108 protein-coding genes and 4 pseudogenes (2 of these 112 cut by a window edge) are annotated in these 113,299 nt (G+C 69.6%); 66 read left to right on the top strand and 46 right to left on the bottom strand.

Going from position 1 to position 113,299, the window contains the following annotated elements; all coding sequences use genetic code 11:
• From ADY59_RS01105 to ADY59_RS52275, 3 genes and pseudogenes are all read left to right on the top strand, one after another.
• Positions 1-1,203: the 3' portion of an FAD-dependent monooxygenase gene (locus tag ADY59_RS01105; protein WP_049556506.1), read on the top strand. It extends 81 nt beyond the left edge of the window; 1,203 of the gene's 1,284 nt are visible here — the last part of the coding sequence; its start codon lies off the left edge, out of view; the stop codon is at positions 1,201-1,203.
• A 126-nt stretch (positions 1,204-1,329) separates the two neighbouring features.
• The gene (locus tag ADY59_RS49505) at positions 1,330-1,488 is read left to right on the top strand and encodes a hypothetical protein (RefSeq protein ID WP_156325229.1); all 159 of its coding nucleotides are present in this window, start codon (positions 1,330-1,332) and stop codon (positions 1,486-1,488) included.
• Between the two features lie 31 nt (positions 1,489-1,519).
• A pseudogene (locus ADY59_RS52275) lies at positions 1,520-1,720 on the top strand (transposase); the annotation flags it as partial.
• A gap of 252 nt (positions 1,721-1,972) precedes the next feature.
• Here ADY59_RS52275 and ADY59_RS01095 read toward each other — a convergent pair.
• On the bottom strand, positions 1,973-4,741 hold the full coding sequence (locus ADY59_RS01095) for an ATP-binding protein (RefSeq protein WP_049556502.1): 2,769 nt from the start codon (positions 4,739-4,741) through the stop codon (positions 1,973-1,975).
• A gap of 181 nt (positions 4,742-4,922) precedes the next feature.
• Between ADY59_RS01095 and ADY59_RS01090 the strand changes: the two genes are divergently transcribed.
• Positions 4,923-5,546: a glyoxalase gene (locus ADY59_RS01090; protein WP_049556499.1), complete on the top strand. Its 624-nt coding sequence runs from the start codon at positions 4,923-4,925 to the stop codon at positions 5,544-5,546.
• A 38-nt stretch (positions 5,547-5,584) separates the two neighbouring features.
• Positions 5,585-6,091: a pyridoxamine 5'-phosphate oxidase family protein gene (locus ADY59_RS01085; protein WP_049556497.1), complete on the top strand. Its 507-nt coding sequence runs from the start codon at positions 5,585-5,587 to the stop codon at positions 6,089-6,091.
• Positions 6,092-6,615: 524 nt separating this feature from the next.
• Here the strand turns inward: ADY59_RS01085 and ADY59_RS01080 are convergent.
• Complete coding sequence (locus tag ADY59_RS01080) at positions 6,616-7,017, bottom strand: hypothetical protein (protein ID WP_049556495.1); 402 nt, start codon at positions 7,015-7,017, stop codon at positions 6,616-6,618.
• Between the two features lie 718 nt (positions 7,018-7,735).
• On the opposite strand from ADY59_RS01080, the gene ADY59_RS01075 reads away from it, so the two are divergent.
• The 12 genes from ADY59_RS01075 to ADY59_RS01020 all read left to right on the top strand — a co-directional run bounded on the left by ADY59_RS01075 (position 7,736) and on the right by ADY59_RS01020 (position 18,296).
• Positions 7,736-10,708, top strand: a complete 2,973-nt coding sequence (locus ADY59_RS01075) for a helix-turn-helix transcriptional regulator (protein ID WP_049556493.1) — start codon at positions 7,736-7,738, stop codon at positions 10,706-10,708.
• Between the two features lie 89 nt (positions 10,709-10,797).
• Positions 10,798-11,679 carry a CPBP family intramembrane glutamic endopeptidase gene (locus ADY59_RS01070; protein ID WP_156325228.1) on the top strand — a complete coding sequence of 294 codons (882 nt, stop codon included), beginning with the start codon at positions 10,798-10,800 and terminating at the stop codon, positions 11,677-11,679.
• A 615-nt stretch (positions 11,680-12,294) separates the two neighbouring features.
• A complete protein-coding gene (locus ADY59_RS01065) occupies positions 12,295-13,002 on the top strand; it encodes an AfsR/SARP family transcriptional regulator (protein ID WP_049556489.1) in 708 nt (235 codons plus the stop codon).
• A gap of 151 nt (positions 13,003-13,153) precedes the next feature.
• Positions 13,154-13,846, top strand: coding sequence for a hypothetical protein (locus ADY59_RS01060; RefSeq protein WP_156325227.1), 693 nt, complete (start codon positions 13,154-13,156; stop codon positions 13,844-13,846).
• 46 nt (positions 13,847-13,892) lie between these two features.
• Positions 13,893-14,444 carry a hypothetical protein gene (locus tag ADY59_RS01055; protein WP_049556486.1) on the top strand — a complete coding sequence of 184 codons (552 nt, stop codon included), beginning with the start codon at positions 13,893-13,895 and terminating at the stop codon, positions 14,442-14,444.
• A gap of 9 nt (positions 14,445-14,453) precedes the next feature.
• Positions 14,454-14,975 carry a hypothetical protein gene (locus tag ADY59_RS01050; protein ID WP_049556485.1) on the top strand — a complete coding sequence of 174 codons (522 nt, stop codon included), beginning with the start codon at positions 14,454-14,456 and terminating at the stop codon, positions 14,973-14,975.
• Positions 14,972-15,499 (top strand): hypothetical protein, encoded by a 528-nt coding sequence (locus ADY59_RS01045; RefSeq protein ID WP_049556484.1) that lies wholly within the window; start codon positions 14,972-14,974, stop codon positions 15,497-15,499. The genes ADY59_RS01050 and ADY59_RS01045 overlap by 4 nt, the downstream gene beginning before the upstream one ends.
• Positions 15,496-15,675: a hypothetical protein gene (locus ADY59_RS01040; protein WP_049556483.1), complete on the top strand. Its 180-nt coding sequence runs from the start codon at positions 15,496-15,498 to the stop codon at positions 15,673-15,675. The genes ADY59_RS01045 and ADY59_RS01040 overlap by 4 nt, the downstream gene beginning before the upstream one ends.
• A gap of 72 nt (positions 15,676-15,747) precedes the next feature.
• Positions 15,748-16,233: a hypothetical protein gene (locus tag ADY59_RS47375; RefSeq protein ID WP_053174343.1), complete on the top strand. Its 486-nt coding sequence runs from the start codon at positions 15,748-15,750 to the stop codon at positions 16,231-16,233.
• Positions 16,234-16,348: 115 nt separating this feature from the next.
• Positions 16,349-16,843 carry a SigE family RNA polymerase sigma factor gene (locus ADY59_RS01030; protein WP_049556482.1) on the top strand — a complete coding sequence of 165 codons (495 nt, stop codon included), beginning with the start codon at positions 16,349-16,351 and terminating at the stop codon, positions 16,841-16,843.
• Entirely contained in the window at positions 16,840-18,105 is a 1,266-nt protein-coding gene (locus tag ADY59_RS01025) for a hypothetical protein (RefSeq protein ID WP_156325226.1), read from the top strand. Before ADY59_RS01030 ends, ADY59_RS01025 begins: the two co-directional genes overlap by 4 nt.
• Positions 18,102-18,296: a hypothetical protein gene (locus ADY59_RS01020; RefSeq protein WP_049556480.1), complete on the top strand. Its 195-nt coding sequence runs from the start codon at positions 18,102-18,104 to the stop codon at positions 18,294-18,296. The genes ADY59_RS01025 and ADY59_RS01020 overlap by 4 nt, the downstream gene beginning before the upstream one ends.
• 239 nt (positions 18,297-18,535) lie before the next feature.
• Here ADY59_RS01020 and ADY59_RS01015 read toward each other — a convergent pair whose 3' ends face one another.
• Positions 18,536-19,063, bottom strand: a complete 528-nt coding sequence (locus ADY59_RS01015; protein ID WP_049556479.1) for a GNAT family N-acetyltransferase — start codon at positions 19,061-19,063, stop codon at positions 18,536-18,538.
• Positions 19,064-20,739: 1,676 nt separating this feature from the next.
• Here ADY59_RS01015 and ADY59_RS01010 point away from each other — a divergent pair.
• Entirely contained in the window at positions 20,740-24,486 is a 3,747-nt protein-coding gene (locus ADY59_RS01010; protein ID WP_156325225.1) for an FG-GAP repeat domain-containing protein, read from the top strand.
• Positions 24,487-24,754: 268 nt separating this feature from the next.
• A complete protein-coding gene (locus ADY59_RS01005) occupies positions 24,755-26,020 on the top strand; it encodes a cellulase family glycosylhydrolase (RefSeq protein WP_049556474.1) in 1,266 nt (421 codons plus the stop codon).
• Between the two features lie 385 nt (positions 26,021-26,405).
• Here ADY59_RS01005 and ADY59_RS01000 read toward each other — a convergent pair whose 3' ends face one another.
• Positions 26,406-27,020, bottom strand: coding sequence for a TetR/AcrR family transcriptional regulator C-terminal domain-containing protein (locus ADY59_RS01000; RefSeq protein ID WP_231618478.1), 615 nt, complete (start codon positions 27,018-27,020; stop codon positions 26,406-26,408).
• 248 nt (positions 27,021-27,268) lie between these two features.
• Between ADY59_RS01000 and ADY59_RS53850 the strand changes: the two are divergent.
• The 3 genes and pseudogenes from ADY59_RS53850 to ADY59_RS00985 form a co-directional block, all read left to right on the top strand.
• Positions 27,269-27,556 (top strand): annotated as a pseudogene (locus tag ADY59_RS53850) (alcohol dehydrogenase catalytic domain-containing protein); the annotation flags it as partial.
• A 334-nt stretch (positions 27,557-27,890) separates the two neighbouring features.
• Positions 27,891-28,367, top strand: a complete 477-nt coding sequence (locus tag ADY59_RS00990) for a DUF6326 family protein (RefSeq protein ID WP_049556464.1) — start codon at positions 27,891-27,893, stop codon at positions 28,365-28,367.
• 304 nt (positions 28,368-28,671) lie between these two features.
• On the top strand, positions 28,672-28,992 hold the full coding sequence (locus ADY59_RS00985; RefSeq protein WP_197093371.1) for a VOC family protein: 321 nt from the start codon (positions 28,672-28,674) through the stop codon (positions 28,990-28,992).
• On the opposite strand, the gene ADY59_RS00980 is transcribed toward ADY59_RS00985, so the two are convergent.
• Positions 28,975-29,838: an IS3 family transposase gene (locus ADY59_RS00980; protein ID WP_231618489.1), complete on the bottom strand. Its 864-nt coding sequence runs from the start codon at positions 29,836-29,838 to the stop codon at positions 28,975-28,977. The two genes, ADY59_RS00985 and ADY59_RS00980, sit on opposite strands and share 18 nt — an antisense overlap.
• 8 nt (positions 29,839-29,846) lie before the next feature.
• On the bottom strand, positions 29,847-30,140 hold the full coding sequence (locus tag ADY59_RS49495) for a transposase (RefSeq protein WP_049556460.1): 294 nt from the start codon (positions 30,138-30,140) through the stop codon (positions 29,847-29,849).
• A 168-nt stretch (positions 30,141-30,308) separates the two neighbouring features.
• On the opposite strand from ADY59_RS49495, the gene ADY59_RS53845 reads away from it, so the two are divergent.
• Positions 30,309-30,650: a TfuA-like protein gene (locus tag ADY59_RS53845; RefSeq protein WP_197093370.1), complete on the top strand. Its 342-nt coding sequence runs from the start codon at positions 30,309-30,311 to the stop codon at positions 30,648-30,650.
• Here ADY59_RS53845 and ADY59_RS00965 read toward each other — a convergent pair.
• Positions 30,615-31,091 (bottom strand): hypothetical protein, encoded by a 477-nt coding sequence (locus ADY59_RS00965; protein WP_156325221.1) that lies wholly within the window; start codon positions 31,089-31,091, stop codon positions 30,615-30,617. The two genes, ADY59_RS53845 and ADY59_RS00965, sit on opposite strands and share 36 nt — an antisense overlap.
• Positions 31,092-31,095: 4 nt before the next feature.
• Positions 31,096-31,596: a MarR family winged helix-turn-helix transcriptional regulator gene (locus tag ADY59_RS00960; protein ID WP_197093369.1), complete on the bottom strand. Its 501-nt coding sequence runs from the start codon at positions 31,594-31,596 to the stop codon at positions 31,096-31,098.
• A gap of 73 nt (positions 31,597-31,669) precedes the next feature.
• Here ADY59_RS00960 and ADY59_RS00955 point away from each other — a divergent pair, with 73 nt between their 5' ends.
• Positions 31,670-32,506, top strand: coding sequence for an alpha/beta fold hydrolase (locus ADY59_RS00955; protein ID WP_063780513.1), 837 nt, complete (start codon positions 31,670-31,672; stop codon positions 32,504-32,506).
• Positions 32,507-32,911: 405 nt separating this feature from the next.
• Here ADY59_RS00955 and ADY59_RS00950 read toward each other — a convergent pair whose 3' ends face one another.
• Positions 32,912-33,805: a TIGR03564 family F420-dependent LLM class oxidoreductase gene (locus ADY59_RS00950; protein WP_049556452.1), complete on the bottom strand. Its 894-nt coding sequence runs from the start codon at positions 33,803-33,805 to the stop codon at positions 32,912-32,914.
• Positions 33,806-34,127: 322 nt separating this feature from the next.
• On the bottom strand, positions 34,128-35,684 hold the full coding sequence (locus ADY59_RS00945) for an alpha/beta hydrolase (RefSeq protein WP_049556450.1): 1,557 nt from the start codon (positions 35,682-35,684) through the stop codon (positions 34,128-34,130).
• Between the two features lie 166 nt (positions 35,685-35,850).
• On the opposite strand from ADY59_RS00945, the gene ADY59_RS00940 reads away from it, so the two are divergent.
• From ADY59_RS00940 to ADY59_RS00930, 3 genes are all read left to right on the top strand, one after another.
• Positions 35,851-37,026 (top strand): sensor histidine kinase, encoded by a 1,176-nt coding sequence (locus tag ADY59_RS00940; RefSeq protein ID WP_049556447.1) that lies wholly within the window; start codon positions 35,851-35,853, stop codon positions 37,024-37,026.
• A complete protein-coding gene (locus tag ADY59_RS00935; RefSeq protein WP_049556445.1) occupies positions 37,023-37,694 on the top strand; it encodes a response regulator in 672 nt (223 codons plus the stop codon). Before ADY59_RS00940 ends, ADY59_RS00935 begins: the two co-directional genes overlap by 4 nt.
• Before the next feature lie 152 nt (positions 37,695-37,846).
• A complete protein-coding gene (locus ADY59_RS00930) occupies positions 37,847-38,032 on the top strand; it encodes a hypothetical protein (protein WP_197093368.1) in 186 nt (61 codons plus the stop codon).
• Positions 38,033-38,331: 299 nt separating this feature from the next.
• On the opposite strand, the gene ADY59_RS00925 is transcribed toward ADY59_RS00930, so the two are convergent.
• Positions 38,332-39,327, bottom strand: coding sequence for a helix-turn-helix transcriptional regulator (locus ADY59_RS00925; RefSeq protein ID WP_049556441.1), 996 nt, complete (start codon positions 39,325-39,327; stop codon positions 38,332-38,334).
• A gap of 131 nt (positions 39,328-39,458) precedes the next feature.
• Here ADY59_RS00925 and ADY59_RS00920 point away from each other — a divergent pair, with 131 nt between their 5' ends.
• From ADY59_RS00920 to ADY59_RS00900, 5 genes are all read left to right on the top strand, one after another.
• Entirely contained in the window at positions 39,459-39,908 is a 450-nt protein-coding gene (locus ADY59_RS00920; protein WP_049556439.1) for a carboxymuconolactone decarboxylase family protein, read from the top strand.
• 127 nt (positions 39,909-40,035) lie between these two features.
• Positions 40,036-40,683: a YdeI/OmpD-associated family protein gene (locus ADY59_RS00915; RefSeq protein WP_231618477.1), complete on the top strand. Its 648-nt coding sequence runs from the start codon at positions 40,036-40,038 to the stop codon at positions 40,681-40,683.
• Positions 40,684-41,053: 370 nt separating this feature from the next.
• Positions 41,054-41,650, top strand: a complete 597-nt coding sequence (locus tag ADY59_RS00910; RefSeq protein ID WP_049556437.1) for a hypothetical protein — start codon at positions 41,054-41,056, stop codon at positions 41,648-41,650.
• A 384-nt stretch (positions 41,651-42,034) separates the two neighbouring features.
• Positions 42,035-42,655, top strand: a complete 621-nt coding sequence (locus tag ADY59_RS00905) for a PadR family transcriptional regulator (protein WP_049556435.1) — start codon at positions 42,035-42,037, stop codon at positions 42,653-42,655.
• A 3-nt stretch (positions 42,656-42,658) separates the two neighbouring features.
• Positions 42,659-43,486: an alpha/beta hydrolase gene (locus ADY59_RS00900; protein ID WP_049556433.1), complete on the top strand. Its 828-nt coding sequence runs from the start codon at positions 42,659-42,661 to the stop codon at positions 43,484-43,486.
• Positions 43,487-43,654: 168 nt separating this feature from the next.
• Here ADY59_RS00900 and ADY59_RS00895 read toward each other — a convergent pair whose 3' ends face one another.
• A complete protein-coding gene (locus tag ADY59_RS00895; protein WP_049556431.1) occupies positions 43,655-44,800 on the bottom strand; it encodes an acyltransferase family protein in 1,146 nt (381 codons plus the stop codon).
• Positions 44,801-44,880: 80 nt separating this feature from the next.
• Between ADY59_RS00895 and ADY59_RS00890 the strand changes: the two genes are divergently transcribed.
• Together ADY59_RS00890 and ADY59_RS00885 are read left to right on the top strand one after the other, a co-directional pair.
• The gene (locus ADY59_RS00890; protein WP_049556655.1) at positions 44,881-45,540 is read left to right on the top strand and encodes a TetR/AcrR family transcriptional regulator; all 660 of its coding nucleotides are present in this window, start codon (positions 44,881-44,883) and stop codon (positions 45,538-45,540) included.
• Between the two features lie 190 nt (positions 45,541-45,730).
• Positions 45,731-47,011 carry an MFS transporter gene (locus ADY59_RS00885; protein ID WP_156325219.1) on the top strand — a complete coding sequence of 427 codons (1,281 nt, stop codon included), beginning with the start codon at positions 45,731-45,733 and terminating at the stop codon, positions 47,009-47,011.
• 385 nt (positions 47,012-47,396) lie between these two features.
• Here the strand turns inward: ADY59_RS00885 and ADY59_RS00880 are convergent, their stop codons facing one another.
• From ADY59_RS00880 to ADY59_RS00865, 4 genes are all read right to left on the bottom strand, one after another.
• Positions 47,397-48,125 (bottom strand): SDR family oxidoreductase, encoded by a 729-nt coding sequence (locus ADY59_RS00880; protein ID WP_049556428.1) that lies wholly within the window; start codon positions 48,123-48,125, stop codon positions 47,397-47,399.
• Between the two features lie 490 nt (positions 48,126-48,615).
• Positions 48,616-48,789 carry a hypothetical protein gene (locus ADY59_RS00875; RefSeq protein WP_156325218.1) on the bottom strand — a complete coding sequence of 58 codons (174 nt, stop codon included), beginning with the start codon at positions 48,787-48,789 and terminating at the stop codon, positions 48,616-48,618.
• Positions 48,790-49,022: 233 nt separating this feature from the next.
• On the bottom strand, positions 49,023-49,196 hold the full coding sequence (locus tag ADY59_RS49490; RefSeq protein ID WP_156325217.1) for a hypothetical protein: 174 nt from the start codon (positions 49,194-49,196) through the stop codon (positions 49,023-49,025).
• A 294-nt stretch (positions 49,197-49,490) separates the two neighbouring features.
• Complete coding sequence (locus ADY59_RS00865) at positions 49,491-50,399, bottom strand: sigma-70 family RNA polymerase sigma factor (protein WP_049556426.1); 909 nt, start codon at positions 50,397-50,399, stop codon at positions 49,491-49,493.
• A gap of 331 nt (positions 50,400-50,730) precedes the next feature.
• On the opposite strand from ADY59_RS00865, the gene ADY59_RS00860 reads away from it, so the two are divergent.
• Positions 50,731-51,162 (top strand): DoxX family protein, encoded by a 432-nt coding sequence (locus ADY59_RS00860; protein ID WP_049556423.1) that lies wholly within the window; start codon positions 50,731-50,733, stop codon positions 51,160-51,162.
• Between the two features lie 117 nt (positions 51,163-51,279).
• Here ADY59_RS00860 and ADY59_RS00855 read toward each other — a convergent pair whose 3' ends face one another.
• The 4 genes and pseudogenes from ADY59_RS00855 to ADY59_RS00850 all read right to left on the bottom strand — a co-directional run bounded on the left by ADY59_RS00855 (position 51,280) and on the right by ADY59_RS00850 (position 55,535).
• Positions 51,280-52,836, bottom strand: coding sequence for a sulfatase-like hydrolase/transferase (locus ADY59_RS00855; protein ID WP_231618476.1), 1,557 nt, complete (start codon positions 52,834-52,836; stop codon positions 51,280-51,282).
• 28 nt (positions 52,837-52,864) lie between these two features.
• Positions 52,865-53,287, bottom strand: a pseudogene (locus ADY59_RS53660) (sulfatase-like hydrolase/transferase); the annotation flags it as partial.
• A pseudogene (locus ADY59_RS53840) lies at positions 53,245-53,541 on the bottom strand (sulfatase-like hydrolase/transferase); the annotation flags it as partial. The pseudogenes ADY59_RS53840 and ADY59_RS53660, both read right to left, overlap by 43 nt.
• A 248-nt stretch (positions 53,542-53,789) precedes the next feature.
• The gene (locus ADY59_RS00850) at positions 53,790-55,535 is read right to left on the bottom strand and encodes a SulP family inorganic anion transporter (protein WP_049556421.1); all 1,746 of its coding nucleotides are present in this window, start codon (positions 55,533-55,535) and stop codon (positions 53,790-53,792) included.
• Between the two features lie 78 nt (positions 55,536-55,613).
• Between ADY59_RS00850 and ADY59_RS00845 the strand changes: the two genes are divergently transcribed.
• From ADY59_RS00845 to ADY59_RS00835, 3 genes are all read left to right on the top strand, one after another.
• Positions 55,614-56,273, top strand: a complete 660-nt coding sequence (locus ADY59_RS00845) for a GAP family protein (protein ID WP_049556419.1) — start codon at positions 55,614-55,616, stop codon at positions 56,271-56,273.
• Positions 56,270-57,889: a SulP family inorganic anion transporter gene (locus ADY59_RS00840; protein ID WP_049556418.1), complete on the top strand. Its 1,620-nt coding sequence runs from the start codon at positions 56,270-56,272 to the stop codon at positions 57,887-57,889. Before ADY59_RS00845 ends, ADY59_RS00840 begins: the two co-directional genes overlap by 4 nt.
• Before the next feature lie 124 nt (positions 57,890-58,013).
• Positions 58,014-59,198: a DUF2254 family protein gene (locus ADY59_RS00835; RefSeq protein ID WP_049556416.1), complete on the top strand. Its 1,185-nt coding sequence runs from the start codon at positions 58,014-58,016 to the stop codon at positions 59,196-59,198.
• A gap of 238 nt (positions 59,199-59,436) precedes the next feature.
• Here the strand turns inward: ADY59_RS00835 and ADY59_RS49485 are convergent, their stop codons facing one another.
• The 3 genes from ADY59_RS49485 to ADY59_RS00820 form a co-directional block, all read right to left on the bottom strand.
• Positions 59,437-60,237 carry a hypothetical protein gene (locus ADY59_RS49485; RefSeq protein WP_156325216.1) on the bottom strand — a complete coding sequence of 267 codons (801 nt, stop codon included), beginning with the start codon at positions 60,235-60,237 and terminating at the stop codon, positions 59,437-59,439.
• A gap of 215 nt (positions 60,238-60,452) precedes the next feature.
• On the bottom strand, positions 60,453-61,433 hold the full coding sequence (locus ADY59_RS00825) for an alpha/beta fold hydrolase (protein ID WP_049556412.1): 981 nt from the start codon (positions 61,431-61,433) through the stop codon (positions 60,453-60,455).
• Positions 61,430-62,353: a zinc-binding dehydrogenase gene (locus ADY59_RS00820; RefSeq protein ID WP_049556651.1), complete on the bottom strand. Its 924-nt coding sequence runs from the start codon at positions 62,351-62,353 to the stop codon at positions 61,430-61,432. Before ADY59_RS00820 ends, ADY59_RS00825 begins: the two co-directional genes overlap by 4 nt.
• A gap of 89 nt (positions 62,354-62,442) precedes the next feature.
• Between ADY59_RS00820 and ADY59_RS00815 the strand changes: the two genes are divergently transcribed.
• On the top strand, positions 62,443-63,390 hold the full coding sequence (locus tag ADY59_RS00815; RefSeq protein ID WP_049556649.1) for a LysR family transcriptional regulator: 948 nt from the start codon (positions 62,443-62,445) through the stop codon (positions 63,388-63,390).
• A gap of 261 nt (positions 63,391-63,651) precedes the next feature.
• Positions 63,652-64,887, top strand: a complete 1,236-nt coding sequence (locus ADY59_RS00810; protein ID WP_156325215.1) for a cytochrome P450 — start codon at positions 63,652-63,654, stop codon at positions 64,885-64,887.
• A 154-nt stretch (positions 64,888-65,041) separates the two neighbouring features.
• On the opposite strand, the gene ADY59_RS00805 is transcribed toward ADY59_RS00810, so the two are convergent.
• Entirely contained in the window at positions 65,042-66,187 is a 1,146-nt protein-coding gene (locus tag ADY59_RS00805) for an RCC1 domain-containing protein (protein WP_082309745.1), read from the bottom strand.
• A gap of 230 nt (positions 66,188-66,417) precedes the next feature.
• On the opposite strand from ADY59_RS00805, the gene ADY59_RS50960 reads away from it, so the two are divergent.
• The gene (locus ADY59_RS50960; RefSeq protein WP_197093366.1) at positions 66,418-66,561 is read left to right on the top strand and encodes a hypothetical protein; all 144 of its coding nucleotides are present in this window, start codon (positions 66,418-66,420) and stop codon (positions 66,559-66,561) included.
• A 1-nt stretch (position 66,562) separates the two neighbouring features.
• On the opposite strand, the gene ADY59_RS00800 is transcribed toward ADY59_RS50960, so the two are convergent.
• The 5 genes from ADY59_RS00800 to ADY59_RS53180 all read right to left on the bottom strand — a co-directional run bounded on the left by ADY59_RS00800 (position 66,563) and on the right by ADY59_RS53180 (position 70,535).
• Positions 66,563-67,951 (bottom strand): MFS transporter, encoded by a 1,389-nt coding sequence (locus tag ADY59_RS00800; protein ID WP_197093365.1) that lies wholly within the window; start codon positions 67,949-67,951, stop codon positions 66,563-66,565.
• A gap of 49 nt (positions 67,952-68,000) precedes the next feature.
• Positions 68,001-68,459: a MarR family winged helix-turn-helix transcriptional regulator gene (locus tag ADY59_RS00795; RefSeq protein WP_231618474.1), complete on the bottom strand. Its 459-nt coding sequence runs from the start codon at positions 68,457-68,459 to the stop codon at positions 68,001-68,003.
• Between the two features lie 202 nt (positions 68,460-68,661).
• Positions 68,662-69,627, bottom strand: coding sequence for a phage baseplate protein (locus ADY59_RS00790; protein ID WP_063780512.1), 966 nt, complete (start codon positions 69,625-69,627; stop codon positions 68,662-68,664).
• Positions 69,628-69,771: 144 nt separating this feature from the next.
• Positions 69,772-70,401: a LysE family translocator gene (locus ADY59_RS00785; protein ID WP_049556403.1), complete on the bottom strand. Its 630-nt coding sequence runs from the start codon at positions 70,399-70,401 to the stop codon at positions 69,772-69,774.
• A 5-nt stretch (positions 70,402-70,406) separates the two neighbouring features.
• Complete coding sequence (locus tag ADY59_RS53180) at positions 70,407-70,535, bottom strand: hypothetical protein (protein WP_269433535.1); 129 nt, start codon at positions 70,533-70,535, stop codon at positions 70,407-70,409.
• A gap of 70 nt (positions 70,536-70,605) precedes the next feature.
• Between ADY59_RS53180 and ADY59_RS00780 the strand changes: the two genes are divergently transcribed.
• A complete protein-coding gene (locus tag ADY59_RS00780) occupies positions 70,606-70,995 on the top strand; it encodes a RidA family protein (protein ID WP_049556402.1) in 390 nt (129 codons plus the stop codon).
• Between the two features lie 357 nt (positions 70,996-71,352).
• Here ADY59_RS00780 and ADY59_RS00775 read toward each other — a convergent pair whose 3' ends face one another.
• The 4 genes from ADY59_RS00775 to ADY59_RS00760 all read right to left on the bottom strand — a co-directional run bounded on the left by ADY59_RS00775 (position 71,353) and on the right by ADY59_RS00760 (position 76,201).
• The gene (locus ADY59_RS00775; RefSeq protein ID WP_049556400.1) at positions 71,353-71,982 is read right to left on the bottom strand and encodes a response regulator; all 630 of its coding nucleotides are present in this window, start codon (positions 71,980-71,982) and stop codon (positions 71,353-71,355) included.
• On the bottom strand, positions 71,979-73,205 hold the full coding sequence (locus ADY59_RS00770) for a sensor histidine kinase (protein ID WP_049556399.1): 1,227 nt from the start codon (positions 73,203-73,205) through the stop codon (positions 71,979-71,981). Before ADY59_RS00770 ends, ADY59_RS00775 begins: the two co-directional genes overlap by 4 nt.
• 13 nt (positions 73,206-73,218) lie before the next feature.
• Positions 73,219-74,382, bottom strand: a complete 1,164-nt coding sequence (locus ADY59_RS00765) for a DUF418 domain-containing protein (protein WP_049556396.1) — start codon at positions 74,380-74,382, stop codon at positions 73,219-73,221.
• Between the two features lie 328 nt (positions 74,383-74,710).
• The gene (locus ADY59_RS00760) at positions 74,711-76,201 is read right to left on the bottom strand and encodes an alpha/beta fold hydrolase (protein WP_197093364.1); all 1,491 of its coding nucleotides are present in this window, start codon (positions 76,199-76,201) and stop codon (positions 74,711-74,713) included.
• A gap of 765 nt (positions 76,202-76,966) precedes the next feature.
• Between ADY59_RS00760 and ADY59_RS00755 the strand changes: the two genes are divergently transcribed.
• Together ADY59_RS00755 and ADY59_RS00750 are read left to right on the top strand one after the other, a co-directional pair.
• Positions 76,967-77,491, top strand: coding sequence for an RNA polymerase sigma factor (locus ADY59_RS00755; protein WP_231618473.1), 525 nt, complete (start codon positions 76,967-76,969; stop codon positions 77,489-77,491).
• A complete protein-coding gene (locus ADY59_RS00750) occupies positions 77,488-78,528 on the top strand; it encodes a CU044_5270 family protein (protein WP_049556392.1) in 1,041 nt (346 codons plus the stop codon). The genes ADY59_RS00755 and ADY59_RS00750 overlap by 4 nt, the downstream gene beginning before the upstream one ends.
• Positions 78,529-78,960: 432 nt before the next feature.
• Here the strand turns inward: ADY59_RS00750 and ADY59_RS00745 are convergent, their stop codons facing one another.
• The 4 genes from ADY59_RS00745 to ADY59_RS00725 form a co-directional block, all read right to left on the bottom strand.
• Positions 78,961-79,452 carry an SRPBCC family protein gene (locus tag ADY59_RS00745; RefSeq protein ID WP_049556390.1) on the bottom strand — a complete coding sequence of 164 codons (492 nt, stop codon included), beginning with the start codon at positions 79,450-79,452 and terminating at the stop codon, positions 78,961-78,963.
• 76 nt (positions 79,453-79,528) lie between these two features.
• Complete coding sequence (locus tag ADY59_RS00740) at positions 79,529-80,173, bottom strand: SRPBCC domain-containing protein (protein WP_049556388.1); 645 nt, start codon at positions 80,171-80,173, stop codon at positions 79,529-79,531.
• A gap of 670 nt (positions 80,174-80,843) precedes the next feature.
• Positions 80,844-81,425: a TetR/AcrR family transcriptional regulator gene (locus ADY59_RS00730; protein ID WP_049556386.1), complete on the bottom strand. Its 582-nt coding sequence runs from the start codon at positions 81,423-81,425 to the stop codon at positions 80,844-80,846.
• A 42-nt stretch (positions 81,426-81,467) separates the two neighbouring features.
• Entirely contained in the window at positions 81,468-82,991 is a 1,524-nt protein-coding gene (locus tag ADY59_RS00725; RefSeq protein ID WP_049556385.1) for an MFS transporter, read from the bottom strand.
• Positions 82,992-83,785: 794 nt separating this feature from the next.
• On the opposite strand from ADY59_RS00725, the gene ADY59_RS00720 reads away from it, so the two are divergent.
• Complete coding sequence (locus ADY59_RS00720; protein WP_053174338.1) at positions 83,786-84,988, top strand: thioester reductase domain-containing protein; 1,203 nt, start codon at positions 83,786-83,788, stop codon at positions 84,986-84,988.
• Positions 84,989-85,331: 343 nt separating this feature from the next.
• Here ADY59_RS00720 and ADY59_RS48185 read toward each other — a convergent pair whose 3' ends face one another.
• Positions 85,332-85,487 (bottom strand): hypothetical protein, encoded by a 156-nt coding sequence (locus ADY59_RS48185; RefSeq protein ID WP_197093362.1) that lies wholly within the window; start codon positions 85,485-85,487, stop codon positions 85,332-85,334.
• 188 nt (positions 85,488-85,675) lie between these two features.
• Here ADY59_RS48185 and ADY59_RS00715 point away from each other — a divergent pair, with 188 nt between their 5' ends.
• Positions 85,676-86,557 (top strand): CPBP family intramembrane glutamic endopeptidase, encoded by an 882-nt coding sequence (locus ADY59_RS00715; RefSeq protein WP_231618472.1) that lies wholly within the window; start codon positions 85,676-85,678, stop codon positions 86,555-86,557.
• On the opposite strand, the gene ADY59_RS00710 is transcribed toward ADY59_RS00715, so the two are convergent.
• The 5 genes from ADY59_RS00710 to ADY59_RS00690 form a co-directional block, all read right to left on the bottom strand.
• Positions 86,548-87,237, bottom strand: coding sequence for a response regulator (locus tag ADY59_RS00710; RefSeq protein WP_049556384.1), 690 nt, complete (start codon positions 87,235-87,237; stop codon positions 86,548-86,550). The genes ADY59_RS00715 and ADY59_RS00710 overlap by 10 nt on opposite strands.
• Positions 87,234-88,418, bottom strand: coding sequence for a sensor histidine kinase (locus ADY59_RS00705; protein ID WP_053174335.1), 1,185 nt, complete (start codon positions 88,416-88,418; stop codon positions 87,234-87,236). The genes ADY59_RS00710 and ADY59_RS00705 overlap by 4 nt, the downstream gene beginning before the upstream one ends.
• A 126-nt stretch (positions 88,419-88,544) precedes the next feature.
• Positions 88,545-89,750, bottom strand: coding sequence for an MFS transporter (locus ADY59_RS00700; RefSeq protein ID WP_049556381.1), 1,206 nt, complete (start codon positions 89,748-89,750; stop codon positions 88,545-88,547).
• A gap of 2 nt (positions 89,751-89,752) precedes the next feature.
• Positions 89,753-90,643: a class D beta-lactamase gene (gene blaOXA, locus ADY59_RS00695; protein ID WP_049556379.1), complete on the bottom strand. Its 891-nt coding sequence runs from the start codon at positions 90,641-90,643 to the stop codon at positions 89,753-89,755.
• 165 nt (positions 90,644-90,808) lie between these two features.
• Positions 90,809-91,207 (bottom strand): hypothetical protein, encoded by a 399-nt coding sequence (locus ADY59_RS00690; RefSeq protein WP_156325214.1) that lies wholly within the window; start codon positions 91,205-91,207, stop codon positions 90,809-90,811.
• A 286-nt stretch (positions 91,208-91,493) separates the two neighbouring features.
• Between ADY59_RS00690 and ADY59_RS00685 the strand changes: the two genes are divergently transcribed.
• The 3 genes from ADY59_RS00685 (at position 91,494) to ADY59_RS00675 (ending at position 95,435) form a co-directional block, all read left to right on the top strand.
• Complete coding sequence (locus ADY59_RS00685; RefSeq protein ID WP_197093361.1) at positions 91,494-94,373, top strand: AfsR/SARP family transcriptional regulator; 2,880 nt, start codon at positions 91,494-91,496, stop codon at positions 94,371-94,373.
• Between the two features lie 85 nt (positions 94,374-94,458).
• Complete coding sequence (locus tag ADY59_RS00680) at positions 94,459-94,890, top strand: hypothetical protein (protein WP_049556375.1); 432 nt, start codon at positions 94,459-94,461, stop codon at positions 94,888-94,890.
• 83 nt (positions 94,891-94,973) lie between these two features.
• The gene (locus tag ADY59_RS00675) at positions 94,974-95,435 is read left to right on the top strand and encodes a hypothetical protein (protein ID WP_049556373.1); all 462 of its coding nucleotides are present in this window, start codon (positions 94,974-94,976) and stop codon (positions 95,433-95,435) included.
• Positions 95,436-95,607: 172 nt separating this feature from the next.
• Here the strand turns inward: ADY59_RS00675 and ADY59_RS00670 are convergent, their stop codons facing one another.
• Complete coding sequence (locus ADY59_RS00670; protein WP_049556371.1) at positions 95,608-96,351, bottom strand: SAM-dependent methyltransferase; 744 nt, start codon at positions 96,349-96,351, stop codon at positions 95,608-95,610.
• Positions 96,352-96,496: 145 nt separating this feature from the next.
• Positions 96,497-97,327: a GNAT family N-acetyltransferase gene (locus tag ADY59_RS00665; RefSeq protein WP_197093360.1), complete on the bottom strand. Its 831-nt coding sequence runs from the start codon at positions 97,325-97,327 to the stop codon at positions 96,497-96,499.
• Positions 97,328-97,717: 390 nt separating this feature from the next.
• Here ADY59_RS00665 and ADY59_RS00660 point away from each other — a divergent pair, with 390 nt between their 5' ends.
• The 3 genes from ADY59_RS00660 to ADY59_RS53175 all read left to right on the top strand — a co-directional run bounded on the left by ADY59_RS00660 (position 97,718) and on the right by ADY59_RS53175 (position 101,446).
• Positions 97,718-98,410 (top strand): L-2-amino-thiazoline-4-carboxylic acid hydrolase, encoded by a 693-nt coding sequence (locus ADY59_RS00660; protein WP_049556369.1) that lies wholly within the window; start codon positions 97,718-97,720, stop codon positions 98,408-98,410.
• 217 nt (positions 98,411-98,627) lie between these two features.
• Positions 98,628-100,985: a tetratricopeptide repeat protein gene (locus ADY59_RS00655; RefSeq protein ID WP_156325213.1), complete on the top strand. Its 2,358-nt coding sequence runs from the start codon at positions 98,628-98,630 to the stop codon at positions 100,983-100,985.
• 332 nt (positions 100,986-101,317) lie between these two features.
• Positions 101,318-101,446, top strand: coding sequence for a hypothetical protein (locus ADY59_RS53175; RefSeq protein WP_269433533.1), 129 nt, complete (start codon positions 101,318-101,320; stop codon positions 101,444-101,446).
• 200 nt (positions 101,447-101,646) lie between these two features.
• On the opposite strand, the gene ADY59_RS00650 is transcribed toward ADY59_RS53175, so the two are convergent.
• The gene (locus ADY59_RS00650) at positions 101,647-103,302 is read right to left on the bottom strand and encodes a bifunctional metallophosphatase/5'-nucleotidase (protein WP_049556363.1); all 1,656 of its coding nucleotides are present in this window, start codon (positions 103,300-103,302) and stop codon (positions 101,647-101,649) included.
• Positions 103,303-103,479: 177 nt separating this feature from the next.
• Here ADY59_RS00650 and ADY59_RS00645 point away from each other — a divergent pair, with 177 nt between their 5' ends.
• The 14 genes from ADY59_RS00645 to ADY59_RS00585 all read left to right on the top strand — a co-directional run.
• A complete protein-coding gene (locus ADY59_RS00645) occupies positions 103,480-104,364 on the top strand; it encodes a MurR/RpiR family transcriptional regulator (RefSeq protein WP_049556362.1) in 885 nt (294 codons plus the stop codon).
• A 12-nt stretch (positions 104,365-104,376) separates the two neighbouring features.
• Positions 104,377-105,633 (top strand): ABC transporter substrate-binding protein, encoded by a 1,257-nt coding sequence (locus ADY59_RS00640; protein WP_049556360.1) that lies wholly within the window; start codon positions 104,377-104,379, stop codon positions 105,631-105,633.
• On the top strand, positions 105,624-106,520 hold the full coding sequence (locus ADY59_RS00635; RefSeq protein ID WP_049556358.1) for a carbohydrate ABC transporter permease: 897 nt from the start codon (positions 105,624-105,626) through the stop codon (positions 106,518-106,520). The genes ADY59_RS00640 and ADY59_RS00635 overlap by 10 nt, the downstream gene beginning before the upstream one ends.
• Positions 106,517-107,326: a carbohydrate ABC transporter permease gene (locus tag ADY59_RS00630; protein ID WP_231618471.1), complete on the top strand. Its 810-nt coding sequence runs from the start codon at positions 106,517-106,519 to the stop codon at positions 107,324-107,326. Before ADY59_RS00635 ends, ADY59_RS00630 begins: the two co-directional genes overlap by 4 nt.
• 10 nt (positions 107,327-107,336) lie before the next feature.
• On the top strand, positions 107,337-108,083 hold the full coding sequence (locus tag ADY59_RS00625) for a sugar isomerase domain-containing protein (protein WP_053174332.1): 747 nt from the start codon (positions 107,337-107,339) through the stop codon (positions 108,081-108,083).
• The gene (locus ADY59_RS00620) at positions 108,080-109,177 is read left to right on the top strand and encodes a hypothetical protein (RefSeq protein ID WP_049556356.1); all 1,098 of its coding nucleotides are present in this window, start codon (positions 108,080-108,082) and stop codon (positions 109,175-109,177) included. The genes ADY59_RS00625 and ADY59_RS00620 overlap by 4 nt, the downstream gene beginning before the upstream one ends.
• Positions 109,177-109,431 carry a hypothetical protein gene (locus tag ADY59_RS00615; protein ID WP_049556354.1) on the top strand — a complete coding sequence of 85 codons (255 nt, stop codon included), beginning with the start codon at positions 109,177-109,179 and terminating at the stop codon, positions 109,429-109,431. Before ADY59_RS00620 ends, ADY59_RS00615 begins: the two co-directional genes overlap by 1 nt.
• Before the next feature lie 90 nt (positions 109,432-109,521).
• Positions 109,522-110,136 carry a hypothetical protein gene (locus ADY59_RS00610; RefSeq protein ID WP_049556352.1) on the top strand — a complete coding sequence of 205 codons (615 nt, stop codon included), beginning with the start codon at positions 109,522-109,524 and terminating at the stop codon, positions 110,134-110,136.
• 396 nt (positions 110,137-110,532) lie between these two features.
• Positions 110,533-111,213, top strand: coding sequence for a hypothetical protein (locus ADY59_RS00605; RefSeq protein ID WP_156325212.1), 681 nt, complete (start codon positions 110,533-110,535; stop codon positions 111,211-111,213).
• Positions 111,214-111,217: 4 nt separating this feature from the next.
• The gene (locus tag ADY59_RS00600; RefSeq protein ID WP_049556349.1) at positions 111,218-111,724 is read left to right on the top strand and encodes a hypothetical protein; all 507 of its coding nucleotides are present in this window, start codon (positions 111,218-111,220) and stop codon (positions 111,722-111,724) included.
• Complete coding sequence (locus tag ADY59_RS00595) at positions 111,721-112,212, top strand: hypothetical protein (protein ID WP_049556347.1); 492 nt, start codon at positions 111,721-111,723, stop codon at positions 112,210-112,212. Before ADY59_RS00600 ends, ADY59_RS00595 begins: the two co-directional genes overlap by 4 nt.
• Positions 112,213-112,218: 6 nt before the next feature.
• Complete coding sequence (locus ADY59_RS49475; protein WP_156325211.1) at positions 112,219-112,377, top strand: hypothetical protein; 159 nt, start codon at positions 112,219-112,221, stop codon at positions 112,375-112,377.
• A 54-nt stretch (positions 112,378-112,431) separates the two neighbouring features.
• Entirely contained in the window at positions 112,432-112,932 is a 501-nt protein-coding gene (locus tag ADY59_RS47370) for a hypothetical protein (RefSeq protein ID WP_156325210.1), read from the top strand.
• On the top strand, positions 112,933-113,299 hold the 5' portion of the coding sequence (locus ADY59_RS00585) for a MauE/DoxX family redox-associated membrane protein (RefSeq protein ID WP_049556346.1). It continues 167 nt past the right edge of the window; only the first 367 of its 534 coding nucleotides appear in the window; it begins with the start codon at positions 112,933-112,935; its stop codon lies beyond the right edge, outside the window. It abuts the gene before it with no gap.

The following is a 113,299-nucleotide window of genomic DNA, read 5'->3' as shown; positions in this document are numbered from 1 at the left end:
ACCGAAGCGACCCTGCGCGAGAAGCTGGCATCGTTCGGCACCCGGGTGGAACTCGGCGGCGAACTGGTAGAACTCGCACAGGACCGCGACCAGGTCACGGCATCCGTCCGATTCGACGGGCAACACCAGGACGTCCGGGCGCGCTACCTCATCGGATGCGACGGCGGCGGCAGCACCGTGCGTAAGCAGGTCGGGATCGACTTCCTCGGGGAGACGTGGGAGCAGCAGCGGATGCTGTTCGGTAATCTCCGCGTCGACGGACTGGACGCCTCGGTCGCGCATATGTGGGCCACCGGCCCCGGCGGCGGCATGCTGACCCTGGCCCCCATGCCGAGAAGCGGAACCTGGTTCTTCACCGCGCCGCTGCCGCCGGACGACGGCCAGGGGACCTCCCCGGTCTCGGTGGAGACCTTCGCCGACATCTTCTCGCAACGAGTCGGGATGTCCGGGGTTCGCTTCCACGACGCGGTCTACCTTTCGGTGTACCAAGTCAACATCCGTATGGTGGACCGGTATCGGGACGGCCGCGTCCTCCTGGCGGGAGACGCCGCCCACGTGCACACGCCTGCCGGCGGCCAGGGCATGAACACGGGCGTACAAGACGCCTACAACCTCGGTTGGAAGCTCGCGCACGTCCTGCGCGGAGCGCCCGAACCGCTGCTGGACACCTATGAGGAGGAGCGTCTGCCGATCGCCGAGCACGTGCTGGCCTCGACCACCGCTCGGGGCAGGTTCTGGAGCAGCGACGACTCCGCACGCGTGTCGGAGCGCATCGTCGGCGCGTTCCAGGGCCGGGACCCGTTCAGCGACGTCAGCCAGCTGAGCATCACCTACCGAGGCAGCAGCCTGGCCCGCGACTTGGATGAGGCGATCGGCATCCGTGCCGGCGATCGCGCCCCGGACGCCCAGCCCGCACCCCAGGTGAGCGAGGGCCGACGCGGTGATGTGCACACGCATCGCATTCTTCCCCCAGGACTCCCCTGCAGCGACAGCGAAAGCGCGCTCATCGACTCAGCCGGAGAGGCGCACGATCTCTATGGGGTCGACGGCGACGGTCTCGTGCTGATCCGCCCTGACGGCTACGTCGCGCTCACGGGAGGCAGCTGGGATGACCAATCCGTGGCCGACTACCTCGAACGAGTGACCGGCGATCGAGCGCACCGCTTCGAACGTGTGGCCGCGGCCGCGAGGTCTGCCTGGTAAACATCGTGATCGCCCGGGACGATCTGCGGTCACGATTGCGCGCGACGACTCCGCACGGCATCCCCATCCTCACCGAGGTCAGCGCTGGCCTCGCGGCCTACCTGGAGGCTGAGCGCCGCGTCGGTCGTGTATGGCGGACACGGATGCCCGCACGCTTGCCTGACCCTGATCGGCACCGGTCACCTGCTGTTCGCCGGAGAACTCGGCGCGCTGCCCGACGCCTCGGCCGTCCGGGAGATCGTCGAGGCGATCACCGTCGGTGCGGAGCCAGGAATTCGTCCCTGACGGCCCGGAACCCGGCGGGTAGCCGGAACACATTGCTCTCCGGCGTCCCTGCCGCAGCGACTTGTCCGATGCCCGATGGACGTTGATCGAACCGACTCCGATGGCCTGGGGGGCGGCCCGGCGGAGTCCGGGACCAGCAGCACGCATCCATGACCTGCGGGAAATCGTGAATGCCATCCTGCGCGCGTGCCGGACCGGGATCGCCTGGGAGTACCTGCCACACGACTTCCCGCCTTCTTCGCGCCCCGGGTGGGCCGGCTCCGGCAACGCCCCGACCACGAGCACCGGGGCGCGCATGCCGCGCCGGGCGCAATCCCGTGTGAGGCCGATCACCGGGTGACGGTGTTCCTACGGGAGGCGTACTTCCGAGGGCGTGGTCATCACAACGTGCTCGACGCGTCGTGCCGTCGGTTCGACGCCTGATGTGGACGGCATGAGGAAGCAGTGCGGGTGGTCGCTGTCCGAGTCGTACCCCGGCGCCCGGTCACGGCGCGAGGCCGAGATCGGTCAGGGTAGCGGCGCCGCGGGCGGTGTGGTCGCCGCCCGCCAGGAGCAGGCTGCGTGCTGCCTGGTAGCGGCAGCCGGCGGCCTCGAAGGCGCCTGCCGTGGCGAGGAGGCGCTTCGGGTCCTGGTCGAGCAGAGAGGCCGCGCGCTCCACGATCGCGCCGGCGACCGGGTTGCCGGCGGTGATGGCACGGGCGGTGGCCAGGCGGTCACGCGCGTGGGGGCTGCCGGCGAGGACGGCGGCTTCGGCGCGTATCGCTACGTACCAGTGCAGCCAGATCCAGGTCACCCACTTCCACACCTCGCCGGGTTCGGGCGCCAACCGGTCCATGGCTGCGGCGGCGTTGCCGTGGTGGAGCATCCGCATCGCGTCGTAGAGCGCTCCGTAACCGTACTGACGCTCGGGTGAGTCGTCGAGCCGGTCCAGGACCGTCTGCCATTCGCGCTCGGCGTCGTGGTCGCCGCGGAGGTTGTGGATCATGGCGACCGCGGCGGCCGCCGGGCCGAGGGTTGCCTTGGCGGGGCTGTCGGCTCGCCGCCATGCGTCGAGGAAGCGGGTGCTGCCGGCGAGGAGTTCGTCGACGTTGCCTGCCAGGGCGTCGGTGACCAGCAGCCAGCTCACCGCCCGATGGCCCACTTCGGCCAGGGCGGGATGGTCGGCCAGTTGCCGTCCCCACCGCCGGGCGTCCGTCAGGTTCCCGGCGCCGAGGCTGGTCTGTACGGCCATGCCGAGTCCGTCGATCAGTTCGTGGATGCCCCCCGGCGCCTCCCGCTTGCCCGCCATGGTGGAGAGCAGCGTGATGCGGCGTCCGGCTGTGGTGGCGCAGGCGAACGTGTCGCCGGCCCAGGCATGTGCGGCCGTGAGCGCGTCGAGTGCGGCGGACTCGGCGAGCGGATCGCCGATCCGGCGCGCCAGCTCGACCGCGCGTCCGGCGCGCGCGAGCGTCTCTGGTACGGCGTTGCCTGCCGGACCCTGAGCCGCGCCGAACGCGTCGCTGAGCACCGCGGCCTCCGCCAGCGCCACCGCGGCCTCGGCGGCCAGGTCGCCACCGGCCAGCTCCCGCGCTTCGGTGACCAGGGCGACGGCTTCCTCCTCGGGGGTGATCCGCGTGAACGTGCTGGAGAACCGGTATGCGGTGGTGGCGGCGGTGGCCAGGTCCACGGCGGCGCCGGCGGTGTCCCCGGCACGGCGGGCGGCAGCCGCGGCGGCGCGGTGGAGGCGGTACATGTCGTCGCCGCGCGTACGGCAGCCGGCCACGTCCGCGGCCTGGCGGAGCATGGTCGCGGTGGCGGCGGGGTTGTCGGCGAGCGCGGATGCCTGCTCGAAGCGCTGCTGCGATTCGCCGATCAGGTGGCGGGTGAACGTCAGCTCGGCCAGGTGCCGCGCCAGCCGGTGGGCGTCCGCGCGCTGTTCCGGCTCGCTCGCAGCCCAGGTCAGCGCCGCGCGGAGGTCGTCGGCGACCGCGTCGAAGCGTGCCCGCCAGTCCGGCCCGGCCACCGTCAGGCGGGCGGCCTGGGTCAGGCACCAGCGCAGGTGCCGGGTCCGGGTGCCGGCCAGCTCGCCGGCCTGGCCGAGCCGTTCCGTCCCATACTGGCGGATGGTCTCCAAGGCCCGGTAGTAGGTGCCCGTCGGGGAGGCCGTCACCGCCAGCAGGCTCTGTTCGGCGAGCCGGGCCAGTCCGTCGGTGACCACGTCCATGGGGGAGCCGACGACCTCGGCCGCCGCCGATGCGCTGAAGGGCGCGACGAAGATCGACACCCGGTGCAGGAGCTCCTGGTCGGCCGGTTCCAGCAGGGCGTGGCTCCAGTCCAGGACGGCCCGCACCGAGCGGTGCCGCTCATCGGCGCGGGAGCCGCCGGCGAGCATCCGAAGCGGGTGGGACAGGGCGGCGTGGATACCGTCCAGCCCGAGCGCGGGATAGCGGGCCGCGGCCAGCTCGATCGCCAGCGCCATGCCGTCCAGCCGCTCGCAGATGGCGGCGATCTGGTCGTGCCGGGGCTGATCCAGCGGCCCGCCGGCCGCCGTCGCCCGTTCCATGAACAACGTGACGGCGTCCGACTCCCCGGCCAGCGACAGCGGCGGGACCTGATACACCCGCTCGAACGGCACCATCAGCCGGGCCTGGCTGGTCGCCAGCACGGTCACGCGCGGGCAGGCGGCGAGCAGCCGCTCCAGCAACAGCGCCACCTCGTCCACGACGTGCTCACAGTTGTCGAACACCAGCAACGCATGACGGTCGGCCAGCGCGGCGACCACCGACTCGGTCAGGTCGCGGCCGGGCTGCTCGCCGAGTCCCAGCGCACCGGCGACAGCGGTCGCGATCATGCCGGGATCGGTGACGGGGATCAGGTCGACGAACCACACTCCGTCGGGGTATTGGGCGGCGACCTCCGTCGCCACCGCCAGCGCGAGCCGGGTCTTGCCGACGCCGCCCGGACCGACCGCGGTCACCTGGCGGTGCGTCCTGACCACCTCCGACAGCTCCGCCACCTCCCTGGCGCGGCCGACGAACGAGGTCAGCGGGGCCGGCAGGGGGACCGGTTCGTGCTGTGGCTGGTGGGCGTCCGCGCGCTGGGCGAGCGCTCGCCGGTCCGGCACCTGCAGCTTGCGCAGCAGTGAGGAGACGTGGCTCTCGACGGTGCGTACCGAGATGAACAGCCGCGCCGCGATCTCGGCGTTGCTGTAGTGCGCGCCGAGGAGCTCCAGTACCTCGGCCTCCCTCGGAGAGATGTCCACTTCTGTCGCCATGGTCGCATTCTGTCGCATCTCCTGTGGTCTGATGCCGTACGGGCTATCCGTGGTCGGCTCCGTGGTCACCACGGATGCTCACCGGCCAGGGGCGGCACGAAGCTGGAAGCACATCAGACCGCGTCCTCAGCCTCATCCAGGACCGATAGAACCTCATCCGGACCGTCGAGAAGGAAAGGCGATGACCTCCATCCTCTCCGTCACGTTCGAAGTCCCCGACCCCGCGGCCGCCGACGACTTCTACGCCACCGCCTTCGGCGTGGGAGATCGGGTACGCACCCGCGAATCGCAGGCGCCGACAACCGGCTTCCGCGGGTATCTCATGTCGCTGGTGGTGTCCCAGCCGAGCACGGTGGACAGCCTCTTCGGCACCGCTCTGCATGGGGGCGCGACCGCCCTGAAGCCGCCCACGAAGAGCTTCTGGGGTTATGGCGGTGTGCTGCGGGACCCGTACGGCACGCTCTGGAAGATCGCGTCGTCGTCGAAGAAGGACACCGGCCCGGCCACCCGGGACATCGACGACATCGTGCTCCTGCTGGGGGGCGACGACGTCGCCGCGGCCAAGAGCGTCTACGTCGAGCACGGCCTCTCGGTGACCAAGAGCTTCGGCCGCAAGTACGTCGAGTTCGACACCGCGCCCGTCAGGCTGGCCCTCTACAGCCGCCGCGCCGCCGCCAAGGATGCCGGCGTTCCGATGGAAGGAACCGGCTCACACCGGCTCGTCATCGGCACCGACGCCGAGCCCATGACCGACCCGGACGGGTTCACCTGGGAGGCCACCGCCACCTCCCGCCCGGTCGGCTGAACGCACGACGTCCACCCTTTTCCTCTGGAGATGACGAGATGACAACCCCTGCCGCCCGTCCCCTGGACCAGCGGGTCCGCGACACCCTGGACCGGCTGGAGCGCGACGTCGACGCCTGGTTCGCGACCGCCGACCCGGCCGGCTCGCCCTACCTCATGCCGCTGTCGTACCTCTGGGACGGCCGGACCCTGCTCATCTCCACCGCCGGGACCAATCCCACGGCCCGGTTCCTGGAGGCGACCGGCACGGTCAGGATCGCGATCGGCCACACGCGCGACGTCGTCCTCATCCATGCCGACGTGCGCGAGAAGATCCCCGCCGCCGAGATCCCGGACGAGGTCGGCGACGCCTTCGCCGCCAAGGCCGGCTTCGAGCCCCGTGCGCAGGGCGGCGGCTACTCCTACTTCCGGCTGGTCCCGCGACACGTACAGGCCTGGCGCGAGGCGAACGAGCTCGCCGGCCGTGACCTCATGGCCGACGGCAAGTGGCTCACCGGCGACGACGCGCCGAGCGAAGCGGAACCACGCTGCACCTCCGGGACCTGAGCACGTCGACCTCGCAGCCCGGGGAGGACGGGTCGAGGCCCGCCGCTACATGGGCCTGGACATCCTGACCGAAGCCCGCGTCCGGCTCGTCGCCGGCGACCCACCGACCCCGAACCGAGCCGCCTTTCCTCCGCCGACCGCGGCGCCGGGGTGCGGTGGGTGAGCCCGTCCGCGATCGTGGCCGGAGTCGGGCTGCTCACCCGGTGGCCCTCGCGCAGTGACAGCACGGTGCCGGCCCCATACTCGGGCTGAGGGCTTCGGCCGCCACCGCGCAGCCGGGCGTTCATGCCGTGGGGTTCTGCCGGTAGAGCGCGACGGCCGGACGGGCCAGGTCGATCGTCCGGCCGGCCGCGTCCACGGCTTCCCGGCCGGGAGCGTGCGCGTACAGATTGTGGTGCACGCGGCCCTCCCGGTCGGCGGTCCAGATTCTCGGCAGCGGGTACATCCCGAGCCTGCCGCCGAACCGTACGGCTCCCGCGTCGCGGACGAGTGCGCGGGGAGGTCCGCGTGGAGCGGCGGTCGCGTCAGTAGTGTCCGATGACGGTGGAGTTGTCGGCGTAGTCCCATTCGCGTGCCGAGGAGATGGCGTTGACCGTCAGGTTGAACGGCCCGGGCCCGGCCTCGTACCGCCGTACCGTCACCTCGAAGAACTGCGGGTAGGAGCCGGACATCAGGTCGCAGGTCGCTGCGAAGGTGGCGATCTGGCAGTGGGCGGTGCCGTTTCGCACGCCGGTGATGACCTGGCCCTTGGACACCTGGAAGTTGACCTGCACCCGGTCCACCTGACCTTCAGCGCCGACGCCGACGGCGTAGACCTCTGAGCCGATCGCCTCGCCGTTCACCCAGACGTTCGCCGGTGTCCCGGCGTGGGCGGCGCTGCTCAGCATCGTGGTGGCGGCAAGGGCGGCAAGGGCGGTGATGGCCAATTTCTTCTTGATGAGAATCTCCTGTCGAAGCTCCGGCCCGCAGGGGCCGGAGGGGGTGAGCCTGTTGTCTCGGCAGCTCCCCGTGGGTGGATCGGGGTGCCCGTCTCCTTCGTGATCGGATTCATGGGCGATCACCAAGATACGGAGACGGCGGCGGCGGGGAATCCGCCGTGCTTAGGTACTTTCGTCGCACGCCTTCAGTACGGCGGTGGTCAGTTCCGTTCATTGCGCCGGGCGACGCCGACGAGGTCGTCGGGTGTGGCGTCGGGCAGGGCGGCACCGAGCTGGTTCCAGGCCGGAAGTCCAGGTACGGCCGAGCACCAGGGCGGGGTGTCGACCAGGTTGGCCAGTAGCCTCGTTCGGCTTCCCGGCGCAGCCCGGGAACCCGCTGGGGGAGACCGGTTCTGGTAGGCCGTGTCCGGCCGCGGTGACCGCGATACTGTGGCCGAACAGGTGCTTGCGCCTCGGACGCCGCGGATATCACCGTCCTCTTGTCTCGCTGGAGAACGGTGGAATCAAAGGGGGGAGTGACGCGGCCGCTGTTGTTCTCCGAGATCACCCACGTGCTCCGTGATGACGGCGTTCTGGTCAAGGTCAGCCATTTCGCTGCCCACGGCCCGCTGTTCGAGTCACCGGCACGGCGCCTGGAGCCATGGCATCGGGCTGCCGCCGCGGACACGGCCGGGAGCGACTGTTCCAATGAGCCGGAAGGTGGGCGATGGTGGAGTTGCCGGTGATCCGGGACGGGCTGCTCGGCATCGCGCCAGGCCGGCCCGAGATCGCGGTCGGAACACCGCAATGGCGCGCCTGGCTGACCGAAGCCGCCGCGTTCGCCGTCGAGCATCCGGCGGGACGCTTCACCGTGCGCTGGGAGACGTCCGGTAACGGACGCGGCACGGGCTACTGGCGGGCCCATCGACGGGTCCTGGGCGTCCGGCGGCGGGTCTACCTGGGCGGTTCGGATCAGGTGACCGCGAACGCGCTGGACGACGCAGGCCACGTGCTCGCCGCCGCGGCGTCGCACGGCGAGCCGCCCGAGGTCACCAAGCTCGGTGTTCCGCCGGCGCGTGCGGGCGCGGTGGCCCGGCCACAGCTCTACGCCGCCTTGGACCGTGCAGCCAGGCTGCCGCTGACGCTCGTCTGCGCGCCCGCCGGGTCCGGGAAGACCACGACGCTGGCGGCCTGGGCGGCGACCACGTCGGCACGCGTGGCCTGGCTGTCCCTGGACCGCGACGACAACGATCTCGTGACGTTCTGCCGGGGATTCGCCGCCGCGCTCGACGTCACGATGCCGGACACCGCCATCGACTCCCGCCCGGCCCTGCGCCGCCGTTTGGCCGGCCTGATCAACAAACTGGCCGGCCGGCCCGGCGACCTGGTCCTGGTGCTGGACGACTATCACCTCATCGGCTCGGCCGACCTGCACGATGCCGTCGCCCACCTCGTCGAGCGCCTGCCGCCACGCATCCATCTGATCATCGCGACCCGCTACCCTCCACCCCTGCCGTTGGCGACCTGGCGGGCCAAGCACCGGATGTGCGATCTGGACGCCGCACGCTTGCGCTTCACCACCACGGAGACAGCGGCGTTCCTGGGCGAGACGATGGGCCTGCGCCTCGGCCCCCGGGCCGTCGCCGGCCTGCACGCGCGGACCGAAGGCTGGCCCGCCGGTCTGCAGCTGGCGGCGCTGGCCGTGGGGCGGGGCGTGCCCGCCGGGCACGAGATCGCCGCCGCCACCGGCGACCTGGACGACTACCTGGTCACCGAGGTGCTGGACGGGCTGCCTGACGAAACCCGGCAGCTCGTCCTGGCCACCTGCGTCCTGTCCAGGTTGACTCCCGCATTGTGTGACGCGCTGACCGGCCGGACCGACGGCGCTCGAGCCCTGCCCGCGCTCGCCCGCAGCGGTCTGTTCCTGGTCCCTCTTGACGCGAGCGACCGCTGGTACCGCTACCACCAGCTGTTCGCAGCGGCCGTGCGGCGCTACCTGGCCCGGCGGTGTCCCGAGCTGCTCCCGGAGTTGCATCGGCGCGCGGCCGACTGGCACGAGTCGGCCGGGGACCAGCGCGAAGCGGTCGAGCACGCCCTTGCCGGAGACGATCCGCGCGTTGCGGCCCGGCTTCTGGCCAGGCTGGCTGAGCACGACGGCGGACTCTGGCTGGAACACGCCCGGCTCAGCCGGTGGCTGGGCGGGCTGCCCGAGCCGACGCTGGCCGAGAACCCGGTGCTGTGCCTGCTCGTCTCTTTCACCCTCATCCACGGATCGCTCCGGGAGGGGGCATGCTCCCATCCGTACGCGACGGACGATCCCGCTGCTTGGCTGACGCGGGTGGACGCCGCCCGCCTGCCGCCGAAGGCGCGCGCTCTCCATGCCACGATCCTTGCGCACTGCCTCTTCCTCGACGGGTCACCCGCGGCGGCGATCGACGCCGCGCAGGCGGCCCTCGACCAGCCGTACCTGACCGAGCCGGGCATGCGTCTCCAGACCGTGCTCCGGCTGACCGACCCGCTGGGCCACGGGGTCCAGGAAGGTCCTGGCCAGCGCGTCCAGCAGGAGTGCGCCCGTCTGAGCCGGTCCGAATACGACGTGACGCACCGCCTGGACGCACTGCTGGTGCTCGCGCAGGCGCATTTGTGCCGCGGCGACCTACGGCGGGCGATGGCGAGCTGCCGGGAGTCCGCCGCGCTGGCTGCGGCGCGGCGCGTCGAGCCCGATGAGCACCTCGCCGCGGCCCCGCTGGTGATGGTGGAGGCACTGTTGGAGGGGCACCGGATCGGCGAGGCCGTGGCACACGCCCTCGACCTCCAAGCCGCGACGGACCACCACGATCCCGGAGTACGGCTGCACGGATACCGGGCCGCGGCCGACCTCTGCCTGGCCCGCGGCGATGAGCCGGGAACGCTCCGCGCATTCGACGCGATGGCGGACTACATCGCTGGAACACCGGGCCTGGACAATCCCGGCTTCGGCGCCGCCGCGCGTCGGTCTGCGGCGGCCCGGCGAGCGTACGCGCTGCTGACGTTCGGACACCTGGCCGCGGCCGAGCACACGCTCACCCAGGCCAGAGCCATCACCGTGGCCGGCGGCGAACCTCCGGCGGGCCTGCGCCTCTACGAGGAACTGATCGCCGCCCGGATCGCGCTGGCCGGACGCGACTGGGCCACCGCGGACGCGATCGCCTCCCAGGCGATGACGCGGCACGCCGACGTCGTCTGCGCCGCCTCCCACCTGCGGCTGCGGGTGGTCGCGGCGCTGGCACGGCAGGCAGCCGGCGATCGGCGCCGGGCACTGGCGGCCATCGCCGGAGCGCTCGCGCAGGCGGCGCCGGGCGCGTACCTCAGACCGTTCGCCGAGCATGGCGATGACCTGGCCCCCCTGCTCGCCGAGGCGGCATGCAAGGCGCGGCAGCTCGCCATCCAGGAACGCTTCACCCGCCAGGCCTACCTGGCCTGCACCGAAACCGTAGGCGCCAAGCCCGGCGCACCGGAGCTGACCAGCCGCGAGATCGAGGTCCTGAGCCTGCTGACCGAAGGACTGTCCGCACCGCAGGTGGGCGAGCGCCTGGGCCTGGCGCCCAGCACGGTGCGGTCCCACCTGGAACGCGTCTATACCAAACTCGGCGCCCACACCGGCCCACAGGCGGTGGCCCGCGCCATCCGCCAGGGTCTGCTCCCCGGACCCGTGAGGTAGGAGCGCCGATGTTCGGCCCGCCGGCTACCGGGCGGTATTAGGGCAATCGCCGGAGGCAGCGCACTGGTCACATCCCTACCTTGTCTCCGGTGACTTTGAACCCATCGCCGACCTCCCATGACACCGGCACACGCACCGAGCCACCGCATGCGCTGTGGATGTTCTTCGCCCTCGCCTTCGCCTTCAGCTGGCTGCTCTACCTGCCGATCGTGCTGTCCGACGATGGACTGGACCTCCTGCCGATCGGCAAGGACAGCTGGCTGCTGGACGTCTGTGTGATCGCGGGCTCGTTCGGCCCGCTGGTCGCGGCCCTGGTGACGCTGCGCAACACCGCGGGCCCGGGCGCGGTGCGGAGCCTGCTGCGGGGGCTGCGATCCTGGCGGGTGCCGCCGCGCTGGTACGTCCTGGTGATCGGCGGCGTCCTCGCGGTGCCGGTGATCGCCGCCTTCGCCATCCCGGGCACCGCCGCTCACTTCACGTTCTCGGCGGACGTGGTGCCGTCACTGGTCATCATGTTCCTGACGGTGCAGCTCGTCATCGGGGCGCTCGGCGAGGAGCCGGGCTGGCGCGGATATGCCCTGCCCAGGCTGCAGCAGCGGTACGGCCCGCTGCCCGCCTCCCTCATCCTCGGACTGATGTGGGGCGGCTGGCACCTACCGCTGTTCGTATCGTCGGCATGGGCGGACCCCAAGGGCGGCGCCACTCCGGGCACCATCGTGCAGTTCCTACTGCTGACCACGGTCCTGTCCATCTTCATGACCTGGGTGTTCAACAACACCGGCGGCAGCCTACTGATCATGGTGCTCCTCCACGACGCGTTCAACTCGGGCATGAACGCGGTCAGCGACCTCTTCGACGGCTCCCCCATGACCCGGAGCCACGTCCTCCTGCCATCGATGATCGGCTTCGGCGTACTGGCGGTTCTCGTCCTGCTCACCACTCGCGTCAGGCTGTCGCATCGACGCTCCTGACCGGACGGGTTCGCCGAGCGTGGCGCGGATCGCCGCGTCCAGGAGCTGGACCCCAGAGCGCTCAGCCTCTCCTCGCGCAGGCCGAGCCGGGTCGTGGTGACGACGGTGATCGGACGGCGACCGCCGAACGTCGACCCGGACGAGGGCCACACGGTGCATCGCACGACCGACCGTCCTTTCGCATGCGCTCGGAGACCGCCGCGGACACGCGAGGGAAACGCCGGGGAAACACGTCGTCCCGTTGAGTGAGCTCACGGCTCCTGCCTCATCTCGGCGGCGCGACCCGTTCAACTACGACGTGAGGACCATGGCATGCCCCCTCCAGCCGATTCCCCCGTCCCCGACCGCCGCGTCTTGATCGTTGTCACAACTCGTCGGTTCCCGCATCCCGTCCATCACCCCGCTGACCTGCGGCTGCCGTGGCGGTGCGTAGCGAAATGTGTAATGCCCCACTGATCAGCGATCGGACGGCGGTGCTCGAGAACAGCCTGCCACGCGAGCGGGTCGATCAGCCGGGCAAAGAAAGGGTGCCGCGTGCTACTTCGCGTCTTCGGCCATGTCGAACTTGTCGCCCCTCACTTGACCGTCTCCATACCCGCGGCACACGCGAGAAGTGTGCTGGTCGTACTCGCGCTCGAAGCCGGCGCCACCGTCGCCTTCGATCGCGTGTGCCGCATGATCTGGGACTCGCCGCCGCGGTCGGCGGCGAGCAATCTCCGCACGTACGTCGCACTGGTCCGCCGCTACCTGCGGCTCACGGGATACGACGACTACATGATCACGGTACGTGGCGGCGAACGCGGTTACCGGCTCTGCGTGCCGCACGGCCTCATCGACGTCCACCATCTCAACCGCCTGGCGGACAGCGGCCATCTCGCGCTCACGCAGAATCGGCTACCGGCCGCGATCTGCGACCTGACCGGCGCGATCGGCATGTGGCGCGGGCCGGTGGGCAGCGACATCGCCGCGTCGAGCCAATTGCGCAGCCGCCTCGACGCTTTCACCTTCCGATATTCAGGTGTCAGGGAGGACCTTGCCGAGGCTCAGTTACTCACCGGACAGCTTCGATCGGCCCACCAGAACATCCTCGACACTCTCGCCGAGCACCCACTCCGCGAACGCTCGTGGGGGCAACTGATCCGGGTCAGCTATCTTCTCGGCCAGCGAGACGCCGCCTTCGCCGCCTACCATCGGGCCGGCCGCCTGCTCTGCGACGAACTCGGCAGCGATCCAGGCGCCGAGCTGGTGCGCCTGCACCGGGCACTTCTCGATGACGACGAACACATTCTGAAATCGCCGGGACAGCACGAGATGTCGATCTGATCGATGAATGGCATTTCACCTCTGGATGGCGCATCGCTGTGTATCACCCGGGCCGCTCTGCGTGATATGCGATGCGTGTGCGGCCGCTGTGCCACTCGCTGTTCTCATGGACATGAGACAGCTAGGAAAGTGGGGCGTCGTTATGCAGCGCATGACATCTGACGGTGCGACGGTCATGGTAGAGGGCCTGGACCCGGCGCGAATCTACGACTGGGACGAGCACCAGTGGTTCCGCGACGGCACGTGGGAGGGGGCACTGTCCATCCACCCACGCGGTGTCGCCGAAGTGGAGATCGTCGAGACCATGCGCGGCAGGGTCACCCGGACCACCCCCTACCGCGGCGGCGAGGTCATTCTCGGCCTTGGCATCCGCGAAAAGGGAGAGAGCCAGATCGGGGTGGTGGCCTGGCGCGGTCCTCATCACTGCGTGACGACCCACGTCACCCCTGCGGCCGCCAACCTGTCCACTGCCATCAGCCTCTTCTCCAAGTTCCGCCTCGAAGACCATCCCGAAGGGCTCGTCCTCTTCGATCCGCCCGGTAAACCCGGCCGCGGCTTGATCACCCGGCATTCTCTGGTGACGGGCCTCAAGGGCGAACCCACTCTGATCGAGATCCGGCCCGTACGCGACAACCTCACCATGCTGCCTAGAGGTGCGGGAATGCGGGTGGCGGGCGGTGAGCTGTGGCGCCAGCAATACCCCGACATGACCGACCAGGTGGATCTGATGCTGCTCAGCGAGACGGCGCTTACCGTGATCTCCGGCTTCGAGTCCGGCACCGTGGGCTTCCAGAGCGGTGTGAACGCCGGAACCACGATGCGCGTCGACTGGGCGGCCGCGTGAGCGAGCGGACCGATGGGCACAGCGGCTCGCGAACGCGGGAGACGCGGTGAGCGGTCTCGCCGTACTCCTGGTGATGCCCACGCTCGCCGGCGCGCTGTTGCTCTCGCTGGCCGGCGCGGAGCGGGTGTGGGCGGCTGTGGCAGGACGGGCCGCGCGGACCTGGGACGCGTCCCACGCTCCGCGGTCGGTCGCGCATGGCTGCGCCGAGGCGCTGCTCGGTGCGGCCACAGCGGTCGCGCTGCTCGCGCCGGGAGGGTGGACCATGCCGCCAGTGCTCGCCCAGGCCGCACTGTATGCCGTTTTCGCGCTGGTCAGCGTGCTGCGTGCGGCGGAGGCCGGTCGGTCTTGCGGCTGCTCCGCGCTGCTGGACGTGCCGCTGCGCCGCCGTGCCTCGCCAGTCTTCATCAGAGCCACGGTCTTCGCCGTCGTCTCCGCGTCCAGTGTGGGCACGCTGTCCGGCTGGCACGCCTTCCTCAGCGCCGAGCCGTACGGCGGGCGACTGCTCGCGGTGTCCGGTGGCGCGGCGCTGGCGCTGATCACCTTCGTCTTTCCCTATGTCCGTACTCCGGCTGCGACCGTGGCTGCCCCCCTGAATTGAGGTGACCGGGTGTCTCCCTTCGAAGCAGGGCTGATTCTCGCCTGGATCGCGATCCTGATCCTGGCCGCGGCGCTCGCCGGACTGGTCGTCAGGCATGCGGAACTGCGACGCCTGCACGACCAGCTCACCAGGACGCCGCCCAATCTGGAGATCTTCGTTACGAAGGCGCTGCGCGACGGGCTCGGAATCCGTGAAGGCGCGTTCGCCGCCCTGATCGCCGACCGTACCTGCGGCTCGTGCGTGGCGGCGTTCAAGGAGCTGCAGAACCTCAGCGGCGCCCTGGCCGATGTCGACCTGCGGGTGGTCCTCGCCGAGCGCCAAGACGCCGAGTTCGAGGATCCCGGCGGGCGGATCGTGACCGTCGTCGACCCCGATGTCTGGGGACTCGTCCCCGGGACCCGGCCGGTCCTCGCGGTCGCGGGCTCCACCGCCGCCTCCGTGCGATTCGTCGCGCTGGACGGCCCCGACGACCTGCATGCCGCGCTTGCCGGCATCATCGCACAACCCACTGTCCAGGAGGTTCGATCATGAGTGCTATCACGCTGGACCAGATCCCTACGACCTTTGAAGCGAACGAGCCGTCCGCGCAGCCGAGCGTGCTCGTGGGGCGGATCAGAAAGAACGCGTTCTCCCGGCGAGGAGTGCTGCGCACCGCAGGAGTGGCCGGCGCGGTCGCGGCCCTCAACCTGGTCTCCTGGATCAGCCCGACCGCTCGGCGGGCGCTCGCTGCGGACACCACACACGGCTGGGACAGTTGCGCGGAGCAAGGCAACTACACACCACCATCGAACAACTACTGTTACGGCACGACAGCCGGCCTCATGGACGACGTGTTCTGCCGCCTCAACCAAGGTTATGAGCATCCCAAGTGGCATCGCAGTAACCGCGACCAGTGGCTGCACAACGGCACTTACCGCGAGAGCTGGTGGAAGATGGACACCTGCGTGGGAAAGAACGCGTGGATCTGGTCTGGTTACCGGTGCTCTGACGGAAACACGCGCTACCTCGGCTCATCCCCCTACACGAAATTCACCATCTGCCAGGTGAAAATGTGAGGTCCTGGTTCGCCGTACGACTCAGGATGGGGGTTTTCCATCCGGTAAGCCCCCTCCTGGTCACCGCCGCCGCGGCAGTCGTACTGCTGTTCGCCGGCCACGGGCAGATCCAGTCGGGTACGGCCTGGGTGCTGCTGGCGGCGTGCAGCGGTTACGCGCTGTCCGGCTCGGTTTGAAGCTTCAACTCAGCGGAACTGCTGACTTCGTCGGTCTGGCGAAGATCTGGACTGGGGTACTTCTGCCTCGGGTTGCTGTTCGGCGGACTCACCAGCGCAAGCCTGCTGTTTCTGCTCGGATCGCTGCTCGGCTCCTGGCGCGAGACGCTCGCCATACCGTTGCTGGCGATCGTGACCGCAATCACCGTGGCGTACGAATGCGGGTGGCGGCGATTCGAGCTGCCGTCGGCCAAACGGCTGGTTCCGCAGGAGGTCATCGGGCGAGGCCCGGTCATCGGGGCATTGCAGTTCGGCTTCGAGATGGGGACTGGCGCGCGGACGTTCATGCCGACGTTCTTGCCGTACATCACCATCACCCTGCTCCTGACCAGCAGCTCCTTCGGTGAAGCCGGGCTGGCCGGGCTCGGCTTCGGCTTGGGCAGGGCGGCCATGGTCACCGCGCGCTATTTCTACGGCGACCCGGACGAATGGGACGGCGAACTGGCCGGGATCCTGCGCTATCTGCCCTGGGCGTTCATGATCATCATGGTGGTACCGGCCTGGATCATACTTCGGTGAAACCCCCAACCGATCCGACCGCCGGGTGCGTCTTGAAGATATGACGCTGACAAGGGGAGCGCAGGTGCCCGAGGTCGATGTCGGGCCGTTAGCCGAGAGAGGCATACGGGTGACGATGGGGTCGCGGGAGGCGTTCGAGGAGTTCGTCGCCGCCAGGCGGCCCCAACTGCTCCGCGCCGCCTGGCTGATCACGGGGGACCGGGAACTCGCCGAGGACCTGCTGCAGGAGGCGCTGATCAAACTGGCTCGCGCCTGGCCGCGAGTGCACACCGACCCCGCCGCATACGTACGGACGATCCTCTACCGCGACGCTGTCTCCTGGTGGCGGCGCCGGCGGACACACACCGTGGGCCAGACGGACCTGCGCGTGGTCGACGCCGCGGAGCAGGTCGTCCTGCGCGTGACGTTCACCGGCGCGCTCGCCAGGCTGACCGTACGGCAGCGCGCCGTGCTGGTCCTGCGTTACCTGGAGGACCTGTCGGTGGCCGAGACCGCCCAGGTACTCGGCGTCTCGACGGGAACGGTGAAGAGCCAGACGAGCGTGGCGCTCGAGCGGCTGCGGCGGGTGGCGCCCGAACTACGCGGGCTGACGGAGGAGGCGGACTCATGACGGATCTGCGAAATCTGATGCGGGAGGCCGCCGAGGCCCTTCCCATCGAGCAGCACACCCCGGCGGGGCACGCCTGGAGGGACGGCGAGCGCAGGCGGGTGCGAGCCAGAGTCGCCTCGGGGATCGCAGCGCTGGCAGCAGTTGCGGCGGGGACCGCGGTCACCCTGAACGTGCTTCCGGCCGGCGGACCCGAGCGGGTGGCGACGCCGCCCAGCACGTTCTCAGAGGCGCTCCCCAGCACGCCGCCCGGCGTGTTCCCCGTCGACAGGGCACCGGAGATCGAGGCGGGACTGCCGAGGATCCCCTCCGTACTGCCGGACCGGGTCGTCCTCGGCGCGGCGACGAAGCTGTCCGCGGATCCGACGCCGCGAGCGGTCCTCCTCCTGCAGCGCCAGTCCATCGGCTCCCCCGTCCATGTGCTGGGGGAGGACGGGCGGCTGCGCGTCATCGACGGCATCGGCGCGGCTGACACCGCCGACAGCGAGGGCAACGAGACCGTGGCTCTCGGCTCGGCGTCGCTGAGCCCGGACGGGACCATGGCGGCGCTGCCCCTGCGGGATGGCGTGGCCGTGGCCGAACTGACCACCGGGACGGTACGGCGCTTCGCCGTACCGGGTGCCAACGAACGGGTGGCGTGGCTGCCACAGGCGGCGGGCCTCCTGATCGAACGGGAGGAGCGGTCGGTCACTCTCGACCTCGCCTCCGGCAACGTCCGGGACATGCCGTTCGGCGGGTTCGCCGCGGTGCAGGGCAGCGTGGAGGGGATCACCCGCATCGCCTCGGCGCAGGATCGGCCCGGTACGACGCTGTCCTCCTGGTCCGCGGCCGGAGAGCGGCTCTCCGAGCACGCGGTTCCGCTCAAGGAAGTCACCACCGAGGGGAAAGTGCTGCTCAGCGGAGGAAACCGGGGAATGGGCAGCCGCAGAGGGGATCTCGTCGCACTGACCGTGCGGGCCGACCGGGCGCTGTGGCCGGGGAAGGGCGAGGCCGAGGTCGTCGTGGTGGTGGACGCCACCTCCGGTTCGATCATCCGTGCCCTGGTGATCCCCTGGGACGAGGGAGCCACCACCCGATGCGGTATCGGGAGTTGCCCGGTGAAGGGCTGGCTCGACCGTGAGAACGTGCTCGTCGAGAGCACGACGTACGGCGCGGGCGAGCCGGTCGTACGGCTGCTCGCCTGGAATGTCCGCAGCGGCGGGCTGAGCCTGGTGACCGAGCTCCCCGGCCGGGCCGTGGTGTCGGTGGGGGAGATCGCCCGATGAGGTCAGACCTGTTTCGTGATCAGCGGGTGTTCGCCGCGAAGGACGAGTTCACCGATCACCAGAAAGCCCGGGACCCCGCCCGCGACGAGCGGACCGCCGGAGGTTTGTGTGTCGGCGAGCAGAAGCGGCTCCTCCTCAGGCGGGTCGCCGAAGTCGCAGTGGGGAGCGATCCAATCGAGGTTACGGCGTGATCCGCCGCTGACGTATCCGTCACGGATGGCCTCCCGCGCTCCGTCCAGGTCCGCTACGGCGGCGTGCGGTGTCGGTGGCGGTCTTCTTGTTGACGACCTCGTCGACCAGGTCACGGACGTCGTAGCCGTAGGCGGCCAGCGTCTTGTCGTGGGTGCGCGGGGTGACGGCGCTGTTCTCGTTGTAGGCGTAGGTGACAGCCAGCCCTCCCGCAACGGCCAGACGACCTTCGCCGGAGTGATCAAACCAATTCGGAACTCAGCAGGCCCATCATCAGGAAGTCGTACCTCCTGCCCTTCGTGCGGAAAGCTTCCCGCCGTCTGCCCTCCTCGACGAAGCCCACCTTCGTGTACGCCCGTATCGCCGCTGCATTCTCTGCGACTACCCACAGCATCACCCGGTGCAGTCCCATCTCCTCGAAGGCGTACCTGCAGATGACGCGTAGCGCATCGGTGGCGTAGCCACCGTTCCAGTGGTCGCGGTCACCGATGGCGATGCTCTCCAAGACAGCCTCCCCGTGGACGAGATCGGTTTCGCCCAGGGACACATATCCGATCAGCTTTCTACTGTCGAGAACCTCGATGCCGAGCACCATTTGCTCGAAAGTGTTGCGCGGCCGATTCTCGCCCTTGTCCATGTTCTGCGCCAGGGAGATCGGCGGACTGCTCTCCATCCAGCGCCCCACCTCTGGATCGTGATACCAATGCCACATGGCCTCACTGTCGGCCGGCTCGAGGGCGCGCAGACGTACACGTTCGCCAGTCAGCATGAAACTTCCTCCTAGTTAGATACACACATCTATTGCACGTGGCCCCGCCGCCCACGGTCGGCTCATCAGCCTTGCTGGCCGGCCGAGCGATTGCCTCCCGCCGCCTCTCCGGTAGTGCGGCAGGTTCGTCACTCCCGCTCGCCGTTGCCGTCAGTGGCGGCGTTCGGACCGCTGCACCCGGATCAGTCCGGCAGGCGGCTCAACGCGCGATGGAACGGCGAAATCGTGCACAGCGATACTTTGGCCGCGGCATCGGGCCCTCGCGGCTGCTGCCTATCAACGGCTTCCTCGCATCCGCAGCTTCTCCTCGTAAGCCGGCGTGGACAGCCTTACCCCGCCCCAGTAACTGGCCGACCTCTTCTCGGACTCTAGGCGTGATATTGGACCAGAGGTGATTCCACCAGACCCCGCCCACCCCGCCTGATTGAAGTAGATCGCCCGCCTGAACCGTCACCGCCACCGTGGCCCGCGCGGGAATTGCCGTGCTGGCCGTAACGCCGAAGACGGTCGTAGCTGCCCCAACGGCCGGCCTTGCACCGAAGGTCGTTCGCAACGTGAGCCTCTCGTACATGAATTGATCGCCAACAGCGAGGTGCTTGTTCTGGTCGATGATGGCAGCGTTTCCGTTGACTTCGATGCCATTTGCCCCACGCCAAGCAGGGTTGGGTTTCGGAGCATTCTCGAAGAAGCGCTGAAGACAGCTGACCATAACTCGAATACGATTCTCTCGTATCCACCACTGGCCAACAATGTCCGTTGGCGCCATCCTCCGTATGATTCCGGCCAAGCCTGCGGCCACGTGGAGCGAACTTCCCAGGCGGTCACCCGGGGCGGAGTAACTGGAGCCCATCCGTGGGGTGGCCGCAGCAGTGGCCGGTGGCGCGGACGCGAGGTCGGCTGATCAGTCGCATCGGGGCGGTATCGAGCTTGCGGAGGCCCGCTGTGAACCGTTGCCCGTGTGCGTGGCTAGGTCGTCGCGCATGGCAGCCTGCGGCTGGCGCAGCGGATCAGTGGTCACCATCGCGGCGATGCCGTTCGTCGCGGGCCAGGTCGTGGCTGCGCTTGGCCCTTCCCGCTGCGTGCCTCAGTAGCCCCGGAGCCACATGGGACTACAGCGCGAGGCGAGGCGGCCGGGAACAGGGGAAGTCCAATAGGGCTGCGAGGGTGCGGCCGCGTCAGACGCTCTTGCCGACGTCCCGGCGGGGTGCGGGGCCGGCCATGGCGCTGCATCGAGTAGCTCACGCTGGTGCGCGGCGGCTTCGTCGGTGAAGGTGACGACCGGGTGGGCCATCTGCAAGATCTTGGCGGGAAACGGTCGAGGGTTGGCAGTACGGGTGATTGCCGATGCCGTCACAGCGGGTGCAGGGTATCGGGAAGGTTGAGCTTTTAATCAAGGGTCGCGATATGCGCCCGGTAGAAATCGCATCAAGCAGCGCCGCCTTCCGCTCCGCGCCAATGCTTGCGCATGCTGCGCCCAGCGTTTGAAGCGTGTCGATCGAACGCCGGGGTGGCGTGTGGAGTAGGTGCTGGAACAGTGCTCGCCGTCGCAAACATTCGAAAGGTAAAAATTCACAGGCAACGCGACGTCTCAAGGCGGCAGGAATCTTCGATCGATGGGCTGCATGTCAAGCAGAAAGGAGCCAACCATTTCTTCTCGAGCTCGTGGATGGAGACAAATGAGCGGCTGGAGACGATTTTTCGTCTGTATCATGGCCGTCGTGATGGCCAGCTTCTTTTTGGGGGAGGCGTACGGCGCGCACGGAGCGGTCGCCGCTGAAGGGTTAGTCCAACGTGGGGCAGCGCAGGCGTTTGCTCCCTTTTATACCTGCAATGTATCTCAACTGGGGAGCGTCGAAAAGGTAGAAATCCTCTCGTCCGGCGCCAGCGCTCGTCGAATCGGAATATTGCAGGAGCGCGACAACACCGGCGGAGACATCGAGCAAACCTATCCGTACTCGGTGACGGAAGAGGTCACGCTGGCCGTCGAGACAAGTGTGGGATCCCAGGTAGAGGCCAGCAAGATAGTAAGCTTGGCCATAAACGCTCAATATATTACCAGAGTAGAACATAAAACCGCTACGACAAGCGGTGCCCTGATGAAGGTGCCGCCACGCCAACGTGGATTCATACAGTCGTATGTAAAATATGTGCGCGTCGCATACCGAGTAGACACGACCACCGTCAAGGAGGCGAATTTCGGGCCCCGGAAACCCGACGGTACGACCACCTGTTACAAGACCTCCAGCAGGAGCTTCCGTTGGGCGGTCATTCCCACGAGCTCAATCATATGCACCTGGCACACTCCCAACCCGCCCTGCTCGCTCAGCGGCTTCGCCAGCGGTGGCGGTGGCAGGGGCGGTAGCCACAGCTGGAGTGGGTCGGCGCCGACACCCGGCCCACAGCCGGTGACCGATGTCCGCGGACTCGCCGACGGTGCCTTGCTCAAGACAGGCGACACCGGCCGCATCTACAAGATGGTGGGCGGGGCGCCAGTGTGGCAGGCCACTTGCGGCGACGGGATCTGCTCGGGCACGCCGCGTCCGACCACGCAGGCGGTGATCGACGCCGGTCCAGACATTCCTCGTAACGGGTCCTCTGCCTCAGATCAGCGCGGACGGATCTACATTTTCGTCGGCGGTGCCCCCATCTGGCAGGACACGTGTGCCGCCCCGGTTTCGTGCGGTAGTCCGGTGAAGGTCTCGGACTGGTCCATCGACGCTCGCGACCATATGAACCATGCCCCGGCCGACGGTGCTTTGGTGCAGGCAAAAGCCGGCAGCACCGACCTGCCGGTAGCCGCGACGCTGGGCGGCGCTCTGGTGCCCTTCGAAAGCGAGCAGGAGGTCATCGACGTCGGCCACGGCACCGACTGGGCCGGCCGGGTGGTGGCGATCTCATCCGACAGCTACAACCGGATCGGCTTCATCCCGGTCGATGGGACCCTGGTCCAGGGAACCGCCCGCGGCGTCTCCACCGCGGTCGCGATGTACCTGGGAGGGGCGAAGATACCCTTCGAGAGCGAGCAGGAGGTCATCGACGCCGGGTTCGGCACCAACTGGGCATCGAAGGTGCGAGGCGTCCCGACCCGGCACTTCAACGCTCTGCCACCGGTCCCTCAAGACGGCACCCTTGTCCAAGGCTCCAAGGGGTCGACTCCGGTGGCGGCCATCATGGGATCGGCCAGGGTGAACTTCCGCAGCGAGCAGGAGGTCATCGACGCCGGGTTCGGCACCGACTGGGCATCGAAGGTCCGGGGCATGCCAGCGCGCGCCTTCAGCGCTTTGCCGACGCAAATCATGGATGGCACCCGGATCAAGAACGGGACCTCGCCCTCACAGGCCGTGGTAGTCGGCGGCGCGAGGATGGACTTCACCAGCATGGAAGAACTCAACGGCTCCGGATATGGCGACCGGACTCTATGGACGGTTCCCTCCCACGTCTGGGACACCCTGCCCAGAGAGATCGCGGATGGGACGCGGATCAAGAACGCCGGTTCGCCGACACAGGCGGTGATCGTCGGTGGGGCGAAGGTGCCCTTCATCGACATGGACGAAGTCAACGCCGCCGGATACGACGACGACCCGTTGTTCGTGGTCCCCTCCCGCGTCTGGGATGCGTTGCCCGACGACATCAGCATTGGCACACGCGTCGGCGTGGCAGGCAACCCCACCCAGGCCGCCATCGTCGGTGGCGCGAAGATCCCCTTCGTGAGCATGGAAGAGCTCGAAGGGGCCGGCTATGGGGACAAGCCGCTGCACATCCTGCCACCGAGGGTTTGGAGCGCGCTGCCCACGAAGATCGCCGATGGTACACGGCTCAAGGACTCCGCATCAGCGCTTCAGGCAGCCGTCATCGGTGGCGCGATCGTTCCGTTCGACAACATGGAGGAAGTCGAGGCCGCGGGCTATGCGAGCAAGCCCATGCAGGTGATTCCCAACCGGGTGTGGAAGACGCTGCCCGTGCAGATCGCTGACGGAACCCTGTTGCAAGACGTCTCATCGGCGGCAAAGGCAGGCGTCATGGGAGAGGCGAGAGTGATCTTCGGCAGTACGCAGGAGATCGTTGACGCCGGCTACGCCTCCAAGCCGATCCACAAGATTCCGCGGCGGGTGTGGGACAGGCTTCCCACGACGCCCAAGGACGGCACCCAATTGCATGTAGTGGGTGACGGGATCCACTCCTTGTACAGTTTCGAGGACGGCGACGCGGCAAGGCTGGGCACCTGCGACCAGATCGGTTGTGACAACATGCAGCGGGCCAATCAGGCATCGCTGGTCAGCCTGCTGGAGCCGATCAAGCCGACGGCTGCGGACTGGGCCGATGTCAACGGCGACGGGAAGCGCGACTACTGCCGTCGGGTCGGAACCAAGAACTACGAGTCCAGCAAGGTGCAATGCACCCTGTCGACCGGATCGGGGTTCGGCGCGACAATCAGCTCGGGTGTGCTCGACTGGGGCTTTACGGCCGGGCGCGCATGGGCCGACGTCAACGGTGACGGCAAGGCCGACTACTGCCGGGTCCTCGGGACGCGTAACCACACCAATGCGTACGTGGCCTGTGCGCCGTCCACCGGGAGCGGATTCGGCGCCAACATCATGTCGGCCCCGATCGACTGGGGCTACAACGCGAACCGGACATGGACCGACGCCAACGGCGACGGCAAGGCCGACTACTGCCGGCGTGTCGGCGGCCCCGGCAATGAGCGGGTGGCATGCACGCTGTCGACCGGTACTGCCTTCGGGACCACCTTCGTGTCAGCGGCTCTGCAGTGGGGTCATGCCACCGGGCGGGCGTGGACCGACGTCAATGGGGACGGCAGGTCCGACTACTGCCGGGTGACCGGTGAGACGAACAACATCGACGTGCGCCTGAAGTGTGCTCCGTCCACCGGTTCCGGGTTCGGCGCCGAGATCAGCTCCACCGCGATCGACGGGGGTTTCCCCGCCGATCGGACCTGGACCGATGTCAACGGTGACCGTATGGCCGACTACTGCAGGCGCGTCGGCGGCACGGACAACCAGCGAGTGACCTGTACGGTCTCGACCGGCGCCGCCTTCGCCGCGACGACCCCGTCGACCGCCCTCGAGTGGGGGCAGCCGTCCGGGCGGGCATGGGCTGACGTCAATGGGGACGGCAGGTCCGACTACTGCCGGGTGACCGGCGAGACGAACAACAGCGGTGCGCGCCTGAAGTGTGCTCCGTCCACCGGCTCCGGGTTCGGCGCCGAGATCAGCTCCGCCGCGATCGACTGGGGATACCCGGCGTTGCGCATCTGGGCGGACGTCAGTGGCGACGGCAAGGCGGACTTCTGCCGCCGAGTCGGTTCCGCCGCCGACAACCGGATGGCGTGCACCCCGTCCACCTCGACCGCCTTCGGCGCGACGGTGGTCTCCGGCACCCTCAATTGGGGTCTGCCGGACTAACCACATCATCCTCCCGCCCGGGCACGCACGAGCCAGTGCTGCCCGGGCGGCTCGCGTCGGCGCGCCGGATCACTGGTGTCGGCCAGGACATCCGGAGCGTCTGCGCCGAATACATTCACGAAAGGCAACACTCTTGAGAAAGCTCCATGAGATAGCGAGTTCGGCATCGCCGCTTCGCGCGCGCCGGCGGTCAGTGATCGCCGGGACTCTGGCATTGTGCGTCGCCGCTGTCCTCACGATGATCGGAGGAGGTGCCCAGGCTGCGGAGTTGGCGCCGCTGCCCCGGCTGAAGGCGGTGTCCAACGTGGGCGCTCCGGGCGGTTATCTCGCCTACAGCGCGACCGGGTGGCCCTTCGTGCCGCGGGGAAGCAACTATGTGCGGCTCGCGGAACATGACGGCATCCATCCTTATCACGCGACGTTCGAGCCCGGCCGATACGAAGCCGCAAAGGCCAACCTGGCTCTGGAGTCCATGGCCCGCGATGGCTACAACGCTGTGCGCGTGTTCATCGACTCCGGCAGCGTTCCCGACGCGGACAAGGGGCATCCCCACGGGCTTGGCCGAGGGGCACAGCACAATGAGCCGCTGTACGGCCCGTACATGGACAACGTTGCCGGCTTCGTACGCATCGCCACGCGCCACAAGATCAGGGTGATGTTCTCGCTCGACCACATCGGGCAGAGCATCTACTACTACCGGATGATCGGACCGTGGGATTCCGGAGAGGTGCCGATCGAGGGACGCAATATCGAGTACCTGAACGGCGAGTATCTCAAGGCCAAAAGCGCTTATCTGCGAAACTTCGTGACAGGACTTCGCGATCGGGTCGGATCCTCCTTGCTGTCGACCGTCCTGGCCTACCAGCTCGACAATGAGGCATTCCTGACAGGCGACACGGGGCCGTTCAACCGCTCGTCCGGACGAGTCCGGACGGCCAACGGCCGGACTTATGACATGGCCGCACCGGAAGACCGGCAGAGGGCCCAGGATGAGAATCTCGCGGCATACGCCAACCAGATGGTCGACGCCATCCACAGCGTCGACCCCGGAGCGCTGGTGACCATGGGTACCTTCACGTACGGGGCCGTCGGCAAGCCGGGGCCCGCGGGTCTGCCCGCCGGTTCGCCCGGTGACCAGCGATTCCCCGTACGGCCGCGGAATCTCATGAACAGCTCGAAGCTGTCCTTCCTCGACCTGCACCTGTACCCGGTGGATCAGCCCGGCCTGAACGCCCCGTACGAACTGCGACGCGATCTGGAGACGATCGAGTGGGAGAAGGGAATCCGCGGGCCGGTGATCGTGGGCGAATTCGGCGCCTTCAAGTGGATGTATAACGACCTGGCCTCTGCGGCCTACGGTATGCGTGATCTTCAACGGCAGACCTGTGCGCTCGGCATGCGCGGCTGGCTGTTCTGGACCTTCGATACGCACGAGACCGAGGACCAGCGCCGGCTGTTCCATCTCACTGATGAAGGCGGCATGATCAACGGGCAGCTCGCGCCGATCGTACGGCCCAACCCCTGCGCCGGCTAATGCCATCCACCTGAATGTCGTCGCCGCATCACGATCGTCGCGGTACGAGGTGGCCTCGCCTCGCGGGAAGGGGCGGCCCTGCTGACACGGGGCGAGGCCACTGGCTCTCCGGACACCCACCGCCTCGTCCGTGAAGCGACCGGCTTGAGTCCAGGCCTTCAGCGCGCTTCGCCCCGGCACCATGGTCGACCGCGCCAGCCGCTGCCCGCGCCCGATCCAGCTGCCCGGCGCCCGCACCGCCGAAGCGCTGCGTGATGCGCTGATCGAGACTTTCACCGAGATGCCTGAGGCGGCCCGTCGGTTGAGTCGCTCGGGTACGGCTTGCGCTCAGCCACCGCGCCATCCCAGCACAACTGGATCACCTGACGACATCACGGATGGAGGCTCACGCAGGCACTCTCAGGGACTCGAGGGCGGCAAGGACGAGGTCGAGGCCGAAGGTGAACTCCTCCGCCGGGTCGTAGCCGGCAGCGGCGAGCACCGCGGCGGATTCGTTGAGGTAGGGGAACTCGTCAGGAGGAAGCTGGGGCAGGTAGACGTCCTCGGCCATGTCCGCGAACTCATCGGCGGTGTCGAACGGCAGGCCGGCTTCCTGCAGGGCGAAACCGTAGACGTAGCTGTCGAGCAGCCAGTTGGCGTGCGTCGCCATCAACACCGGGAAGCCGGCCCTCCGCAGGCAGGCGGTGACCGCTTCGCGGTGGCGGAGGTTCGCGGGCCCCGGCGATGTCCGCGACTCCATCAGGCCGATCGCCCACGGGTGGCGTGTGAGAACCTGCCGGGCGGATACCGCCCGGCGTCGCATCGCTGACTGCCAGTCGGTCCCTTCAGGCGGGAGCTCGATCTCCTCGAACATGACGTCGATCATGGCGTCCAGCAACTCCTCCTTGTTCGCCACGTAGTAGTAGAGCGACATCGCGCCCGCGCCGAGCGCGCCAGCCAGCCTGCGCATGCTCAGCCCGTGGACCCCCTCGCGGTCGGCGAGCCGGACCGCCTCGATCACCACCCGCTCCTTGCTCAGCCCCGCATCTGACGCGACCTCGCGCCGTTTCCTGGCAGACAACGGGTCTCCTCGCTCTCGAACGGCTTGACATTCGTACAGCGTACTATCATAGTACAGCGTACGAAGTACGGTGTACGAACCGGCGAGAGCCGCAGCTCGGACGTGAGGAGGCTTCGGTGGGAATCGAACAGCGATCGCATGCCGGAGCACGCCTGGTGCCGAGCGCGAGTCCGGCCGGGGCGACGACGATGCGGGCCGCCGTCCGGCACCGCTACGGCCCGCCCTCAGCGCTCGAGTCGTCCGAGGTCGAGCTACCGCTGCCCGGTCGAGGCGATGTGCTCGTCCAGGTGGGCGCGGCCTCGGTACATCCTGGCGACTACTCCGTCATGACCGGTGAGCCGTACGTGGTGCGCCTGGCGTTCAGGCTCCGCCGGCCGCGCCACGGCATCCATGGCAGGGATCTCGCCGGCGTGGCGGCAGCGGTCGGGAAGGATGTCACCGCTCTCCGCCCCGGCGACGAGGTGTTCGGCCAGAGCATCGCCGGAACGCTCGCGGAGTACGCCCGCGTCCCGGCGGACGTCCTCGTGTCCGTGCCCGCCAACCTGCCGGTCGTGGACGCGCCGGCGGTGCCCGCCTCGGCCACGACGGCGTTGCAGGCATTGCGCAAGATCGCGAACGGGTGTGTGCAGCACCCGCAACGTCGACGAAGCAGCCGACGCCCTCCGCTACGTCGCGGCCGGCCACACCCGAGGAAAGGTCGTCGTCACCGTCTGACGACCGGACCGACGAGAACGACCCGACCCCGTGCGAATGTACGCCCCAACCTGCCGCCACTCCGGCGGACGGACCGCTCCTCTCGAAAGAAGAACGATGACCATCCGGACGAAACCCCCGAACCTGCTCGACAACCCGCCGGTCCCCGTGCAGGTCAAGCTCGCCGCCGCATGGACCAGCTTCATGTTCCTCTACATCTACGTCGACTACTTCCACCTTTACAAGCCTGGCACCGTCGGCAACATCCTGGCCGGCGTCGTCTTTGAGTTCGACATCAGCCCGACGTTGCTGACCATGATGCTCGCGTCCGTGTCGATCCCGGCCCTGATGGTGATGCTCTCCATGACGCTGCCCGCCCGCGTGAACCGCGCCGCGAACCTCGTCGCGGCATCGCTCTACATCCCCTACTCGGTGGTCAACGCGGCAGGGGAGTCCTGGGACTGGGCCCCCTTCTACGGCCTCTCCATCGGAATCGAGGTGCTGCTCCTGGCCTTCATCCTGCGCTCCGCCTGGACATGGCCTCGAACCCCCGCCGTCCCAGCCGGTCCCGCGACGACCGACCTTCGACAGTAGATGTCCGTGTAAAGCCCTACGGCGCGAAGCCGTCCGCGCCGGCCGCGCCCGTAAGCCGAACTGCGGCTGACCGACCAGCAGACCCCATCCAACCAACCGCAACGACGAAAGGGGCATGAGGGCGTGTATCGAAAGCACCGGTCACAGTCACCCGCTGCTTCGAGGCAGGGGTAAACCGCTACTTCAGCGATGGATGTGGCGGGTACGGTGTGGCTGTGGCCGGTGATCGCGTGCAGCGGCGGCTTACGGAGACAGACGCGCGGACACGAAGGAGCGAACGTTGCCAGGCGCTGTACTGCGAGGGGTGACTCTGGACTGTGCTGACCCGCAGGTGCTGGCGGGCTTCTACGGTGCACTGACCGGGATGCGCGAGCTCTTCAGTACGGACGAGTTCGTCGCTCTGACGGACGGCTCCGGCTGTGATCTGGGATTCCAGCGGGTTGACGGATACCGGGCTCCGCAGTGGCCGGGTCAGGACGTGCCACAACAGTTCCATCTGGATTTCCACGCTGACGACCTCGATGCGATGGAGGAGCTGGCGCTGGAACTCGGAGCGGCCAAACCGGACCATGAGCTTCCCCCTGTAGCACGGACACCTGAGGTGAGGTCACTCAGCGGTGTCTGACGGCCGGTAGAGGGCCTCGAACGTGACGGGGCTGTGCATTCCGATGCTGGAATGTCGTCGGTATGGATTGTACCAGCATTCGATCCATTCAAAGATGGCGTTGGCTAGTTCTTCTCGGGTTTCCCAGCTTTTGACATCGAGAAGTTCGAGCTGCATCGTGCCCCAGAACGATTCCATCATCGCATTGTCGTAGCAATCGCCCACCGTTCCCATGGATCCGAGCAGGCCCGCGTCTCGCAGCCGCTTTCCAAAGGCCCACGACGTATATTGCGTGCCGTGATCGGAATGTAGAATGGTCGAGCGGGTGTCCGGCTTTCGCCGGGCCACCGCCATCGCTAATGCATTCACCACGAGATCCGTATCCTGTCGTGCGTCGATGGACCAGCCGATGACGCGCCGTGAATAGGCGTCCATGACGGTGGCGCAATACAGCTTTCCCTCGCGGGTGGGATGCTCGGTGATGTCGGTCAGCCAGAGCCGATCGGGCGCTTCGACGTCGAAGCGGCGCTGCACCAGGTCCTCCTCGGTGGCCTGGTTGACCAGGCTGCGGCGGCCCTTGCGCCGGTAGATGCCCTGCAGGCCGGCCGCGCGCATGAGCCGCTCGACGCGCTTGCGGTTGACCTGCTCACCCAGACCGAGCGTGAGCTCGGCGTGCATCCGCGGTGAGCCGTAACTGCCGCGCGAGTCGGCATGGATCCGCCGGATCATTTTGCTGAGTTCCTTATTGCGGAGTTCACGCGGCGGCTCGGGCCGACCGAGCCACTCGTAATATCCCGAGGTTGACACCTGGAGTACTCGGCAGGCCACCGCGACCGGAATGCGGTCGTCGGCGAGTTCGCGGACCAGCGAGTAGATTACTTTGGGAGGACGTTCTCCCGGGCGAAGTACGCCGCCGCCCGCTTGAGGATGTCGTTCTCCATCTCCAGCTGCTTATTGCGGCGGCGCAGCTCGGCGAGTTCCTTCTTCTCTGCGCTGGTCAACCGGTCACCGGGGCCGGCGTTGTCCTCGGCGTCAGCTTGTCGCAGCCAGTTCTGCAGGCACGAGCGGCTGACGCCCAGGTCCTTGGCGAGCTGGAGGAGCGGTTTGTCGCCTTGGCGCGCGAGCTCGACCGCGCGACGCCGGAACTCGGCAGGGTGTGGCGAGGGCATGGAGGACATCCTTCCTGATGATCAAGGGTGACCTCAGGTCAAGTGTCCGGAAAACGGGGGGAAGCTCAGTCGGCCCCGGACAGTTGAGTTGTCGATTCACGTCTTCGTCGGGCCGACCCGCCCGCGCACGAGGTTGTGCGTCTGCCGAAGGCGCACTGATACATCCTCGTGTACGGCACGGCGACCTCTCTGCGGCTATCGCTCCGGCAGAAGGAGATCCTGCACCTGCCGGCGAATGGCGTGACGGTGATTGGCTGCTCCAGCTTGGGCGCCCTCCGCGCCGCAGAACTGCATCCCCAGGGCATGACCGGCAGCGGTCAGGTCTTCGCGATGTACCGCGACGGTGTCGCCGACGGTGACGACGAAGTGGCGGTGGCCCACGATGAGGCGCCCCGACATCACACAAGCCCGTACCGCAGGCGTGCTGTCAAGTCGGCAGGCATACGGAATCGTCGCGACGGCACGCGACATTCCCTACCCGGACCGCTCCTGGAAGGCCGTCGAGGCTGACGGGGTGAGCGGGCACCGCCGGCCGGCTGGCTTTTCGGGATTGCGGCTGCGGTGCCGTTTCTGGTGGACGCGCTGCCGTTCGTCCTGGCCGGAGCGCTGGCAGTAGGTGTACGAGACGGGCGATTCCGTGTGAGACGCGGCTCGTCCATCCGCGCCGATATCGCCGAACGGCTCCGATGGGGTTCGTCGGCACCGGATGCTGCGGACGCTGGCGGTGTGGGTCTTCGTGATGAACATCGGCCTCACCGCGGCCATGTCGATGCTGGTCTCCTCCCTGCCGGCGGCGCCCTGGTGCGCCGGCTGGGTGTCGGCGACGTCATCCGGCCGGCATAGGCCGTGGACGTGGCCACGTTCTTGGCCCTGGCGCTCGGCCGCCATGCGGTTGTGGCTGGAGTCGCGCCCGGCCTGCATTCGATGGCGTGGAGTCAGCACTCTGCGCACTTACCTAATCCATCTCAGGCGAATCCCCCTCAAGCCGGTCCGCATCGGGAAGGGCGGCGTGAAAGCGAGGCATCGTTTCGTCGGTGAGGCGCTTCGCCAGCGTTTCCACTGCGGCGACGATCTGAGTGGCCTCCTCGGCGGAGCGGGCACCGAAGGCGGCGGCCAGGGCCTCGTCCACCGGAATGGACTCCACCTCGGCTTCACGGCGGGACTTGTCGGGGGCGTGCCGCACCAGGGTGCGGCGGCGGTCGCTCGGGTCCGTCTCGGTGACGACGACACCCGCGTCGCGCAATCGGGCCACGGCCGCCGACACCAGGCTTTGCACGAGCCCCGTTCGCTCCGCGATCTCACGGATGGAGGTGCCGGGATGCTCATCGATGTCGGCGGCGACAACCATGCCAGACCGTACGCCAATGGGTGACAGGTCGAGCCCGGCCGTGGGCAAGGCCTTTTCGCTCATCCTCATCAAGGCCCTGCCCAGGAGGAACAGCTCCACGGCATTCACTCAGCCATGATACATCTCTACAAGATGCATCATTATCAGATGCATCTCATCGAGATGGATTACGCTGGGAACCATGGACAAGACAACCGGCATACTGCGAGTGCCCGGCGCCCAGCTCCACTACGAAAAGCGGGGATCCGGCCCCCTCCTGCTGGTCCTCCAGGGCGGCGACGGTGACGCCGGGCTGACGGAGGGTTTGGCCGATGAGCTGGCCTCCGATCACACCGTGGTCACCTACGACCGGCGCGGGGTGTCCCGCAGCGCCCTGAACGCCGACGACGCGCGCCCCTGGAGCCTGCATCTGCACGGCGATGACGTGCACCGGCTGCTCACCGAGCTGGCTCGGGATCCGGTGATCGTGCTGGGTTCCAGCATCGGCGCGATGATCGGACTTGAGCTGGCCGCTCGCCATCCCGAGCAGTTGCGTGTCGTCGTGGCGCACGAGCCGCCGGCGATGCGCTTGCTGCCCGAGCCGGAGCGGACGGAGGCGCTGACCTTCCTGTCCAAGGTGATGACCACGTACGAGCAGGAGGGGGCCGGGCCCGCCATGATGAAGATGCTGGCCTACAACGGCATCGACCCCGCCCGCATGAAGGCCGAGCCCGGTGCGCGGATGCCCCCGCCGAGCGAGCACCGGTCAGCGAACATGGAACTGTTCCTCGGCCGCGATCTGCCGGCCGTGCGCGACTACGAGCCGGACGTGGCGGCGCTGAAGTCCTCGTCTGCGACGATCGTGCCTGCCATGGGGCGTTCGTCGGGCGGCATCGCGCCTAACCGCTGCGCGCAGCTGCTCGGCGCGCTGCTGGAACGCCCGGTCGTCGACTTCCCGGGCGGGCACAACGGCCTGATGACCCACCCTGGGGCGTTCGCCGACCGGCTGCGCGAGGTGCTCACCGACCAGCGACCATAGGCGGCTCGAACTGCGCCGATATTGATGGGGCCATGGCGTGGTCATGCCACGGTGGACGTGCGGACGATGGCCTTGAGAGCGACTCGTCATTCAGGCGGCGCGCGTAGTGGAGCGACCGGCGAACGGCAGCCGGGGCAGGGAGGGGCGCACCACGCCTTGAGCGGCGGCTTGGACACCGCGAATGTCGACACCCGGGGGATGCCCCAACCGGTCGCCGTGACGTGGACGGGCACGGACTGGTCCGGGGAGAGCGGCGGGACCGCGATGCCCGAGGCGGCGGGCGCGGAGCCGGGCAGCACCGCTGTCCCGGTCGATGCAGGGCGGCCCCGCGGATGAGGTGCACCGCGTCCAGCACGGGTGGACCGTACTCCCGCTCGGACCTGCGCCGGTCCGGTCCGGCCGGTCCTACCCCGCAAGGTCGGCCAGGAGTGCGGTGCTCCGGGCCTGTTCGTCCTCTGATCCGAGAAGCATCACCACGAGTTCCGTGGCACCGGCATCGAACAGCCGGCGGACCTGGCGCTCGACGACGATCTCATCACCGATGACGACCGTGTCCTGAGGGCCTGCGGCGCGACCTCTGTCGAGCACGGCGCGGTAGCTGGGCAACTGCCCGACCATCCCGAAATTCTCAGCGACCCAGCGCCTGCGATCGTCCTCGTGCGAGGTGACGCAGACGACCGTGGAAGCGACCACACGTGGCGTACGCCGGCCCGCCGCCCGGGTGATCGCAGGAACGACGTGGTCGGCGAGAGCCGCCGCATTGGCCCACGTCGTGATGGTTCCATCGGCCAAGTCTCCGGCCAGCCGCAACATTGCCGGGCCGAGTGCGCCGACAAGCACGGACGGCGGCGCCGCTGCCGCGATGTCGACCGCGCCCGCGGCCTGGAGTGTCTCGCCCTTGTACGTCACAGTCTCGCCCTTCAGCAGCGGAACCAGCACGGACAGGTACTCGCGGAGGTGACGAACAGGGCGGTCGAAGGAAAGGCCGTACTGCTCTTCGATGATGTGCCGGTGGCTGACACCAAGCCCCAGGCTGAGCCGGCCGCCAACCGCCTCCTGGGCCGTCAGCGCCTGCGCCGCAAGGGCCATCGGATGCCGGGGGTAGCTCGGCACCACCGCCGTACCGAGCTCGATGCCGGGCACCTGGCGCCCTGCCACCGCAAGTGCGGTGAGCGCGTCCCTGCCGTCGCGCTGGCCCAGCCACACTCCGGCGAAGCCCGCCGTGGCCGCAGCGCGAGTCTGATCGACGATCACGTCCAGGGACGGCCCCTTCTCATCTACGAACAGTCCGATGCGCATCAAATCTCCTCAAGATCGTGGGCGTACGTTCGAACGACGATGAGCCAGAAGGCAGCGCGGACAGCGTGTACCCGGCGAGCCTCCGGATGACGGATTCCTGTCGCCAGGTCAGCCGGAGCAGTGTCGCGGCGGCCCCGGACAGGGGCAGGTACGCGGCGGCAGCGCCGACCTCGAACCGTCCGCCCGGCCTTCCGGGGGAGGCACGGTGGGGGATCAGTTCCGTCTGAGTGGGGATCTCGCCACTCCCCACGAGGATCCCCTGTCCGGATCACCTTCGAAGTCAGGTCCTGGATGGTTGGTGACCATGATGACTGCCTGACGGTCAGGGCCGGGGGCCGTCGCAGGAGGCCTCCTTGGCCGGCCGGGCTCCCTTGATCAGGAACGCGACGGTGGCCTTGTCGGCGCAGGTCGAGCCGGTGCCGTAGACGAAGTGGCCGCCGTGCTCGACACCGAGGAAGCCGGCGCGGTCACCCAGGGCCCTGCGCATTCCCCGGCCCCCTGCCCACGGTGTGGCGTTGTCGCGGCGGTTCTGCAGGATCAGGATGTTACGCGGACCGCGCGAGGTGACCTTGACCACCGGTTCGATCGGCTTCCGCGACCAGAACGCGCACGGCAGGATGTTGTTGGGCATGCCCGCGCTCAGCGGGTACTTGGCGCGGGCGGCCGCGGTGGCGTCGGCGTAGGAGTCCACCTCTCGCGACCAGGTGGTGTCCCCGCAGAGCATGGCCAGGACCATGGTGGCCTGGTTGTCCGCCGGCACGCCCTTCACAGCGGGGGCGTCGGCGAGAATCTGCCGGAGCACGGCGACGTCCGCGTCCGCCGGGGCCTTGCCGGCCGACAGGTCGGCCGCCGCCTTCCAGAATCGGGTGAGCGGGGCGAGCAGCTCGTTGCGCTGCAACATCTGGTACGTGACGCCGCGCAGCAGCGCACCGCTGATGGCGACCGACGTGCCCGGCATCATGGCCGGCTTCCGGTCGAGGCGGTCGGCCAGCGCGAGGAAGGCGTCGGTGACCTCGCCGGCAGTGCTGCCCAGCCCGAGGTCGGCGTCGTCCGCCGCGGCCACGCGGGCGGCGTCCGGGAACCGGTCGTTCATGCCCTGGTTCCAGGTGTTCAGCATCTTCGCCCACACCTTGGCCGGGTCGACGTTGCCCTCCAGCACCATCCGGTCGGTGTTGCGGGGGAACAGCGAGGCGTAGACCGCGCCGAGGTAGGTGCCGAAGGACTGGCCCCAGTAGGAGATCTTCCGCGCCCCGAGCGCCCGGCGGATGCGATCCATGTCGCGGGCGGTGTTCGCGCTGTTGAAGAAGCGGAGCTTGTCACCGATCGTGGCGCACTGCCGGGCGACGGCGCGCGCGTTGGTGACGTTGCCCTCGATCGAGCCGCCGGCGCCGGGGTAGGGGAAGATGGTGAGAAGGCTGGTGCCGGACAGGCCGCAGCTCATCGGGGTGCTGTGGCCGACGCCGCGCGCGTCGAACCCGATCAGGTCGTAGGAGTCCAGCACCCCCTTCGGGAGCGTGAGTGCCATCTGGCCGGGCATGTCCAGGCCCTGCAGTCCCGGGCCACCCGGGTTGAACAGCAGGTCGCCGCGCTTCTTGCCGGGCTTGGCGGTGGCGATCCTGGAGACCGCGACGGTGATGGTCTCTCCGCCGGGCCGGCGGTAGTCCAGAGGCACCTTGACCAGGCCGCAGGTTTGCCCGGGGTTCCGTTTGGCGCCCGGTGCGGGTTCCGGGCACTCACCCCACTTGATCGAAGTCTGGACGTGACCGGCGGTCGCCACGGCCCTGGCGCCGGCCGGCTGCCCGCCGATCACCGCCCCCGTTGCCGCGACCGCGGTCAGGGCGCCGGCGACGGCGACGCGTACGCGAATGGTGTTTCCCATGGTGCTGTCCTCCGACATCGTGGTTGACCGTGGTTGTCAGCCGCTGATGAGAAAGGTAGGAGTGGAAGGCCCTGTCCCGAATCACCGCGTTGCGGACATTCCGTGTAGCTCATCTGAGGGACAAACGCGGCAACATCGGGAATCAGAGATCGATAGGCTCTGAGCCATGCCGGGGACCTGGGCCAGCGACCGCTTCCGGAGGTTGCGGGAGGTGTGGCGCGTCTACGACGCCCGGGTATGGGACCGGTGGCTGGCCGTGGTGTGCACCGGGCTGGCGTTCGTGCCGGCGCTGTCGATCATGAGCGTCGAGTTCGGAAACCGGTCAGGACGCCCGGCCGACGCGTTCCAGATCGTCCTGATCCTGGCCCAGACGGTGCCTCTGGCCGTGCGCACGCGATGGCCCGCCGCGTGTCTGGCGATCACCGGCCCGGCTTTCGCGCTCCACGAGACGCTCGGCTACCCGATGCAGTTCGGCACCGTGTCGGTGTACATTGCGCTGTATTCGGTGGGCGCGCACCAGGAGCGATTCCGGCGCGTCATCGCCGTCGTGGCGTCGGCCGCGTACGTCGTGCTGTGCGTGGCCGTGGTCCTGCTCGGCTCACCGGTTCTGCAGAGCGACTTCCTGATCTTCTACCTGCTTTTCGCCGCGTGCTGGCTGGGCGGCGCCTTCGTACGGGGGCAGCGGCTCCAGGAGGCCGAACGACGGCGGCTCGCCACCGAGGCCGCGGCCGCCGCGGAGCGGGCGCGCATCGCGCGGGAGCTGCACGACGTGGTGACCCACCACGTCACCGCCATCGTCGTGCAGGCCGACGCCACGCAGTTCGTGGCCACGTCGCCGGAACGCGTGGTCACGGCACTGTCCACGATCGGCGGCGCCGGCCGCCGAGCCCTGGCCGAACTGCGGTATCTGCTGGACGTGCTGGAGGCGACCGGAGAGTCGGCCACGCCCGTCATGGGCAGCGTGCGAGACCTGGTCGAACAGGCCCGAAGCGGCGGCCAGCCGATCGAACTGGTGGAGGACGGCGACCAGCCCTCGCTCCCGGTCGGCGTGGGGCTGGCCGTGTACCGGGTGGTGCAGGAGGGCCTGACGAACGCCGTCAAGTACGCCGAGGGCCGCCCCACCACCGTTCGCATCGGCTATCGGGACCACCGCGTGGAGGTCGAGGTGACGAACGCCGCCGCCGCGGTCCCCGTAGGCGCGAGAAGCAGCCTCTCCGGCGGCCGCGGCCTGGCTGGACTGCGTGACCGGATAGGCGCGATGGGCGGTGAGCTCGCCGCGGGCGAGCGGCCGGACGGCGGTTTCCGAGTCTCCGCGTCGATCCCCGCAGGCGGTACCGAATGACCATCCGTGTCGTGATCTGCGAGGACCAGGAGATCGTCCGTGCCGGCTACCTGACGGCGTTCGACGCGCAGCCGGACATGGCGGTGGTCGGCGTGGCCGCCGACGGCCCGGCCGCGGTCGAGGCGGTCACCAGCCTGAAGCCCGACGTGGTGGTCATGGACATCCACATGCCGCTGATGGACGGCATCGAGGTGACGAGGCGCATCGCCGGCCCCGGTGTCGTGGCGCCGCCGAAGGTACTGGTGGTGACCACGTTCAACGTGGACAAGTACGTCTACGAAGCCTTGCGTGCCGGAGCCAGCGGCTTCCTTCTGAAGGACACCCCACTACTGGACCTGGTGAACGGCGTCCGCACCGTCGCCCGCGGGGAGTCCCTGCTGTCCCCCACCGTGACCCGTACCCTGATAGGTCGCTTCGCCGACCGCCTCCGCCCGGCCGTCCCCACCCCCGGCGAGGATCCGCTGGCCGTCCTGGCTCCCCGCGAACGCGAGGTGCTGCGGCTGATCGCCCGTGGCCTCTCCAACGCCGAGATAGCCGCGGAACTGGTCATCAGCTTCGAGACCGTCCGGACCTACGTCTCCCGGATCCTCACCAAGCTGGACCTACGCGACCGCGTCCAGGCCGTGGTCCTCGCCTACCGCACAGGCTTCGCCGACGACGACCGCTGAAACCGGCCAGCGCCTTTCCACGCCGGACGAGCAAGATCCCCGAAGATCAACGCTGGTCGTACTCCATTTGATGCCTCTGGATCTCGTCTGCGTTGTCGACCGTCCAGCCGTACAACCGGCCGAACGGCTCCCGCAGCGATTCGCCGAGCGGCGTGAGAGAGTACTCGCCCCTGCCCGAGGACCTGGCCGAGGGGCTCCTGCGGGAGAACGACGCCTGGATGGGGCAGATCATGCGCCCCGCGGCCACGGCGCTGATCCGCGACGGACTGGTCCACGGCGCCCAGACCCCCGACGGCGAGCGCGATCTCGAGGGCCTCCTCCGGAAACTGACCCTCTAGAACCTGGACAAGGCGGACCTTCTCCAGCCTCTTGTGCCGGACCTCGGCTTGAGCGCGAGCGGGCCGAGTCGGCCCCCGGCCAGCTGCCGGCTCAAGAACCGGCTCAGGACACGCACAAAAGCCGATGACGTCGCCCGTCAAGCCCGGAGCTGAGGCCATCGCCAAGGCCACCGAGGTCCTGGCGCCCTGTTCACGGAACCACCCGGCTACCGGAGGGATCGACGTCAGGGCCGCCTGACCGTCCCGCCCGTGAGGCAGGCGGGCCAGCCGTGTTCGAGGAGGCTATCCGGGTATTCGTGTCACTGGTTGTCCTCAAGGAGTCGGCGTGTACGGGTGAGGAATGCCTGGCGGACCTCTTCTGGGTGCAGTATCTGGAGCGGCCGGCCGAGGCTGAGCAGGTAGCGGGCCAGGCCGTCGGCGTCTGGCCCGCCGATGTCGATGATCGTGGCGTCATCGCCGTCCGGGTGGTGGACGCCGACCGTCGGTGGCACCAGCCTGCGGGCCTCATCGGCCGGTACGGCCAGGCGGATGGTCACCCGCACCGGGTAGGGCCTCAGCGCTATGCCCGTGCTGACCATCTGTGCTGGATCTGGCGGGTCGGGCAGGTCAGTGGCCTGCCCGGTGGCTGTGGCATCGATGATCCGATCGGTGCGGAAGGTGCGCCAGTCCTGCCGCGTCAGGTCGTGGGCGAGGAGATACCAGCGGCGGCCGGTGTAGACGAGCCGGTAGGGGTCCACCCGGCGGGTGGAAGTCGTTCCGGCCCGTCCGCGGTAGGTCAACTCGGTGCGTTCGCCCCGCCGGCACGCGGTGGCCAGATCGAGCAGCAGCGCGGGGGAGATCTGGCTGTCGTCGGGTCGTGCGGTGTGGGTGAACGCGGCGTCCAGCTCGCCGAGCCGGTCGGCGATCCTGGCCGGCAGCACCTGGCGTAGTTTCAGCAGCGCCGACAGGGCTGCCTGGTCGCTGCCGGAGACTCCGCTGAAGGCGGCGGTGCGCAGCCCGACGGCGACCGCGAGGGCCTCCTCCTCGTCAAGGATCAGCGGCGGAATGCTGGTTCCGGGCCCGAGGTGGTAGCCGCCCCATGGGCCCATCTCCGATTCGATGCCATAGCCGAGTTCGCGTAACCGGGCGATGTCCCGGCGAACCGTCCGTTCGGTGATCTCCAACTGGGCGGAAAGATCAGCGCACGTCCAGGACCGCCGCGTTGACAGCAAAGACAGCAGCCGCAGCAGCCGCGCCGAGGTGTTGACCACAGCAACAGTCTGCTCGATGACCAGGACCGTTTCTGACCGGGTCATCCCGTAACGTCGCCGGCATGACCGAGAACTGCTCGGCCGGAAAGTCCATCAAGACGACGATGACCTCGACCGAGGTGCGTTGAAGGGCGGGGCCCGGATGGGCCGAGGTAACCGATGAAGGAGCAACACTGATGGAAGCACGCATGAAGAGCGTGGCGAGTCCCGACTTGATCACCGGGATCACGCATCTCCAGAAGGCGATTCACGCCGGTGGCGTCGACCCGCTGCTGCTTGAGCTGGTCCATCTGCGGGCCAGCCAGATCAACGGCTGCAGCCCGTGTGTGTTCGCCGGCGTCCAGTCGGCGAAGAAGCATGGAGAGACCGAGGAGCGGCTGCACAGCGTGGTCGCCTGGCGCGAGACCCCGTTCTTCACCGAGGAGGAGCGGGCGGCGCTCGCGCTGACCGAGGCCGCCACCCGGATCCAGGACGGCGCGCCGGGCGTGACCGACGAGGTCTGGGACGCTGCTGCCACCTACTTCGACGAGAACCAGATGTCCGCGATCATCCTGAACATCGCCATCACCAACTTCTTCAACCGGATCAACCACACGATCCGTGAGCAGGCCGGCAAGACCTGGTGAAGGCGGGCGGGCGCCATCCGTCCAGAGGCCGCGGTGGCGACGTGGCGAAGGATCTGGTCGGCCGGCTCCACCGCTGACCGATCCGGCGCCACTTCCGGCGGGCCTCGTCCTGGGCTCTCATCTTCGGGTGACCGCCGACAACCATTCCTTTGATGATCATCAGGGGCGCATGACGATGAGCGACGAACTACTGGAACTGACCGTTACCGACGCCCGGGCCTGGCGGGAGTGGCTCAGCGGGCACCACGACAGCTCGGCAGGGGTGTGGCTGGTCCTCGCCAAGCAGAACACGACCCGGCCCACGAGCTTGACCTATGACCAGGCGCTCGACGAGGCCCTGTGCCATGGCTGGATCGATGGTCGGCTACGGCGACGGGATGAGATCACCTTCTGCCGGCGCTTCACCCCTCGCGGAAGGCAAAGTACCTGGTCAGCGCGGAACGTTTCGATCGTCACCCGTCTGATCAGTGAGGGCCGGATGCGTCCGGCCGGACTGGTCGAGGTCGAACGCGCGAAGGCCGACGGCCGCTGGGACGCGGCCTATGCGGGACAGGCCGGCATCGAGGTACCAGCCGACCTGGCCACCGCATTGGCCGCGAGGCCCCGGGCGCAAGCGATGTTCGACATCCTCACCTCCCAGAACCGCTACGCCGTTCTCTATCGGATCGCGAGCGCCAAACGCGCCGAGACCCGGGCCCGCCGTATCACCCAGTTCGTTGACATGCTCGCCCGCGGCGAGGCGATTCACCCGCAAAAGCGCTCCCTCGGGAGTTGACTGCGGGCCCACTCCTCTCCTCGCCTCGCTCCTCCGAGCCCACGCACATGGCGGCCTGGGCCCCATCAGCCCTCTGCGGTCACGTCGTCGGGCACGAACCCGAGCCAAGGCGACGTGCACAGCCGAACCAGCATCGGACAACGCACCACTTCTACTCTCCAGGTTCCCCAGGCCTGGACCTCTCAAAGTTACGGCGAGTCGCCACCCTGACTGGTGCGTACCTTTCGGTAACTCCGTCGGCATTCTCGACTGTGATCGGGCCGTCTATGGCATCGGTCGGGGAGGAGCTCCTGAAACTGCGTCGGCGCCGGGCCGCGCCCCCGGAGGTCACGCCATCGATCCGCGTGCGCGCAGGCGCTACGATCGGCCAATGGCCGCCGTTGAGACGTCGACGAGCCCCTATACGATCAAGCCGCTCAGCACCGCGATCTGGCCGGCATTCGCCCAGCTGGCGGAGAAGCACGGCGGCGTGTGGAACGGCTGCTGGTGCACCTGGTTCCACCCGGCCTGCGCCGACAAGGGCGAGAGCGGGGAAGACAGCCGGGCCCGCAAGGAACGGCTGGTTCGTGAGGGCAAGGCGCACGCCGCCCTGGTTCTCGACGGTGACGTCGCGGTGGGCTGGTGCGAATACGGGTCACCCGAGGAGCTGCCGAGGATCTACCATCTCAAGGAGTACAACGCCGGTCTCGTCCAGCTGCCCGACTACCGCATCACCTGCTTCTTCGTCGACCGCGGCCACCGGCGCAAAGGCGTCTCGACCGTGGCGCTGCGCGGCGCGCTGGGCCTGATCGCGAAGGCCGGTGGCGGTGTGGTCGAGGCATATCCGCAGGACACCCAGGACAAGCGGGTGTCGGCCTCTTTTCTTTACAACGGCACCCGCACCCTGTTCGAGCGGGCCGGTTTCGCATACGTGCGGCCCAAGGGAAAGAACCACTGCGTCATGACCAGGACGGTCTCCCCTCTCTGAAACTCCGGAGCACCACCGCGGCCGACACCGCGCAGCTCGACACCGACGCGCTGACCGCGCCGGCCACCACCAGCATCCCGCTCACCGCGGACGAACTCGCCGCGGCGCCTGCCGACCACCGCCCGGCAGTGGCTGGAACGCCTCGCCGAGCTCACCCGCCAGTTGGAGACCGGTGGTCAGGTAGCCGGCCGGCACCGGTACCACGAAAGGCTCTACGGCGCGCTGATTGACGCCGTCGCCGCGCTCGGCGACGTGCACCCGGGCGGGCTCGACAGGCTGCAACGCGACCCTGAACGCCTCTCAGACAAGCCGCGCGGCACGTATTGGCCACCATACAGCTGTTCAGTGCTTGATAGTCAGAGTATGACTAGCCATAATCTGACTATGGCGTCGAGGGAGAGCGTCCCACGTTCCGCGCTGGGACTGATCGTGCTGGGGCTGCTCACCGAGGAGCCGATGCACGTCTACCGCATGCAGAAACTGATCGAGCAGTACGGCAAGGCCCGCGTGGTCAACGTCCGCCGCCGGGCCAGCCTCTACCAGACCGTGGAGCGCCTGGCCCGGCACGGTCTCGTGGAGGCGCGCGAGTCCGTCAGCGGCGACGGGGTCCCCGATCGCATCGTCTACGCCGTCACCGCCGAGGGCCGCGAGACCGGCGCCCGCTGGCTGCGCGAGATGCTCAGCACGACCGGCGCCGAGTTCCCCGAGTTCTTAGCTGCGCTGTCCGTGCTGGCGGGCCTCGCCCCCGACGCCGCGCTGCGCCACCTGCGGCTCAGGGCCGACCGCCTGGCCGCCGACCTGGCCGCGACCGAGGCGATCATGAACGCGGAGCCCCGCCCGCCGCGGCTGTTCCTGCTGGAGGAGGAGTGCCGCCAGCTGCTGCTGCGAACGGAGCTGGAGTGGGTGCGCGGCGTCGTGGAGGACCTCGGCGCTGGCCGTCTGGCGTGGGACGAGCCGTGGCGGCTGGCCGTACGGGCCGAGTTCGTGACCGAGAAGGAAGAGTGACCGATGAGCATCCTGCCCGTACCCGGCGCCGGACTGTACTACGAGGTGACCGGCTCCGGTCCGGCGCTGCTGCTGATCCCCGGCGGCACCGACGACACCCGCGACTTCGCGGGCCTCCTGCCCCACCTGAGCGCCCGCTTCACCGTCGTCTCCCACGATCCTCGCGGCAACTCCCGCAGCCGTCTCCACAGGCCCGCGAGGGACGTGCCGGTCGAGACCCACGCCGATGACGTCCTGCGGCTGCTGCGGGCAGTCGGCGGGGTCACCCGGGTCTTCGGCACGAGCGCGGGCGCGCAGGTCGCCCTGGCCCTGACGGCGGCGGCCCCGGACCTGGTGGACACCGTGGTCGCGCACGAACCGCCGGCCCTGGGCCTCCTGCCGGACGGCGACCCGCGCCGCGACCTGGCCCGCGAGGTGGACGAAAGCTACCGGATGGGCGGCGTCGAGGCGGCCCTGCGGACCTACGTCGCCGGCTCCGGCCTGACGCGGACGCCCGAGGGGCCGCTCGCCGAGAGCGCGGAGGCGGGCGCGAGTATGGGGGCGAAGCTGGCTCGCATGCAGTCCAACGCTGGGCACTTCTTCGCTCATCACGCCTCGGCGACCGCCACGTTCCTGCCGGACCTGGCCGCCCTGCGGGACGGCGGGTCCCGGATCGTGGTCGGCGCGGGCGAGCAGTCAGGCGGGCAGCTCGCCCACGACGCCGCGCTCGGCCTGGCCGGGCGGCTGGGCACGAAGGCGGTGCTCTTTCCCGGCGGGCACGCGGGCTACCTCACCCACCCCACGGCGTTCGCCCGGACGCTGTGCGACGTCCTGGACGCGGGCTCGTTCTAGCCACTACGGCTTCGGCTCGCCTGCCAAACGCGCCGGCTCGCTCAGACCCGCGCCCGGAGGCGAAGCCGAGGACGAACGATCTTGACGCGGACGAGCAGCGGCCATCGTCACAGCGTTGAGGAAGAGCTCCAGGGGATCAAGGGAGACCCTGAGGAACGGCGACGCGATCTAGCTCCGGCGGGTCGTGCCGCCTGCCGAGGCGGCTCCGACTGCGGCGGGCGGCTTCCGGCGGCTCAGGCCGAGGGCGAATCTGGTGGGGCCCCAGCGTCGCACGATCTCGTAGGTGGCCAGGCTCAGCGCGAATGACACGGTCATGATCAGCACGTACGGCCCAGGCCCGGCGTCGGCGTGCTCCACGACGTAGAAGCCCACGGCTACCAGGAAGGTCTGGTGCAGGACGTACAGGGGAAAGGCCGCCTCGTTGAAGTACGCCACCGCCCTCGGCCCGCCGTTGAGGTGCCGCCTGCCGTACCCGAGCATGGCCAGCAGCGCCGTCCAGCAGGCGAGGTCGCGCACGGCTGTCGCCGGCGGGCCCTCCTGGCCGCCGAGCATGAGGACACCCGCGCCCCCGCACACCGCCAGTGCCAGAAACAGCGGGCGCCGGCGCTCGATCATGTCCATGATCGCGTCATCGGTGGCGATGAGGAAGCCCAGCAGGAAGTAGGCGGCGAAGACGAAGATGTTCTTCCCGCCCGCCTCGGGCAGGTACGACAGCGCGATCAGCAGCACGACCGGCAGCAGCACGGCGGGCAGGGGCCGCCGCAGCCAGCCCGGCGTGTACCCGCGCCTGGCCAGAGCCTGCATCGGTTGGACGAGCGCGGCGGAGATGAGGAAGAGGAACAGGATGAACCACAGATGCCCCGGCGAGATCCCGCCCTCGTACTCCGACCAGTCGGAGAAGTCGGTGAAGTACGTCCACAGGAAGCCGGCATAGGAGCCCTCGTAGCCGCGGTGGAAGCGCAGGGCGTAGTACGCCTGCGGCGGGACGACGACCAGCACGCCGAACAGCAGCGGCACCAGCAGCCTGGACACCCGCTCGCCGACGTACCGGCCCGCGGACCTGCGCTTGAGCGCGTAGAAGCTGGCCGAGCCGGCCAGCAGGAACAGCAGCGGCATGAACCAGTAGGACAACTGCACCAGCACGGTGGAGAACGTGTTCACCTCGCCCTTCACGTAGAACGAGGCGCCATCGTTGAACACCCGCGCCGTGTGGTACGGGAACAGGAACAGGATGCCCAGATTGCGCAACCAGTCGATGTAGTTCTTGCGGCCGCCGCTCGGCCCGGCCGTCGCCGCTGTCGTCGCCGTCGTCATAGGTGCCTCCGATACCGAAAGGTGATCACGTCGTCTCGTACGATACCGAAAGTATTGAGTACTTTCGGTATGCTGTGAGCGTGAACGCTGAGCACGAGACAAGCCCGAACCGGCGTCTGCCGCGCGAGGAGGTACGCCGCCGGCTGCTGGCCGAGGCAGCGCGAGTGTTCGCCGAACGCGGCTACGCCGACGCCCGCATCGAGGACATCGCGGCCGGCGCCGGCTTCACCAAAGGGGCCGTCTACTCGAACTTCGGCGGCAAACAGGAACTGTTCGGCGCCATCCTCGGCGACAGCGCCGAGACGGAACTGGCCGCCGTGCGGGAGGAGATCCGCGACACCGACGACCTGCCCACGCTGATCGGCCGGGTGGCGTCGCTGGTCGCCCGGCGGATCGTGGAAGACGACGGCCGGGGGCACCTCGGCCTGGAATTCGCGGCCCGCGCGGCCCGCGACGAGCCCACCAGGGAGATCCTCACCCCGATGCGCCGCGCCCAGCGCGAAGGTGCCGCCCGCTCGATCGCCGAAGTCGCCGGGCGTACCGGCGCCCGCCCCGCCGTGGATCTCGACCAGGCCGCGCTCATCCTGCACTGCCTGACCAACGGCCTGGTCAACGAGCACATCGCCGATCCTGAAGAGATCGATGCGGAGACCGTCGAACGAGCGCTGACCACCGTACTGACCTGCCTGCTGCCCCTCGCGTCGGGCAACGACCAATCAGGCTCCCGATCACCAACGTGACAGTCCCTGGCAACGTGCCCCTGAGATCTTCCTTGAAGATCGCTATTTTGAGGATCCGAGGCACCCTCTGAGTGTTGAGGCGCAGAAGTTCTGCGACGGCATCGCTGACGTCGACCCACCAGAGCCTGTGAAGGTTGAGCGTTCCTCATCGAACTTCTGAGTGGTGGTCGCGCCTCGGAGCCCGCACCAGATGCGCCAGAGAGCCGAGATCATCAAACATCTGAAAGGGGACGCGTTGCCGGTATCTCGTACTGGCCCCGTGTCCGGGCGGCCGCTCCGCTCAGCCGCCTTCCGGTGGTTTCTGGGCGGCCAGTCGGTCTCCATGGTCGGCAGTGCCATGTCGCCTGTGGCCCTGGCGTTCGGCGTCCTGGAGGTCACCGGCAGTGCGGCCTGGCTGTCAGCGGTCACCACTGCGGCCTTGGTCCCGATGGCCGCGGCGCTGCTACTCGGCGGCGGTATCGCCGACCGCTATCGGCGCGACACCGTGCTGTGCCTCACCAGCCTGGGTGCCGGCCTTACCCAGGTCGGCGTCGCGCTCCTCCTCCTGACCGAGCAGCACCCGGCGTTCCTGCTGCCGCTGTCCGCCGTCAACGGCATCTTTCAGGGACTGACCACGCCGGCGCTGCGCGGCATCGTCGCGAATCTGACGGCAGGACGCGGCATTCAGCGGGCCAGTTCCCTGCTGGCCTCCGTCAGGAACACCACGCGGATCATCGGGCCGACGGCAGCCGGCCTGCTGACCGCTTCCGTGGGCGGCGGCTGGGCGATCGCCGTGGACGCGGTGTCCTTCCTCCTTGCGGCCGCGTGCTTCGCCCGGATGTCGTTGCCGGACCTGCCACCGCGCAGCGAGGGTGGCTCGACGATGCTCGGCGAACTGCGGGAGGGCTGGGGCTACTTCAGCTCCCAGCCGTGGATCTGGGCGGTGACGTCGGCCTTTGCCGTGTTCAACGCCCTCAACATGGGTGTCTGGCAGATTCTGGGCCCGGTGATTGCCGAGGACACGATCGGCGCTGCGGGCTGGGGAGTGGTGCTGAGCGCTCGCGGTGTCGGGGCGCTGCTGGCGAGTGTGGTGATGGTGAGGGTGACGGTGCGGCGGCCGATGGTGCCGGCACTGGCCTCGATGTCGCTGGCCGCCGTCCCGCTGATCCTGCTCGGTGCCGGCGCGAACACCTTCTGGCTGGCCGTGGCGGCATTCGTGGCGGGCGTGGTCGCCGAGTTCTTCACCGTCGTGTGGGAGACCGTCAATAACACCCACATTCCGGAGCGGCTGCTCTCCCGGGTCGGCGCCCACGACGAGTTCTGGTCCTCTGTGTCCATCCCCATAGGACAGCTGTCCACCCCATTCCTCGCCGCAGCATTCGGAACGGCAGCGGTCGCCGTCACCGGCGGCGGGGTGGCAGCGGCGGCGATGCTGGTGACGTTACTGGTTCCGTCGCTTCGGAAGATCGAGATCAACCGGAACGACGATTGATCACGGCTCCAGCACCTCCATCTTGTCCTCGGGTGTGATGGCCGCGTCGTCGCCCGATGACGATTTCCGTGAGCGCTTCGGCGAGGGCGCGTTCGAGCGGGGTCATGACGGGGCTCCTTGGCTGGTCGTTGGAGGTCGTGATGCGTCCGAGACGGCTGCCATGGCATGAAGGTGGCCCTGGCCAGCCCGGATCGACCCGCAGGTCCAGCGGCAGTCAGTCGCCGCCCACCGCGCCGGGCCTGGCCGGCATCCGCTCGGCGACCTGGGCGGTCCTGGACGCAGGGCCGGTCGCAGCCGGCGATGTGGCATGGCATCTGGCCAAGCACAGGGTCGTCCGGATCCGGGGCGAGGAGCCGACGTCAGCCTTGCTTGAGGATGCGAGCGCTCAGACCTGTTCGAAATGGAATTCCTTGATGAAGCAGTCACGGGGCTGGCTGACTGCGAAGAGGATGCACTCCACGAGAGACTGTGCGGTGAGGGCGTCCTTGGCCTCCCGTGGCGTGGACTTCCACTCCTCAGACAGAGGGTCGGTGTTGTCGAAGTCGGGTGGGTAGAGCGATATCACCCGGACTCCCTGTGGCCGCAGGCGCTTGGAGAGGATCTCTGTGAACCCGGCTTGAGCGCTCTTGGCTGCATAGAAGGCGTCGTGCGCATCCGAGCGGTGATGTCCGGCCGTTCCGCAGGCGGAGACCATCGTCACCACATCCGGCTTGGCCGAGTTGAGCAGGAGAGGGAGGAAGTTCTTCACGGTCAGGACCGTGCCCGTTGCGCCGGACGCGATGGTGTCGACCACATCGGCGTCGGAGGCTGACTGGAGGTCCGGCCCGTGGAGGTAGCGCGAACCGTTGTTGATCAGGAGGTCGACGCGGTCGGTGAGCTGGGAGACACCGGACGCGAAGTCGCGGATCGAGGCGGGATCCGTCAGGTTGCAGGCATAGGCGTGGACCTGCCGATGGCCTCGGTCGCGGATCTCATCGCGGACACGCTCAGCGGCAGCGAGGCTGCGTGCGGACAGGAAGACCTCCGCGCCGAGGTCTGCGAGCCGGATCGCCAGAGTTCTCCCGAAGTCGCGGCCAGCGGCAGTGATGACAACGCGATGGTCGTCGAATCTCATGGTTCGCTCCTTGTTCGTGGTCCGGCTGTTGTTTGCGGTGAAGTGCGACGGCTGACTTCGGCGGCTGACTTCGGCGGCGTAGTCGGCCCAGTCGCCTGCGGAGAGTCGTCGCCAGGTGTCGGCGGACTGGCTGGTGTGCAGAGGCGAGTACGACCGAAAAGGGCTCTGTCGCTGATCTTGTGACATGGAACGACCTGGTAGTTGATCATATTCGGAGTGCGTTCAGGGAAGCACGCCCTGGGCATCTTCCCCGCGACGGCTCCGCCGTCCGTGCGCCTCTTCGCCAGCAACGCCAGAGGACACCCATGAGAGGTCATGGCCGTGGCTGACGGGCCGGTGGGACATTGTGGTGATCGAAGACCGGCTGGTGGAGGGGCTGGACGTGGGCGGGAACCCGGTGTACCCGGTCTGCCGCCGCGCGGCCGAGGCGATCCACCTGCCATAGCTCCCGCGTTTCAGCCGTTCCCCGGGCGCTGACGGGCCGGGCCGGTCAGGTCGCGCTCTGCTGGTCATGGTCGCGCAGGTGCAGGGCCGTGGAGAGCATGGGCTCGTCGGTGACGGCGGCGCCGCCGATGGCTTTGCCGCGGGCGCGGGCGGATTCGTGGCCTTCCAGGGTGCGGTCGCGGACGTATTCGCGTTCCGTCCCCAACAGTGCGGCGAGCACGGTGAGCACCACCGGTCGGGAGGCCCGACCACCTATCGTGATGTGATTTCAGCGCGATCCGGAGCCGGGCCGAGCGAGGCCGAGCTGGGGGTGGAGGACGGCATGCGGCCAGGCTACTTCGGAAGGGCTGTTCCCGGAGTGACCTTACTCGTCGCTTGTTCGCTCGACGTGGTGGGTCTGTCTGGGCGCCCCCACCGCTCAGTCGTCGAGCAGTCGCCGCTTCGCCCGTGGGATCAGTTGGTGAAAGCGATCTGGGTGCGGTGGTGCTTGGGGGTGTCGATCTCGTCGAGCAGGGCGATGGCGAAGTCGGCATAGGAAATGAGGCCGATGCCCGCAGGGCCACCGACCCGGTAGTGGCCGACTCGCGGGCCGTCGTGGTCGAAGTTTCCGGTGGGGCTGGCGTACAACCAATCGAGGCTCCAGCTCCGCCGCGTGCACCGCTGTGCCGAGCGTGCGGCCGAGATGCAGGCCCAGGTTGCCCGAGCCGCAGAACAGCTCCGCGACGAGCGGCCCGCCGTTTCCGCCAGGTGGTCCGTGCAGGTCGGCGACCGTTTCGGTTAAGTTTCATGTGTCTATCGGGGCTACGAGAACCCCACTAGAGATGGCGCGGGGCCGCCGGGGTCGATCAGCGCCAGTTACGCGTCGACCTCGCGCAGGCTTCCGCTGGACGTTGCGCCGATCGGCAACGTCGCTGGGGACGCTCAGGACGCCTGACCGCCGAGCGCCTGAGCGGTCGCCCCAGCCTCCTCGATGACTTCCAGGTCGAGTGCGCGCAGGTGATCGAGATCGGCGATCAGGTTGATCTCGGTGATCCGCCCCGCCGTGATCGTGAAGTCGAACGCCATGCGCGCCCGCCCGCCCGCTGACCAGACGGCTCCGGCGGCCCCGTCGACCAGCGCCAGTCGGGCGCCCTGGGCTCGGCCGCTGAAGGTCTCGGCCACCGCCGGGGAACCGCGGAGCCGCCTGGACGCGCCCGTCAGCACGGCCGCCCGATCGGCGTGCAGCACCACGTCCGGGTCGAGCAACGCGAGCAAGGCGCCGAAGTCACCGCCCCGCGAGGCCGCGAGGAAGGCGCCGACGATCTCCCGCTGCCGCAGCAGGTCGGCGCCGGTCGGCGGGTCCGCCCCCTGGACCCGCCGCCGGGCCCTGCTGGCGAGCTTCCTGGTCGCGGCCGTGTTGCGATCCACGATCGGTGCGATCTCCTCGAACGGCACGGCGAAGACGTCATGCAGGACGAAGGCCAGCCGCTCGGCGGGAGCGAGCATGTCCAGCACCACCTGCATCGCCAGACCGACCGAGTCGGACACCAACGCGGCCTGCTCCGGATCGCTCCCGCCGTCGTCGGCCGCGTCCGGAGGCGCCGCCTCCAGCAGGTCTTCGCGCAGGGTGGTGCGCGAGCGCAGCATGTTCAGCGAAACGCGCGCGACGACCGTGGTCAGCCACCCCCGCAGATTCTCCACCTCGCTGGTGTCGGAGCGGCTGAGCCGCAGCCACGCCTCCTGGACGGCGTCATCGGCCTCGCTCGGTGAACCGAGCAGTTGGCAGGCCACCGCCCGCAGATGACGGCGATGCTCCTCGAATCGGCCGGCCAGGATCTCGTGCTCACCCATCGGTCACATTCCTTCGTCGGGTCGGGTCATCTCTATGACCAGCCGGCCTGCGCCGATGTGACCGACAACCACGAGGAGTACGCCATGACCGATGGCATCAAGACCGTCATTCACCCGGCGGACAACCTCGCCGCCGCCAAGGCCATGTGCAGCGCCCTGCTGGGCGTCGAGCCGTACACGGACGAGCCGTACGTACTACGTCGGTTCTCCGCCAACGGCCAGGACATCGGCCCGGGCCCGTCGCGTACTGGCACGTCGCCGGCATCGAGATCCAACCGGCCTGAACTGCCGATAGCCCTTTTCCGAACGAATTACTGCGGAGGAAATCATCATGCCCACCCGCGTGTGGCCGCGACGGCTGCTCACGGCCTTCTACTGGTTCGTGGCGACCACGTTCTTCCTGGGCTTCGTTACGAAGTACTGGCCCGGCCCCACGTTCTTCGGGCCGGCGTACTCGGTGAAGTTCGTGGAGTGGGGTTACCCGTCCTGGTTCAGATTCGTGGTCGGGGCCATCGAGGGAGTGTGCGCCGTATTGCTGGTCATTCCGCGCCGGCGATTCAAGTTCCTCGGCGCGACAGCCCTGATCCTGGTCCTCACCGCCGCGACCACGACGCACATCGTGGCCGGCAGCGAAGTCCATGAACGCGTCGCCGCCCCGGCCAACCTGGTGATCATGGTCATCTTCGCGCTGATCAACTGGCCGGCCGATTGGCGGGACCTGCTGCGCCGGGAACGAGTTCCGAGCGTGTCCCAGCCTGCGTGACATGACCCGCCTTCGTGTCCTCGCCCACTGGATCGCCACCCTGATCATCGCCGGAATCCGCGGCCGGAGCGTTGCTGAGCGGAACCGGACGTCCGGCGTCACGCCTGGCGCGGCTGATCAGTCCATCCGGGTGGCCAGCTCAAGCCGTTCGTGGCCGGTCGGCTGGGTCACCTCGGGGAAGTCGAAGGTGACCTCGTGGATCTTGCCGGTGAAGGGGAACAGGCCCTTGCCGGCGTAGTCGTCGCAGACGGGCGAGACGCAGTCCATGCCGACGTCCATGCATTCGGTGCCGCACCTCTGCGGGATCTGCTCGGGCAGGTGCAGGTCGCCTGCGAGTGTGCCGTCGACGGCCATCGTGACGTCCGCGGGGCCGCCCGGCCGATCGGTCCGCGGCGTGATCGTCACCGCGATGGTGTGCTCGCCGGGTGTGAGCGTGTCGGGTGAGAGCAGGTCGTGGCGCTGGATGCCGAAGAAGTTGTAGTGGAAGCGGGCCTTGCCCTTCCAGCCGAACAGCGACCAGCCGGCGGCGTCGCCGCCGATGGCGAAGATCACGCCCTCGGTGCCGGAGTCCGGGACGTCGACCGTGGCCGTGACGGTGAGCGGGACGCTGACGAGCTTGGGCCCGCTGCCTTCCGGCAGGCGCACCATGCCCTCGCGGAAGGTGACGCGGTCACGGCCGGCGAAGTGGCTGGGGCGCAGGGTGACGTCGAGTCGTTCGGCGAAGCGGTCGTCGAGCGGCAGGACGTTGTAGCGGGCGGCTTCGGCCATGAACATGTCCTGCAGCGCCCGCAGCCGTTCCGGCTCCTGCCGGGCGAGGTCGACGGCCTGGCTGAAGTCGCCGGTGATGTCGTAGAGCTCCCACACGTCGTCGTCCCAGCTGTAGGAGCCCGCCGTCTCCCAGGGCAGGCGGCCGTGACGGCAGGAGGCGATCCAGCCGTCGGAGTACATCGCCCGGTTGCCCATCATCTCGAAGTACTGCCGGGTGTGACGGCTCGGTGCGGCGGCGTTGGCGGCGTCGAAGGTGTAGGCGAAGCTCGTTCCCTCGATGGGTTTCTGGGCGGAGCCGTTGACCTCGGTGGGATGCGTCACGCCGACGACTTCGAGCAGCGTCGGCGTGACGTCGATGATGTGGTGGAACTGGGAGCGGATCTCGCCGGTGCCGGAGATGCGTGCGGGCCACGACACGATCATGCTGTTGCGGGTGCCGCCGAAGTGCGAGGCCACCTGCTTGGTCCACTGGAAGGGCGTGTCGCCGGCGTGGGCCCAGCCGACGGCGTAGTGCGGTGAGGTGCCGGGCAGGCCCCAGGAGTCGAGGAAGCCCATCGCCTCTTCGATCGACGGCTGCCGGCCGTTGAGGCTCATGACCTCGTTGGGGGTGCCGACCAGCGATCCTTCGCCGCTGGAGCCGTTGTCGCCGATGATGTAGATCACCAGGGTGTTGTCCAGCTCGCCCAGGTCCTCGATCGCGTCGATGACGCGGCCCACCTCGTGGTCGGTGTGTTCGAGGAAGTCGGCGAAGTTCTCCGCCTGCCGCGCGAACAGGCGGCGATGCTCAGCCGGTTGACTGTCCCATGAGGGGATCTGCTCGGGCCGATCGGTGAGCCGGGTGCCGGGCGGGATGACGCCGCGATCGAGCTGTCGCTGGTGCACGGTGCTGCGGCGCGTGCGCCGCACCGGGAGAGAAGTAGGCCAGGAACGGACGGCCGGGCGCGATCGTCTTCTGCTTGGAGATCCAGCCGACGCACTCGTCCGCCAGGTCGCGGGTGAGCTGGTAGCCGTCCTCCGGCGGCGCCGGAGGCTCGACCGGCTGGGTGTCCCGGTACAGGGAGGGGAAGAACTGGTCGGTCTCGCCGGCGATGAACCCGTAGAAGTAGTCGAAGCCTTGACGGGTCGGCCAGTTGTCGAACGGGCCTGCCGGGCTCGTCTGGTTGTCGGGCACGTTGTGGTTCTTGCCGAACCAGGCCGAGGTGTAGCCGGCGTGCTTGAGATCTCGGCGAAGGTCGCGGTGCCTTTGGGGATGATGCCGCTGTAGCCAGGGTAACCGGTGGCCATCTCCTGGATCACGCCGGTCGCCACGGTGTGGTGGTTGCGTCCGGTCAGCAGCGCCGCGCGCGACGGCGAGCACAACGCCGTGGTGTGGAACTGGTTGTACAGCAGTCCGTCGGCGGCCAGCCGCTCGGCCGTCGGCATCCTGACCAGGCCGCCGTTCACGCTCGGCCAGCCGAACCCCACGTCGTCGAGCAGGATCAGCAGGATGTTCGGCGCCCCTTCGGGCGCCTCCTTCGGCTTCGGGAAGTCGGGGGTGGACTCGGTGGCGTACGTGCCGATCTTCGCGTTCCCGTAGCTCCACTCCGGTTCGGGCAGGTGGTTCCTGTCCATGTGGACGGGAAATCGCGGTGAACTGTCGCGCATCAGCCAAGCTCCGTTCGGCCCAGGGGGCACGTCGGCGGCTTTGCCCCGATTCAGGTCTTTCCGTCAGCGCTCCCTTCCAACATCGACAGGCGTGCATTTGACCAGGTCAGAAGGCCGCCTTGGCGTGAAGGCCCGGGACGGCGCTGTGCCGCCCTCAGGTGCGTCTTGCGAGGGAAGGGCTTCGCGCTCGTCGTCCACCCGTGTGCGCGCAACTGTTAGGTCCCTGACCGGCGTCTGGCGAGCAGCGCGCGCAGCCGATGGAGGAGGCCGCGGCGGCGCGGGCGGCCCGGCCGCGCCGGTTCGAGGCCGGGGTGCTCGGCGCGGTAGGCGTCGACCGCGTCGGCCACCCGTTGGTAGTGCTGGATGCGGTCGTCGAGGCCGGTGTCGCGCATGAGGGCGCGTACGGGGACGCGGGTGCGTGCGAAGGCCAGGCGTGCGCCGGCGCGGTCGCAGTCGTCGGCGACGCGGTGCAGGGCTTCGACGCCGGTGGTGTCCATGTCGTAGACGGCTTCGGCGTCGAGGACGATCTGGCGCACCGGCGGTTCGGCGTCGGTCATCAGGCGGCGCAGCTCGGTGCGGAGCACGTCGGCGTTGGCGAAGAACAGCGGCGCGTCGAAGCGGTAGACGACGAGGCCGGGCAGCGTCTCGGCGTCGCGGTAGTTGACCACGTCGCGGTAGGCGTGCCCGTCGCCGGTACGGCCGAGCACCGCGGTGTACGGCAGCACCGCCCGGCGCAGCACCTCCAGCAGCGAGACGACGACGCCGACCACGATGCCCTCCAGCACGCCGAAGATGAGCACGCCGAGGGCGGTGACGGCGGCGAGCACGAAGTCGGTGCGGCGGATCCGCCAGAGCCTGCGGAAGGCCGGCAGGTCGATCAGGCGGGCGGCGGTGAGGATGATGACGGCGCCGAGCGCGGCCTGGGGCAGGTCGCGGATCAGCGGCATCAGGACCAGCAGGGTGACGACCACGGCGGCGGCGGCGCCGAGCCCGGCCAGCCGGGTCCGTGCCCCCGATCCGGCCAGCAGGGCGCTGCGCGAGTCGCTGCCGTTGGCGGGGAAGCCGCCGAGCAGCGCCGCTCCGGCGTTGGCCGCCGCCAGGCCGAGGAACTCCTGCTGCGGATCGGCGTCCTTGCCTTCCTTGGCCGCCATGGACCGCGCGGTGAGGACGCTGCTCGCGTACACCAGCAGGGCGATGCTCAGCGCGGGGCCGAGCAGGCGCACCGTGTCGGCCAGGCCGGTCCAGGGCAGGCCAGGCACCGGCAGGCCGCCTTCGGCGGGGCCGAGGACGTCGAGCCGGTCGCCGAGCCCGGCCAGCGCGACGACGGCGGTCGCGACGACCAGGGCGACGAGCGGGCCGGGCAGGCGTTTGGCGTAGCGGCCGAGCAGCAGCACGGCGGCGGCGGTCAGGACCGCGCTTGCCAGGGCCCACACGTTCAGGTCCGTGAGGTGGCTGAGGACGGTGCCGGTCTTGGCCAGGGGCGTGCCGTCGGCCGGGATGCCGGTCACCTTGCTCAGCTGGCTGGCGATGATCACCACGCCGGAGCCCGCCAGGTAGCCGGTCAGGACGGGTGTGGAGAGCAGGCGCATCAGTACACCGGCGCGGACCACGTACCCGATCATCAGGAAGACGGCGATCAGCAGGGCGAGTTGGGCGGCCACGGCGGGCTGGTCGCGGCCCGGTGCGGCGGCGAGGGCGCTGGCGACCACGATGGCGACGGACGATTCGGGGCCGACGTTGAGGAAGCGGGCGCCGCCGAAGAACGCGTAGCCGATGATCGCGCCCAGCGCCGTGTAGAGGCCGGCCGCCGCGGGCAGCCCGGCGAGCTGGGCGTAGGCGAACGCCTGCGGCACCAGCACCGCCCACAGCGACAGCGCGGCGAGCAGATCCGGGCGCAGCCAGGTGCGACGGTATCCGCGCAGTTCTCCCCATCCGGGTACGGCGGGCCAGCTTGTGGACACCTCTGGTTCCTAGCCAAGGCCGGGGCAAGGGAAGCCCGGGAGAGCATCGTTCCTGCTCAAAAGGGGTAGGCCAGCCGCATGGGTGCGGTGCTGGGGGAGTTGCTGCCGTTCGCGCTGGCCGTGGCGATCAGCCCGATCCCGATCATCGCGGTGATCCTGATGCTGCTGGCGCCCAAGGCGGGCGGTACCAGCATGGGGTTCCTCATCGGCTGGGTGGCCGGGATCGTGGTGGCGACCGCGATCTTCATCTGGCTGGCCGGCGCGATCGGCCTGTCGGCGGGGTCGGGGGAGCCTTCCGCGGCGGTGTCGTGGGTCAAGCTGGTGCTCGGGCTGGTCCTGCTCGGCCTGGCCGGCAAGCAGTGGAAGTCACGCGGGCGGCCCGGGCTGCCCGGCTGGATGAAGGCCATCGACAGGCTCACCGCCGTCAAGGCCGCCGGGCTTGGGGCCGCTCTGGCGGCGGTCAACCCGAAGAACCTCATGATGTGCGTGGCCGCCGGCGTGGCCATCGCCCAGGGGGGCACGCACGCGGTCCTGTTGCTGGCCGTCTTCACGGTGCTGGCCGCGTGCAGCGTGGCGGTCCCGGTCGTGGTGTACGCGGTCGCGGCCGACCGGATGCGTGCGCCGCTGGATCGGCTCAAGGGCTGGCTGGAGCAGAACAACGCGACGGTGATGTTCGTGCTGCTGCTGGTCATCGGCGTGGTGCTGATCGGCAAGGGGCTGGGCGGGCTGCTGCCGTGACGTGGTTCGCCGCGGGCATGCGGGGCCGGCTGAACTGGCCCGGGGAGGTCACCGCCGGGGTCACGCTGGCTGCGCTGGCGATCCCGCTCAACATCGGCTACGCGCAGATCGCCGGCCTGCCGCCGGTCGTCGGCCTGTACACGGCGATCGTGCCGATGCTGGTGTTCGCGCTGCTGTGCTCGTCCCGCCAGCTCGTGGCCAGCCCGGACGCGCCGATCGCGGCGCTGATCGCCTCCCTGCTGGTGGCGATGGCCGCCCGGCCCGGCAGCCCGCAGTACGTCGAACTGGCCTACGCGCAGGCGCTCGTCTGCGCGGTGGTGTTCCTGCTGTTCTACGCATTCAAGCTGGGCTTCCTGGCCGATTTCCTGTCCGAGCCGGTGCTGGTCGGGTTCATCGCCGGGCTGGCGGTCGAGATCCTCACCAGCCAGGTCGAGAAGATCCTCGGCGTCCACGTCACCGCCGACCGATTCTTCCCGGAGCTGTGGGAGATCATCACGAAGATCCCGCAGGCGCACCTGTGGAGCGTGGCCGTCGGCGTGGCGACCGTGGTGGTGATCGTCGCGCTGCGGAAGTTCGCGCCCGCGCTGCCGGGGCCGCTGATCGCGCTGGTCGCCGCCACCGTGGCTGTGGCCTGGGCCGGGCTCGACAAGCACGGCGTGTCGGTCCTCGGCCGGGTGCCGTCCGGGCTGCCGATGCCGCACTGGCCGTCGATCAGCCTCGGGCAGTGGGCGGGGCTCATCCCCGGCGCCATCGCGATCTGCGCCGTCACTCTGGCCGACGGCCTGCTCACCGCCCGCCGCTACGCCGAACAGCACGGCTACCGCCTCGACGCCAACCAGGAACTACGCGCGTTCGGGCTGGCCAACGTCGCCGCCGGGCTCACCCAGTCGATGACCACCGGTTCCAGCGCCTCGCGCACCGCCGCCATGGACGCCACCGGCTCCCGCTCCCAGCTTCCGAGCGTGGTCTGCGCGGCCGTGGTCGCCGTCCTGGTCGCCTTCTTCTCCGGCGTGCTCGCCTACCTGCCCAACACCGCCCTGGCGGGCATCGTCGCCGTCGCCGTCATCCGGCTCATCGACGTGCGCAAGCTGGCCGAGTTGTGGCGGCTGCGCCGCTCGGAGTTCTGGATCGCCGTCGTGTGCCTGCTCGGCGTGCCGGTGCTCGGCTCGCTCACCGCCGTCGTCATCGCCTTCCTGCTCTCGGCCGTGGACGTCGTACGGCGGGCCGCCCGCCCCAGCACCGCCACCCTCCGTCCCGGCGGGCACGGCCGGTACGTACGCGGGCACGAGGCCGGGCCGCTGACCGTCTACCGGTTCGAGAGCCAGCTCTTCTTCGCCAACGCCGGCACCTTCAAGACCGAGGTCGCCCGCCTGGCCGGCGACGGCGCCCGATGGATCGTCCTGGACGCCGAGGCGATCACCGACGTCGACACCACCGGCGCCCAAGCCCTCCGCGAGACCGTCGCCACGCTGCGCGAACGCGGCGTCACCTTCGCCATCTCCCGCGCCACCACCGGCCTGCGACACCTGCTCGCCCACTACGGCCTGACCGAACTGACCTACTACGACTCCAACGAAGCCGCGGCCGCCGCCTACCGGGCGAGCAACCACGCTTGAGATCCGCGCGGGTGCGTCCAGGGGGTGCGGTGATCAACTGTTGGCACGTTTCTGACCTTGCCGCCGACACGCCGCGGGCATGCCACAAGCAAGCCGTCCGCCTGGAGAAGGGTGCCGCCGCCTCATGAGGGAACGCGTTCCCCGGACGCTCTTCCGGCGTCCCCGGCGGCGGCTGCGGGCCAGTGCGGTCCAGGTCGTCTGCGCCTCGGCCGGGCTCGCCGCCGGGCTGATCCTGCCCGGCCTGCCTCCCACGGTGGCGCTGCCCACCAAGGACGTCACCGGGGCGCTGTTCACCATCGGGTTCGGCGTGCTGGGCCTGGCCAGCCTCATCTTCTCCCTGCTGTTCCTGGTCATGCAGTTCGCCGCCGGCACCTTCAGCCTGCGGCTCACCCTGTTCCGGGACGATCCGATCGTCTGGCGCACCTTCGCCTTCGCCGTCGGCCTGTTCATCTACGCAATCACCGCGGCTCTCGTGGTCGCGCATCGCGGCGAGGTCTCCCTCACCGTGCCCGTGCTGGCCGTACTCCTCGCGCTCGTCGCCGCGCTGCTCATGCGCACCGTGCAGATCCGCGCCTTCGTCTCCATCCAGCTCGCGCCCTGCCTGAACGTGATCAACCGGCGTACCCGCCGGGTCCTGGACATCGTCTACACCCAGCCCTACCAGGACGATTCCGCCCGCGAGCCGCTCGGCCCGCCCTCCCCGGCGTCCTCGGTCCGCCGGCACGGTGGGCCGGCCAGGCTCCAGGAGATCGACGTGCCCGCGCTGGTCTCCCTGGCGGCCCACCACGACGCCGTCATCGTGCTGCGCGCCCCCATCGGGGCGCAGCTCTTCGACGGCGACCTGCTCGCCGACGTCCACCACCACGCCATCCCCGAACGGCTGCTGCTCCGGCACTTCCGCACCGGAGCCGAACGCGCCTTCGCGCAGGACACCGCGTTCGGGTTCCGGCTGCTGGCCGACATCGCGCTCCGGGCCGTCTCGGTGGCGATCAACGACCCGGTCACCGCCGTCCAGGCCCTGGATCACGCGCACGACCTGCTGCGCCGCCTGGTGGGCAAGGCGCTCGACGTGGGGTCCGTGGCCGACGCCCGAGGCCGGATCCGCCTCGTGATCCCCCTGCCCACCTGGGAGGACTACCTGCACCTCGCCTTCGACGAGGTCATCGCCGTCACGCGCAGCCCCATGGTCCAGCTCCGGCTCCGCGACCTGCTGCGCAGCCTGCACGAGGAAGCACCGCCTCACCGCCAGGACTCGATCGCCGCCCGCCTGCGCCTGGTCGAGGCCGGCCCGGCACACGAAGACAGATGAGCGCCACGGACGGCAGGTCGGGCGACCAGGTCTCGGAACCGCTGCCCGTGAGATACCGCCGCCCGCCCGGCCGTTATCCGGATCGGCCTCAGCGTCCGGGAGGAGACGAGGAGGGGCGTGGGATCGGCGGCGTTGCTCTCATCACCGAATCGGCGGCGGGGACATGGTGGCTCTGCCGGTCGCAAGCGGCCCGCGTCGGGGCGGCTCGACGTCCCGACGCGGAAGCCGTGATGGATGGTTACGTGGCTGGGCGTGTGGGTGCCACCTCGATGATCTCGGTGCGCACTCCGTTTTCTACGATCACGGTCCGTTCGGCCTCAGCGGAACCTTGCAAGGCTTCCGCATCTGCCACCAATGGGGGGACCTTGCTGATCGGGGTGAGGACGGGTGCTCCGGTGCCGTCGCGGCGAAGCCGGCCGTCGTCGCTCATGACGGGGAGTTCATCGGGGAACTTCGCGCTGTCGATGGTTCCGTTCTTACGTACCCATGCGGGGCGCGGGGGTTGAGCGGAGTGTTGAGCAGTCAGGGTGAGAGGGGGATCGAGCCAGTGGTTGCCGGAGGCGATTTCTCCTCCGTTCCAGGTCGAGCCGTTGCGGACGGCTGACCAGCCGATCGTGGCGTACCAGGCGGTTCCGCACGGTGTCCTGTTGCCGAAGTTCCAGGCGACGGTTAGGTGCGAGCCTGAGCCGTACCACCAATCCAGTTGGCGGCACAGCCCCCAGACTCCGGCACTCAGGTCGAACACCAAGTAGTCGTACCGGGCGGCGATGTAACCAGCGGGGCGTGACCAGCCCACGGCGCAGTTGACCCACCCAACTCCGTAGACGAAGCCCCTGGTTTCCGACCAGGTGTCAGCGCGGGCGTAGCCCCCTCCATCTCCGTGCGAGACTTCTGCGCGGCCGTCGACGCACACGTCCGCCGATTTGTAGATCTCGCCTTTCTCATAGACGTAATGAGCCTGGGCGGGCGAGGACAATGTCGCCACCAGGGCGATTGCCATGCAGATCGCAATCGCCGGCCTGCCGATTCTCTTGATCAATGCTCCACCTCCACGATGATGTCCGGGGCGTCGGACCCTCAGAATGCGGCGTGCACGCCGGCACGGCTTGTACGAACGAGCCGATTGACAGCCCGGCCGACGGGCTTGAGCAGCGGCGGGATCTCACCGAGGTCGAACGTGCTCCGAGCACGGCGTCGGCCGTGGGCGCCCTCGGCGATGAGGCAATGTGCGGCGGCCGGGCCCCCGGGAGCGGGTCATGCGAGTGCTTCAGAGATCCAGTCGGCGGCCGGGGCCAGCCAGTCGGGGCGGGCGTTGCCGAGCAGGTGGTCGCCATGGGGCAGGGACACGTAGCGCCCGTGCGGTGCCAGGCGGGCCAGCGGCTCGCCGTTGGTCACGCCCAGGATGACATCCCGGCCGCCGTCGATGACCAGCAGCGGGCAGGTGATCTGCGGGGCGAGGGCGGACAGGTCCACCTGGCCGGCGAAGCGGCGGGCCGCTTCTTCGCCACCGGCCCGCTGGATGAGGAGATCCCGTACGGGAGGTGGCAGGACGTCCCAGTGCAGCCGGAAGGGGCCACTGACGGTGACGGCGGCCGCGACGCGGCTCTCCCGGGCGGCGCTTTCTGCGACGTAGTAGCCGCCAAGGCTGAGCCCGACGAGTCCCACGTTCCGCGCGCCGAGTGCGTCGATGACCCGGCCGATCACGCGGTGGTAGTCGGCGCGGACGGTGCTGGTGGCGGCGAGCGCGCCCTGTCCCGGCCCGTCCATGGCGAACACGGCCAGGCCCCGGCGCAACAGGGCGGTGACGACGTCGTGGAACTCCTCCTTGCCGGAGTCCAGCCCCGGAACCACCACCACCGTCGCGCGGGCATCGGCTGGGCTGCGCAACCAGCCGGTGAAGCCCGGCCCTTCGACCCGGCGCGCCTGCGGCTCCAGCAACTCCAGCGACCGTCCCATGGCGGTGTCGGCCTCGGCCGCCGCGAGCGCGCTCTGGCGGTTCGGTCCCAGGGTGGCGAAGTGGAACCAGCGCGCCGCCACTCGCAGGTGCTCGCCCGTTGAGATCGCCGTGGCCGCCTGCTCGGCGCGCGCCACGTGCTCGCGTGCGGCGCGCATGAAGGACTCACCCCACTGGTCGGGGTCCGCCAGTTCACCGGTGACGCGCAGGTACTCGTGCAGGTCCAGCCCGGCTCCGGTGGCGCGTGAGAGGTTGGCGGCGGCGAGGTCCGCGGCGCTCATCGCGATGCTCCGATCGTCAGTACGGCCTTGCCGCGGATCCGGCGTTCCCGCAGATCGACCAGGACGTCGGCGGTCCGGCTCCAGTCGGCGGTGCGGCCGATCTCGGGGTGCAGCCGCCCACCGGCCGCCAGCCTTACCAGGCTGGCCAGGTCAGGACCGTACGGCGTGCCCGCGTAGTGGAAGTGCCGGATCACGGCGTTCTGCGGCCCGGCCAGCAGGTCGAAGAAGTTCACCGTCGCAGGGGTGCGGCTGGCCTGCCCGAACCAGACCAGAAGGCCATCCGGCGCCAACCGGGCCAGCGCGGCGGGGAGCGCGTTGCCGCCGGTGGACTCCAGCACCACATCGAACGGCCCGTCCGCCTCGTCCACGTCGTGCACGATCGCAGCGGCGCCCAGCTCGCGCAGACGCGCGCCGCGCTCCGCCGTGGCGGTCACCGCGGTCACCTCCGCCCCGGCTGCGGCGGCCATCTCGGTCAGATAATGCCCCACTCCGCCGGAGGCTCCGGTCAGCAGCAGTCGCCTGCCCGTCACGGCGCCGGCAGTGCGGAGCAGGCGCAGCGCGGTGATCCCGGCCAGTGGCAGTGCGGCCGCCTGCACGGTGGTGAGCCCGTCGGGCAGGACAGCGATCGAGTGGGTGGGCACGCTCGCGTACTCGGCCCATCCGCCCATGGGCGGATGACCCACCACCCGGCTGCCGGCCGGTGGGCCCGAGCCGTCGGCGGCGGCCTGCACGACCAGTCCGGCGACGTCCTTCCCCGGCTGCAGACCGGGCTCCGGCGTTTCCAGCAGGAACGTCTCTCCGCGGTTGGGGGAGAACGCCTCAACCTTGATCAACGCCTCGTCCGGGGCGGGCACGGGCTGAGCGGCCTGGGCGAACTCCACAGGCCGCGCGGCATCTCCCGTAGGAATCAATCTATGCATGCGGGCCATGAAACCGGCGAGCGGAGCGCCTGAGCCAACAACGGACGCGAGAAGCCGACAACCATGGGTTGTCGCCTATGGTGACAGCCGTGGACTTGGACCTGGCGCAGGTGCGCGCGTTCGTACAGGCGGCGGAAGAGCTGCACTTCGGCCACGCGGCCGAGGAGTTGTCGATCTCTCAGCAGGCCCTCTCGAAGCGGATCGCCCGCCTGGAGTCCACGCTCGGCAGGCGCCTGCTCGACCGCGGCGGCCAGGGAGTGCGCCTCACCCAGGCCGGCCGGCATTTCCTGGAGCCCGCCCGGCAGGCGCTGGCCGCCGCCGACCTGGCCGTGGCGGCGCTGCTGGACACACACCGCCCGCTGCGGATCGACGTGTGGGGCCACCTGTACGCGCCCATGCGCACCCTGGCCCAGGTGGCGACCGGTGAGCCGCGGCTGGAACTCGGCCACGGCCGCGACCTGCCGACGGTGATCACCGCGCTGCTGCATGGCGACATCGACGCCGCCTTCGGCCGCGTCCACGCGCCGCTGCCCGCAGGGCTGACCCATCGCCTGGTCCGGCTGGAACCCATGGATGCCATCCTCCACGCCGATCATCCGCTGGCGAACGCGCCCGCGATCCGTCCGGCGCAGTTGCGCGACGGCGTGCTGTGGACTCCCGGCGCGCTCCACCGGCTGGACTTCCTGCACCGCTTCGCCATGGCCTTCGGCATCCGCCGGCACGCCGAAGGCACGAACTTGGGGCTGGACCGCCTGCTGGCCGCCCTGGCGGCCGACCCGCACCGCTTCAGCCTGCTGCCCGCAGACCTGCCCGTCCCGCCGCACCCGGCGATCCGCTCGGTCCCGCTGATCGACCCCACCCCGCTGTACGCCTGGTCACTGCTCTGGCGCGGCAACGGCGGCCACCCGCTGCTGGACGCCCTGACAAGCGCCTTCGTGACGGAGGCCGAGCGCAATCGGTGGCTGGAACACGATCCCGCCCGCGATTGGCTGCCCGAGTGCCACAGCACGGACGCCGGCGCATCGGCTACATCATGAGGAGCCCGACGGAGGAACTCGCGCTGAAGCCGAGCCCATCGCCAGGCGAACCGCTCCACGGACGCCACGCGAGCGAAGCCGATCGCCTGAGGCCCGTGAGAGCCGTTCACCAGCAGCGCAGGGCGGACTCCTGCAGGGCGCCGACGCTCGGCTCGGAAAGTGCGGGACGCCCAGGGGGATGTGGCCGCTGAGTCATTGACCGGACACGGGTTGTTTCGTACGTTCATGGGGCTCGTCGGACGGCATCGCCGGGAGGCGCTCATGACAGAACTGTCCAGCTCCGCGTGGCCATGGCCCGACCTTCCGCCCGGTCCGCTCGGCACTGCCTCCCCTGACCTGGCCCGCAGGCTCGCCGAGGCTTCGATGGCGTCCGTCACGATGCCGAGTGGAGACCAGGTGCCCATGATCGTCCGCTATGAGGACGTTCGTGCCGTTCTCGCCTCGCCGGCCAGCAGTCGCAATCTGCGGGAACCCGGGCTTCCCAGGATGGTCAGCGGCACCTCCCTCGAGGACGACCCCTCGGCACTGATCAACCAGGACCCGCCGGAGCACACCCGATACCGCCGCATCATGCAGGGCACCTTCACCCCCAGACACATCGAACGCTGGCGGCCGCGCGCGGCCGCGATCGCCAACGAGCTGATCGACGCGGCCGGCCAGGAGTTCGACCTGGTCACCGATTTCGCCCTGCCGCTGCCCGCGCGAGTGATCTGCGAGATGCTCGGCGTCCCGATGGACCGGTTCGACCAGTTCCGCGGCTGGACGGAGATGTTCCTGTCCACGTCCGAGGCGAGCGCCAAGGCCAGGGGAGAGGGATTCGCCGCGTTCATGGCGTACGCAGGCGAGCTGATCGCCGAGCATCGCGCCAAGCGGGGCGACGACCTCATCGACCTGCTCATCGGGGCGCGGGACGAGGGGGACAGGCTCAGTGAGCCGGAGCTGACCCACATGGTGTTCACACTGATCATGGCGGGGCACGAGACCACCGCATCGATCATCATCCGAGGCGCGTTCCGCCTCCTGTGTCACCCTGACCAGTACGCGCAGCTGGCGGCCCGTCCCGAACTCCTGGAACCGGCGGTCGAGGAGATCCTGCGCTGCGAAGGTCCCGGAGGGAACGGCCTGCTCAGGCTGGTCACCGAGGACGTCGAGCTGTCCGGCGGCGTGATTCCCAAGGGCACCGTCGTGCTGCCCAACCCCACGGGCGCCAACCACGACCCGTCGGCGTTCGACGACCCGCTGCGGTTCGACATCCGGAGGTTCGCAGCGACGGCGCCGCCCGACCCGCACCTGACGTTCGGCCACGGCCCCCACTACTGCCTGGGGGCGAATCTGGCCAGGATGGAACTGCAGGAAGCCTTCCGTGCCCTGGTGACGCGGCTGCCCTCCCTCCGCGCCCAGGAGGACTTGTCGACGCTGCGCTGGACCGACGACGGACTGATCCATCGCCCGGTCCGGCTCCCGGTCAAGGAGAACGCGTCTTGGACGGCCTCCTGATCCGTGTACGTGACACGGACCCGAGCGCCGGGCCTGCCGAAGGCGTCGTCAGCACGTCATCCGGTTCTGGCCGTGGTCAGCGCCCGTTCCACCTCCTGCGCCCACTTCAGGAACTGCCTGCCCGTCGTGCAATGACGGCGGGCAAGCCTCACTCCTACTGCTCGATCGCCAGCACGTGCCGTGATGCCGATGACGTGGTCACCCGGGCGATCTGCGCGAACGGCGGCACCGGCTTCGGCGTCGGGAACGACGTCAGGCTGCCGTTACCGAGCTGCCCGTCGTGGTTGTTGCCCCAGGTCCACACCGTTCCGTCTGCGCTCAGCGCCGCGCTGGAGCGCAGGCTCGCCGCGACCTCGACGACGTGTTCGAGGTCGAGCGCCTGCTTCGGCACCGGCACGGGCGGGGACGTGACCCCGATGCCCAGCTGCCCCAGACCATTGTCCCCCCATCCGTAGGTGACGTCGAAGGTGGTCGCCAGACTGTGGCGCCCGCCTGCGGCGATGTCCTTGACGAAGCCCATGCCGTCCACGAACACCGGCTCCAGCTGCTGGGTGAAGGTCCCATCGCCGAGCTGGCCATGGAAGTTCGAACCCCACGACCACACCCGGCCCTGCTCCGACAGCGCAAGACTGTGGGCGGCGCCTCCCTCGATGTCGACGAAGTCCTCGCCGTCCGGCTGAAGCACCTTCAGCGGCAGCGACGCATCCGTGGTGGTGCCGTTGCCGAGCTGCCCATCAGCGTTCGAGCCCCACGACCACAGGCGCCCGGAGACGAGAGCCAGGGTGTGCCGGTCACCGGCGGCCACCCTGGTGATGCCGGTCAGAGCAAGCAGCTTCGTCGGATCTTGTTGCGTGGTCTGCGTCCCGTCACCGAGCTGGCCATGAGAGTTCGAGCCCCAGGTGAACAGGACTCCGGCGCTGCTCAGCGCAAGGCTGAAATCGCCGTTGGCGGCGACCTGGACGATGTCCGTCAGCCCGGGCACCAGCTTGGGCGTCAACACGGGCGGAGTGTTCATCCCTTGGCCGAGCTGGCCGGTGTCGTTGGCGCCCCAGGCCCACACCCTGCCGTCGTGGTCAAGGGCCACGCTGTGAGACCTGCCGGCGGCGATGTCGCGGAACTCCACCGTTCCCTGATCGATCGTCACGGGTGAAACGGCCAAGCCCGGGCCGCCGTCGCCGAGCTCGCCGCTGGAATTCGAGCCCCAAGCCCATCCCTGGTTCGGCGACGCCGCAATGGCCGGCCCCGACTGCCGGCCGATCCCCACGAGGACCATGGCGACCAGCACTGATCGCGCGATCATGCGGGTGCCCCCTGCCTCCCGTTTTGCCACGGTTGGCTATCGGTCGCCTGGCGGTCACGCGTTACAGGCGCCCCTGCTCATTCCTCGTCGAACGGCGAATTCTGGGCGGGGTCCCACGCGTCCGTCAGAGGGTGTCCCCTCGACCTCCTCTGAGTGATCTACCGCGAGAGCGGGCCCCGGCTTGGTGGTGCAAGACGATCGCTGGCTCCCTGCCGGCGGGCCGGATCGTCGTGATCGTCCTGGCCGTGCTGATCGATGCCCTCGACGATGCGGAAGTCGCGCTCGACGCCGTCGGAGAGGGCGACCAGCGCCTCCTGGCAGGCCGCACTCTCGCGCGCCGCGACGGCCTGCTCGAAGCAGTCGAACGCAACTGACTTACGGGTTGGTCTCGGACGAGCGTCGGCGGGCGAGAGCGAGGCTTGTCAGCGTCGTGATCGCCATGGCGCCGATGCCGACCAGCGCCGCGGTGGTGTAGGCGCTGTCGTCGGGGAAGAGGTGGCCGGGGCCGGTGCCCGCGGCGAGGATCAGGCCGCCGATGGCGCTGCCCAGGGAGTATCCGACGCTGCGGACGACGTAGTTGAAGCTCATGGCGCTGGACGTCTCGCTCTTGGGGGTGACGGCCAGGATGACGCCGGGCATCGCCGCCGAGAAGCCGCCGACACCGAAGCCGAGCACGCCCATCGCCGCGAACAACTCGGTCAGGTCCGACCGGGCCGCCGCGAACAGGGCGAACCCGCCGCCGACCACGACAGCGCTGCCGGCCAGGAGCAGGGGGTCGGCGATCCGCGTCCGGACCCGCGGCGTGAGCTTGCCGGCGACGAACCCCAGCACCGAGAACGGGATGAGGACCAGCCCGGCGACGAAGGTCGTCAGCCCGAAGCCGTAGCCGGCGCCGTGCGGCGTCTGCGCGTACCGGGTGATGAGCGTGAGCAGGAGGTACATGCCGATCCCGGCGACGAACATGGCGAGGTTCGCCCCGGCGACCGCCGGGTGCCGCACCGCCCGCAGGTCGACCAGGGGCGTCGTACTGCGCAGCTCGATGACGGCCCAGACGCAGAGCAGCGCCACCGCGACGACGGCGAGGCCCGCCGCCACGGCGAGGTGCCGGCTCCACAGATTCCGTTCGCCGGCGAGGAACAGCACCAGGAGCAGCGCAGCGGCGAGGACGACCGCGCCTGCCACGTCCACGTGGGCGGAGCGGCCTTCGGGGGCTTGCGGCACGGAGCGCCACGCGGTCAGGAGGGCGGCGGCGGTGACGACCAGGCCGAGGCCGTAGGCGGCCCGTACCCCGCCGAGCTCGGCGAGCAGGGCGGCCAGCGGGTAGCCGACGCCGGACCCGATGATCGAGACCACCGAGATCAGGGAGATCACCGCCGCGCTGCGCTCCTCGGGGAGGTGGTCCCGGGCCACGCCCATCATCAGCGCCGTCAGCCCGAGCCCGACGCCCTGGGCAGCCCTGCCTGCCAGCAGCCATTCGAACGGCAGCGGCAGCACGGTGAGCGCGCTGCCGGCGACGACGACCGCCAGCGTGACGAGGATCGTGGCCCGCCGGTGCGGGCCGGCTCCGAGCCTGCCCAGGATCGGCGTGGCGACGGCGCCGCTGAGCAGCGCGACGGTCAGCGTCCACTGCGCGCTGCCGAGCGAGACCTGGAACGAGGTCGCCACGCTGGTGATGAGCGGCGTCCCGAGGCTGGCGACCGCGGCCACGACCAGAGCGATGAACATCAGGGCGGGGACCAGCAGCCGCGCCTCGGAACGCGCCACCCGGAACGCCTTCACCGAGACCCCGCCGACCGGCCGCCCGGCTGCCCGGTCACTGCTCCGGTCCTTCGCGGTCCCGGCTTTCGAGCTCCGCCAGATGCTTCAGCGCCGGAAGGGCCGCCACCAGCGCCTCGACCTCGTCACCGGTGAGCTCGCCGATCAACCGCTCGAACGCGTGGACGCCCGCCTGGCGCCGCCTCCGGACATAGGAGGCGCCGGCCTCGGTCAGGCACACCAGCGTGACCCGCTTGTCGGACGCATCTCCCCGCCGCTCGACCAGGCCGGACTCCTCCATCACCCGGACCAGGGTGGTCATCGCGGGCTGGGTGACGCCCTCGACCGCGGCCAGATCGGTGATGCGCCGCGGGCCGGTCCGGTCCAGGGTGGCCAGGGTGGCGGCGGACGTCAGGCTCATGTCCCGGGGCAGGCGTCTCGCGGCCCTGGTGGCCAGGCCGTAGAGGGCTGCCCCGATGGCGGCGGACGCGCCAGGAGCGATGTCTTGACGACTCATGCTCGAAGCATAGCGCTTTTATATTCACAGTTTATGTAAATGGCCGGCCGGCTCGGCGGCGGTCTGCATGGCTGACCCCGGTACCCGTCCTCTGGGCCATGGCCAACCCGAGCGCCCTTCGTTCCCCCCACGGCCGCGTCGTCGTCCGGCCCACACGTGGCGCGGCCTGGCTGATCGGCGCCCGCAAGCGCCCGACTCCGGGTCAGACGAACTCGCTCTTGTAGAAGACGGTGGCCTGGCGTACTCCACCGGTGTTCGAATGGAACCCGAAGGCCAGCCGCGGGCCGGTGGAGTGCATCCAGATGGCCATGCCCTGCGGCTCCCGGCCAGGAAGCGACGCACCCGTTCTGGTCTCCCACCTGTCGACCACGGTCGACTGGCCGGTGCCGTTGAGGTCCACCACAGTGATGTACGACGGCCCGTTCGCCCTGCCCTCGATCAGGTACGCGTAGCGGCCGTAGGCCGTGTAACCCTGGAACGGGTTGTTCTTCCCCCAGGATCCGCGCGAGGGCAGAGCGCGCTCGACCAGGCGGTCACCGCTGCCGAGCCGGCCCGCGCGGGCGTCGCTGAGATCGAAGGCGACGATGCGCGGCATGTCGGCGCCGGTTTTGTAGCGGACCAGCAGCCGGCCGGTCGAGGGGTCGATCGCCGGTTGAGGATTGACCATGGTGTCGCCGATGGAGGGCGTACGGTCCTGGATCGCGCTGCTGGCCCTGTCCAGGACGGTGCCGTCGACGAACTTGAATCGCCCGATCTTGGTGCCGAATCCGCTGCCGCTCGCCTGCCACTCGGTCCACAGGTAAACCGCGCCGCCGTAAGGCTCCACCGCGATCGCCACGCCGTGCCCGAAGCCGTGCAGCTTCATCGAGCCCAGGATCTTCCCCTTCGTGTCCGTCTTGGTGATCCAGAGGTCGCCAGTCGTCGAACCCGGCTCCACCTCGGCGAAGTAGATGTGCTGGTGCGCGTTGTCGTACGCGAAGGACTGCAGTACCCAGTCGTGGCCGAGTGACCTCTTCAGGATCGGATTGCCGCCGTCCCCCGGCAGGTCGAAGCGGGCCGAGTTCGGGACGTCGGCATGCGCCGGGCGAATTCCGAGCAAAGCGCCCGCCGTGATCCCGCAGCCCGCGACCATGAGGCTCCGGCGGTTGAGGGAAGGGGGCTTGCGCATATCGGTTGTCTCCCGTGTGGTGGTGGGGATCTTGGCCAGAACGTTCTACCAGGCCCGGGCATGTTTCGGGTATGCGCGCCCGTAGCCGAGGATCCGACCTGCACTAGCCGATTCCGGCATCGCGGTCGCCCGCGCCACCGGCGGCTAGCGTTGGGTCGCCAGGGTGACGCCCAGACCGATGAACAGGGTCCCGGTGGCGGCGTCGATCCGGCGGCGCACTGCCTGCCGGTCGCGGAGCCAGCTGCCGATCCGCCCCGCGAGCACACCGACCGTCGCGTCCGCCAGGAACTCCAGGACGATGAGGATCGCGCCGAGGATGGCGAACTGCAGCCAGACCGGCCCCGCCGCCGGATCGATGAACTGCGGCAGGAAGGCGACCATGAACGTGAACGTCTGCGGGTTGGCCATGGATGACACCACGCCGTTGAGATAGGCGCGCCGTCCGGTCATCCCGCCGCCGGCCGCGTCGTCGGCCTGCGCCTTCTTGCGGTTGCGGAACATCTGGACGCCGAGGTGGATCAGGTACGCGGCGCCGGCGAGGCGCAGCACCGTGAACACGACCGGGAACGTCGTCAGCAGCACGGCGAGCCCGGCCGCGGCGGCGGCGACGTACAAGGCGTCACCCGTGATCACCCCGAGCGTGGCCAGCAACCCGGCACGGGCGCCGCCCCGCAGGCCGCATCCCAGCACGAACAGCATGTCGGGACCTGGGGTGATCAAAGCGACGACGGTGGTCAGCGTGAACATGGCGAGCAAATGCGGATCGATCGGCATTCGGATCATTCTTCCACCGCGGCCGCCCGGTCAACCTTGACGCCGGAGGCGCGCAGCCGCTCGCGGAAGTCGGTCGCCAGCACGAACCCGTCGTGCACGAACGTCACGTCCTGGAAACGCCGCCGGCTTGACAAGAATATGCATGTGCATGCAATATTGCTGACACGGAACGAAACATGCACGTACATACAAATAGGAGATGTCATGAAGCGTGAGCGCGTCAGCACCACCCCCGACTGGTACGAGCCGTACGCCATCTCCCAGGCCATCAAGGTCGGCGACCTCGTGTTCGCCTCAGGTCAGGCCGGCTTCGACGAGAACGGCGTCACCGTCAGCGACGACTTCGAGACCCAGGCCCGGCAGGCGTTCGCCAACCTCGACCGGGTCCTGAGGGAGGCGGGATCCGGCCTCGCCGACGTCGTCAAGGTGACCATCCTCGTCACCGACCTGGAGCCCAACCTGGACACCATCATCAAGCTGCGCCGGGAGTTCTTCACGCAGCCCTATCCCGCCGACACCCTGATCCAGATCTCCCGGCTGGCCCAGGCCGACTGGCAGATCGAGGTCGACGCCACCGCGGTGGCACGATCATGAAGATGCCGTTGGAACTGCGCCCCGAACCCGTCCCGGGCACCGGGGGAGTGGTCTTCCGGTCATCGCCAACGATCTCCCCATCGCCTGTCGCGGAGCCTGCCGCTGGAGACGTACGACCGTCGCATGCTGGAGCCCATGGCGACGCTGGGCGACGCACGACGGCGGCTCAGGCATGCATCACGCGTGGGGCCGCGCCCGTCATCACGCCTGGGATCGCCGCGACCAGCACGGCGGCCAGGGTGGCATGGCCGGCGCGGCGCTCCCGGCTCCCGGCCGGCCGAGGTGTCAGTGGACGCGTTCGGGGGCGTCTTGACGATGCCGTACGCCACGCCGGTCGGCTCCGCGGCGACGACCGGATCAGGGCAGCAGGCCGCGTGTGTAGGCGGTGGCGACGGCGGCGGCCCGGTCGGAGACGCCCAGCTTGGTGTAGATGTGCGCGAGATGGGTCTTGACCGTGGTCTCGCTGATGAACAACGCAGCGGCCGCCTCCTTGTTGGTCGCACCACGCGCCACCAGTCGTAGCACGGTGTGCTCGCGCTCGCTCAGCTCGGCCGCCCGGGGAGCGGGCTCGCGTACCCGCCGCAGGACGCGGGCCGCCACGGCGGGCGTCAGTACTGTTTCCCCCACGGCGGCCGCGCGGACCGCGCGGAAGACCTCCTCGCGGGGCGAGTCCTTCAGCAGGAAGCCGATCGCGCCGGCCGCCACGGCCGGCAGTACGTCGTCGTCCCCGTCGTACGTGGTCAGCACCAGCACCCGGGCCGACGGCACCCGCGCGGTCAGCAGCCCGATGAACTCCGCGCCGCCCAGCCCTGGCATCCGCAGGTCGGTCAGCACGACGTCGGGCTGCTCCCGTACGGCCACCGCCAGCCCTTCCTCGCCGTCACCGGCCTCACCGACGATCTTCAGGTCGGCCTGCTCGACGAACATGCCGCGCAGCCCGTCGCGTACCACGGGATGGTCGTCGACGATCACCAGCCGCACCGTCACTGTGACTCCCGTTCGCCGACCGCCGGGATGGCCGGCATGCTCACGCTCACCGCGGTGCCCCGGCCGGGCGCCGACTCCACCTCGACCTCGCCCGACAGCCGGCTGACCCGCTGGCGCATCGCGGTCAGCCCGAAGCCGTCGGCCTGTGCCGGGGTGAACCCGACCCCGTCGTCCCTGATGTCGGCCACGACCACATCCTCCATGTACGACAGGGTGACCACGGTCTTGCCCGCCCTGGCGTGGCGGGCCACGTTCGCCAGTGCCTCCTGCACCGCCCGGAACAGCGTCACCTCGACCTCGGGGTGCAACTGCCGAGCGGTTCCGGTGACGGTGAGCGTCGCGGGCACCTCATGCGTCTCGTCCCAGCTGGACACCAGCGCCGACAGCGCCTCCGGCAGCCGGGAAGCCGCCAGCGGGCCGGGCCTCAGATCGTCGAGGGAGCGGCGGACCTCCTGCAGGCTTTCCCTGGCCAGGCTGCGGGCGACGGCGAGGCGGCGGCGTACCGCGTCGGGGTCGGAGACGACCTCGTCGGCGGCTTCGAGCTGGGTGACGATGCCCGCCAGCCCCTGGGCGACGGTGTCGTGGATCTCGCGGGCCAGCCGGCCGCGCTCGCCGGCGACGCCGGTCTGGCGGGCGGCGGCCAGCAGTTCGCCCTGCAGGCCGGCGTTCTCCTCGGCGAGCCGCGCCAGACGCGCGTTGGCCTCCTCCAGCGCCTGGTTCGCCGCGCGCCGCCGTCCCACCTCGGCCTCCATCGCGCGGATGATCCAGCCGATGAACGCCGCCAGCGCCACCGACGCCAGCATCCACGGAAGCTTGGGCCACACGTCCCCGGGCTCGGACAACGCGAACGGGTCGCCCAGCAGCATGAGCCCGCCCGCGGCCACGCCGAGGTAGGCGTGGCGGCCGGGCAAGGCCACGAACGCCATCGGGAAGCAGGCGACGACCAGCAGCGCGTACGCCGGGTGCCGCGTCGACAGCACCCACGACACCGCCAGCAGCCCCGCGAAGTACACCGCCATCGGCGCCAGCGCCCTCTCCGGCCACTGCGGATGCGCCATCACCATCCAGGCGTGCCACAGCCCGGCGGTCACGGCCAGCGCCACGGTGACGGCGCGGGCGGACGGCGGGGCCGCGGAGTCGGCCACGGCGATCAGGGTCGCCACGGCCAGCACGGCCAGCGGTACGGCGTGCCAGCGCCGATCCCAGTCGCGTACCCGCACCACCCAGACCTCGCTCTCACCTACGCGGATAGACCAGGCGGCGCATCAGCACCTCGGCGGGCCCACGCGCCCCGGCCCGGCGCATCACCTCGGCCACCACCACGATGCCCGCCCAGGTGAGCAGTGCCAGCGCCACCGTGGCGGCCGATCCCAGCCTTCCGCCGAGCCCACCCGCATAGGGGGACAAAAGCGCCACGAACCCCACTGACTGTAGTAGATAGCACGTCAACGAGCGCTGGCCGCAGGCCGCGAGCGCGGTCACCACCGGCCCCAGCCGCTGTCCGATCCGCCGTCCAGGCCGCCGGCCGATGCGGTCGGCCAGGACGCCGATCAGCGCCGCGTACCCCAGCCCGCCCGCGATCCCCGTCACCACATGCACCGCGTTGAGCGCCATGACCACGACCGGATCGTGTACGGCCAGAACCCCCGCGGCGATCAGCCCCACCGGCAACCCCCCGGCCGCGCCGATCAACGGCCCCCACAGCGCCGCCCGCCGCAGCCGGTCCGGCGAAGACAGCAGCGCGCCGCGCCCCGCCCACACGCCGACCAGGGCCGCGGTGCCTACACCCAGCATGCCGAGGGGGCCCGTCACCCACTCCAGCGGCCGCAGCGCCAGCGCCGTCAGCGGGTCCTCGACGGCGAACGACCAGAAGTACGACCGCTGCGCCGTGCCTTCCGGCGTGCTGAAGACCAGAGCCGACGCCAGCGCCACGGCCACCAGCCAGCAGGCGGCCAGGACGAGCAAGGTACGGTCACGTACTCCTAGCAACCGGACCAGGACGAGGCCGACCAGCCCGTACACGCCGAGCACGTCTCCGGAGAACAGCAACGTCGCGTGGACCGCGCCGAACGCCAGCAGCCACCAGCTGCGCCGCCTGAGCACGCGCCGCCCTTCGGCGTCATCGCGGCGCCGATTCCAGATCTGCACCATGCCGTAGCCGAACAGGGCCGCGAACATCGGGTACGCCCGCGCGTCCACGACGGTCATGCTCACCGCCGAGGCCACCCGGTCGGGCCAGCCGTGCTCGATGATGTGCTGCCTGATGCCGTACGGGCGCCCGTACAGGTAGATGGCAGAGTTGGCCACCGCGATCAGCGCCAGCATGATTCCCCTGGCCAGGTCGGGGGCGAGTTGCCGCGCCCCCTGCTCCACCGGCCTCAACCGTTCGACCGTCACCACGTAGCCTCCCCTGCGTCACCGGACCTCGCGCCTCGCGCCTCGCACTGAGTGTGGGGCCAGGGCGGGGCCGCCGAATCGTGCGGCGGGGCGCGATCCGGCGGCGGACGTACGATGCCCGGCATCCCCCATTCGGAGGATGCCTGCGGGGCTTGAGGACGATTCGCGCGGCACCCGCGCCTCCACCGGCTCGACGCCGGTCACCACGGTCATGCTGCGGTGCCATTGCAGCTCAAGCCCTGCGTGATGGATTCCGAAGCGGGTCATGCGGAGTCGCACTAGGTGCCGGGCCGGCTCGCGTCGGCCCGGCACCTTCACGCCGCTGTGCCGCCTAGCCTTGCGGCTCCTCCGCCGGGCAGCGGGTGCCCTTGGCGGGGACGGTCTGCGAGATCAGGTAGCTGTCCATGGCGACCGTCGTGCACTCGGTCCTGCCGTAGACCCCGTGGCCCCAGCCCTCGTACGTGAGCAGGGTGGCCTTGGGGCCGAGCTGCCGGGCCACGTTGGCCGACCACTCGTACGGCGTGGAAGGGTCGTGCACGGTGGTGGTCACCAGCAGCGGGGTGCTGCCTCGGTACCGCAGCGGGTGCTGGGGGTTGTTGACCGGGTGACCCTGGCAGATCGGCATGTCGCCCATCGGCATCGGGTTGTACCGCATGTCCGGCGCCACCGCGTTGGAGGCGCGCATCACGTCGGCGTACTCGCGGTAGCCCCACAGCGACAGGTTCCAGTCCGAGCACAGGATCGCGGTGGGCAGCTCGGCGAACTCGCCGTTCACGGGCCAGTTGCCGGGCGGGCCGGGCATGTCGTCCGGCACCGGACCGCCGTCCAGCGCGCGCAGCACCTTGGCCTCCAGCCGCCAGGCGGGCCCCTCGTTGAGGATCACACCGAGCCACAGCAGGTTGTGGCCTCTCACCGGACGGCCGTCGCCCGGCCACAGCAGCTCGCCCCGGTCCGCCTTTTCGAGCAGTTTCTTCCACAGCGCCCGGACGTCGCGACCGTGCAGGACGCACTCGCTGTCACGCTCGCACCAGGCGACGAACTCGTCGAAGCTGTCCTGAACGGCGGCCGCCTCGCTGACCTGGAACGCCTTGGCGTCCAGGCTGTGGTCCATGTTGCTGTCCAGCACCATGGCGCGGATGCGGTCAGGGAACAGCTCGGCGTACATCTGCTGGGCCAGCGTCCCGTAGGAGACGCCGTACGAGGTCAGTTTGTCGTCGCCGAGCGCGGCGCGGATGGCGTCCATGTCACGGGCCACGTTGACCGAGTCGAGGCGGTCGTACACGGGACCGGTGAGCTTGCGGCAGTCGGAGCGCAGCCTCGCGTCGAACAGGACCCATTCGAGGTAGTCGGCCTGGCTGGTCATGACCGGGTACGGCATCTTGTTGTACACCGAGGCCGAGCAGGTCACCGAGCCGCTGCGGGCGACGCCGCGAGGGTCGAAGCTGACGATGTCGAACCGCCGCTGGATGTCCTCGCTGAAGCCGGACGGCCGCAGGATGCCGTTCACGCCGGAGTTGCCGGGACCGCCCGGATTGCTCAGCAGGGAACCGATCCGCGCGGACGGGTCGGTGGCTTTGCGGCGGGCCAGGGCCAGCTCGACCGTGGGCCCAGAGGGCTTCGACCAGTCGACAGGCACGGTCAGCGTGCCGCACTCGACCGTTGGTTCCTCCTCGCACGGCCCCCAGGCGATGCCGCGCTTGCCGACGGCATCCGTGACGTCCTGCCCGCTCACCGCGGCGCCGGCCGTCCCCGCCATCGGGACGGTTAACAGCGTCGTCATCATCATGAGGGCGGTGGCGAGCAGGGGAGTTCTTCTCAGCACATTGCTCCTATTCTCGATCGGCGCGTCGATCGGCACGCGGAGCTGCTCGCATGGCACACGAAATCGGCCCAGACCTCGCCGTGTCGGACGGCCTTGCGGGGACAGGATCAGCCCCCCGTCGAAGGTCCCCGAACCGTGGAGCATCCGGTTGTGCCTCAGCGACCCGTGGTGGGGCTGTTGACACGCCTCTCCTTGATCATGACTCCCGAATCTAACAGGCAGCCGTCGCATTGTGAGGACATCTCTTGTATTTGGACAAATGTGGCGCGATGGGAGGCCGCTCCGGCGGTGCGCCGTCCTCTCCCGTGGCGGACAGCAGCCGACCAGCGCCAGGTCGCGGGCTGCGCGGGCCGTCAGGCCGTGCTCGGCCGGGAGGGGGAGCACCTGTCCCCGCTCGGCGACGGCGCACGACCAGTTCCAGCATGTGCCTGGCCTGCACGTTGGTGAGGGCCGGCGTGCCGTCCACGATCCACAAGCGCTCCACCGCCCCGGCCCCGCGCGGGCGCGTACGGGAGCCGCTCGGCTCAGCTGTGCCGGCCGGCGCCTCCACCGAGAGGTCCTGCCAGTCATCCCAGGTCTTCTCGACCGGGGCGGTCAGCACGCCCCGGACGGATGAGGTGCGGCCATGATTTGCTCAGCGTGAATACGAAACAGGGGCACGGCGAAGTAGGCATGTCCACGTTGATTCTCTGAAAGGCAGGCATGCCCGCACCCCCTCCGCAGTCAGCTCCGCCCACCGCTGAGACTGACGCAAAGCTCATCGAGGTGTCGCTGAGCCGCCCCGAGCGGTTCGGCGCGCTGTTCGACCGGCACCACGAGGCCATTCACCGCTACGTGCACCTCCGCCTCGGCGCATCGGCGGCGGACGACATCGCCGCGGAGACGTTCCTGCGCGCCTTCCGCAGCCGTGCGCGCTACGACCTCTGCCGCCCCGACGCCCGCGCCTGGCTGTACGGCATCGCCTCCAACCTGGTCGCCGGCCATCAGCGCGCCGAGGCACGCCGGTACCGTGCCCTGGCCAGGAGCGCCGAGGTCACCGATGTCGTGAGTCACGACGAGCATGTGACCCAGCGGGTGTCGGCCGCCGTCATGCGGCCCCGCCTGACCGCCGGCCTGGCCGCGCTCCCGCCCAGGGACCGGACCGTGCTGCTGCTGGCCGTCTGCGCCGAGCTCAGCTACGACGAGATCGCCGAGGCGCTCGGCATCCCACGCGGCACGGTCGGTTCGCGGCTCAACCGCGCCCGCAGGAAGCTGCGCTCGTTCATCGACAACACAGAGGAGTCGTCATGACCAATGACCTGCACGAGATCAAGGCCTTTCACGACGCGCTGCCCGGGCCCTCCGCCGCGGCCACCGCTGCCGCGAGGGAGCTGCTCGCGGCCGAGGCAGCCGCCGCAGGGCAACCGCCGCGCACCGGCTCCGCCAGGCGCCGCCTCCTGATCAGGGCGGGCACGGTCGGCCTGGCGGCAGCCGTCGCCGCGGTCGCCTTCGTGGTCGGCGCCGACGGTGGCGCGACCCCAGCGAGCGCGGCGGAGCTGCTCCAGAAGGCCGCCACGGCCGCCGATCGGCAGCAGGCGCCGGGGGCCGACCAGTTCGTCTACGTCAACCGCATGGACCAGAACTGGATTCTCGCGATGAGCCAAGGCGAGGGCCGTTCGGAGTTCACGACGGAGATCAGTCGTGAGGCGTGGATCCCCGTCGCCGATCCCGGAAACGCGCTGATCCGTTCCGCCTACGTCAAGCGGCGTGTGCACGCCGGCCACGTTCCCAGCAGCATGCCGACGCCGGGCACGGTCACCTACCATCGCGGTCGGTGCGCGATGGAGGTGCTTCCGACGGCTGAGGCCGGGAACCTGCCCGCCGACCCCGACCGGCTGCTGGCCCAGGTTCGCGCGGACGCCGAGACCCTCGTCAGGAACGAGCAGCCCGCGCCCGGCGAGGACCAGGTCATGCGGCGGGTCGAGCGCACGGTGGCGAGCCGCCTCGTCGCCTTGGCCCAGAATCCCTTCCCCGGCCCCGGCCTGCGCGCGGCGGTGCTCAGTGCGCTGTCCAAGCTGCCCACCGCCACCATGCGCACCGACCTCGCCGATCCGGCCGGGCGCCAGGGTGTCGGCGCCTCCATCAGATATCAGGGCCCGGATGGATGGGAACGCACCGAATTGATCTTCGAGCCCGGCACCTACCGTTTCCTCGGTTGGCGGCATCTCTCCCAGCGGCCGGACGGCGGTGCGGAGGTGCTGCGCCAGGCCACCGCGATACTGGAGACCAAGGTCGTCGACGCGTTGCCGGAGATCCCGGCCGGCACTCCCGAACCGGCGACTTGCTGACACCCCCCACCACGTCCCGCTCTAGGTCTCCTCGACGCCCTCACCGTCTGCCAGGCGTAGCCCGGTGAGGCATGGGGCCGCGCCCCGCGACCAGCGCGAAGGGTCCGCTGTGGGGGAGTGGGGCGAGCAGCCGTGGCCGCGGCGGACGGTCTGCCCGGAGGCGAGGGGCATGGCGGATCGAGAGGCACGTCCGGGTCCAGGGGCAGGCGACGCGGCCCTTCCTGGTGGCATCGTCTACGTTTCCATCTCGCCGCTCTCTCGGCCGGGCCGGCCGACGCCACCAGGCGGGTCGTGGAGTCCTGGGATCGGGCCGAGCCGCGCAGGCCAAGGCGGCCACGCCGAGCGCCGTCGGGTGCCAGAGGGAGCGGCAGATGTGCGTGGCGAACAGCTCGGTTCCTGATTCGCCGAGAAGCGGTAGTTGGGGGGAGCAGGTCAGCTCCTTCCTTCGCGGACGTCCTTCCCCTGTTCGGCGAAGTCCTTGAAATCCTGCATGTGCTGTTGCGACTGTTTGTGAAAGGCACTGGGCATGAGAAGCCCCACCAGCCGCATCAGCAGACCGCTGAACCGGTATTCGCTCTCGCTCACCCAGAGCGTCGTCTCCGGATCGGCTTCGGTCAGCCGATCGCGCACGACGCTCCACATGCCCGCGCCGACGATCTCGCGGTCGAAGTGAACGACGGTCCCCCTGGGGATCCCGTGCAGGTCCGCCGGCTCCCGCCGTGTGATCGTCTCGGTGCATTCGATCTTCCGCTGCCCTGACCGCATCACGACCCGCGACCTGGTGCCGAGTTGCCCGTGTGTCCCACTCAGCGGCTCGTGCAGCACCAAGCCCCGCAGCCAGCTCGGCATGTGTGCCGGGTCGGCCAGCAGCTGGGCCACCCTCTCCCGCGGCAGGGCGATCTCGATCGAGTTGGTGTACTTCATGGCGCGCATTCCTTCCACACTTCGCATCGGTGGTGCGAGCGCCAGGGATGCTGGTCAGCCCGCCGCGGCGGGGATGTCAGGTCGGGTCGGGTGCGTAGAACTTGGTGGTGGCCTCGACTGCGGCCGCGACGTGCTCCGGTTCGCCGCCGGCGGCCAGGTGAGCCTGTCCCCAGGCCGCGGCGCTGCGCCGGATGAACTCGCGCCCTTCAGGCGACTTCTGGACCACATCGTGGTCGGCGGTCTCGCCACCGGCCAACGTCCGGGCCAGGGCGAGGAGAGCCAGGTCCCAGCCAACGCCGCCGGCACCGGGGCCGTAGACCGGGAAGAGAGGCTCCTCGACGACCGCAGCGTGGATCAGCTCGAACTCGGTGTCGCCGGTCGGGCCCGGGGCCAGGCGCACTTCCACCTCGCTCGTGCCGGGCCAAGCGTCGGCGTCCGGCCCGTAGAGCCAGGACACCTTGAGCAGACGCGGCGGCTCGCACCGGAGGATCTCGCCGTGCTCACCACCGTCCAGTTCGAACTTCCCGCCGAGCCGCAGATCCCCGGTGACCGGCCTCAACCAGCGGTGCAGCCGCTCGGGGCTGGTGAGGGCGTCCCAGACGTCGTCGATCCGCGCGTCGTATCGCCGCCGCACCTCGATGGTGTACGCGTCGCCGGCGGGCACGCTGCCCTTGCCCATTGCCCGGTGTGCGGCGGCCAGTTCGTCCAATACGTCTTTCATGTCATGTTCCCTTCGCTGGTGGATCAGCCATGTCCGCATCAGCGCCGGTTTCCAGGGTTCGACGGTGTAGAACCGGCGAGCGCCCTACGCCGAGGATGTGGGACGCCTGCACGAACATGGATCGTACCCATCTCCACTTATATAAGTAAATCCTGATATCGGCAGCAGATGAGCGCGGGGGACGCCGGCGAAGTGGAGAAGGCCGCCTTGCGTTCGTGGCGTCGGGGGTCCGCCCCGCTGGCCCATCGAACGCGTCGCGGCCTGGTGTCGAGGGATCCGCACCGGGCGGAATCGGATCACCCCGTTGGTCGCGCATCGCTGAGTGCGCGCAGTTCGACCGGGCGGCACCCCGGACGCCATCCCACAGCGGCGATCAGCCACTTGGCATACGCCTCATCTCGCGGGTCGACCCTGCCCAGCGCAGCGGCCGTTGCGGTCTCGACGGTCCGCACGATTTGGTCGAGCCAGGCGGAGAAGTCGCGCTGGAGCAGGTCCGGCACCGGTGTCGCGGCCGGCTCAGGGCCTTGTGATCCTCAACAACTGGAAGTCCCTGACCACCTTCGACAGCGAGAGCACGTACTGCCGGCGATCGAGGCGGATGGCGTGACGCCCCCGTTGCCGGCCGCCGCACGACCGGACCGTCGCGAGCGGCATCGCACGCCGGAGCCGATCACTGGACGGCCCCGGCTGGTTGCGTGTGGATGGCGCGGGCCAGGATCCGGTGCACATAGTCGGGATCGGCGGGGGCGTTGTCGATGAGGATGGCGGTGCACAGGCCGTCGGAAGCGGCGACGAGGGCGGCGACGGCCTCGGGGTCGTCGGTGAGGGTGGCCGCGAGCTCGCCGACGTTCTCTCGCCAGCGGCGGGCGACGGGCGCCAGCGCCGGGCGGCGAGCTGCCAGGCTCGACAGCTCGCGCTCGGCCAGGGCGTGGTCGCGGCCCGGACCGGCCGATTGCACGATCAGCTCGGCCAGGCCACGAAGCTTGTCCTCGGAGCCGTCGATGATCTGACGGATGCGCGTGGTGTAGGTGTCGGCGACGCTGGACAGGGCCGCGACGAGCAGGTCGTCGAGGGTGGCGAAGTAGTACGTGCTCAGGCTGGTGGTGATGCCGGCCTGCTTGGCGACGGTGCGGTGGGTGACGCCCGCGGCACCGTCCCGCGTGACGACGGCGAGGGTGGCGTCGATGATCTCGGCACGGCGCCTATTGCCCCGGGCCTTGCGCCCGTCGATGTGCTCGCTGTCGTCGCCCATGCTCCCCTCCCGTGTGTCCCAGGGTAGTCGAGCACATCACCGCTACTCCGTTTCGTCGGGCTGACTCTCCCCGAGCGGACGCACGTGCCGTAGCGCCGTCAGGCAGAGCACGGCCGCTGCGACGATCGCGACACCGGCCACGGCGGAGGCGATGTTCACTGCGCTGGTGAACGTCTGCTGCGCTTCCTGTACGACCTGGGCGGGCACCTGGCCGGCGACCGACAGCGCCCCGGAGAGACTGTCGATGAGACGCTCCTCGATCTCGGGCGGGAGGTCCGCGGGAGCGGTCACGCGAGCGGTGTAGAGGACAGTGGTGAGGCTGCCGAGGACGGCCACGCCGACGGCGATGCCGAGTTCCTGGACAGTCTCGGACATCGCGGCGGCCGATCCGGATTTCGAGGCCGGCGCGGCGCCGACGACCATGTCGGTGCCGAGGGCGGCGATCGCGCCGAGACCGAGGTAGACGAACGCGAACCCGGCCACCACCTCTGCTGCTTCCCCGGGGCCCGCGGTGGCCAGCAGCGCGTAGCCGATCACCGAGAGGCCGAGCGTGATCGCCATGACCAGCCCCGGGCGCATCCGCCTGGCGATGATCGGCGCGCCGATCGCCGCGGCGAACATCGCCAGAGCCGGCGGCCCCATCCACAGACCCGCCGCGAACGGCGTCAGACCTTCGACGAGCTGGAGGTACTGGGTGACCAGGTACATGGTTCCGCCCACCCCGACCAGCCCGATCAGCAGTACGGCCAGCGCCACGGAGAACGCCCGGCTCCTGAACAACGTGACATCCAGGAGCGGCGCGGCCAGGCCGCGCTGGCGGCGCACGAAGGCCACCCCCGCCACGATGCCGAGAACGGCGAGGATCACCGTGCCGAGGTCGGGGCCATGCGCCGCGGCGTGCTTGATCGCGTAAATCACCGGCAAGATCGCGACCAGGGACAGCGCGACACTGGCCAGGTCGAGGCGACCCGCCTGCGGGTCGGCATGCTCGGGCAGCAGCCCTCGTGCCCCGGCCAGCACGACGACCGCGATCGGGATGGCGAGCAGGAACGCCGCTCCCCACCAGAACGTATCGACCAAGGCGCCGCCGACCACGGGCCCGGCGGCCATGCCCGCGGCGAACATCGTCGCCCAGATACCGATCGCGACCGCCCGCTGACGCACGTCGACGAACATGTTCGAGATCAGCGAGAGCGTCGAGGGCATCAGCGTGGCCCCGGCGACGCCCAGCAGCGCTCGGGAGAGAATCAGCAGCTCGGCGTTCGGGGCGAAGGCTGCCAACGCCGAGACCACGGCGAACGCGGCCGTCCCGATCACCAGCAGGCGACGCCGTCCGATCCGGTCACCCAGAGTCCCCATGGTGATGAGGAACCCGGCGATGAAGAACCCGTAGGCGTCCATGATCCACAACGTCTGCGTCGCCGACGGGTCCAGCGCCTCGGCCATGCTCGGAAAGACGAGATAGAGCACGGTGACATCCAGGCCGAGCAGCGCCGTCGGCAGCGCCAGCAATCCCAGCCCCGCCCACTCCCGCGTTCCCGCACGTGGCGCGGCAACTTCTGGCATGCGATCCTCCCCGATCAGATAACTTGAACGATAGTACAACTAGTACGATCGTTCAAATATGTGGGGGGGCAGGAGGCTGTGCAGTGGCCGGCACAGGGCTGGGGTACGACGAGGTCGCCGGCACAGCCTCGGCATCCCCATCGCCTTTGAGCCCGATCGCCGCCTGCGTTCCCTCGCCGTGACCCGTCGCTGGACGGTCACCGGATGCCAGACGTTCCAGCCCGCCATGCGCGCGCTCCCGTCCACCCGCCGGGCCTCAGGAGGGGCTCCGACCCGTACCCGTTCAGGCCCTCGCGGCGCGCACGATGTCATCGGCCGAGCAGATGGCTGATGGCGCGTGCAGCCCTCCGATCGGGCGAAGGGAAGCCGTCACCGTGAGGCTGCGGCCGGTGGATGCGCATGGGATGTCATGAAGATCGATGGCCGCACAGGGAATTGGATGGGAACCGAGAGTCACTGACAATCACCGTCGTCGCCCGGTGCCCTCGGCTCGTCGTCCGGAATTCAGCGAGCACGACCCACGGCGGACCGCATTGATGCCCGGGCAGAAAACGGTAAGCGTGCTCGGTGATCCCCGTATTCCAGGCAGCTCTGCCCCACCTATCCGCGGCGCCCAGATACTGCTGGCCGAGTTGAAAAGTCATGGGAACAAAGACACCGGGACTTTATGCAGCGTGGCTGGGGTGGAGTGCGAAGCCTAAACTGCCGGACATGGGCGAAGAATTCAAATGCCGCGGCCGCTGCCGCCCGCGAATACATCGGGAAATGCGGAGAGCGCCAGGCGCGCCGACGCCATGAACACCGCCGATCTGGAGGCCCGCATCCGTCCTGACACCGTCCTGCCCGGGGACGTCGCACCGGCGCCGGGAGCCGAGCCCGTCCCCCGGCCCGGACGCGCCGTCCTGCTGACCGGCGCCACCGGATACCTGGGCGGCTTCCTCCTCGCCGAACTGCTGCTCCGTAGCGACGGTCCGATCTACTGCCTGGTCAGGAAGGACACGAAGGAGGCCCTGAACCGGGTTGCCGCCTCCTTGAGCGCGCGTGGCGCCGATCCGCGAGGGGTGCGGCGGCTCACAATGGTGCGCGGCAACCTGGCCGCGCCGCGGCTGGGCCTGAGCGACGGGCAACATCTGGAGCTGGCCCGCACGGTGGATGCCATCTACCACTGCGGGGCGATGGTCAACATGGTCGCCGGCTATCCCCTGCTCAAGAAGCCCAACGTCGACGGCACCATGGAGATTCTTCGCCTGGCCGGCCGTGTGCGACCGCTCCCGGTCCACTACGTCTCGACGGTGGGCGTGCTGATGGGAGGCTATGCCGCCGGGCTCGGCGCCATGGCGGAGGAGGATCCGCTTCCCGGACCAGGCGGCAACGGCTACTGCGTGAGCAAATGGGTGGTCGAACGCCTCATCCGCCAGGCCGCCGACCGAGGGCTGCCGGTCACGGTGCACCGGCCGGGGGCAATTCTGCCGGACAGCGCCACCGGGCTCTGCAGTTCCAGCGACTGGCTCACGCAGATCACGGTGGCCAGCGTGCTGGCCGGCTGCTCACCCGACCACGACTTCCTCCTGCCGGTCGGCACCGCCGACTTCACCAGCCGATGCATTGTAGAACTGGCCTCCCGCCCCGAGTCGGCCGGCAGGGTCTTCCACATAATTCAGCGCGAGCCGCTGCGCCTGACCGACTACTTCGACCGCGTGGCGTCCTGCGGCTATCGGGTCCCCACCGTGAGCTACGACACCTGGGTCACGGCGGTCAGAGCGCTGAACTCCGTCGGGCCGGGCCTCGTGCGCATCGCCGAGACCCTCCCGCGCATACTGCTGTCCCCGCCGATCGGCAGGCCCGCGTACGCGACCGCGACCGCCCTCACCGCCGTGCTGGGGAACACTGTCGCACCGCCGCCCCTCGACCGGCGCTACTTCACGACCCTGCTCGGCGGACTGGCCAGGACAGGAGCCCTCCCTCCGCCCGCCAGCTCCCCGTCGGTCGATTCGTGATGCGGGAGGCTACCCGCATCGCCCGGGGCGGAGGTCCCCCCGGCTGTGGTTGAACGGCCTGGAACGGCAGCGCTCGATGCGACGTCTTCCCCGCGAACGGTCGCGTGGTCATCATCCGCTGAGCGAACCAGTGGTCGACCTGGTTGATCCACGAGGAGCCGGTCGAAGTGAAGCGCAGGGGGAAGCGGGGTGGCGGGCCAGCCGCACCTTGATCGTCGGCGTCCTGTGCGTGCCGTTGTCGCCGCAGATCAGATACACGCCCAGCGCGGCGGTGCGTCTGCCCGATGACGGTGGGTCTCACGCCGAACAGGCCGGCGACTTCCCGGTCGTTCGCCCCGGTGTGTCACGCGGGCCGCCGACGACCCTCCCGGCGTGGGATCTCTGTGATCTTCGTCTGCCCGTCCAGGGTGGGGTGCTCGACCTCCAGGGTGAGCGGCCGAGGGACCATGCCGCGTACGTCGAAGAAGGACAGGCAGCCCATGTACAGCGCCCCGATCACCTCGCGGGCCTGGCCGGTCGCCGCTGGAGCGCGGGGCGGGTGACGCGGGGGGACAGCGATCCCCCGTGAGAGCTACCGCGCTGTCCGTTTCAGGGGGATGGCAGGCCCGGCTCCGGTCCCTAATCTCGCTTGAGCCCGCGGAAGACACCGCGGCAACTTGATGGAACCTGATCGAAAGGATCGCGATCGTGGCGTCCCCGGAGCACCCGGAAAGTACCCTCCCGCAAGCCGGCTCCGCCACGGGCCGTGGCCGGTTGCGCAGGTTCCGGTTCCCCGTCCTGCTGGTGACGTTGTTCGGTGTGATGGTGGTGACGGGCGGGATCAACCAACTCGTCTCGCCCGTACCGATCCTCGTGCTGCCGGTGGGGGTCGGTCTGGCCGTCGCCGCCGTGGCCTGCTACCGCCGGTTGTGCCGGGCCGTCGAGCTCCGCCCGGACATCGCCGAAGTCGGGAAGACGGCGCGATGGTCCCAGCTGCGGCGCGGGACGCTGCTCGGGGCGGGCCTGTTCGCCGGGCTGATGACGCTGATCGCGGTGTTCGGCGGCTGGCAGGAGGTGTCCTGGGGTTCCCTCGGCGGCTTCCTCGGCACCGCGGGCCTGATGGCGACTGTCGCCGTCACAGAGGAACTGCTGTTCCGCGGGGTGGTGTTCCGCATCATGGAGGAACGTACCGGCACGGTGATCGCCCTGGTCGTGTCCATGCTGCTGTTCGGTGCGATGCACCTGGTCAACGCCAAAGCCACCCTGTGGGGCGCGCTCGCGATCGCCTTGACGGGCGGAGTCATGCTGGCCGCCGCCTACATCGCCACCCGCTCGCTGTGGCTGCCCATCGGCCTGCACTTCGCCTGGAACTTCACCCAGGCCGGGCTCTTCGGTGTCACGGTCTCCGGGGCGGAAGTACCGTCCGAGGGCCTGCTGAACGTCACGCTGTCCGGCTCATCCGCGCTGACCGGCGGCGCCTTCGGTCCCGAGGCCAGCCTTCTCGCACTGCTGGTCTGCATGGTGCCCACGATCCTCCTGCTGCGGCGGGCCGCCCGCACCGGCCAGATCCGGCGCCCGCGTCAACCCTGATCGGCGGACACCAATCCCACGCGATAGGCGAGAACGACCGCCTGTACGCGGTCCCGCAGGTCGAGTTTGGTCAGGATCCGCGACACGTACGTCTTGACGGTCTCGGCGCTGATGGACAATCGTCCGGCGATCTCCGCGTTGGACAGTCCCTGAGCGAGCTGTTCGAGCACCTCCAGCTCCCGCTGAGTCAGTGCCCGCGCGACCTCCTGCAGGGCCGTCCGGGAGGAGTCGGTGGGGCGCAGGCGCTCGGCGAAGTGGCCGATGAGGGCGCGGGTGACGGCGGGCGCGAGCAGGGAATCGCCGCGCGCGATGGTGCGTACGCCGTCCACCAGGTCCTTCGGCCGGGCGTCCTTGAGCAGGAACCCGCTGGCGCCCGCCTTGAGCGCTTCGTAGGCGTACTCATCGACGTTGAACGTAGTCACCACCAGGACCTTCACCGGAGCGGCGACGCCTGGCCCGGCCAGTTGCCTGGTGGCCGCGATGCCGTCCAGGACGGGCATCCGGATGTCCATCACGACGACGTCCGGCAGCAGCCGCCGGGCGGCCTCGATCGCCGCGCGGCCGTCCGCGGCATCCCCGACGACCTCCATGTCGGGCTGGGCGGAGAAGATCGTGGTGTAGCCGGTACGCACCAGCTCGTGGTCCTCACAGATGAGCACCCGGATCGGCCTGCCGGTCATGCGGTGCTCCCGGAGGGGATGAGGGCCCGGACGCTGAATCCGCCCCCGGGCCGGGGGGCGGCGGTCAGCTCACCGTCCAGCATGTGCAGGCGCCGGCGCAGCCCGGCCAGCCCTCGTCCCCCGGACGGCACGGCGGGACCTGCCGCGAGAGCGGACCCGTCGGTGGTCACCTCGATGTCGATGTGGCCGGCGTAGTGGTGGACCGTGACCCTGGTGGGCCGGCCCGCCGCGTGCTTGATGGCGTTCGTGAGGGCTTCCTGAACCACCCGGTACGCGGCCAGCTCGACGTCGATGGGCCGCGGCAGGCGCTCGCCGTGCTCGGTCAGTTCGACGGGCTGGCCGGAGAGCCGGGCCTGTTCGACCAGGTCGGCGACCTTGCCGAGGGCCGGCGTACGGTCCGTGAGGGCGGCGTCGCCGGTCGCCTCCAGCACACCGAGCAGATACCGGAGCTCGGTCAGCGCCCGCCGGCCGGTGTCGCTGATGGCGGCCAGCCCTTGCCCCGCGCGTTCCGGTGCGGTGCCGACCAGGAACTGTGCCGCGTCGGCCTGCACCACAATGGCGGTCACGTGGTGGGTGACCACGTCGTGCAGCTCACGGGCGATGCGGGCGCGTTCGTCGGCGCCGGCCGCCAGCGCGCCGAGCCGCCGCCGTTCGGCCTCCTCGGCCCGCCATCGGCGCAGCCCGGCGCCGGCCGTCCAGATCACCACCAGAACCAGGTAGAAGGCGAGGAAGTCCAAGATCCGGCTGGGGGATCCCAACTGGTTCAGGGCGACCGCCAGCGCGGCGTAACCGGCGCTCACCGCCGCCGCGAGCGTGCGACGGTGCCGGGACTGGTGGGCTCCGGCCGCGAACAGGGCCAGGTAGAAGCCGATGCTGGCGAACGTCTGCGGATAGCTGAGCGCCTGATGGACGGCGAAGGCGGTGCCGATGACGGCGAGGCATGCCGCCGGGTGACGGCTGCGCAGTGCCAGCGGCGCCGACTGCGCCACGGTCAGCACCACCGCCAAGGCGTCGGCCGGGCGCCTCGGCAGGTCGCCGAGCTGCGCTCCGATGACGGACAGCGTCGGTACGAATGCCAGCGCGGTGAGCGTCGCCGCGAGCGTACTGTCCTTGACCCAGGCCCGCCGGGCTCTCCACCGGACCGGCCATGAGCGGACGGCCACGGGAAAGCTCGCGATCACCGGTGTAGTTTACGGCCCTCTGCCTGCACCCGGGGCACTCAGGACTTTTCGCCACCGCGCGGGCGGCAGGCCACCGCGCCTGAGCGACATGCCCGGGACGAGCCGGGATGTGCCTGGCGGGTCCTCCTACCCAGCCGAACCGCGCCGCTGGGCGGCCGCCTGTGCCGTGTCCCGGTGCTCGGTCGCCGGTCCGGGGCGGGAGCGGGCGCAGGCTGCCGCGGCGCAGGCGGTCAACGCCAGGGCGAGCAGCGCCGCTGTCGCGCCGCCCGGCCCCAGGTCGAACGCCCAGCCCACGGCGATGCCACCGGCGAACGCGAACAGGCCCGAGAGGAACGTCTGCACGCCCAGGTATGCCCCGAAACGCGTCGGGGGAGCGAGCCGGGCGATCGTCTGGAACACCGCCGGTTGCAGCAGCCCGTCGGCGAGCCCGTGCAGCGCGGCCACCAGCACCAGGCCCGTCAGCCCGCCGCCCGCGCCGGCGGCGAGCAACAGGTGGCCACCGGCGGCGAACAGCAGCCCCGCACGCAGCACGCCGGGCCGGTCGGCGCGGCCCGGCACCGCGCACCACGGCTGGACCGCGGCCGACACCATGGCGAGCACGCAGACGAACACGGTCACCGCTCCCGCGTCCACGCCGCCGAGCGGCACCACCACCGACGCCTGGTCCGTCACCAGCATCGCGGGCGTCGACACGATCGCGAACCCCAGGAAGATCCGGTCCCGCAGCACCGTCCGCACCCCGGAGGCGACCCCGCTCACGGCCCGGACGGGCGGGGCGTGACGCAGCAGTGCGAACAGGAAGGCCGCGCCGATCCACAGCGCGGCCGCGGTGAGCGCCACCAGCCAGTAGCCGACGTTCAGCAGCGCCAGCCCGAGCGCCGCGCCGAGCACCGCCGCGACCTGCAACGTCATCGTGTACGCCGCGTATCCGCGTGCCCTCCGCCGTTCGGCGAGCCCGGCCAGCAGCGACTGCGCCGCCGGATGGAACAGCGCTCCCCCCGTGCCCAGCAGCACCGCCGCGACGACCAGCCAGGGCAGGGAGGACACGGTGCCCAGCAGCGTGAACCCGGCCGCGCGCAGCAGGCACGCCAGGATGCCGATCCGCACCGGGCCGAGCACGTCCACCAGCGCGCCGACCGGCAGGGACAGCGTGTGCTGAACCAGATTGCGCAGCGCCAGCACCAGGGCGATCAGCCCGGCGGCCAGCCCCAGGCCGACTCTGAGGTGGATGACGACGTGCGCCATCGCCGCGAAGTAGCCCAGCGAGATGGCCGCCTGAATGGCGACGACCACGACGACCGTGCGACGGTCGCCGTGGTCGGAGGGAGGCATGCTCACGCGGTGGGCAGGACGTTCAGCCGGTGCAGCAGTTCACGCGCGAGAGTGGCGCGCTTGGCGGCGTCGCCGTCCTTGACGATGTCCATGTTCAGCGCGAACGTGTACACGCGTCCGCCGCGCTCGACCCACCCGGTCCACCAGCCCGTGCCGGGATCGGGGGCGTTCTGCCAGCCTGACTTGGCGTACAGCGTGTACCCGTTCTTCTCCTCCAGCTTGATCAGGTCGTGGACGGTGCGCTGGTGCTCGCGCGAGGCGGGCAGGCGCAGGGCGGCCAGCCGCTCCATGAACCGGGTCTGTTCCACAGCCGAGATCTTCAGCGGGCCGTCCAGCCAGAACCGGTCCACCTTCGTCCCGGTCTGCCGGTTGCCGTAGTTCAGCCGGTGCAGCCACTGCCGTTCGCGCTGGAGGCCGATGCGGCGGGCGATCACCTGGAACGCCGCCGCGTTGGAGACGCGAACGGCCTCGCGCATGCTCATGTCCTTCTCCCATTCGGGGAACGGCTGCGGCGTGCCGTCCCAGGGGATCACTTCGTCGGGGCTCTTGACCACGCCGGTCTGCAGAGCGACCAGCGCGTGCGGGACCTTGAAGCTGGAGGCGGGCACCATCGGCTTCTCGGCGCGCCGGCGGTCCACCACGGTCACCTTCCTGGACGACACGTCCAGCAACGCGAACGTGCCTCGCACCTTCGCCGTGTCGAACACGGCGCGCAGATCATCGCGTACAACGGTACCCGGCTTGACCTCATGGGCCGTCCCGGCCATGGCGCCGCCGCGCGGGGCGCTCTCGTGGGCGGTGGCACCGTACGCGGGGATACCGCCGAGAGTGAGCGATACGAGCGCGGCGGCGCCGAGCCCGTGACGTAGGACCTGCGGAATCGTCTTCTTCATGCGCAGAGACCATCACAGGACTTGGTGACTGTCCAATATTGATATTGATGGAAGACCTATATTCGAATCAATATCACCGCAGCTCGGACCGCTTCTTCGGGGGCGGGCGCGGGGGAGCGAACCCCGCCCGCGTCGCACGGACGCGAGCGGTGGGCCGCCGCCGGCTCAGTAGGTGGCCTTGCTCACTCCACCCACCACGTAGTTGCCGTTGACCTCGATCAGCGCCGTGTTCTCGTACCGGTGGCCGGCCTCCTTGGGCGTGTGGAGCTCCGGCGACCTGCCGAGCTTGCACGGCACGGTGGTGGACACCATGGTCCTGTCCCGGGTGATGTTGAAGATGCCGAAGATCAGGACGCACGAGCTGCCCAGCGAGCCGCGGGCGTTGATGTACACGTCACCTGACACCCGGACGCCGTTGTCCGAACTGCAGACGCCGATGTTCCAGCCGCTGCGCGCGTAATTCAGACAGCCGCCTCCGGCCGCCGTCGCGGAGGTGGGAGTGGCGGCCAATAATGCGGTGGCCATGCCCACCGCGGCCCCCGCGCTCAGGAGTTTTCTCCTCATGTTCGAGATGGGACGCTTTTCTCTGAGCTGCATCGGAGTTTCTCCTTCGTCTGGCCTGGTGCGAGCTGTCGCGGCGGATCCGGCAGAAGATGATTGTGCGGGCGTACGCTATGTGATTCATTCGTCACGTCGCGCTTTGCCGGTTCCGCCATGAGTGCGGACGTGACAAAGGTAAATGGGAGCGCCTTCGGAAAGCTTTCGCCTTTCTTGAACGGCCGTCGGCAATTGTGGTTCGATGGTTTTGCCGCTGGGCCTGCCGGGTTTCGCGCCGATGGGGGGATGCGCAGTGGAGTTTCGGCTGCTGGGCGCGTTCGAGTTGGTGGCCGGGGGCCGCCGTCTCGATCTCGGGCCGGCCAAGCAACGGATCCTGTTCGCGTCCCTGGCCGTCGACGCCGGGCACCCGGTGGCCACGGAGACACTCGTCGACCGGATATGGGACGACGCCCCGCCGCGCGAGCCCCGCAAGGTGCTGCACACCTATGTCGCACGCTCGCGCCGCGTGCTGGAGCAGGCACGACACCTCGATGACGGACGGATCGCGCTGGAACGCCGGGCGGACGGCTATCAGCTGATCATGGACCTTGATCGCATCGACCTTCACCGGTTCCGCCGGCTGGTCGAGCAGGCCCGCGCCCCTCACCGCCCGCTACCGGAGCGCGCTGCCCTGCTTGGCGAGGCCGTCGGCCTCTGGCGGGCGTCCCCGCTGGACGGGATGGCCGGGGCGTTGGCGGCGCGGGTCCGCGAGGGGCTCCGGCAGCAGCGGCTGGGGGCGTTGACCGACTGGGCCGGGGCCGAGCTGGAACTGGGCCGGCACTCACCGGTGATCGAACGCCTGGAGGAGCTGATCGTCCACTACCCGCTGGCGGAGTCCTTGGTGGCCCGGTTGATCCAGGCCCTGAGCCTGGCGGGCCGGGGTGCCGAGGCTCTGGAGGTTTACGCGAGGGCGTGCCGGCGCATCGACGACGAGCTCGGCGCCCAGCCGGGTCCCGAACTGCGTTCACTGCACGCGGCCATCCTCCGCGGGGAAGCGGTCACGCTCGCGGCCGGCGCGCCGGACCCGGTGCCGGCGCTCTCCGCCCGCGGGTCCGTACAACAGCCACGGGAGATCGATGTATCGGAGCGTCCGCAGCCGGCGCAGCTCCCGGCGGAAGTGCCGGCGTTCGCCGGCCGCACCGGAGACCTGGAACGGCTGGACGACACGCTGGGATCCGGAGACCCGGTCCGGGTACGGGTCTCGGTGATCGCCGGTATCGCCGGAGTGGGCAAGACCACCTTGGCCATGCATTGGGCGCATCGGGTGCGCCACCGATTCGGTGACGGGCAGTTGTACGTGAACCTGCGGGGCTTCGACCCGAGCGGGTCCTGCGTCGGCGCTGCGGAGGCGCTGGCCGGATTCCTGGACGCGCTGGGGGTAGCGCCGGACCGCGTCCCACCCGGCCTGGACGGGCAGGCCGGCCTGTACCGCAGCCTGCTGGCGGAACGGCGGATGCTGGTGGTGCTGGACAACGCCCGCGACGCCGAGCAGGTCCGTCCGCTGCTGCCCGGCGCGCCCGGCTGCCTGGTGCTGGTGACCAGCCGCAGCCAGCTCTCCGGCCTGGTCGCCGCGGAAGGAGCCCACCTGCTGCGACTGGATCCACTGTCCGACGCCGAGGCACGCGAGTTGCTCGCCCACCGCATCGGGCCGGCGCGGGTGGCGGCCGAGCCCCGGATGGTGGACGAGATCATCGCCCGGTGTGCGGGGCTGCCTCTCGCCCTGGTGATCGTGGCCGCCCGAGCCGCCACCCACCCGGAGTTCCCCCTCACCGCGCTGGCCGGCGAACTGCGCGACGCGCGCAATCGGCTCGATGCCCTGGCCGGTCAGGACCCGGCCACCAATCCGCGGGCGGTGTTCTCCTGGTCCTACGATGCGCTGAGCCCCGCGGCCGCGCGGCTGTTCCGGTTCCTGGGGGTGCTCACCGGCCCGGACATCGCCCTGCCCGCCGCGGCCGGCCTGGCCGGCGTGGCCGTGCACGAGGTCCGGCCGCTGCTGGCCGAACTGGCCGGCGCGCACCTGGTCGTCGAACACAAGCCTGGCCGGTACACCCTGCATGACTTGCTCCGCGCCTACGCGGTTGAGCTCGTCCACGCCGTCGACACCGAACACGACCGGCAGGAGGCGTTCCGCCGGTTGCTCGACCACTACCTGCACACCGCTCACGCTGCGACGCTGCTGCTGGCCCCGGGCCGACGCCCGATCGCACCCGCTCCCGCCGCGCCGGGGGTGGGCGCCGAGGCGATCACCGGGTCCGAGCAAGCGCTGACCTGGTTCACCGCTGAACATCCCGTGCTGCTCGCGACCGTGGAGGAGGCGGCCGCCAAGGGGTACGACGAAGAGGTGCGGCACCTGGCCTGGACGATGAGCGCGTTCCTGCGATGGCGCGGTCTGCTGCTCGACTGGGCCACCGTCGAGCAGGCCGCCCTGGACGCCTCGCGCCGGCTGGCCGATCCTCGCGGCCAGGCCCACGCCCACCGCCACCTCAGCCGCGCCTTCACCCTGCTCTGCCGCTTCGACCGCGCCCACGCCCACGCCGCTCAGGCGCTCGGCCTGGCCGTCGAGCTCGCCGATCAGCCCGGTCAGGCGCACGCACATCACGAGCTCACCTGGGCACTGTCACGACAAGGGCGCTACAGGGAGGCGCTCGACCACGCCGAGCAGGCTCTTGAGCTGTTCCGAACCGCGGGCCACCGCCCGGGACACGCCAAGGCGCTGAACGGGGTCGGCAACTGCCACGCCCTGCTCGGCCACCACGACCGAGCTCTCGTGTACTGCGGCCGAGCCCTCACCCTGTTCCAGGAACTCGGCGACCTCAACGGCCAAGCCGCATCCCTCGACGGTCTCGGCTACGCACACCACCACCTCGGTCAGTACGATCTGGCCGAATGCTGTCACCGGCGGGCGCTCCAACTGCACCTGGAGCTGGGCGATCGCATCGGCGAGGTCGAGGCGCTGATCCGTCTCGGCAACGCCCACCACGCCGGCGGCGATCACGACACCGCCCGCGACACCTGGCGGCGAGCCCTCACCATTCTCGATGAGCTCGCCCACCCCGACGCCGGCCATGTCCGCGCCCAGCTGGCCGACGCCGGGGGTCCCACCGGTGCACGGCTGTACTGGCCCCACCGGTAGAAGCCCCGCGGCGACGTCTGGTAGCCAGACGGTGCGATAGCGGAAACAAAGCCCAGCCAAAGCGGCCCTGCCTAGCGTGATCCGCATGACTCTTCGACGCATCATCAGCATCGGCGCCGCCGCCGGCGTCGCGGACCTGAGCCTCGCGGCCGCGCCCGCGGCGAGCGCGGACGACGCCGGCGACTGCAACTACCGCTACGTCTGTTTCTACAGCGGCTCCGGGCTGACCGGCACGCTCAAGCTGGAGAAGGAGGGCAACTGGAGCGGCAACGTCTCGGGCATCCGCTCCTTCTTCAACAACGGCGCGTCCGAGCCGAGCGGCGCCGACCATGTCATCGTCACCTATCAGTACTACGACAACAGCGGCAGCGGCCCTGAGCTCACCGGCAAGAAGCGCAAGTGCCTGCACTACGGCAAGGCCGACGCCGGCTCGATGCCGGGCGGCTGGCGCAACTGGGGCTCGGTGGTCACCAAGATCGAGTGGGTGAACCGCTGGCACAGCCTGTGCGGCGGCTGATGCGGGACGATCCTGCCGGTTCGATCGGAGACCGGGGCCGGCTTGCCTGGATCTCAGCGGGCGGGGGGCCGTAGGCTTTTGCGGTGGGCATGTTCACCTGCAGCCGATGCGGTACGGCGGTGACTCCGGAGCTGGCGGAAATCGGCTACCGGCCCGCCCGCAGGCCGCCTCCGCGCGAGCTCGACGAGGATGCGCCGCAGCTGATCCCGCGCGGCCGGTTCGCCATCGACCCCGATCCCTTCCGGGTCATGGTGCCCGTTCCCGGGATCGACCAGCTGGTGGTGGACGAGGGGCCGCGCGGCACGATCCTGGTGAATGTCGACGACCTCATCGCGGTGGAGCCTCATCCGAACCGCGAGGACATGGGGTTCGGATGCTGCGGCTGGCTCCCGCACGGCCCCAACCTGATCTGCGCGGCCTGTGGTCAGGGGGTCGCCGCCGAGGCGAACGACTGCGGCATGCCGTGGCACTGGGTGAGGCTCTTCCCCGACGCGGTGCTTGGCGCGCCTCCCGCCCCGTACACCGTCCGCCGCAGGGGCGAGTGACGGTTCACGCGGCGGGGGCCGGCACGTCGGGGCGGCCGCCCCGCTGGAGCACGTAGGCCCCGTGCTCAGGCAGGTCAGGGCGCAGGAGCCGGGTGGTCTCCGGCATCGCAGGATCGGCTCCGCATGCGTGAAGAGACCTGGTCAAGCGACGTCCAGTGGCCGAGGCTTCGGCTCAGCCGAGGTCGGGGGTCCGGTGCAAGATCAGGGAGACGAAACCCCAGGTGTCCCGGTAGACGCGCAACCACTCCGCGCGGCGGAGGGTAGCCGTCTCCAGGGCCTGCGCACTGTCCCGGTCACCGGGATGCTCGACGGCCCATGCGGCCAATGAGCCCCAGCAGGCCCATTCGTAGTCGTCCAGCTCGCGACGTGTGCTGATATGACCGGCGACCGGAACCCACCCGTCGGCGACGACGCGGTCCACGGTGGTCGCCAGGTCGGTGAGGTCCCCAAGCATCTCGACGGCCTGCTGGGACGGGGTGCGATCCCAGAATCCCTCGCCGATCATGACGCGGCCGCCGGGGGCCAGGTGTTCACGGGCCGCGGCCAGGGTCGGGAGCAGGCCGCCGAAGGCGTGCGTGGCCCCGAAGCTGAGCACCACGTCGAAGGGCTGCGAGGAGGTGAATTCCTCGGCCTTCTGATGGTGGAGTACGAGGCGGTCCTCCACGCCACGGTGGCGCGCCGCCAGCTGAGCCTGGTCCAGCGCGTCCGCGGAGACGTCCACGCCCTCGGCGTGCAGGTGCGGTCGTGCGGCCAGGGCACGCAGGAGCCATTCCCCGCTGCCGCAACCGAGATCCAGCACCCGCTCGTCACCTCGGGGCAGCCCGCGTTCCAGGAGCCGGCGCACGGAGGCGTCGTCGAGCGGGGACTTGATCGGGTGATCGGCGTGGGCGATACGGGAGATTTGTTCGCGATTCACGTATAAGCCTTTCCACGACGGGGCGCATCTCGTTCCACTCGGGGTCGGAGTCCTGCGAAAGTGCCCGTCGATCCTGATATTTCTGACGAAAGTGCTGGGTATGCCAGCGGGACGGCACGAACGGATGCGTTCGGTCCTGGTCCGGCTAGTGCGGCGAGAGATCGAGCTTGTAGTGGACGGCTCGATGAGTCGGCGTATAGCCGAGCGCGTCGTTGATCGCCCGCATCGGGAGGTTGTCGTCGGCGGTGTCGGTGCGCAGGGCGTCGAGGTCCGGGTAACGGGTGCGGGCCTGGACGACGGCGGCTGCCTTCATCCAGCGGCCGAGGCCGTGTCCGCGGTGCCCGGGCAGGACGCCGGTGCCGTAGTGCTGGCCCTCGCCGGTGCCGTCGCCGGGGACGACCAGCTCGGTGAATCCGGCGACCGAGCCGTCGGCCTCATCGATGGCGACGACGGTGTGCAGCTCATCGCCGCGGCGGGCGACCGCCGCCGCGGCTGCACGGACGCGATCAACGTCCCAGTTCACGGTCCCGTAGTCGGTCTCGCCCATCGGCATGTCGTCCATGGCGCGGCGGGACAGCGCGAACGTGTCGGCGAGGTCGTCCGGCACGGTGCCGTCCCACGAGGACAGCCGATAGCCGGAGTGGGGCCGATCGGCGATCGCCGTGAGCGCCGGCAGGTCCGCGTCGGCCAGGTTCAGCCTGGTGAACGTGAATCTCGCCGCTTCGTCGAAGCCTCTGGCCGTCAGGAACCGCGCGCCGGGTGACCCGGGCTCGGTCTGCGCCACGAGTGAGCGGCGTCCGTCCGCGCGGGCGGCGTGCGCGGCGGCGTCCAGCAGCAGCGTCCCCGTACCGTGTCCGCGCTCGGACGGGTGGACGTGCAGAGCCATCTCCGCATAGTGCTTCTGCCCCGGCGTGGTGAACAGCCGCAGAAACACCGACCCGACAGGGATGCCGTCGGCGTCGGACGCCAGCCACACAAGACGGCGGCTGGACGAACCGTGCTCAGGATCGATCAGTGAGGTGATGTGAACAGACAGGATGACTCCATCGAGAGGTGGCGAACATAGAGATCGAGTTCGACAGCTCAGCACTCGTGCGCATCTGCTGCACACCTCCCCCTCGACGATGGATCTTGCCGGCTTCCGGCCGACTGACCATAGCGGCCCAGGGGCGGCGGACGCAAAGACGTTTTTGGATGGACTCGCCTCCGTATGGCATGATCTGCAAATCAGAATTCGTTGAAGTACGTTGGCGCCTGGTTGGTCGGTGGAGTGCGTCGGCGTGCTCGCTTGGTGCGAGCACGGTCGGCATGCTCTGCGCGATGTCTGGCCGTGTTCGGGACCGAGCCCGTCCCGAAAGGACTCTTCATGTCCACCGACCAGTTCGGACTCGCCGATGGCGACTACGTCCCCGATCCCGAGCGCGACACGGCGGCGCTCATCGACGGCTTCTTCGACCACATCTCCACGGCGGTGCGGAAGCACGCGCTTCCCGGCGGCCTCGTCACCATGATGCGGGCCCGGCACGCGGAGCTGGAGAAGGCGAACGAGCACATGGTCGTCGACGAACCCGCACGCTACAACCTGCGTATCACCCTTGCCCTGGTGGCGGGGTACGAGTCTCTGCTGCCACGGCTGGGGCGGGACGCCGCCATCGGCATCGTGCGGGCCGCGCTGGTCGAGCCGCTCGGCGACGCCGTCCACGCGGGCACCCGCGCGATGCTGGACGCCGCACCGGACCCGTTCAAGGCCCTGGTCGCCGTCTCGAAGTCCCGCGAGGAGTACGCCTTCGGGAAGGGATTCATCTTCCGGCGCCCTGCCGATGATGATCAGCGTTACCAGGTGGACGTTCACCGGTGCTTCTATCACGACGTCCTCGTGGCGAACTCCGCTCCCGAGTTGACGCCGGCGATGTGCGCGTTCGACCGGAACTGGATCGAGGCGATCGACCCGGACAAGGACGGCTTCCAGTTCGAGCGCGTCACCACCATCGGCCTGGGCGGTACCCACTGCCCGTTCCACTTCACGCGGACCGGTGCGCGAGAGGCGGACGCCGGCTGAGCCGTCGACCGTCACCGTGGGTGGGATGGCCGGGCTCACGGCCATCCCATCCACGCGCCGCCCGATGCCGGTCAGTCCGCGAACTGCCAGCGGGCATGCATGGCCTGGGCAGTCGACGAACGACCCCGCATGTTCGAGGAACGCCGGCACTCGTCAGCCGCGCCGGATGGTGCTCCATGCCCTGGCGGACTCGCGGCCGGGGCGGCACGCTTGCGCCATGAGGTTTGCTCGGTACGGCAGGACCCGCCGGGCGGCCGGGACGGTCGCCGTGATCGCCGTCGGCGTCCTCGCCATCGGACTGCTGACGGCCGGGCTGGTCGCCTTCTTCGCCATTCCCGATGGCGCCCAGGCCGATCCGATGGATGCCCTGGACAAACGGGCGAGCGTGATCAGCATGGTCGCGGGCGTTGCCAGTCTTGGCATCGCGATCGTCACCCTGATGTTCCAGTACCGCGGCCGCGGGCCCGCGCCGCAGAGCGGAGGCGCGGACGACGTCGTCACAGGCGACCTGTCGGTGACCGCGCCGACGGGGCGACTGCCGGTCAGGGTCGTCGGGCGCGAACCGGTATTCCACGAGCTCCGGCGAAGGGCGGCCGGCACCCTCATGTCCCCTCAGGTGCTGGCGGGTCTCGGGGGAGTCGGCAAGTCGGCCATCGCGCTGCGGTTCGCCGCCGAATGGCAGCGGGAAGGCCGGCGAGTCTGGTGGGTGGTCGCCGATGACGAGCAGGCGGTGACGGCCACGCTCATGCGCATCGCGCGCGACGATCTCGGCGTGCCGGCGCTTCTGGTGGAGGAAGCGCTGAGCGGGCGGCGGAACGCCGCCGACCTGTTCTGGACGGCCGCCGACGCCGGGGCGAGTGGTTGCCTGCTGGTCCTGGACAATCTCGACGAGGTAGGGGACCTTGCCGACGGCACCGGCTGGCTCAGGCAGAGCCGTTCCTGCATGGTCGTGGTCACCAGCCGCAACCGGGACCCGGTGAGCTGGGGGCGGCTCTGCGACGTCCACGTGATCGAACCGCTGGCGAACGCCGACGCCGGGGAGGTCCTGCGTGACCTCGTGCCCGCCGCGCCCGATCCGTCGAATGCCGAATCGCTCGCGCGGAAGCTCGGAGACCTGCCGCTGGCCCTGCACATCGCGGGCAACTATCTCCGTTCGCCGTACGCTCGCCACCGGAGCTTCCTCGCGTACCGAAGCGACCTGGACGCGGACTTCGGCAAGACGATCGAGCTGCGGGCAGGCGACCTGCGCGGAGCGGCGAGTGAGGACCGCGTGATGATCACTCGCACCTGGGAGATCAGTCTCGACGCCATCGGGGCGAGGGGAGTCCACGCGGCCCGGCCACTGATGGAGATCCTGGCCTGGTTCGCGCCCGGGCCGCAGATCCCCGCAGAGGTGCTGGACTACCCCTTTATCGCCGGCGCGGTCGGTGCGCGGGAGCCCGACGACGTCGCCAAGGCGCTGTCCGCCCTCGATCAGCTGGGCCTCATCGACCGCGATGCGTCCAATCCCCGTGGAGGGATCTCCATGCACCCGTTGATCGCCGCGACGATCCGGAGCAAGCTCACGGCTCGACGCCTGTGGCCGCTGACCCTGTGGCGGCGGTTCGCCATGGATCCCGCCCACCGGGTCGCGGTGCGACTCGTCAGCAGAGCCGCGACGAGGCTGGACCCGCGAGACCCCACGCACTGGCCCACCTGGCAGTTGCTCGGCAGTCATGTCCTCGCGCTCCTGGCGCCCGGTCTGCCGAGGCGATTCCGGTCGGCTGACGCCCTGCTGCTCGCCGCTTCCACGACCGCCGACGCGCTGCGGCAGAGCGGTTCACTGCCGCAGGCCAAGCACCTGCTGGAGGAGGCCCTGCGAACCGGGGCGGCGCTGAAAGGCACCCATCCGCCGGTTCTCGCGCTCCGGCAGAGGCTTGCCGACGTCCTGGAGGCCGAGGGACGGTACGAGGAGTCGGAGACGCACTTCCGCCGGCTGTTCGCCGACCAGGAGCGCGCCATGGGGCTCGATCATCCGGACACCCTGCGCACGTTGCACGGCCTGGCCTGGGTGCTCGGTGATCAGGGGCGGTACGAGGAGGCCGAGGCCCTCTATCGTGAGCTCGCGGTACGGAACGAGAACGTCTTCGGCGCCGAGGACTCGGAAACGTTGTCCGCTCGCTACGGCGTCGCGTGGACCATGGCCCAGCAAGGGCGTTACGCGCAGGCCGAGCAGCTCTACCGGGAACTCCTGGAGATCTACGATCGGGCGCTGGGTCCCGAACACCTCGGTGCGCTCCGTACGCGCCACAGCCTGGCCTGGGCCCAGTTCAGGCTCGGCGACCTCCAGCAGGCGACGAGGTCGTACCGCCGGGTGCTGGCCGATCGCGAACGGCTGGTGGGAGTCGACCACCCCAGCACGCTCCGCACGCGGCACAATCTGGGCGAGCTGCTGGCGGAGCAGGGGCTGCGAGGCGAGGCCGCCGACCTGCTGCGCCGGGTGCTGGCCGATCGCGAGCGGCTCCTGGGCCCCGAACACCCGCTGACCCGTCGTACTCGGCAGGCGCTGGCCGACATCGAGGCGAGCGGTTCCTGACCGTCCCGATCAGCTGTGCCGGGGCCGCGATGAAGGCGAAGCCGTGCCACCGCTTTCATCGCGGCCCATTCAGCCGGGTGGTCCGGCCGGACGTGCCATAACTCGATCCCATCAGTCCCGGAGCGGTGCCGCTCTTCAAGTCTCGCGCGAGGACGTTATTCGACCCAGACGAAAAGCACCCATTTGTTCAGAACGTTTCGTTCGCAGGTGTAGCGACCGCCCCAGAGTTTGCCGGCGTCGTTGCATTCTCTCCACGTGGCGTATTCGCCGGCGCGCTCCCAGTGGCCCGGAACCTCGGCTGACGTGCGCTCGACGAGCTGCGGGGCGGTGTCATGGCCGCGCTCGCCGGCGCCGCCGCCATGCCGATACCCGCAGCCATGATCGATGCGAGTGCCAGCCCGCGTAAACTGCGTCTGATCGTGGATCTTCGTTCCTTTCTCGGGACGGAGGGCTCCAGCTGAACTCGCCGCCGCAGTCCAGAACAGCTCGAACTGAGGCCCTTCTTCGTTGAAACTATCCCGACGCAAGGAGGTCGATAGAGTGAAAAACTGTCATTTACTATCTAGATTCTGTCGTTTTGACTGCTGGGAATGCGTATGAGTCTTTCATCCTATATTCGTCAAGTGCTGGAACCCGCCGTCACATGAACCAGGAAACAGTCCTAGTTCAGGCGGGTGATGCGGCCCAGCGCCGGGGGCTGGAGCGGGCTGTTGGCGCGGATGTGGGCCTCCAGCGCCTCGATGTCGCGCACCTTCTCCACCCGGTCGGTTCCTTCGGTCAGCACGCTGAATCCGTCCCCGCCGCCGGCGATGAAGGAGTTGGCCGTCAGGCGGTAGTTCCCCGTGGGGCTGATGGCGGTGCCGCCGAGTTTGATGGTCGCCGGGTCGATCTTGTCGCAGGCGGGCCTGGCGTTGTCGTAGGTGAAGGTGAAGCCCTGGGAGACGCCGAGGACCCTGGCCGTGGTCTGGCCGCACCACTGCTGCTCCAGGAGTCGCTCGACCTGCTCTCCGGTCAGCGTCATCGTCACCAGCATGTTGCCGAACTGCTGGACACGAATGGCCTCACCGTGGGTGACCAGGTTGGGCAGGTCGTTGCCGGTGGCCGAGACGTACAGGTCGCCGCCGATGCCTCCGCCGTACGGGGGCTGGATGGCGATCTGGGCGCCGCCGGTCTCGGCGGAGGAGGTGGCGGTGAGGCGGGCATCGGCGAGAACGTGGCCGATCGTGGACTCGCCGGCGGCGTTCCTGGCCGCCGTGAGGTCGCGTGTGATCAGGCCGACGGGCCGGTTCATCAGCCGGTGGGCCTGCTCGTCGGCCCGGCGGCGCAGGGCGGCGACTCGCGCATCGGGCCGGATGTCGTGGGAGACGGTGATGTTGTCGGCCTTCGCAGCGACCGGGTTGCCCGTGGCACTGTCAACGGTGAGGTTGAGGCGGGTGATCTCGCGGCCGAATCCCGACGTCTGGGTGACGGGGATTCCGTTGATCACGCAGTTGTACGGGTTGTGGGTGTGGGCGGAGAACACGGCGTCGACCTCGGTGTCGAACCTCGCCACGATGTCCTTGACCGGCCCGGCCAGGTTGCCGCACTCGTTGGGAAGGCCGCCGCCGGTCTGGCCGCCGCCCTGGTGGAGCAGGACGACGATGGTGCGCACACCCTTGGCCTTGAGCTCGCCGACGTAGGTGTTGACGGCCTCGGCCTCGTCGCGGCCCTCCAGCGGGGCGGTGGGGGAGGGGGCCTCGAACAGGGATCTCTTGTGCGTCACGGCGATGACGCCGACCTTGACGCCCTTCACCGTCTTGACGTAGTAGGGGTCGAAGGCGGGCTTGCCCGTGGTGGTGTCGACGATGTTCGCGCCCAGGTAGGGGAACGAAGCGCCCTTGAAGCGGCCCAGGGCGCAGCCGTCGATGGGATGGCAGCCGCCCTCCCGTAGCCTGCGTAGTTCGGTCAGGCCGCGGTCGAACTCGTGGTTGCCGACGCTGGAGGCGTCCAGGCGCATGAGGGACAGTGCCTCGATGGCTGGCTCGTCGTGCAGAACGGCCGAAGCAGGGCTGTTGACGATGTTGTCGCCGGCGGAGAGCCGTAGCGTGCCGTTCGGGTTGTCCCGCTGGAGCCGGTTCAGGTGGGCCGCCAGGTATTCGCCGCCGCCCGCCTCGACCGGGCCGTCAGGCGTCATGGCGAAGCTCGAGGACAGCGCCGAGTGGAAGTCGTTGATCCCCAGCAGCTGGATGTCGACCGTGCCGGTCGTGGTGGCGGTGGCGGCCTGGCCGGGCAGCAGGGCCGTTCCGCCCAGCAGCAGCGTGGCGAGCAAGTTACGCATGTGCGTCCCTTCGGGGGGTGTCTGTCGGGGGGCGAGCGTAGCCACGCGCATGTCGAAAAGTAAAGACTCTCGCGACGAGGTCTACTCAAGGGAATTATTCACATCAACACGGCGTCCGATCCAGCTCATCTTGGTGAACTATTGACATACTGAGCATGGATAGAGGAAATTTCTCCCATGGCCGAGCCGGCAGAGAACTATTCCTTCATCCTCACTCGTATCCGCGGGATCGAGCCCACGTTGACCGCCGCCCATCGGCGCATCGCCGAGATGATCCTCGCCGAGCCCGCCGCCGTGGCCGCGTCCACCATCACCGAGCTGGCCGAACGCTGCGCCACCTCGCTGACCACCATCACCCGGTTCTGCCGGGAGCTGGGCCTGGCCGGCTATCCTGAGCTCAGGCTGGCCCTCGCGGCAGAACAGGGGCGCACCACCGCCAACCCGCGCGACACCGCGCTCATCGCCTTCTCTCCCGACGACCCGGCGAGCGTGGTGCTGCGCAGCCTGCTGGCCAGTGATGTGCGCGCCATGGAGGAGACCGCGGCGCACCTGGACGTCACCGCCGTGGACCGGGCGGTCTCCGCCCTCGTGCGGGCCAGGTTCATCGATGTCTTCGCCGTCGCGGGCAGTGCCGGGGTGGCCATGGATCTGCACCTCAGGCTGCACGCCATCGGCCGGCCGTGCGCGTTGTGGACCGACGTCCACAACGCCGTCTGCAGCGCCAACGCGCGCGACCATCGCGACGTGGCGCTCGGCATCTCGCATTCGGGCACCACGTCCGAGGTCGTCGAGCCGCTGTCCATCGCCAAGGAGCGCGGCGCGATCACCATCGCCGTAACCAACTTCCCCCGCAGCCCGCTCGGGGAGATCGCCGACATCGTTCTGACCACCGCGGCGCGTGACACCCCCTTCCGCGCCGGAGGGGTGGCCGCCCGCCACAGCCAGATGCTCGTCCTGGACTGCCTGTACATCGGCGTGGTCCAGCGCACCCACGAGACCAGTGACCAGTTGCTGACCGCCGCCACGGAGGCGGTCGCCAAGCACCGCCTGCCCCAACGCTGACCAGGAGCCTTCATGCGTCTGGCCCCCCTTGCCGCCGTCGTCCTGCTGTCGGTCGCCGCCTGCGCGCCCAGCTCTACCTCGTCCTCCGCCCTGTCACCATCCCAGTCCCAGGACAAGGTCACCCTGTCCGTCTGGGGATGGGGGCCGGAGGAGAACTTCGACAAGATGTTCGCGGCGTACGAGAAACTCAACCCGGGCATCGACGTCGACGCCCGGTCCTTCACCACCGCTACTGAGTACGACACGATCCTCGCCACGGGCCTGGCCGGCGACAGCGGCCCCGACCTGGCGTGGCTACGCGCCGGCCCCAAGTTGCAGCCGCTCGTCGAGGCGGGCAGGCTGCTGCCGCTGGAGGCCGCCGACATCCCCGGGCTCAAGGACTACGACGAGGGCGTGCTGCGCTCCGCCAAGGGCGACAAGGACGGCAAGGTCTACGGGGTGCCGTTCGCCGTGCAGACCCTGCAAGTGATCTACAACAAGAAGATCTTCGCTGACCATGGCATCTCCCCGCCGCGGACCTGGGCCGACATGATCGCGGCTGCGGAGAAGCTGAAGGCCAAGGAGATCATCCCGTTCGCGTTCGGCGGCAAGGACGACTGGATGCTGCCCATCGTGGCCGGCGTCTTCGGGACCGCCAACTGGGGCGGGGACGCCTTCCTCGACGAGGTCAGGGCCAAGACGAAGAAGTTCACCGACCCGGCGTTCGTCGAGGGCATCGACCAGCTCAACAAGCTCCGGCCCTACTTCCCCGACGACATGACGGGAGTCTCCTACACCGACGCCCAGATCCTCTTCTCCTCCGGCAAGGCGGCCATGTTCCCCGGCGGCCTGTGGGAGCTGAACTTCTTCACCGAGAACGCCGAGGGCATCGAACTGGGCGTTTTCACCCCGCCCGCGCCCAAGGGCGGGCAGGGCCTGATGCCCGGCTTCACCGACGGGTCGTACGGCGTCAGCGCCAAGACCAAGTACAAGGCGGAGGCGCTGAAGTTCGCCGCCTGGCTCGCCTCCAAGGATTACGGCCAGCTCTACACCGACACGCTGCGGGTCTTCTCCGCCGTACCGGGCGTCACGCCGACCGACCCGCTGCTCAAGGAGGTCTCCACCACCTTCGACCAGCAGGGCGCCACGTACTTCATGAACGAGTTCGCGTACGGCAACCCGTCCTCGCAGACCGTCTTCTCCAAGGCGCTGCAGGAGATGCTGCTGGGCCGCATCACGGCACAGCAAGCGGCCGAACGGCTCGACCAGAGCGTGGCCACATGGCTCTGAGCACCACCCGGCGGGGGTCGTCGTACCTGTTCCTGATCCCCGCCTTCCTGCTGTACTCCGTCTTCGTCATCTATCCGCTGTTCACCGGTCTGAGCTACAGCGTGTTCACCTGGAAGGGCACGCTGCGCGACACCTTCGCCGGTTTCGCCAACTACGCGGCGCTGCTCACCGAGTCTTTTCTTGACCAGCTCCTGCCCGCGCTCGGCCACAACTTCCTGCTGTTCGCCGGCACCATGCTCGTGCAGAATACGCTGGGGCTGGCGTTCGCACTGGCGTTGTCGCGGGCCCGGCGGGGCAAACGCCTCCTGCAGACGATGTTCGCCCTGCCGTACCTGGTCAACCCGCTCGTCATCGGCTACCTCTGGACGCTGCTGCTGAGCCCGACCTTCGGGCCGGTCAACGCGCTGCTGAGCGGGGCGGGCATGGACGGGCTCGCGATGCCGTGGCTGGGCGATCCCGCCACGGCCCTGCCGACCGTCATCGTGATCATGACGTGGCAGTGGGTCGGCTTCCCGATGCTGCTGTTCAGCGCCGCCCTCGGCGGCATCCCGCAGGAGTACGCGGAAGCGGCCAGGACCGACGGGGCCGGCTCCTCGCAGGTGTTCTGGCGCATCACGCTGCCGCTGCTGCGTCCCGCGATGGGCACCATCACGATCCTGAGCTTCATCGGCAGCATGAACACCTTCGCCCTCGTGTACGCCCTCGGCGGCTCGAACGGCGCGCCGGCGGGCGCCACCGACGTCCTGGGCCTGCTGTTCTACCGCGCGGCGTTCGCCTCGGGCGACGTCAACGCCATGGGCACGTCCTCGTCCCTGGCGGTCCTCATGTTCACCTTCATCTTCGGCTCGACCCTCCTGCTGCAACGCGTACTGAGGAGGAAGGCGTGAAGACTCTGTGGATCAAACTGCTGCTGTGGGGCTACGCCGTCTTCTCCATGGCGCCCCTCCTGGTGATGCTGCTGAGCTCCTTCCGGCCGACCGCGGACATCTTCGATGATCCGCTCGGACTGCCCACGGGGCCGGATCTCGGCAACTACGCCAAGGCCTGGACCGAGGCTTCCTTCTCCACCTACGTCGTCAACTCGCTGATCGTCGTGGTGTCGGCGGTGCTGCTTGGCGCCGCCGTGTCGCTGCTGGCGGCCTATCCGCTCGGGCGCAGGCGCTTCGCCGGGCGCGGGCTGTTCGCCGCCTACTTCATCTCCGGCATGACGCTGCCCGCGCACCTCGGCGTGCTGCCGCTGTTCTACCTGCTGGAGAGCCTGGGGCTGATCGACTCGCTGCTCGGCCTGATCCTCGTCTACGCGGCGGGGTCCATCCCGTTCAACGTCTTCGTGCTCACCGCGTTCTTCCGGCAACTGCCGTACGAGCTCGACGAGGCGGCCTCGCTGGACGGGGCGGGGCCGCTGGCGACGTTCTGGCACGTGATGCTGCCTCTGGTACGGCCCGCCATCGCGACCGTGATCGTCTTCCAGTTCGTCCCTCTGTGGAATGACTTCTTCTACCCGCTCGTCCTGATGCGCGACGAGAGCAAGCTGACGCTGCCTGTCGGGCTCACCCACTTCTTCGGCGAGTTCCAGAACGACTGGGGGACGCTCTTCGCCGGGCTGGTGATGACGACGATCCCCCTCGTCGTCCTCTTCGTCCTCGCCACGCGCCAGATCGTCGCCGGCCTCACCGCCGGCATGAACCGTTGAGGAGCACCCTGTGGACCTTGTGACAGCTTTCGCCGAGGCGACGCGCGAACGCGTCGATCAACTGGTCGCGACCCAGTCGCCGGCCATCAGGCGTGCGGGAGCGCTGATCGCCGACGCGGTGCGGGCGGGCGGGGTGGTCCACGCCTACGGCACCGGCCATTCCGAGGCAGCCGCGCTGGAGCTGGCCGGACGTGCCGGCGGCCTGATCCCGGCCAACCGGCTCGCCCTGCGCGACCCGGTGGTACTCGGCTCGGCGAGCCCCGGAGACTTCGACCCGTTGGCCGAGCGCGATCCGAAGACCGCTCACCACGTGCTGGCCCTGCACACGATCGGCCCGCACGACGTTTTCATGATCGCTTCCAATTCCGGTGGCAACGGCTCGACCGTGGAGATGGCGAAGCTGGTCAAGCAGCGCGGGCTGCCGCTCATCGCGATCACGTCGATGGCGCACACGAGCGCGATCACCTCACGCCACCCGTCAGGCGAGCGGCTGTTCGAACTGGCCGACGTCGTGATCGACAACCTCGCGCCGTACGGTGACGCAGTGCTGGAGACCGAGCACGGTCCGGTGTGCGGCATCTCCTCGATCACTTCGGCCCTGGCCGTCCAACTGATGGTCGCCGAGGCGATCGGCCTGCTGAGTGCGGCGGGGATGGTCCCGCCCACCTACCTGTCGGCCAACATTCCCGGCGCCGACGCGCACAACGACGCCCTGCAGGCCCGGTACGCCGGACGGATCAGGATCGGCGCGCTGTGACCCTGACCATCGCGGCCTTCTGGCCGCCGCCACCGCACGAGACCACCGAGGCACGCTACCGGCAGATCGCGGACGCCGGCATCGACCTGGTCATCACCGGCAACTACGTCAACGACCCGGTCGCCGTCAAGCACGCGCTTCGCCGCGCCGACGAGGCCGGGCTCGACGTGCTGGTGGCCTCCGACCCGCGCATCGACGTGCTCATGCGCGACCTCGACCCCGGCGAGGAGCAGACCGTGGCGCTGATCGGCCGGGTGATCGGCGACTACCGCGCCCACCGTTCCTTCCGCGGCATCAGCCTGATGGACGAGCCGCTGCCCGACCGCTTCGAGCGTCTGGCGACCGGCGTGTCCGCCGTGCGGTCGCACGGCTACCTCCCGTACGTCAACCTCCTCCCGAGCCATGCCACCGGCCCTTACGACGAGTACGTGCGCGACTTCGTGTCGATCGTCCGGCCCGCGCTGCTCTCCTTCGACCGCTATCCGTTTCTCTCCTCCGGTGAGGACGCCGGCTACTTCGCCGATCTGGCCACGATCCGCGCCCACGCCGCCGAGGCCGAGGTGCCGGCCTGGATGTACGTCCAGACGCTCGCCTACGACGGGCACCGCACGCCCACGGCCGCGGAACTGGCCTGGCAGGTCAACACCGCGCTGGCCTACGGCTACACCGGCATCCAGTACTTCACCTACTGGACACCCGACCCCTCGCGCGGCGAAGGCTTCCGGCCCGCCCTGATCGACGACGGGCTGCCCACCGAACGCTACGACGCCGTACGCGAGCTGAACACCCGCTGGCTGCGTCCGGTGGGCGAGGAACTGAAGTCCCGGCCGTGGGGCTCGGCGGGGCACACGGGCCCGGTTCCCGACGGAGCACGCCCCCTGCAGCACGGCCTCGTCGTCTCAGGCGAGGTCGTGGCGGGCCGGTACGGCGAGCGGCACCTGTTCGTGTGCAACGCCCGCCACGACGCCGCCACCGACGTCACGCTCGCCGCCCGGGCCGCCGCCTTCGACCCCGCCACCCGGTCGTACGACCCGTGCCCCTCGGCCTTCACCCTCGATCCCGGTGCCGCACGGCTGCTACGCCTGGAATCCTGATGCTCTTCGCAGGCGTCGACGCGGGTGGCACCTCTACCCGCGTCGCCGTGCACACCGCCTCCGGCGCCAGGGTCGGCTACGGCACGGCGCGCCGGGGCAACCCGGCCGCCCAAGGGCCCGCCGCGGCGGCCGAGGCGATCGCCTCGGCCCTGCGCCGGGCGATCGACGGCCTCCCCGCCGCCACGGTCACCGCGTCTGTGGCCGGCGTCGCCGGCGCCGACGACACGTTCGCCCCCGTTCTGTGCCGGATCTAGGCCGAGCACGGCCTGACCCACCAGCCCAGGCTGATCAGCGATCTGACGATCGCCTACGCCGCCGGCACACCCGCCCTGTCCGGCACGCTGTTGCTCGCCGGGACGGGGGCCGCCGCGGCCCGGTTCGCGGCACGGCAGATCGACGGCGTCGCCGACGGGCTCGGCTGGCTGCTGGGCGACGAGGGAGGCGGCTTCTGGATCGGCCGGGCGGGAGTACGGGCCGCCGTCCGCGCCCTGGACGCCGGCTCGCCGTGCGGCCCCCTGATCGAGCTCGTCTGCGAGCGCTTCGGCGCGTCCGGTTCGCCACGACGGCGAGCCGAGCACATCGTCAGGGTTGCCCAGGCGGACAGGATGATGCTGGCGGCCGGCGCCCCTCTGGTCGGGCACGCGGCCGACCTGGGCGACCCACGCGCGCTCGCGATCGTCCGCGAGGCCGCGGAACGCCTGGTGGCCCTGGCCTGCCGGGTGCACCGCGCAGGGCCGATCGTGGTGGCAGGCGGCGTCCTGGCCAACGACGGCCCGGTCCGCCGAGCGGTCCTGCGGTTGTTGACCGGACCCGACCCCGTACCGGCCTTACCGGTGGTGACCAGCCTCGGCACCGCTCAGAACGGCCCGGGCGCAGCGAGCTGGCTCGCCGCACTCGGACACCTGGGGGACGACCAGGTGCAGACGGCACACCTCCGGTTCACCGGTCCGGCCGGATGACGGTGTGGCCGCGGGTGACCGCGGTTGAGGTCACCGTCCTCATTGGTGGCGGCGATCAGGTCAGGAGCTCTGGGGGCGAAGCCCGGCGGAATGCCACCGGGCGGCGGTCCAGGAGTTCGCGGCTACACCCTGACCGGGGACTCCTGGATCCTGGGACGCCCAGCTTCTCGCTCGGCGCCGCCGCCGAAGCCCGTTTTCGCCTCAATCACATGTCCGGAAATTACCCCCGATCCACCACTTGAGCAAGATCTTGACCGTTTGTAGGGCGCCGTGAGATATTCCGATCGATCTTGATGGTGCCAGGCGAGTCGTCCGGCGCGTACACCCTTCTCCCAACACAAAGCCCCAGGTAGGCGCCATTTTGGCGTGCCCGCTCCCCCCGCGGAAGGCAACGACATGCAAGTGCGTGCACCGAACGGACAGAGTCTCGTCGTCGACGGCAATTCCCAGCCTTTCATCGGCGGCTGGGCCTATCTCATCTGGGCGCACGGCCCCACCGGGGGCACCCGCTTCCAGGTCACACCGGCGGGATCCGCCGAGGTCGTCTCCAAGGAACTGGGCGACTGGTCGCGTTTCACCGTGCGTGAGGCCCAGTGGAACGGCGGCCGCATCCTGTCCATGGAGGACCCGGAGCACGGCACCACCAACATGGTGTGGGTGGGACCGCACAACGAGGTCGCCACCTTCTTCAACGGCACGGGTGTGCCCTTCGAGACGTTCATGGACCTCCTGGCCAAGTTCGACATCCAGGACACCCCCGAGGGCCTGACCATGTTGCCGAGGGCGGGTTCGGGCCTGACGCTCGGCAACCTGCTGGCGGTCAACACCATCGACCAGGTCTGCAACGTCCAGGTCAAGCCGGTCGCGGAGGCGTCGGAGTCGATCCCCCGCTCGTCGGGCAAGCGCGTGCGCGGTGGCGCGATGTGGCGTGTCGACGAGCGGAACGAGGCCGGCGGCGTGCAGACCCGCTCGGTCTTCATGGTCAACGACACCGCGGCGACGACGGTCGTCGCCGCCCGCCCGGACGACGCGCGATTCATCGACGTCGTCGAGTCCATCTCGTGCAGGCTGAGCTAGCACGATGAGGGCGTTCCTGGATTCGCTGGCGGTTCTGTCCTTCCTGGGGACGGTGCTGCTGTTGTTCGCCTTCGCCGCGCTGCTGAACATGATTCGCGAGCTGCAGGCAAAGCTGTTGCAGGCGCAGGCGGCCGCTCCCGCGGCGCCCGCGGTCAGATCGGTGGCCAGGTTCGGTTCCGAGGACGGCCTGCCCACGTTCGTCCTGGTGGTGTCCGAGCGCTGCCCCAACTGCCAGGAGCGGTCGCGGCGCCTCGCCGCCGTGGCCGGGCCCGGCCTGGCCGGGCACGCCGTGCTGCTGGCCTCCGCCGACCGTTGCGCCGAGTGGGTGGCCGATAGTCAGGTCGAGCCCGTCATCGACGCGGCGCTTCTCGGCACGGTCGCCGTCGGGGCGACCCCGACGCTGGTCAAGTATTCCGCCGACGGGACAGAGGAATGGCGCAGGGTCGTCGGCTCCGACGACGACCTCGACGCCTTCCTCGCCATCAGCCCCTCAGAGAGGTTAAGCGCATGACAGTCGATGTCGACCGTTACTGGGCCGACGTGCCTTCCGTGGAGGACGAGCCCGACACCGGCGGGCGCCGCCCGTCACGGCCGGCTCCCTCTCGCCGGACCGTCTTCAAGAGCATCGGTGTGCTGGGCGGCGCCTTGGCCCTGAACGTGCTGTCCGCCCTGCCGGGCAGGAACAACAGCGCCCAGGCCGCGGTGGGCAGCGAGTACACCAACTGCGCCGGCTACGGGAACTACTCCGGCTACAACAACAACACCAAGGTCTGCGTGGGCGCCCCCTACTCCAGGAGCTACTGCGGCTCCGACGGCTGGTTCCTGCGCTCCTCCGGCACCTGCTACAACAGCTACGCGATCAAGGCGTGCGGTGCGGGCAGCCTGGCCGACAGGAACGCCTGGCGGTGGACGCACAGCGGCAGGAGCTACCGCTGTGCCGACGGAAACGTCGCCACCTGCGGCGGAACCACCTTCTACATCTGCTCCTGGGCTCTGTAGGACAGGATGGGCAACACCTTCGCCGCCACCCGGGTCGCGCTCGGCATCGCGCTGAGCACGGCCCTGGTGGTGGCCGCTCACCAGGTCTGGACCCCGTCGTTCGCCCTGCTCGCCTGGACGCTGATGGGGGTGACGGCCGGGTTCTCGCTGTCCGGCTCCGTTTGAAGCCTCAACTCAGCGGACCTGCTGACCTCGTCGGTCTGGCGAGGCAAGTTGCCGGTGTTCAGCACCGGACTCATGCTCGGCGCGCTGCTGGCCGGGCTCATCACCGGGGCGCTCGGCGGGCTGGCCTCGATCATCCCGGAAGCGGTGCGGTTGTGGACGCTCACGCCGGTCGTCGCCGTCGTCATGCTGTTCGAACTGGCCGGGCGGCCGCTGTCGCTGCCGCAGAACCGCCGGCTCGTGCCGCAGGACGTCATCCCTCGCGCGGACTTCGCGGGGCCCCTGCAGTTCGGCTTCGAGATGGGCACGGGCGTGCGTACCTTCACCCCGACGGCGTTGCCTCAGCTGCTCGTCCTGGTCATCGTGCTGGCCGGGGGACTGGGGCCGGGCTTGCTGGCCGGGCTGGGCTTCGGCGTGGGCAGGACGCTCATGCCGCTCTCCCGTGCGCTCAGCGGCGATCCGCGCCGGTGGGACACGAGGTTGCTGGCCTCGACGGCCTGGGTGGGTCGCCTGTGCGCCACCGGGTTCCTGCTGTCTCTCGCGCTCATCTGGTGGTAAATGACCGTCTATGACACGCTTCCCGCCTGCTTCGCGCTGACGGGCGCGGTGCTGCTGGTGGTCGCCGCGGTGAGCCGCCGCGGCGACCTGACGGCGGTGATCGAAGCGCACGGCCTGCTTCCCGCGTTCTCGGTACGGCTCGCGCCGCTGATCGGCCCCGCCGAGGGCCTGGCCGGTGCCGCCGTACTGGCCGGTTGGGTGAGCGGGGAAGCGGTGCTGCTGCGGTTCGCCGCCTTCGCGGTGGCGCTCTGGTATCTGGCGCTGGCCGGCTACCTGGCCGTCCTGCTGCGGCGTAAGGGCAGGGTGCCGTGCGGATGCCTGGACGAGACCAGCCCGGCGTCACCGGTCAAGGTCGGCCGCGCCGTGC

It is taken from the genome of Nonomuraea sp. SBT364, from assembly GCF_001083785.1.
GTDB lineage: Bacteria > Actinomycetota > Actinomycetes > Streptosporangiales > Streptosporangiaceae > Nonomuraea.
Note: the sequence above shows the minus strand (reverse complement) of the source record. Positions and strands in the feature narration are given on the sequence as shown.

Excerpts from the sequence above, each read along its gene's own strand:
- ADY59_RS01095 (WP_049556502.1), bottom strand. The coding sequence starts at position 4,741 with ATGGCGACAGAAGTGGACATCTCTCCGAGGGAGGCCGAGGTACTGGAG.
- ADY59_RS01090 (WP_049556499.1), top strand. The coding sequence starts at position 4,923 with ATGACCTCCATCCTCTCCGTCACGTTCGAAGTCCCCGACCCCGCGGCC.
- ADY59_RS01085 (WP_049556497.1), top strand. The coding sequence starts at position 5,585 with ATGACAACCCCTGCCGCCCGTCCCCTGGACCAGCGGGTCCGCGACACC.
- ADY59_RS01075 (WP_049556493.1), top strand. The coding sequence starts at position 7,736 with ATGGTGGAGTTGCCGGTGATCCGGGACGGGCTGCTCGGCATCGCGCCA.
- ADY59_RS01060 (WP_156325227.1), top strand. The coding sequence starts at position 13,154 with ATGACATCTGACGGTGCGACGGTCATGGTAGAGGGCCTGGACCCGGCG.
- ADY59_RS01045 (WP_049556484.1), top strand. The coding sequence starts at position 14,972 with ATGAGTGCTATCACGCTGGACCAGATCCCTACGACCTTTGAAGCGAAC.
- ADY59_RS01030 (WP_049556482.1), top strand. The coding sequence starts at position 16,349 with ATGGGGTCGCGGGAGGCGTTCGAGGAGTTCGTCGCCGCCAGGCGGCCC.
- ADY59_RS01025 (WP_156325226.1), top strand. The coding sequence starts at position 16,840 with ATGACGGATCTGCGAAATCTGATGCGGGAGGCCGCCGAGGCCCTTCCC.
- ADY59_RS01020 (WP_049556480.1), top strand. The coding sequence starts at position 18,102 with ATGAGGTCAGACCTGTTTCGTGATCAGCGGGTGTTCGCCGCGAAGGAC.
- ADY59_RS01015 (WP_049556479.1), bottom strand. The coding sequence starts at position 19,063 with ATGCTGACTGGCGAACGTGTACGTCTGCGCGCCCTCGAGCCGGCCGAC.
- ADY59_RS01010 (WP_156325225.1), top strand. The coding sequence starts at position 20,740 with ATGAGCGGCTGGAGACGATTTTTCGTCTGTATCATGGCCGTCGTGATG.
- ADY59_RS00990 (WP_049556464.1), top strand. The coding sequence starts at position 27,891 with ATGACCATCCGGACGAAACCCCCGAACCTGCTCGACAACCCGCCGGTC.
- ADY59_RS49495 (WP_049556460.1), bottom strand. The coding sequence starts at position 30,140 with ATGCCCTCGCCACACCCTGCCGAGTTCCGGCGTCGCGCGGTCGAGCTC.
- ADY59_RS00955 (WP_063780513.1), top strand. The coding sequence starts at position 31,670 with ATGGACAAGACAACCGGCATACTGCGAGTGCCCGGCGCCCAGCTCCAC.
- ADY59_RS00950 (WP_049556452.1), bottom strand. The coding sequence starts at position 33,805 with ATGCGCATCGGACTGTTCGTAGATGAGAAGGGGCCGTCCCTGGACGTG.
- ADY59_RS00945 (WP_049556450.1), bottom strand. The coding sequence starts at position 35,684 with ATGGGAAACACCATTCGCGTACGCGTCGCCGTCGCCGGCGCCCTGACC.
- ADY59_RS00940 (WP_049556447.1), top strand. The coding sequence starts at position 35,851 with ATGCCGGGGACCTGGGCCAGCGACCGCTTCCGGAGGTTGCGGGAGGTG.
- ADY59_RS00935 (WP_049556445.1), top strand. The coding sequence starts at position 37,023 with ATGACCATCCGTGTCGTGATCTGCGAGGACCAGGAGATCGTCCGTGCC.
- ADY59_RS00925 (WP_049556441.1), bottom strand. The coding sequence starts at position 39,327 with ATGACCCGGTCAGAAACGGTCCTGGTCATCGAGCAGACTGTTGCTGTG.
- ADY59_RS00920 (WP_049556439.1), top strand. The coding sequence starts at position 39,459 with ATGGAAGCACGCATGAAGAGCGTGGCGAGTCCCGACTTGATCACCGGG.
- ADY59_RS00910 (WP_049556437.1), top strand. The coding sequence starts at position 41,054 with ATGGCCGCCGTTGAGACGTCGACGAGCCCCTATACGATCAAGCCGCTC.
- ADY59_RS00905 (WP_049556435.1), top strand. The coding sequence starts at position 42,035 with ATGGCGTCGAGGGAGAGCGTCCCACGTTCCGCGCTGGGACTGATCGTG.
- ADY59_RS00900 (WP_049556433.1), top strand. The coding sequence starts at position 42,659 with ATGAGCATCCTGCCCGTACCCGGCGCCGGACTGTACTACGAGGTGACC.
- ADY59_RS00895 (WP_049556431.1), bottom strand. The coding sequence starts at position 44,800 with ATGACGACGGCGACGACAGCGGCGACGGCCGGGCCGAGCGGCGGCCGC.
- ADY59_RS00885 (WP_156325219.1), top strand. The coding sequence starts at position 45,731 with ATGCGCCAGAGAGCCGAGATCATCAAACATCTGAAAGGGGACGCGTTG.
- ADY59_RS00880 (WP_049556428.1), bottom strand. The coding sequence starts at position 48,125 with ATGAGATTCGACGACCATCGCGTTGTCATCACTGCCGCTGGCCGCGAC.
- ADY59_RS00865 (WP_049556426.1), bottom strand. The coding sequence starts at position 50,399 with ATGGGTGAGCACGAGATCCTGGCCGGCCGATTCGAGGAGCATCGCCGT.
- ADY59_RS00860 (WP_049556423.1), top strand. The coding sequence starts at position 50,731 with ATGCCCACCCGCGTGTGGCCGCGACGGCTGCTCACGGCCTTCTACTGG.
- ADY59_RS00845 (WP_049556419.1), top strand. The coding sequence starts at position 55,614 with ATGGGTGCGGTGCTGGGGGAGTTGCTGCCGTTCGCGCTGGCCGTGGCG.
- ADY59_RS00835 (WP_049556416.1), top strand. The coding sequence starts at position 58,014 with ATGAGGGAACGCGTTCCCCGGACGCTCTTCCGGCGTCCCCGGCGGCGG.
- ADY59_RS00825 (WP_049556412.1), bottom strand. The coding sequence starts at position 61,433 with ATGAGCGCCGCGGACCTCGCCGCCGCCAACCTCTCACGCGCCACCGGA.
- ADY59_RS00820 (WP_049556651.1), bottom strand. The coding sequence starts at position 62,353 with ATGCATAGATTGATTCCTACGGGAGATGCCGCGCGGCCTGTGGAGTTC.
- ADY59_RS00810 (WP_156325215.1), top strand. The coding sequence starts at position 63,652 with ATGACAGAACTGTCCAGCTCCGCGTGGCCATGGCCCGACCTTCCGCCC.
- ADY59_RS00805 (WP_082309745.1), bottom strand. The coding sequence starts at position 66,187 with ATGATCGCGCGATCAGTGCTGGTCGCCATGGTCCTCGTGGGGATCGGC.
- ADY59_RS00795 (WP_231618474.1), bottom strand. The coding sequence starts at position 68,459 with ATGAGTCGTCAAGACATCGCTCCTGGCGCGTCCGCCGCCATCGGGGCA.
- ADY59_RS00790 (WP_063780512.1), bottom strand. The coding sequence starts at position 69,627 with ATGCGCAAGCCCCCTTCCCTCAACCGCCGGAGCCTCATGGTCGCGGGC.
- ADY59_RS00785 (WP_049556403.1), bottom strand. The coding sequence starts at position 70,401 with ATGCCGATCGATCCGCATTTGCTCGCCATGTTCACGCTGACCACCGTC.
- ADY59_RS00780 (WP_049556402.1), top strand. The coding sequence starts at position 70,606 with ATGAAGCGTGAGCGCGTCAGCACCACCCCCGACTGGTACGAGCCGTAC.
- ADY59_RS00750 (WP_049556392.1), top strand. The coding sequence starts at position 77,488 with ATGACCAATGACCTGCACGAGATCAAGGCCTTTCACGACGCGCTGCCC.
- ADY59_RS00745 (WP_049556390.1), bottom strand. The coding sequence starts at position 79,452 with ATGAAGTACACCAACTCGATCGAGATCGCCCTGCCGCGGGAGAGGGTG.
- ADY59_RS00740 (WP_049556388.1), bottom strand. The coding sequence starts at position 80,173 with ATGAAAGACGTATTGGACGAACTGGCCGCCGCACACCGGGCAATGGGC.
- ADY59_RS00730 (WP_049556386.1), bottom strand. The coding sequence starts at position 81,425 with ATGGGCGACGACAGCGAGCACATCGACGGGCGCAAGGCCCGGGGCAAT.
- ADY59_RS00725 (WP_049556385.1), bottom strand. The coding sequence starts at position 82,991 with ATGCCAGAAGTTGCCGCGCCACGTGCGGGAACGCGGGAGTGGGCGGGG.
- ADY59_RS00720 (WP_053174338.1), top strand. The coding sequence starts at position 83,786 with ATGAACACCGCCGATCTGGAGGCCCGCATCCGTCCTGACACCGTCCTG.
- ADY59_RS00710 (WP_049556384.1), bottom strand. The coding sequence starts at position 87,237 with ATGACCGGCAGGCCGATCCGGGTGCTCATCTGTGAGGACCACGAGCTG.
- ADY59_RS00700 (WP_049556381.1), bottom strand. The coding sequence starts at position 89,750 with ATGCCTCCCTCCGACCACGGCGACCGTCGCACGGTCGTCGTGGTCGTC.
- blaOXA (WP_049556379.1), bottom strand. The coding sequence starts at position 90,643 with ATGAAGAAGACGATTCCGCAGGTCCTACGTCACGGGCTCGGCGCCGCC.
- ADY59_RS00690 (WP_156325214.1), bottom strand. The coding sequence starts at position 91,207 with ATGAGGAGAAAACTCCTGAGCGCGGGGGCCGCGGTGGGCATGGCCACC.
- ADY59_RS00680 (WP_049556375.1), top strand. The coding sequence starts at position 94,459 with ATGACTCTTCGACGCATCATCAGCATCGGCGCCGCCGCCGGCGTCGCG.
- ADY59_RS00660 (WP_049556369.1), top strand. The coding sequence starts at position 97,718 with ATGTCCACCGACCAGTTCGGACTCGCCGATGGCGACTACGTCCCCGAT.
- ADY59_RS00655 (WP_156325213.1), top strand. The coding sequence starts at position 98,628 with ATGAGGTTTGCTCGGTACGGCAGGACCCGCCGGGCGGCCGGGACGGTC.
- ADY59_RS53175 (WP_269433533.1), top strand. The coding sequence starts at position 101,318 with ATGGCCGCGCTCGCCGGCGCCGCCGCCATGCCGATACCCGCAGCCATG.
- ADY59_RS00650 (WP_049556363.1), bottom strand. The coding sequence starts at position 103,302 with ATGCGTAACTTGCTCGCCACGCTGCTGCTGGGCGGAACGGCCCTGCTG.
- ADY59_RS00645 (WP_049556362.1), top strand. The coding sequence starts at position 103,480 with ATGGCCGAGCCGGCAGAGAACTATTCCTTCATCCTCACTCGTATCCGC.
- ADY59_RS00640 (WP_049556360.1), top strand. The coding sequence starts at position 104,377 with ATGCGTCTGGCCCCCCTTGCCGCCGTCGTCCTGCTGTCGGTCGCCGCC.
- ADY59_RS00635 (WP_049556358.1), top strand. The coding sequence starts at position 105,624 with ATGGCTCTGAGCACCACCCGGCGGGGGTCGTCGTACCTGTTCCTGATC.
- ADY59_RS00615 (WP_049556354.1), top strand. The coding sequence starts at position 109,177 with ATGCTCTTCGCAGGCGTCGACGCGGGTGGCACCTCTACCCGCGTCGCC.
- ADY59_RS00605 (WP_156325212.1), top strand. The coding sequence starts at position 110,533 with ATGCAAGTGCGTGCACCGAACGGACAGAGTCTCGTCGTCGACGGCAAT.
- ADY59_RS00600 (WP_049556349.1), top strand. The coding sequence starts at position 111,218 with ATGAGGGCGTTCCTGGATTCGCTGGCGGTTCTGTCCTTCCTGGGGACG.
- ADY59_RS00595 (WP_049556347.1), top strand. The coding sequence starts at position 111,721 with ATGACAGTCGATGTCGACCGTTACTGGGCCGACGTGCCTTCCGTGGAG.
- ADY59_RS49475 (WP_156325211.1), top strand. The coding sequence starts at position 112,219 with ATGGGCAACACCTTCGCCGCCACCCGGGTCGCGCTCGGCATCGCGCTG.